Source organism: Pseudomonas sp. GW821-FHT12A04, assembly GCF_058807755.1.
Window position 1 is genome coordinate 57,366 of sequence record NZ_JBXAQZ010000008.1, and the last position, 113,114, is coordinate 170,479.

Annotated in this window: 108 protein-coding genes, 1 tRNA gene and 3 pseudogenes (1 of these 112 only partly in view); 65 read left to right on the forward strand and 47 right to left on the reverse strand. The window is 59.7% G+C overall.

Annotated elements, in window-relative coordinates; genetic code table 11:
* Positions 1-45: 45 nt before the first annotated feature.
* The gene (locus AC1RS8_RS14025) at positions 46-1,392 is read right to left on the reverse strand and encodes an OprD family porin (RefSeq protein ID WP_489339134.1); all 1,347 of its coding nucleotides are present in this window, start codon (positions 1,390-1,392) and stop codon (positions 46-48) included.
* Positions 1,393-2,301: 909 nt separating this feature from the next.
* On the opposite strand from AC1RS8_RS14025, the gene AC1RS8_RS14030 reads away from it, so the two are divergent.
* Together AC1RS8_RS14030 and AC1RS8_RS14035 are read left to right on the forward strand one after the other, a co-directional pair.
* Positions 2,302-2,727, forward strand: coding sequence for an HIT domain-containing protein (locus AC1RS8_RS14030; RefSeq protein ID WP_057713514.1), 426 nt, complete (start codon positions 2,302-2,304; stop codon positions 2,725-2,727).
* 3 nt (positions 2,728-2,730) lie between these two features.
* Positions 2,731-2,937: a SlyX family protein gene (locus AC1RS8_RS14035; RefSeq protein WP_008052459.1), complete on the forward strand. Its 207-nt coding sequence runs from the start codon at positions 2,731-2,733 to the stop codon at positions 2,935-2,937.
* 63 nt (positions 2,938-3,000) lie between these two features.
* On the opposite strand, the gene AC1RS8_RS14040 is transcribed toward AC1RS8_RS14035, so the two are convergent.
* Positions 3,001-3,603, reverse strand: a complete 603-nt coding sequence (locus tag AC1RS8_RS14040) for a cold-shock protein (protein ID WP_057713515.1) — start codon at positions 3,601-3,603, stop codon at positions 3,001-3,003.
* A gap of 510 nt (positions 3,604-4,113) precedes the next feature.
* Between AC1RS8_RS14040 and AC1RS8_RS14045 the strand changes: the two genes are divergently transcribed.
* From AC1RS8_RS14045 to nadA, 18 genes are all read left to right on the forward strand, one after another.
* The gene (locus AC1RS8_RS14045) at positions 4,114-4,449 is read left to right on the forward strand and encodes a ribbon-helix-helix domain-containing protein (RefSeq protein WP_090457447.1); all 336 of its coding nucleotides are present in this window, start codon (positions 4,114-4,116) and stop codon (positions 4,447-4,449) included.
* A gap of 136 nt (positions 4,450-4,585) precedes the next feature.
* Complete coding sequence (locus AC1RS8_RS14050) at positions 4,586-4,807, forward strand: FmdB family zinc ribbon protein (protein WP_032829812.1); 222 nt, start codon at positions 4,586-4,588, stop codon at positions 4,805-4,807.
* 119 nt (positions 4,808-4,926) lie between these two features.
* Positions 4,927-6,702 (forward strand): aspartate--tRNA ligase, encoded by a 1,776-nt coding sequence (aspS, locus tag AC1RS8_RS14055; protein WP_007995642.1) that lies wholly within the window; start codon positions 4,927-4,929, stop codon positions 6,700-6,702.
* 129 nt (positions 6,703-6,831) lie between these two features.
* Positions 6,832-7,578, forward strand: a complete 747-nt coding sequence (locus AC1RS8_RS14060) for a YebC/PmpR family DNA-binding transcriptional regulator (RefSeq protein WP_007995641.1) — start codon at positions 6,832-6,834, stop codon at positions 7,576-7,578.
* A gap of 158 nt (positions 7,579-7,736) precedes the next feature.
* Positions 7,737-8,261 carry a crossover junction endodeoxyribonuclease RuvC gene (gene ruvC, locus AC1RS8_RS14065; RefSeq protein WP_008015799.1) on the forward strand — a complete coding sequence of 175 codons (525 nt, stop codon included), beginning with the start codon at positions 7,737-7,739 and terminating at the stop codon, positions 8,259-8,261.
* Positions 8,262-8,374: 113 nt separating this feature from the next.
* The gene (ruvA, locus tag AC1RS8_RS14070) at positions 8,375-8,983 is read left to right on the forward strand and encodes a Holliday junction branch migration protein RuvA (RefSeq protein ID WP_008052450.1); all 609 of its coding nucleotides are present in this window, start codon (positions 8,375-8,377) and stop codon (positions 8,981-8,983) included.
* Positions 8,984-10,045 carry a Holliday junction branch migration DNA helicase RuvB gene (gene ruvB, locus AC1RS8_RS14075; protein ID WP_057713517.1) on the forward strand — a complete coding sequence of 354 codons (1,062 nt, stop codon included), beginning with the start codon at positions 8,984-8,986 and terminating at the stop codon, positions 10,043-10,045. It begins immediately after the preceding gene.
* 127 nt (positions 10,046-10,172) lie between these two features.
* Positions 10,173-10,640 carry a tol-pal system-associated acyl-CoA thioesterase gene (gene ybgC / locus AC1RS8_RS14080; protein WP_489339133.1) on the forward strand — a complete coding sequence of 156 codons (468 nt, stop codon included), beginning with the start codon at positions 10,173-10,175 and terminating at the stop codon, positions 10,638-10,640.
* On the forward strand, positions 10,630-11,325 hold the full coding sequence (gene tolQ, locus AC1RS8_RS14085) for a protein TolQ (RefSeq protein ID WP_007897030.1): 696 nt from the start codon (positions 10,630-10,632) through the stop codon (positions 11,323-11,325). The genes ybgC and tolQ overlap by 11 nt, the downstream gene beginning before the upstream one ends.
* Positions 11,326-11,348: 23 nt before the next feature.
* Entirely contained in the window at positions 11,349-11,801 is a 453-nt protein-coding gene (gene tolR, locus AC1RS8_RS14090) for a protein TolR (protein WP_162135951.1), read from the forward strand.
* Positions 11,801-12,880 carry a cell envelope integrity protein TolA gene (tolA, locus tag AC1RS8_RS14095; protein ID WP_056726036.1) on the forward strand — a complete coding sequence of 360 codons (1,080 nt, stop codon included), beginning with the start codon at positions 11,801-11,803 and terminating at the stop codon, positions 12,878-12,880. Before tolR ends, tolA begins: the two co-directional genes overlap by 1 nt.
* Positions 12,881-12,897: 17 nt before the next feature.
* Positions 12,898-14,178, forward strand: coding sequence for a Tol-Pal system beta propeller repeat protein TolB (gene tolB / locus AC1RS8_RS14100; protein ID WP_167362903.1), 1,281 nt, complete (start codon positions 12,898-12,900; stop codon positions 14,176-14,178).
* Between the two features lie 52 nt (positions 14,179-14,230).
* Positions 14,231-14,728: a peptidoglycan-associated lipoprotein Pal gene (pal, locus tag AC1RS8_RS14105; RefSeq protein ID WP_003178634.1), complete on the forward strand. Its 498-nt coding sequence runs from the start codon at positions 14,231-14,233 to the stop codon at positions 14,726-14,728.
* Between the two features lie 6 nt (positions 14,729-14,734).
* The gene (gene ybgF / locus AC1RS8_RS14110; protein ID WP_223504277.1) at positions 14,735-15,568 is read left to right on the forward strand and encodes a tol-pal system protein YbgF; all 834 of its coding nucleotides are present in this window, start codon (positions 14,735-14,737) and stop codon (positions 15,566-15,568) included.
* A 166-nt stretch (positions 15,569-15,734) separates the two neighbouring features.
* Positions 15,735-16,382, forward strand: coding sequence for a 7-carboxy-7-deazaguanine synthase QueE (gene queE, locus AC1RS8_RS14115; RefSeq protein ID WP_007995628.1), 648 nt, complete (start codon positions 15,735-15,737; stop codon positions 16,380-16,382).
* 1 nt (position 16,383) lies between these two features.
* On the forward strand, positions 16,384-17,076 hold the full coding sequence (gene queC / locus AC1RS8_RS14120) for a 7-cyano-7-deazaguanine synthase QueC (protein WP_489339132.1): 693 nt from the start codon (positions 16,384-16,386) through the stop codon (positions 17,074-17,076).
* Positions 17,077-17,139: 63 nt separating this feature from the next.
* Positions 17,140-17,215 (forward strand) — tRNA-Lys (locus tag AC1RS8_RS14125).
* 270 nt (positions 17,216-17,485) lie between these two features.
* Positions 17,486-18,544, forward strand: a complete 1,059-nt coding sequence (gene nadA, locus AC1RS8_RS14130) for a quinolinate synthase NadA (protein WP_007995624.1) — start codon at positions 17,486-17,488, stop codon at positions 18,542-18,544.
* A 137-nt stretch (positions 18,545-18,681) separates the two neighbouring features.
* Here the strand turns inward: nadA and AC1RS8_RS14135 are convergent, their stop codons facing one another.
* From AC1RS8_RS14135 to arcD (AC1RS8_RS14190), 12 genes are all read right to left on the reverse strand, one after another.
* A complete protein-coding gene (locus AC1RS8_RS14135; protein WP_057713522.1) occupies positions 18,682-19,170 on the reverse strand; it encodes an RDD family protein in 489 nt (162 codons plus the stop codon).
* 94 nt (positions 19,171-19,264) lie between these two features.
* Positions 19,265-19,477, reverse strand: a complete 213-nt coding sequence (locus tag AC1RS8_RS14140) for a cold-shock protein (RefSeq protein ID WP_007977299.1) — start codon at positions 19,475-19,477, stop codon at positions 19,265-19,267.
* A 402-nt stretch (positions 19,478-19,879) separates the two neighbouring features.
* On the reverse strand, positions 19,880-21,004 hold the full coding sequence (gene gcvT, locus AC1RS8_RS14145) for a glycine cleavage system aminomethyltransferase GcvT (RefSeq protein ID WP_090457442.1): 1,125 nt from the start codon (positions 21,002-21,004) through the stop codon (positions 19,880-19,882).
* 36 nt (positions 21,005-21,040) lie between these two features.
* A complete protein-coding gene (locus AC1RS8_RS14150; protein WP_090457440.1) occupies positions 21,041-22,417 on the reverse strand; it encodes an L-serine ammonia-lyase in 1,377 nt (458 codons plus the stop codon).
* A 204-nt stretch (positions 22,418-22,621) separates the two neighbouring features.
* On the reverse strand, positions 22,622-25,474 hold the full coding sequence (gcvP, locus tag AC1RS8_RS14155; protein WP_489339131.1) for an aminomethyl-transferring glycine dehydrogenase: 2,853 nt from the start codon (positions 25,472-25,474) through the stop codon (positions 22,622-22,624).
* An 11-nt stretch (positions 25,475-25,485) separates the two neighbouring features.
* Positions 25,486-25,869, reverse strand: a complete 384-nt coding sequence (gene gcvH, locus AC1RS8_RS14160; RefSeq protein ID WP_007996035.1) for a glycine cleavage system protein GcvH — start codon at positions 25,867-25,869, stop codon at positions 25,486-25,488.
* A gap of 432 nt (positions 25,870-26,301) precedes the next feature.
* Entirely contained in the window at positions 26,302-27,810 is a 1,509-nt protein-coding gene (gcsR, locus tag AC1RS8_RS14165; RefSeq protein ID WP_489339130.1) for a transcriptional regulator GcsR, read from the reverse strand.
* 218 nt (positions 27,811-28,028) lie between these two features.
* Entirely contained in the window at positions 28,029-28,391 is a 363-nt protein-coding gene (locus AC1RS8_RS14170; protein ID WP_057713527.1) for a DUF5064 family protein, read from the reverse strand.
* Positions 28,392-28,454: 63 nt separating this feature from the next.
* Entirely contained in the window at positions 28,455-29,384 is a 930-nt protein-coding gene (gene arcC / locus AC1RS8_RS14175; RefSeq protein WP_489339129.1) for a carbamate kinase, read from the reverse strand.
* A 184-nt stretch (positions 29,385-29,568) separates the two neighbouring features.
* Entirely contained in the window at positions 29,569-30,579 is a 1,011-nt protein-coding gene (locus tag AC1RS8_RS14180) for an ornithine carbamoyltransferase (protein ID WP_007974406.1), read from the reverse strand.
* 81 nt (positions 30,580-30,660) lie between these two features.
* The gene (arcA, locus tag AC1RS8_RS14185; protein ID WP_154909411.1) at positions 30,661-31,917 is read right to left on the reverse strand and encodes an arginine deiminase; all 1,257 of its coding nucleotides are present in this window, start codon (positions 31,915-31,917) and stop codon (positions 30,661-30,663) included.
* 37 nt (positions 31,918-31,954) lie between these two features.
* Positions 31,955-33,382 carry an arginine-ornithine antiporter gene (arcD, locus tag AC1RS8_RS14190; RefSeq protein WP_150813293.1) on the reverse strand — a complete coding sequence of 476 codons (1,428 nt, stop codon included), beginning with the start codon at positions 33,380-33,382 and terminating at the stop codon, positions 31,955-31,957.
* A 444-nt stretch (positions 33,383-33,826) separates the two neighbouring features.
* Between arcD (AC1RS8_RS14190) and arcD (AC1RS8_RS14195) the strand changes: the two genes are divergently transcribed.
* Positions 33,827-35,254: an arginine-ornithine antiporter gene (gene arcD, locus AC1RS8_RS14195; protein WP_349735195.1), complete on the forward strand. Its 1,428-nt coding sequence runs from the start codon at positions 33,827-33,829 to the stop codon at positions 35,252-35,254.
* A complete protein-coding gene (locus AC1RS8_RS14200; RefSeq protein ID WP_489339128.1) occupies positions 35,251-36,114 on the forward strand; it encodes a DNA-3-methyladenine glycosylase family protein in 864 nt (287 codons plus the stop codon). The genes arcD (AC1RS8_RS14195) and AC1RS8_RS14200 overlap by 4 nt, the downstream gene beginning before the upstream one ends.
* 68 nt (positions 36,115-36,182) lie before the next feature.
* On the opposite strand, the gene AC1RS8_RS14205 is transcribed toward AC1RS8_RS14200, so the two are convergent.
* The 3 genes and pseudogenes from AC1RS8_RS14205 to AC1RS8_RS14215 form a co-directional block, all read right to left on the reverse strand.
* Positions 36,183-37,532, reverse strand: a complete 1,350-nt coding sequence (locus tag AC1RS8_RS14205; protein WP_489339127.1) for a CoA transferase — start codon at positions 37,530-37,532, stop codon at positions 36,183-36,185.
* A 176-nt stretch (positions 37,533-37,708) separates the two neighbouring features.
* Positions 37,709-38,464: a methyl-accepting chemotaxis protein gene (locus AC1RS8_RS14210; RefSeq protein WP_489340643.1), complete on the reverse strand. Its 756-nt coding sequence runs from the start codon at positions 38,462-38,464 to the stop codon at positions 37,709-37,711.
* Positions 38,465-38,566: 102 nt separating this feature from the next.
* A pseudogene (locus tag AC1RS8_RS14215) lies at positions 38,567-39,847 on the reverse strand (methyl-accepting chemotaxis protein); the annotation flags it as partial.
* A 457-nt stretch (positions 39,848-40,304) separates the two neighbouring features.
* Here AC1RS8_RS14215 and AC1RS8_RS14220 point away from each other — a divergent pair.
* On the forward strand, positions 40,305-41,090 hold the full coding sequence (locus AC1RS8_RS14220; protein ID WP_131726847.1) for a hypothetical protein: 786 nt from the start codon (positions 40,305-40,307) through the stop codon (positions 41,088-41,090).
* 62 nt (positions 41,091-41,152) lie between these two features.
* On the opposite strand, the gene AC1RS8_RS14225 is transcribed toward AC1RS8_RS14220, so the two are convergent.
* The 8 genes from AC1RS8_RS14225 to gap all read right to left on the reverse strand — a co-directional run bounded on the left by AC1RS8_RS14225 (position 41,153) and on the right by gap (position 49,317).
* Positions 41,153-41,887: a hypothetical protein gene (locus AC1RS8_RS14225; protein ID WP_489339126.1), complete on the reverse strand. Its 735-nt coding sequence runs from the start codon at positions 41,885-41,887 to the stop codon at positions 41,153-41,155.
* A gap of 147 nt (positions 41,888-42,034) precedes the next feature.
* Positions 42,035-42,424, reverse strand: a complete 390-nt coding sequence (locus tag AC1RS8_RS14230; protein ID WP_429520448.1) for a YbaN family protein — start codon at positions 42,422-42,424, stop codon at positions 42,035-42,037.
* A gap of 159 nt (positions 42,425-42,583) precedes the next feature.
* Positions 42,584-43,192, reverse strand: a complete 609-nt coding sequence (locus tag AC1RS8_RS14235; RefSeq protein ID WP_489339125.1) for a biliverdin-producing heme oxygenase — start codon at positions 43,190-43,192, stop codon at positions 42,584-42,586.
* Between the two features lie 114 nt (positions 43,193-43,306).
* Complete coding sequence (locus AC1RS8_RS14240; RefSeq protein ID WP_489339124.1) at positions 43,307-45,898, reverse strand: TonB-dependent receptor; 2,592 nt, start codon at positions 45,896-45,898, stop codon at positions 43,307-43,309.
* A 122-nt stretch (positions 45,899-46,020) separates the two neighbouring features.
* Entirely contained in the window at positions 46,021-46,986 is a 966-nt protein-coding gene (locus AC1RS8_RS14245; RefSeq protein WP_429520450.1) for a FecR family protein, read from the reverse strand.
* A gap of 120 nt (positions 46,987-47,106) precedes the next feature.
* Positions 47,107-47,625 carry an RNA polymerase sigma factor gene (locus AC1RS8_RS14250; RefSeq protein ID WP_349735187.1) on the reverse strand — a complete coding sequence of 173 codons (519 nt, stop codon included), beginning with the start codon at positions 47,623-47,625 and terminating at the stop codon, positions 47,107-47,109.
* A 77-nt stretch (positions 47,626-47,702) separates the two neighbouring features.
* A complete protein-coding gene (locus tag AC1RS8_RS14255; RefSeq protein WP_057713543.1) occupies positions 47,703-48,167 on the reverse strand; it encodes a methylglyoxal synthase in 465 nt (154 codons plus the stop codon).
* Positions 48,168-48,315: 148 nt separating this feature from the next.
* Positions 48,316-49,317, reverse strand: a complete 1,002-nt coding sequence (gene gap / locus AC1RS8_RS14260) for a type I glyceraldehyde-3-phosphate dehydrogenase (protein WP_489339123.1) — start codon at positions 49,315-49,317, stop codon at positions 48,316-48,318.
* Positions 49,318-49,537: 220 nt separating this feature from the next.
* Between gap and edd the strand changes: the two genes are divergently transcribed.
* From edd to AC1RS8_RS14315, 11 genes are all read left to right on the forward strand, one after another.
* On the forward strand, positions 49,538-51,364 hold the full coding sequence (edd, locus tag AC1RS8_RS14265; protein ID WP_057713545.1) for a phosphogluconate dehydratase: 1,827 nt from the start codon (positions 49,538-49,540) through the stop codon (positions 51,362-51,364).
* Entirely contained in the window at positions 51,361-52,320 is a 960-nt protein-coding gene (locus AC1RS8_RS14270) for a glucokinase (protein ID WP_489339122.1), read from the forward strand. The genes edd and AC1RS8_RS14270 overlap by 4 nt, the downstream gene beginning before the upstream one ends.
* Positions 52,321-52,497: 177 nt before the next feature.
* Positions 52,498-53,229: a response regulator gene (locus tag AC1RS8_RS14275; RefSeq protein WP_008050538.1), complete on the forward strand. Its 732-nt coding sequence runs from the start codon at positions 52,498-52,500 to the stop codon at positions 53,227-53,229.
* Between the two features lie 31 nt (positions 53,230-53,260).
* Complete coding sequence (locus AC1RS8_RS14280) at positions 53,261-54,688, forward strand: ATP-binding protein (protein WP_198530255.1); 1,428 nt, start codon at positions 53,261-53,263, stop codon at positions 54,686-54,688.
* Between the two features lie 267 nt (positions 54,689-54,955).
* Positions 54,956-56,215, forward strand: a complete 1,260-nt coding sequence (locus AC1RS8_RS14285) for a D-mannose isomerase (protein ID WP_489339121.1) — start codon at positions 54,956-54,958, stop codon at positions 56,213-56,215.
* A gap of 117 nt (positions 56,216-56,332) precedes the next feature.
* On the forward strand, positions 56,333-57,631 hold the full coding sequence (locus tag AC1RS8_RS14290; protein WP_493162908.1) for an ABC transporter substrate-binding protein: 1,299 nt from the start codon (positions 56,333-56,335) through the stop codon (positions 57,629-57,631).
* Positions 57,632-57,831: 200 nt separating this feature from the next.
* On the forward strand, positions 57,832-58,740 hold the full coding sequence (locus tag AC1RS8_RS14295) for a carbohydrate ABC transporter permease (protein ID WP_008032969.1): 909 nt from the start codon (positions 57,832-57,834) through the stop codon (positions 58,738-58,740).
* The gene (locus AC1RS8_RS14300; protein WP_007974434.1) at positions 58,733-59,578 is read left to right on the forward strand and encodes a carbohydrate ABC transporter permease; all 846 of its coding nucleotides are present in this window, start codon (positions 58,733-58,735) and stop codon (positions 59,576-59,578) included. The genes AC1RS8_RS14295 and AC1RS8_RS14300 overlap by 8 nt, the downstream gene beginning before the upstream one ends.
* A 3-nt stretch (positions 59,579-59,581) precedes the next feature.
* On the forward strand, positions 59,582-60,742 hold the full coding sequence (locus AC1RS8_RS14305) for an ABC transporter ATP-binding protein (RefSeq protein ID WP_057713551.1): 1,161 nt from the start codon (positions 59,582-59,584) through the stop codon (positions 60,740-60,742).
* 206 nt (positions 60,743-60,948) lie between these two features.
* Positions 60,949-62,295: a carbohydrate porin gene (locus AC1RS8_RS14310; RefSeq protein WP_150813279.1), complete on the forward strand. Its 1,347-nt coding sequence runs from the start codon at positions 60,949-60,951 to the stop codon at positions 62,293-62,295.
* A 114-nt stretch (positions 62,296-62,409) separates the two neighbouring features.
* A complete protein-coding gene (locus tag AC1RS8_RS14315; protein WP_489339120.1) occupies positions 62,410-63,264 on the forward strand; it encodes a D-hexose-6-phosphate mutarotase in 855 nt (284 codons plus the stop codon).
* A gap of 167 nt (positions 63,265-63,431) precedes the next feature.
* Here the strand turns inward: AC1RS8_RS14315 and AC1RS8_RS14320 are convergent, their stop codons facing one another.
* Positions 63,432-64,292 carry a MurR/RpiR family transcriptional regulator gene (locus AC1RS8_RS14320; RefSeq protein WP_170948639.1) on the reverse strand — a complete coding sequence of 287 codons (861 nt, stop codon included), beginning with the start codon at positions 64,290-64,292 and terminating at the stop codon, positions 63,432-63,434.
* A gap of 226 nt (positions 64,293-64,518) precedes the next feature.
* Here AC1RS8_RS14320 and zwf point away from each other — a divergent pair, with 226 nt between their 5' ends.
* The 4 genes from zwf to AC1RS8_RS14340 all read left to right on the forward strand — a co-directional run bounded on the left by zwf (position 64,519) and on the right by AC1RS8_RS14340 (position 68,372).
* Positions 64,519-65,988 carry a glucose-6-phosphate dehydrogenase gene (gene zwf, locus AC1RS8_RS14325; RefSeq protein ID WP_489339119.1) on the forward strand — a complete coding sequence of 490 codons (1,470 nt, stop codon included), beginning with the start codon at positions 64,519-64,521 and terminating at the stop codon, positions 65,986-65,988.
* Positions 65,975-66,688 (forward strand): 6-phosphogluconolactonase, encoded by a 714-nt coding sequence (pgl, locus tag AC1RS8_RS14330; protein WP_090457404.1) that lies wholly within the window; start codon positions 65,975-65,977, stop codon positions 66,686-66,688. The genes zwf and pgl overlap by 14 nt, the downstream gene beginning before the upstream one ends.
* Before the next feature lie 17 nt (positions 66,689-66,705).
* Positions 66,706-67,371, forward strand: a complete 666-nt coding sequence (locus AC1RS8_RS14335; protein WP_008050561.1) for a bifunctional 4-hydroxy-2-oxoglutarate aldolase/2-dehydro-3-deoxy-phosphogluconate aldolase — start codon at positions 66,706-66,708, stop codon at positions 67,369-67,371.
* 275 nt (positions 67,372-67,646) lie between these two features.
* Positions 67,647-68,372, forward strand: a complete 726-nt coding sequence (locus AC1RS8_RS14340; protein WP_218494307.1) for an intradiol ring-cleavage dioxygenase — start codon at positions 67,647-67,649, stop codon at positions 68,370-68,372.
* Between the two features lie 2 nt (positions 68,373-68,374).
* On the opposite strand, the gene AC1RS8_RS14345 is transcribed toward AC1RS8_RS14340, so the two are convergent.
* Together AC1RS8_RS14345 and AC1RS8_RS14350 are read right to left on the reverse strand one after the other, a co-directional pair.
* Positions 68,375-69,556 carry an aminotransferase class V-fold PLP-dependent enzyme gene (locus AC1RS8_RS14345; protein WP_489339118.1) on the reverse strand — a complete coding sequence of 394 codons (1,182 nt, stop codon included), beginning with the start codon at positions 69,554-69,556 and terminating at the stop codon, positions 68,375-68,377.
* A gap of 19 nt (positions 69,557-69,575) precedes the next feature.
* Positions 69,576-69,812 (reverse strand): DUF3820 family protein, encoded by a 237-nt coding sequence (locus AC1RS8_RS14350; protein ID WP_003227425.1) that lies wholly within the window; start codon positions 69,810-69,812, stop codon positions 69,576-69,578.
* Between the two features lie 203 nt (positions 69,813-70,015).
* Here AC1RS8_RS14350 and AC1RS8_RS14355 point away from each other — a divergent pair, with 203 nt between their 5' ends.
* Positions 70,016-70,483: a ferritin-like domain-containing protein gene (locus AC1RS8_RS14355; protein WP_057713558.1), complete on the forward strand. Its 468-nt coding sequence runs from the start codon at positions 70,016-70,018 to the stop codon at positions 70,481-70,483.
* A 123-nt stretch (positions 70,484-70,606) separates the two neighbouring features.
* On the opposite strand, the gene AC1RS8_RS14360 is transcribed toward AC1RS8_RS14355, so the two are convergent.
* Together AC1RS8_RS14360 and AC1RS8_RS14365 are read right to left on the reverse strand one after the other, a co-directional pair.
* Complete coding sequence (locus AC1RS8_RS14360) at positions 70,607-71,077, reverse strand: MaoC family dehydratase (protein WP_007974451.1); 471 nt, start codon at positions 71,075-71,077, stop codon at positions 70,607-70,609.
* Positions 71,078-71,121: 44 nt separating this feature from the next.
* Positions 71,122-72,066, reverse strand: coding sequence for an alpha/beta hydrolase (locus AC1RS8_RS14365; protein ID WP_057713559.1), 945 nt, complete (start codon positions 72,064-72,066; stop codon positions 71,122-71,124).
* Between the two features lie 246 nt (positions 72,067-72,312).
* Between AC1RS8_RS14365 and fadD2 the strand changes: the two genes are divergently transcribed.
* Together fadD2 and fadD1 are read left to right on the forward strand one after the other, a co-directional pair.
* Complete coding sequence (gene fadD2, locus AC1RS8_RS14370; protein ID WP_407514700.1) at positions 72,313-74,001, forward strand: long-chain-fatty-acid--CoA ligase FadD2; 1,689 nt, start codon at positions 72,313-72,315, stop codon at positions 73,999-74,001.
* Positions 74,002-74,381: 380 nt separating this feature from the next.
* Entirely contained in the window at positions 74,382-76,082 is a 1,701-nt protein-coding gene (gene fadD1, locus AC1RS8_RS14375) for a long-chain-fatty-acid--CoA ligase FadD1 (protein WP_090457395.1), read from the forward strand.
* Positions 76,083-76,284: 202 nt separating this feature from the next.
* On the opposite strand, the gene AC1RS8_RS14380 is transcribed toward fadD1, so the two are convergent.
* A complete protein-coding gene (locus AC1RS8_RS14380; protein WP_057713562.1) occupies positions 76,285-76,662 on the reverse strand; it encodes a hypothetical protein in 378 nt (125 codons plus the stop codon).
* A gap of 354 nt (positions 76,663-77,016) precedes the next feature.
* Between AC1RS8_RS14380 and AC1RS8_RS14385 the strand changes: the two genes are divergently transcribed.
* Entirely contained in the window at positions 77,017-77,976 is a 960-nt protein-coding gene (locus tag AC1RS8_RS14385) for a YihY/virulence factor BrkB family protein (protein WP_090457393.1), read from the forward strand.
* Positions 77,977-77,978: 2 nt separating this feature from the next.
* A complete protein-coding gene (def, locus tag AC1RS8_RS14390) occupies positions 77,979-78,518 on the forward strand; it encodes a peptide deformylase (protein WP_154947525.1) in 540 nt (179 codons plus the stop codon).
* 131 nt (positions 78,519-78,649) lie between these two features.
* Here def and AC1RS8_RS14395 read toward each other — a convergent pair whose 3' ends face one another.
* Positions 78,650-79,066, reverse strand: coding sequence for a GNAT family N-acetyltransferase (locus AC1RS8_RS14395; protein WP_057713565.1), 417 nt, complete (start codon positions 79,064-79,066; stop codon positions 78,650-78,652).
* A gap of 328 nt (positions 79,067-79,394) precedes the next feature.
* On the opposite strand from AC1RS8_RS14395, the gene AC1RS8_RS14400 reads away from it, so the two are divergent.
* From AC1RS8_RS14400 to AC1RS8_RS14425, 6 genes and pseudogenes are all read left to right on the forward strand, one after another.
* Positions 79,395-80,336, forward strand: coding sequence for a fatty acid desaturase (locus AC1RS8_RS14400; RefSeq protein ID WP_489339117.1), 942 nt, complete (start codon positions 79,395-79,397; stop codon positions 80,334-80,336).
* Between the two features lie 144 nt (positions 80,337-80,480).
* Positions 80,481-81,272 carry a phosphate/phosphite/phosphonate ABC transporter substrate-binding protein gene (locus tag AC1RS8_RS14405; RefSeq protein WP_489339116.1) on the forward strand — a complete coding sequence of 264 codons (792 nt, stop codon included), beginning with the start codon at positions 80,481-80,483 and terminating at the stop codon, positions 81,270-81,272.
* Between the two features lie 139 nt (positions 81,273-81,411).
* The gene (locus AC1RS8_RS14410; RefSeq protein ID WP_489339115.1) at positions 81,412-81,960 is read left to right on the forward strand and encodes a sigma-70 family RNA polymerase sigma factor; all 549 of its coding nucleotides are present in this window, start codon (positions 81,412-81,414) and stop codon (positions 81,958-81,960) included.
* On the forward strand, positions 81,957-82,970 hold the full coding sequence (locus AC1RS8_RS14415; protein ID WP_489339114.1) for an ABC transporter substrate-binding protein: 1,014 nt from the start codon (positions 81,957-81,959) through the stop codon (positions 82,968-82,970). The genes AC1RS8_RS14410 and AC1RS8_RS14415 overlap by 4 nt, the downstream gene beginning before the upstream one ends.
* Before the next feature lie 628 nt (positions 82,971-83,598).
* A pseudogene (locus AC1RS8_RS14420) lies at positions 83,599-84,372 on the forward strand (PAS domain-containing protein); the annotation flags it as partial.
* A gap of 138 nt (positions 84,373-84,510) precedes the next feature.
* A pseudogene (locus AC1RS8_RS14425) lies at positions 84,511-84,918 on the forward strand (methyl-accepting chemotaxis protein); the annotation flags it as partial.
* A 229-nt stretch (positions 84,919-85,147) separates the two neighbouring features.
* On the opposite strand, the gene AC1RS8_RS14430 reads toward AC1RS8_RS14425, so the two are convergent.
* Positions 85,148-85,786, reverse strand: a complete 639-nt coding sequence (locus AC1RS8_RS14430) for a glutathione S-transferase family protein (RefSeq protein ID WP_489339113.1) — start codon at positions 85,784-85,786, stop codon at positions 85,148-85,150.
* A 440-nt stretch (positions 85,787-86,226) separates the two neighbouring features.
* Here AC1RS8_RS14430 and AC1RS8_RS14435 point away from each other — a divergent pair, with 440 nt between their 5' ends.
* Positions 86,227-86,475 (forward strand): DUF6124 family protein, encoded by a 249-nt coding sequence (locus AC1RS8_RS14435; RefSeq protein WP_154909382.1) that lies wholly within the window; start codon positions 86,227-86,229, stop codon positions 86,473-86,475.
* Between the two features lie 190 nt (positions 86,476-86,665).
* On the opposite strand, the gene gntR is transcribed toward AC1RS8_RS14435, so the two are convergent.
* Positions 86,666-87,697, reverse strand: coding sequence for an HTH-type transcriptional regulator GntR (gene gntR / locus AC1RS8_RS14440; RefSeq protein WP_057713572.1), 1,032 nt, complete (start codon positions 87,695-87,697; stop codon positions 86,666-86,668).
* A gap of 215 nt (positions 87,698-87,912) precedes the next feature.
* On the opposite strand from gntR, the gene AC1RS8_RS14445 reads away from it, so the two are divergent.
* Together AC1RS8_RS14445 and AC1RS8_RS14450 are read left to right on the forward strand one after the other, a co-directional pair.
* Positions 87,913-88,446, forward strand: coding sequence for a gluconokinase (locus tag AC1RS8_RS14445; protein WP_090457379.1), 534 nt, complete (start codon positions 87,913-87,915; stop codon positions 88,444-88,446).
* A gap of 81 nt (positions 88,447-88,527) precedes the next feature.
* Positions 88,528-89,880: a GntP family permease gene (locus AC1RS8_RS14450; RefSeq protein ID WP_015096544.1), complete on the forward strand. Its 1,353-nt coding sequence runs from the start codon at positions 88,528-88,530 to the stop codon at positions 89,878-89,880.
* Positions 89,881-90,060: 180 nt separating this feature from the next.
* Here AC1RS8_RS14450 and alaC read toward each other — a convergent pair whose 3' ends face one another.
* Positions 90,061-91,278 (reverse strand): alanine transaminase, encoded by a 1,218-nt coding sequence (gene alaC, locus AC1RS8_RS14455; protein WP_057713575.1) that lies wholly within the window; start codon positions 91,276-91,278, stop codon positions 90,061-90,063.
* A gap of 139 nt (positions 91,279-91,417) precedes the next feature.
* Here alaC and AC1RS8_RS14460 point away from each other — a divergent pair, with 139 nt between their 5' ends.
* The 3 genes from AC1RS8_RS14460 to AC1RS8_RS14470 all read left to right on the forward strand — a co-directional run bounded on the left by AC1RS8_RS14460 (position 91,418) and on the right by AC1RS8_RS14470 (position 93,218).
* Positions 91,418-92,080: a LysE family translocator gene (locus AC1RS8_RS14460; protein WP_057713576.1), complete on the forward strand. Its 663-nt coding sequence runs from the start codon at positions 91,418-91,420 to the stop codon at positions 92,078-92,080.
* 66 nt (positions 92,081-92,146) lie between these two features.
* Entirely contained in the window at positions 92,147-92,632 is a 486-nt protein-coding gene (locus AC1RS8_RS14465; protein ID WP_150813264.1) for a GyrI-like domain-containing protein, read from the forward strand.
* 97 nt (positions 92,633-92,729) lie between these two features.
* Positions 92,730-93,218 carry a GNAT family N-acetyltransferase gene (locus AC1RS8_RS14470; RefSeq protein WP_090457377.1) on the forward strand — a complete coding sequence of 163 codons (489 nt, stop codon included), beginning with the start codon at positions 92,730-92,732 and terminating at the stop codon, positions 93,216-93,218.
* Between the two features lie 136 nt (positions 93,219-93,354).
* On the opposite strand, the gene AC1RS8_RS14475 is transcribed toward AC1RS8_RS14470, so the two are convergent.
* Positions 93,355-93,840, reverse strand: a complete 486-nt coding sequence (locus AC1RS8_RS14475; RefSeq protein WP_218494316.1) for a GNAT family N-acetyltransferase — start codon at positions 93,838-93,840, stop codon at positions 93,355-93,357.
* A 142-nt stretch (positions 93,841-93,982) separates the two neighbouring features.
* On the opposite strand from AC1RS8_RS14475, the gene AC1RS8_RS14480 reads away from it, so the two are divergent.
* From AC1RS8_RS14480 to AC1RS8_RS14490, 3 genes are all read left to right on the forward strand, one after another.
* Positions 93,983-94,408, forward strand: coding sequence for a YybH family protein (locus AC1RS8_RS14480; RefSeq protein ID WP_223503473.1), 426 nt, complete (start codon positions 93,983-93,985; stop codon positions 94,406-94,408).
* A 66-nt stretch (positions 94,409-94,474) separates the two neighbouring features.
* On the forward strand, positions 94,475-94,819 hold the full coding sequence (locus tag AC1RS8_RS14485; RefSeq protein WP_057713581.1) for a YciI family protein: 345 nt from the start codon (positions 94,475-94,477) through the stop codon (positions 94,817-94,819).
* Position 94,820: 1 nt separating this feature from the next.
* Positions 94,821-96,056, forward strand: coding sequence for an RNA polymerase sigma factor (locus AC1RS8_RS14490; protein WP_489339112.1), 1,236 nt, complete (start codon positions 94,821-94,823; stop codon positions 96,054-96,056).
* Positions 96,057-96,260: 204 nt separating this feature from the next.
* On the opposite strand, the gene AC1RS8_RS14495 is transcribed toward AC1RS8_RS14490, so the two are convergent.
* Complete coding sequence (locus AC1RS8_RS14495; RefSeq protein ID WP_489339111.1) at positions 96,261-97,115, reverse strand: LysR family transcriptional regulator; 855 nt, start codon at positions 97,113-97,115, stop codon at positions 96,261-96,263.
* A gap of 90 nt (positions 97,116-97,205) precedes the next feature.
* Here AC1RS8_RS14495 and AC1RS8_RS14500 point away from each other — a divergent pair, with 90 nt between their 5' ends.
* Positions 97,206-97,640 carry a multidrug/biocide efflux PACE transporter gene (locus AC1RS8_RS14500; protein ID WP_057713583.1) on the forward strand — a complete coding sequence of 145 codons (435 nt, stop codon included), beginning with the start codon at positions 97,206-97,208 and terminating at the stop codon, positions 97,638-97,640.
* A 124-nt stretch (positions 97,641-97,764) separates the two neighbouring features.
* Here the strand turns inward: AC1RS8_RS14500 and AC1RS8_RS14505 are convergent, their stop codons facing one another.
* The 3 genes from AC1RS8_RS14505 to AC1RS8_RS14515 form a co-directional block, all read right to left on the reverse strand.
* Complete coding sequence (locus AC1RS8_RS14505) at positions 97,765-98,487, reverse strand: TylF/MycF/NovP-related O-methyltransferase (RefSeq protein ID WP_056725897.1); 723 nt, start codon at positions 98,485-98,487, stop codon at positions 97,765-97,767.
* Positions 98,484-99,350, reverse strand: a complete 867-nt coding sequence (locus tag AC1RS8_RS14510) for a hypothetical protein (RefSeq protein WP_489339110.1) — start codon at positions 99,348-99,350, stop codon at positions 98,484-98,486. Before AC1RS8_RS14510 ends, AC1RS8_RS14505 begins: the two co-directional genes overlap by 4 nt.
* Positions 99,351-99,701: 351 nt before the next feature.
* On the reverse strand, positions 99,702-100,724 hold the full coding sequence (locus tag AC1RS8_RS14515) for a transporter (protein ID WP_090457368.1): 1,023 nt from the start codon (positions 100,722-100,724) through the stop codon (positions 99,702-99,704).
* Positions 100,725-100,995: 271 nt separating this feature from the next.
* Between AC1RS8_RS14515 and AC1RS8_RS14520 the strand changes: the two genes are divergently transcribed.
* On the forward strand, positions 100,996-102,621 hold the full coding sequence (locus tag AC1RS8_RS14520; RefSeq protein WP_429520473.1) for a methyl-accepting chemotaxis protein: 1,626 nt from the start codon (positions 100,996-100,998) through the stop codon (positions 102,619-102,621).
* 60 nt (positions 102,622-102,681) lie between these two features.
* Here the strand turns inward: AC1RS8_RS14520 and AC1RS8_RS14525 are convergent, their stop codons facing one another.
* Both AC1RS8_RS14525 and AC1RS8_RS14530 read right to left on the reverse strand, forming a co-directional pair.
* The gene (locus tag AC1RS8_RS14525) at positions 102,682-102,987 is read right to left on the reverse strand and encodes a PepSY domain-containing protein (RefSeq protein ID WP_489339109.1); all 306 of its coding nucleotides are present in this window, start codon (positions 102,985-102,987) and stop codon (positions 102,682-102,684) included.
* Between the two features lie 208 nt (positions 102,988-103,195).
* Positions 103,196-104,320, reverse strand: coding sequence for a glycerophosphodiester phosphodiesterase (locus tag AC1RS8_RS14530; protein WP_489339108.1), 1,125 nt, complete (start codon positions 104,318-104,320; stop codon positions 103,196-103,198).
* Positions 104,321-104,531: 211 nt separating this feature from the next.
* Here AC1RS8_RS14530 and AC1RS8_RS14535 point away from each other — a divergent pair, with 211 nt between their 5' ends.
* Positions 104,532-104,876: a DUF2025 family protein gene (locus AC1RS8_RS14535; protein ID WP_489339107.1), complete on the forward strand. Its 345-nt coding sequence runs from the start codon at positions 104,532-104,534 to the stop codon at positions 104,874-104,876.
* 127 nt (positions 104,877-105,003) lie between these two features.
* Here AC1RS8_RS14535 and AC1RS8_RS14540 read toward each other — a convergent pair whose 3' ends face one another.
* A complete protein-coding gene (locus AC1RS8_RS14540) occupies positions 105,004-105,327 on the reverse strand; it encodes an antibiotic biosynthesis monooxygenase family protein (RefSeq protein ID WP_489339106.1) in 324 nt (107 codons plus the stop codon).
* Positions 105,324-106,031: a CTP synthase C-terminal region-related (seleno)protein gene (locus AC1RS8_RS14545; RefSeq protein WP_489339105.1), complete on the reverse strand. Its 708-nt coding sequence runs from the start codon at positions 106,029-106,031 to the stop codon at positions 105,324-105,326. The genes AC1RS8_RS14540 and AC1RS8_RS14545 overlap by 4 nt, the downstream gene beginning before the upstream one ends.
* A 15-nt stretch (positions 106,032-106,046) precedes the next feature.
* On the opposite strand from AC1RS8_RS14545, the gene AC1RS8_RS14550 reads away from it, so the two are divergent.
* The gene (locus AC1RS8_RS14550) at positions 106,047-106,988 is read left to right on the forward strand and encodes a LysR family transcriptional regulator (protein ID WP_489339104.1); all 942 of its coding nucleotides are present in this window, start codon (positions 106,047-106,049) and stop codon (positions 106,986-106,988) included.
* Between the two features lie 119 nt (positions 106,989-107,107).
* On the opposite strand, the gene AC1RS8_RS14555 is transcribed toward AC1RS8_RS14550, so the two are convergent.
* Positions 107,108-107,719, reverse strand: coding sequence for a TetR/AcrR family transcriptional regulator (locus AC1RS8_RS14555; RefSeq protein WP_090457358.1), 612 nt, complete (start codon positions 107,717-107,719; stop codon positions 107,108-107,110).
* Between the two features lie 215 nt (positions 107,720-107,934).
* Between AC1RS8_RS14555 and AC1RS8_RS14560 the strand changes: the two genes are divergently transcribed.
* On the forward strand, positions 107,935-108,993 hold the full coding sequence (locus tag AC1RS8_RS14560) for an MBL fold metallo-hydrolase (RefSeq protein ID WP_154860386.1): 1,059 nt from the start codon (positions 107,935-107,937) through the stop codon (positions 108,991-108,993).
* Between the two features lie 144 nt (positions 108,994-109,137).
* Here AC1RS8_RS14560 and AC1RS8_RS14565 read toward each other — a convergent pair whose 3' ends face one another.
* A complete protein-coding gene (locus AC1RS8_RS14565) occupies positions 109,138-109,455 on the reverse strand; it encodes a helix-turn-helix domain-containing protein (RefSeq protein ID WP_007998876.1) in 318 nt (105 codons plus the stop codon).
* Between the two features lie 120 nt (positions 109,456-109,575).
* Positions 109,576-110,541, reverse strand: a complete 966-nt coding sequence (locus tag AC1RS8_RS14570; RefSeq protein ID WP_489339102.1) for a hypothetical protein — start codon at positions 110,539-110,541, stop codon at positions 109,576-109,578.
* Positions 110,542-110,659: 118 nt separating this feature from the next.
* Between AC1RS8_RS14570 and AC1RS8_RS14575 the strand changes: the two genes are divergently transcribed.
* Both AC1RS8_RS14575 and AC1RS8_RS14580 read left to right on the forward strand, forming a co-directional pair.
* Entirely contained in the window at positions 110,660-112,450 is a 1,791-nt protein-coding gene (locus AC1RS8_RS14575; RefSeq protein WP_489339100.1) for a SulP family inorganic anion transporter, read from the forward strand.
* 44 nt (positions 112,451-112,494) lie between these two features.
* Positions 112,495-113,114 carry the 5' portion of an alkaline phosphatase family protein gene (locus AC1RS8_RS14580; RefSeq protein ID WP_489339099.1) on the forward strand. The gene runs 2,884 nt beyond the window's last position, so 620 of the gene's 3,504 nt are visible here — the first part of the coding sequence; it begins with the start codon at positions 112,495-112,497; its stop codon lies beyond the right edge, outside the window.

Here is a 113,114-nt window from a genome sequence, read left to right on the forward strand (position 1 = left end):
GAAGATGGGCCTTTTGTTTTGTTACCGCAAACTAACTGGATGCGATTACAAAACCGACAGCGGGTAGTCGACGATGAAACGGAACTCTTTCACGTCGCCTTCGCCTTGGTCGGCGTTAGCGAAGTGCCATGCCTGACGAATACGGAAGGACAGGTCTTTTGCCGGGCCAGTCTGAACAACGTACTTGGCTTCGAAGTTGGTTTCGTTGTGCTTGCCATCTGCACCGTACAGACCAGCGTAAGCGCTGTTGGCTGGAGTGTTGGTGCCGTCGATGTCCCAACCTTTAACGTAACGGGTCATGAAGCTCAGACCTGGAACGCCGTACTCGGCCATTTTCAGGTCGTAACGAACCTGGGCAGACTTCTCGTTCGGAGCGTTGAAGTCAGAGTACTGGATGGAGTTGGCGAGGAAGATCGAGTCACCGCCGCGGTTGTTCTTGCCAATACCGATGTAGTCGAACGGAGTGTCACCGTTGACCTTCTGGAAGCCCAGGGTAATGGTGTGTGCTTTCAGGAACGAGAAAGCAGCCGCCAGGGAGAACGTGGTGTTGCTGATATCGCCGACTTTGGCATCGCCAGTGTCTTTGGTGTTGTAGATGTTACCGTCCAGGTTCAGCGACTCGGAGTCGGTGAACGGGATGGTGTAGTTCAGGTTGGCGTAGTACTGGTTCCAGATGTCTTCCAGCTTGGCGCCGTACAGCGATGCGCTCAGGTTTTCGGTGAAACCGTACTTGCCGCCGAAGTAGTCGATCTTGTTGGCGGAAACGCCGGCGTAGTTTGCAAACAGGTCGCCGTCACGGGCGTTTTTGTCCTGGCTGCTACCCGAGTAGAAGTGACCGGCCTCGAGGTCAAGGTCTTTGATCTCGCTGCTCTGCAGTTGGATACCGCTGGCAGTTTGCGGCAGGATACGGGAGCCGCCCACAGCGAACACTGGGGAAGTGCTTGGCTGCATGTCGCCGACTTTCAGCTCGGTTTTGGAAACGCGGAATTTAACGGCGCCACCGGCTTTACCCTGGCTGTCGTTGACATCGCGAGAACCGTTGGCGTTAACGGTGTCGCTACGGCTCATGTTGCCGCTACCGCTAGTGCCGTCACCACCGTCCAGCTTGATTGCCAGGTAACCGTACGCATCAACGCCGACACCGATCAGGCCTTGGGTGTAACCGGAGCTGTAGTTAGCCCAGATGCCCTGGGTCCAGTCTTTCTGGTCACGGGCACCGTCTTTGTTATCACGGTTGAAGTAGTAGTTGCGAACCAGCAAGTTCAGCGTGCTGTCTTCAACAAAACCTTTGGCTTCAGCCTGGTCACTTACGAAAGGGGCGGCCGTAGCCAATTGGGTACTGGCTGCTGCTGCAACTGCCAGTGCGATCATGCTCCACTTCATCACGCGCATCGTGATTTGCTCCTTTGGTTTTAGAAGAGTACTGCCGTCCCACCTGTTTTATTATCTGGGCGGCTCTTTCTTTTTGTGTCGGCGCAAACTTATATCACGCCGACAATGTTGGCGATACTTGCGCATCTAACCTTTCGCCTTCTTTACGACCCTGTCGCAAACAGCGTGGTAGATGTCGCAAATTTCCAGCTCCGACGCAACCGGGCGGACAACTTTAATGCTGTTTTTTGCGCCTTGTCGTCGGTAAAAAGAGTCCTGGTGAAACGTTTGAATCTCCATCGGGCTACCTTGCCACTGTTTTTTTTGCCTGAGGGCCTCCGCTTCCAGCGGGTGCGACTCGGGCGATGTTGGGTATGAATGCAACAAGCGTGCACAAAATCGTGTTTTTTCACGATTATTTTATAATTGACTGCCAGGTGCTGTAAAAACCTCATAAAACCGGGGGGTTCAAGCGCTTTTAGTTTGGGCTTGACGCCTTGCCTGACATCATGTTTCGGCCTTCTGGTCGACAGTCTGGCAACCAAAAATGTTACCGGTTCACCCCACCACTGAGTAAATGGCGGATGTCGAAGCGTTCAGCGTAGACCCACTGTGCGGTTTTGGTGCAAAAAATTTTAGCCCTGTACTGAATTCATCTCTGTTGGCCGCTTGCCTGTAGCGAACTTTTCCTTGTTGATCAGTCATTTCGACGTTTGTTGCCTGTCGTTCGGTTCTGTAAAGGTGCGCGGCAGCGAAAATTGTCCCATTCGGGGGCGGCTGTCAGCTTTCCACTGGCGCTCGTGGCTTCGATGCAAGGTTCGCCGTGAAGCCTGCGCCGTTCGCAGGTATGCTGCCGTCCGGTCGCTTGGTGCGCTGTCCCTCTGGATGGGCGCTAAGCTGAAAAATGATGGCCCGGCGGGAGTACGCGCAGTGTTCACTTTAGATCCACGACTTCAACAAGACACGTTACCGATCGGGGACTTTCCGCTCTGCCGGTTGCTGCTGTCCAACGATTCGAACTATCCCTGGTTCATCCTGGTACCTCGTCGCGAGGCTATCAGCGAGATATTTCAGTTAGATGTCCTAGAGCAACAACAGCTTTGGCAGGAAACAACAGTGCTGTCGCAAGTGCTCAAGGACGCGTTCGATGCGGACAAGTTGAATGTGGCGGCGCTGGGCAATGTCGTGAGTCAGTTGCACATGCATGTGATTGTGCGCAAGCGCGAAGATGCCGCCTGGCCAGCGCCGGTTTGGGGTAAGCATCCGGCGAAACCCTACAGTTCGGAGCAGATCGCCGCGATTCGCGAACGTTTGCGCTTGATTTTGACCGATGAATTTACGTTTCTGGAGGGCTGAAGCATGAGCCTGGAAGAGCGCGTTACCGAGCTTGAAAGCCGTCTGGCGTTTCAGGATGACACCATCCAGGCGTTGAACGATGTGCTGGTGGCGCAGCAGCGGGTGGTCGAGCGCCTGCAGCTGCAAATGGCTGCGCTGCTCAAGCGGCAGGAGGAAATGGTCGGGCAGTTCGAGTCATTCGAAGAAGAGGCGCCGCCGCCGCACTATTAAGAGCGTCGCAGGCATGAAAAAACCGCGGACAGCTCAGCTGTGCGCGGTTTTTTTAGCCTTGAATCAGCGGCGCGGCAGTGCGGCGATCACATCTTCGGCTTGCAGGCCCTTGTCACGATTCATGACGGAGAACTCCACGCGCTGGCCTTCGACCAGGACACGGTGGCCTTCACCGCGAATGGCCCGGAAGTGGACGAAGATATCGTCACCGGAGTCGCGGGAGATAAAGCCGAAGCCTTTGGATGTGTTGAACCACTTGACGGTGCCGGTATCGCGGTTGCTCATGTCGTAGCTTGGCGAGGTGGCGGCTGGTGACGACTTGTAGAAGCTGATGCCCAGGTGCAGGGTAACGGCGATCAGGGCTGCGACCAGGCTGAACAATACAGCGGGTTGACCGGCGATGACGGGCATCGGTGCGATCAGCGTCAGGGTCTGCAGGACCACGCTCAGAACCAGCAGGGCGCTGACCAGGTTTTGCAGTTGGTGACGCGGGCCTTTGTTCCAGTAAGGGATGACAGGCGCAAGTGTGAGGTTGAGCAGGCCGAAAAAGGCCAGGTACAGCGCGTCGGGTTGTTGCAGGTAAGGTAAGGCTTCGGATTGCAGGCTAGGGATGAAGGACAGCAGCAAGGCCGCTGCGCCTATCAACAGATGGACGATTTTCAACATTTTGATTAACTCACGTTAAGACAGCTCACAAGGAAGAGCTGATGGCGCACGGTTCGCTTCAAGATAATAAAGAGGCGTTGGACACGTACCCGGTATCAGCCTATGCGCCGTACCCGGAAAAAATGGGCACTGGCGACACACTGTCTATTTAACAGCAAAGCCGCAGGCTACTCAAATCAGGGCGTCCGGCGGCTCTTTTGGGGGGATTAGCCGCGGGTTGCCCGAAGTTCCGGGGCTGCGGTACGACGGCGGGTTTTGTCAGGCGCCTTGAAGTGTTGTACGCGCTCTTCTTTCCTACGCCATTCCATTAGGTGCTTCTGAAGGGGGTATCGCTTCGCTGCGTGGGAAAATGTCCGGAGTAGGATGCTCTCCAGGGTCTGCCAAACGTTGTTGGCTTATCCTGCGTCGAGGGTCATAAAGTCGGCTGGAAAAGACCTTTGCACTGCGTTTTTATAAGTCGACACACAGTTGCGCTTAAAGAAACCAGGATGGCAAAGGAGTGTCAGCGTTATGGTTTATGAAAGGCAGGAAGAGGGGCGATACGGTTCGCACAAGGATGTAAAGGTTGATCCGTTTGTTCGCGAGTTCGATATGGGGCTGGCGCAGCCCTTGTCCCGCTCCGTGCGATTGAATGGCTTCGCCACCTGTTTGCGGCTCGAGCAGGTTTATTGGGATATTTTGGGGGAGATGGCCCGGGTCAATGGTTGCTCGGTCAACAACCTGTTGTCTCATGTGGATCGCGAAGTTCACTTGCGTCACGGCGGGGTGAGGAACTTCAGTGGATTGGTGCGGGTTGTCTGTGTCGTGCACAGTCTCAAGGAAGGGGGTTGCATCGCCACGGCCTAGTCTGGGCGGCGAAAACAGCAGAGTGTCGGTCTGTGCAGTCTTACGGCTGCACAGGCCGCATTTAATGGATATAATCCCGCTCTTTGCCGCAAAACCCTGCGTTTACGGTAGCAATCTGATCGCCGAGACAACCTCCATGCCGATGTACGATTATCAATGTGCTTCCTGTGGTCATCAGTTGGAAGCCATTCAAAAGATCAGCGATGCACCGCTGGTCGACTGCCCTGCCTGTCAGGCGCCAGAGCTTAAAAAGTTGCTGTCCATGCCGGGCTTCCGCCTCAGCGGCACGGGTTGGTACGAAACCGATTTCAAGACCGGTTCCAAGAAGAACCTGGCCGGCGGCGACAAAGCTGACTAAGGTCTGGAACCTGAGTTGAACGACACGCGTGCTCTTGCATCACCCGACGACTTTTTTAAAGGCGGGGCTGCTGTAGGATCTCCACCGAATTTCGAATTACGAGAAGTGAAACCACGACCATGATGCGCAGCCATTATTGCGGCCAACTGAACGAAAGCCTGGACGGCCAGGAAATTACCCTTTGCGGATGGGTCCACCGTCGCCGTGACCACGGTGGGGTGATTTTCCTCGATATCCGTGATCGTGATGGTCTGGCCCAGGTCGTGTTCGATCCTGACCGTGCTGAAACCTTCGCCGCTGCCGATCGCGTGCGCAGCGAGTACGTCGTGAAGATCACCGGCAAGGTTCGCCTGCGTCCGGCCGGCGCGACCAACGCCAACATGGCGTCGGGCATGATCGAAGTCCTGGGTTACGAGCTGGAAGTGCTGAACGAGTCGGAAACCCCGCCGTTCCCGCTGAACGAGTTCTCCGACGTCGGCGAAGAAACCCGCCTGCGATATCGCTTCCTCGACCTGCGTCGCCCGGAAATGGCCGAGAAGCTGCGTCTGCGCTCGCGCATGACCACAAGCATCCGCCGCTTCCTGGACGAGAACGGCTTCCTCGACGTCGAGACGCCGATCCTGACCCGTGCCACCCCGGAAGGCGCACGCGACTACCTGGTGCCGAGCCGTACTCATGCCGGTTCGTTCTTCGCCTTGCCGCAATCGCCGCAGCTGTTCAAGCAACTGCTGATGGTGGCCGGCTTCGACCGTTACTACCAGATCGCCAAGTGCTTCCGTGACGAAGACCTGCGTGCCGACCGTCAGCCGGAATTCACCCAGATCGACATCGAGACCAGCTTCCTCGATGAAAAAGAGATCATGGGCCTGACCGAGCAAATGATCCGCAACCTGTTCAAGGAAGTGCTGGGCCTGGAATTCGGCGAGTTCCCGCACATGACCTTCGAAGAAGCCATGCGCCGCTACGGTTCCGACAAGCCAGACCTGCGTAACCCGCTGGAACTGGTGGACGTGGCCGATCAGCTCAAGGAAGTCGACTTCAAGGTGTTCAGCGGCCCGGCCAACGACCCGAAATGCCGTATCGCCGCCTTGCGCGTCCCGGGCGGGGCGAGCATGCCGCGCAAGCAGATCGACGACTACACCAAGTTCGTCGGCATCTACGGTGCCAAGGGCCTGGCGTACATCAAGGTCAACGAGCGTGCCAAGGGCGTTGAAGGCCTGCAGTCGCCAATCGTGAAGAACATCCCTGAAGACAACCTCAACGTGATCCTCGATCGCGTCGGTGCGGTTGACGGCGATATCGTGTTCTTCGGCGCCGACAAGGCGAAGATCGTCAGCGAAGCCCTGGGCGCGCTGCGGATCAAGCTCGGCCACGACCTGGACCTGCTGACCTGCAAGTGGGCACCAATGTGGGTCGTCGACTTCCCGATGTTTGAAGAAAACGACGACGGTAGCTTCACCGCCTTGCACCACCCGTTCACCGCGCCGAAGTGCACCCCGCAAGAGCTGGAGGCCAACCCGGCTGGCGCTCTGTCCCGTGCCTACGACATGGTATTGAACGGTACCGAACTGGGTGGCGGTTCGATCCGTATCCACCGTAAAGAGATGCAGCAGTCGGTGTTCCGTCTGTTGGGCATCAACGAAGCGGAACAGGAAGAGAAATTCGGCTTCCTGCTCGATGCCCTGAAATACGGCGCGCCACCGCACGGTGGCCTGGCCTTCGGTCTGGACCGTCTGGTCATGCTGATGACCGGCGCCCAGTCGATCCGTGAAGTGATCGCCTTCCCGAAAACCCAGAGCGCGGCGGATGTCATGACTCAGGCGCCGGGCCAGGTGGATGCCAAGGCATTGCGCGAGCTGCACATTCGTCTGCGCGAAACGCCTAAGGCCGAGTAAGGCTGACCTGAAGGGCGCATCCGTGGATGCGCCCTTTCCTTTATAGGCAGAGCAGTTCAAGATTTTTGTTTGCCGGCCGGCGCAATGCAGCGCGGCGGGCAATGTTTCAAAGAGAATTCGGAGCGAGTTATGGCAGGTCATTCCAAGTGGGCGAACATCAAGCACCGCAAAGAACGTCAGGATGCCAAGAGGGGCAAGATCTTCACCAAGTGGATTCGTGAGCTGACCGTCGCTGCCCGTCAGGGTGGTGGTGATCCAGGCTCCAATCCGCGTCTGCGCCTGGCCCTGGACAAGGCCCTGGGTGCGAACATGAGCCGCGACATCATCGATCGTGCCGTCGCCCGCGGAACCGGCGCTGCCGACACGGACGACGTGGTCGAACTGACCTACGAAGGTTACGGTCCGGGCGGCGTGGCGGTGATGGTCGAATGCATGACCGACAACCGTAATCGCACCGCAGCCGCTGTTCGTCACGCGTTCAGCAAGTGCGGTGGCAACCTGGGGACTGACGGTTCGGTGGCCTATCTGTTCGAGCGCAAGGGGCAGATCTCCTTCGCTGCCGGCGTTGACGAAGACGCACTGATGGAAGCCGCCATGGAAGCCGACGCCGATGACGTGGTGACCAACGAAGACGGTTCGATCGACGTTTTCACCTCGTTTGCCGGATTCTATTCCGTTCGTAACGCACTGGAAGCGGCGGGCTTCAAGGGTGACGACGCTGAAATCGTCATGTTGCCGACCACCAGCGCCGAGCTCGATCTGGAAGGCGCCGAGAAAGTCCTCAAGCTGATCGACATGCTCGAAGACCTGGATGACGTGCAAAACGTCTATTCCAACGCGGAGATTCCGGAGTCGGTGGCCGCGCAGCTCGGTTGAGAGCGCCGTCTTTGTAGGAGTGAGCTTGCTCGCGATAAACCTGAGAGCGACGCTGATTTCAAACGTTGCGTTATCGTTAAGGTCCATCGCGAGCGAGCTCGCTCCTACAGCGTGCGGTGTTCTGGCCGACGCGTTATTTCAATTTATCCGCAGGCGTTATGACTTTAATTCTTGGTATCGACCCCGGTTCGCGCATCACCGGTTACGGTGTGGTTCGCGATACCGGCCGTGGCTGTGAGTACGTCGCCTCCGGTTGTATCCGCACCGGTGCCGGCGAGTTGCATGAGCGACTGCAGATTGTCTACCGCGGGGTGCGGGAGATCATTCAGACTTACCACCCGGTGACCATGGGGATCGAAAAGGTGTTCATGGCCCGTAACGCCGATTCCGCCCTGAAACTGGGGCAGGCCCGTGGTGCCGCGATCGTGGCGGGAGCCGAGGAAAGCCTGGAAATTGCCGAATACACTGCAACCCAGGTCAAGCAGGCGGTCGTCGGTACCGGTGCGGCCAACAAGGAACAGGTGCAGATGATGGTCATGCACATGCTCAAACTCACCAGCAAACCGCAGATCGATGCTTCGGATGCCCTGGCCATTGCCATCTGCCACGCTCATACCCGTTCCAGTCTGTTGCCCCATGGTCTGGGAGCTGCACGCAGTCGTGGCGGGCGCCTGCGTCTCTGATAGCATCAGCAATCATTTTCATGGAGTGAGGGTATTCCGCCTGTGTTGTCGGCGGTATTCCTCGCTCTATCAGTCGCTGGCCATGAGCTGGCCAACGCTCAAGGATTTGTAACGTGATTGGACGTTTGCGCGGCACCCTGGCTGAGAAGCAGCCTCCCCATCTGATCCTGGATGTAAATGGCCTGGGCTATGAACTTGAAGTGCCCATGACGACCCTTTACCGCTTGCCGTCGGTCGGTGAGCCGCTAACCTTGCACACGCATTTGGTCGTGCGCGAAGACGCACAGTTACTCTATGGTTTTGTCGGCAAGCGTGAACGCGACTTTTTTCGCGAATTGATCCGTCTCAATGGCGTCGGGCCGAAACTGGCCCTGGCCTTGATGTCGAGCCTGGAAGTCGACGAACTGGTTCGTTGTGTACAGTCACAGGACACGTCGGCGCTGACCAAGGTCCCGGGCGTCGGCAAGAAAACCGCCGAGCGTTTGCTGGTGGAACTCAAGGATCGCTTCAAGGCCTGGGAAACCGTACCGGCCATGTTCGCCCTGGTGCCGAACCAGCCGGATGGTCCGGCTCCGGTGAACACTGCCGAGACTGACGCCGTCAGCGCCTTGATTTCCCTGGGCTACAAGCCCCAGGAAGCGAGCAAGGCAGTGTCTGCGATCAAGGAGAAAGATTTGAGCAGTGAAGACATGATCCGCCGCGCCTTGAAGGGAATGATCTAAGTGATTGAAGCTGATCGTCTGATCGCTGCCACGCACAGTCCGCGTGAGCGCGAAGAAGTCCAGGACCGAGCCATTCGCCCGGTCAGCCTGGCCGAATACATTGGCCAACCGACCGTTCGCGAGCAGATGGAGTTGTTCATTCAGGCTGCGCGCGGTCGTAATGAATCCCTGGATCACACGCTGATCTTCGGGCCGCCCGGCCTGGGCAAGACCACCCTCGCCAACATCATCGCCCAGGAAATGGGCGTATCGATCAAGAGCACCTCGGGGCCGGTGCTGGAGCGCCCCGGTGACCTGGCGGCGCTGTTGACCAACCTTGAACCCCACGATGTGCTGTTTATCGACGAGATCCATCGCCTGTCGCCCATCGTTGAAGAGGTGCTGTACCCGGCCATGGAGGATTTCCAGCTCGACATCATGATCGGCGAAGGTCCGGCCGCGCGTTCGATCAAGCTGGACCTGCCGCCGTTCACCCTGGTCGGCGCAACGACGCGGGCGGGGATGCTCACCAACCCGTTGCGTGACCGTTTCGGCATCGTTCAGCGTCTTGAGTTCTACAACAACGCCGATTTGTCGACGATTGTCAGTCGTTCGGCGAGCATCCTCGGTTTGCCGCTGGACCCGGAAGGCGCCTTCGAAATCGCCCGCCGTGCCCGTGGCACGCCACGGATCGCCAACAGGCTGCTGCGCCGGGTGCGTGATTTCGCCGAAGTTCGCGCCAAGGGGCATATCACCAAGCCGATTGCCGACCTGGCGCTGAACCTGCTGGACGTCGACGAACGCGGCTTCGATCACCAGGACCGGCGTCTGTTGTTGACCATGATCGAGAAGTTCGACGGCGGGCCAGTCGGGGTCGACAGCCTGGCCGCCGCCATCAGTGAAGAACGTCACACCATCGAAGACGTGCTGGAGCCTTACCTGATCCAGCAGGGTTACATCATGCGCACGCCACGGGGACGGGTGGTGACGCGGCATGCCTACCTGCATTTCGGCTTAAACATTCCGTCACGATTGGGCGAAATGCCCGTGGTAGACGAGTTTCTTGAAGCCGCTGACGATTAATTAACATTGCGTGCTGATTTTTTCGGGCAATGTAGGGTCCCAGGACCGTACTTTCACGTGAAAGCCGCAGAACAATGAAAAACAGTTGCCATGCCGGATTGGCAACCTGAGGAGTAAGCACTAGAGTATGCGCGCGCAAAACGGGCTTGAGCCTTTCGCACATCGTTGTCGCGTTTATTACGAGGACACCGATGCGGGCGGCATCGTGTATTACGTTAATTACCTCAAGTTTATGGAACGGGCTCGAACCGAGCGGCTACGAGATCTGGGCTTTGCCCAATCCACGCTGGCCGGGGAGGATCTGTTGTTCGTCGTGCATTCCAGCGAAGCTCGCTACCACGCGCCGGCGCGACTGGATGACGAACTGTTGGTAAGCGCTGAAGTAATCGAATTGAACCGTGCCAGCCTGCGCTTCAAGCAGCAGGTCAGGCGGGCAGCGGATAACACACTGCTCTGCGAAGGGCAGTTTCTGGTGGCCTGTGTGCGCACTGAAAGTTTAAAACCCCGGGCCATTCCCGAAGCTCTACGAGCGGCCTTTGCCGACGTGAGCGGCGCGGGTACACACTCAAAGCAGGAGATAAAGCGTGGAAGCTAACGTCGTCGACCATTCCTCCATGTGGAGCCTGGTCAGCAATGCCAGTATCGTGGTGCAACTGGTAATGCTGATCCTGGTAGCCGCATCGGTGACCTCGTGGATCATGATCTTTCAGCGCAGCAACCTGCTGCGCGCCGGTCGACGTGCCCTGGAGAGCTTTGAAGAGCGCTTCTGGTCGGGTATCGACCTGTCCAAGCTGTACCGTCAGGCCGGTAGCAATCCGGACCCTGATTCGGGTGTCGAACAAATCTTCCGTGCCGGTTTCAAGGAATTCTCCCGTCTGCGCCAGCAGTCAGGCGTTGACCCGGAAGCGGTCATGGAAGGCGTGGCGCGTGCCATGCGCGTTGCCATTTCCCGCGAAGAAGAAAAGCTTGAGCAGAGCCTGCCCTTCCTGGCCACCGTTGGCTCCGTCAGCCCGTACATCGGTCTGTTCGGTACCGTCTGGGGGATCATGAACTCCTTCCGCGGTCTGGCGACCGCCCAGCAAGCGACCCTGGCCACTGTGGCCCCGGGTATCGCCGAAGCACTGATTGCCACCGCGATCGGTCTGTTCGCTGCCATTCCAGCCGTTATCGCTTACAACCGTTTTGCTGCGCGCAGTGAAACCCTGCTGGGCCGCTACTACACCTTCGCCGACGAGTTCCAGGCGATCCTGCACCGCAAAGTGCACACCAGCGAAGAATAAGCAGGTAATTTCCAATGGCTTTAATCGCTCGAGCTCGCAAAAAGCGCAAGCCGGTCGCCGAGATGAACGTAGTGCCTTACATCGACGTGATGTTGGTACTGCTGGTCATCTTCATGGTGACCGCGCCGATGCTCAATCAGGGCGTGAAAGTTGATCTGCCCAAGGTTTCCAGCGAAGCCTTGCCGCAGGACAACAACACCCAGGTCCTGACCATTTCCATCAAATCCGACAAGACCTACTACTGGAACCTTGGTAGCGAAGTCGACACCGAAAAACAGCAGGATCGGGCCATGACCCTGCCGCAGATGACTGACGCGGTGACCAAGATCATTCGCGTTGGCAACGAAGGCGGCAAGCGTACCCAGGTCTTCATTCGCGGCGACAAGAGTGTCGATTACGGCTCCGTCATGGGCGCCATGGGCGGGTTGCAGAAAGCCGGGGTCGGTAATGTTGGCTTGATTACCGAGGCGCCCTGATGCAGCAACAGCGAGAGCCGTCCGCCTCGGAAAGCTACTTCTGGCCTAGTGTCTGGGCGATTGGCTTGCACGTGCTGGTGTTCGGCATGCTGTTCGTCAGCTTTGCCTTTACCCCGGAACTGCCGCCGGCCAAGCCGATTGTCCAGGCGACCTTGTACCAGCTGAAATCGAAAAGTCGGGCCACCACCCAGACCAATCAGAAGATTGCCGGTGAGGCGCAGAAATCTGCTGCGCGTCAGACCGAAGTCGAGCAGATGGAACAGAAAAAGGTCGAGCAGGAAGCGGTGAAGGCTGCGGAACAAAAGAAAGAAGAGGCTGCTCAAAAGGCCGAAGAAGCCAAGAAGGCCGACGAGGCGAAGAAAGCGGACGAGGCGAAAAAGGCTGATGAAGCCAAGAAAGCCGACGATGCGAAGAAAACCGCGGAAGCCAAGAAGGCAGAAGAGAAACAATTGGCTGATATAGCCAAGAAGAAAGCCGAAGAAGAAGCCAAGAAAGCTGCGGAAGAAGAGGCCAAGAAAGCGGCCGCTGAAGAAGCCAAGAAAAAGATCGTCGAAGACGCGAAGAAGAAAGCCGCGGAAGACGCCAAGAAGAAAGCTGAAGCTGAAGAGGCGAAGAAGAAAGTCGCCGAGGAAGCGAAGAAGAAAGCTGCTGCCGATGCTGCGAAGAAGAAATCGCAGGATGCGGCGCGTAAATCCGCCGAAGACAAAAAGGCCCAGGCCCTGGCAGATTTGCTTTCAGACACGCCGCAGCGTCAACAGGCCTTGGCCGATGAGCAGGGCGACGAAGTCGCCGGCAGTTTCGATGACCTGATTCGTGCGCGTGCAGCGGAAGGCTGGGCTCGTCCACCTTCAGCACGCAAAGGCATGACGGTCGTGTTGCAAATCGGCATGTTGCCGGACGGTACGGTGACTTCGGTCAGCGTGTCCAAGTCCAGTGGCGACGGTCCGTTTGACGCATCGGCTGTTGCAGCGGTGAAGAATATTGGACGTTTGACAGAAATGCAGGGAATGAAGCCGAGTGATTTCGCTCCGTATCGTTCATTCAAGATGACATTCACACCTGAGGATCTAGCCTTGTGAGAAACCTTCTTCGAGGAATGCTGGTCGTTATCTGCTGCATGGCAGGGATGGCGATGGCAGATGAGAAAAACATTCTGGTTACCAGCGGCAGCGATCGGGCGACCCCGATCGCAGTCGTGCCGTTCGGCTTCCAGGGCGGTAGCGTGCTGCCGGACGACATGGCGGAAATCATCGGTAACGACCTGCGCAACTCAGGTTACTACTCGCCGCTTCCAAAGCAGAACATGATCAGCCAGCCGAGCCAGGCCAGCGAAATCATCTTCCGTGACTTCAAGGCACTGGGCGCCCAATACGTCATGGTCGGCAGCATTGTGCCGGCGGGCGGTCGCCTGCAGGTGCAATACGCACTGTTCAACGTGGCCACCGAGCAGCAAGTGCTGACCGGCAGCGTGTCCGGCGGCGTCGATCAGTTGCGCGACATGGCGCACTACATCTCCGACCAGTCGTTCGAAAAACTCACGGGTATCAAGGGTGCCTTCTCGACTCGCCTGCTGTACGTAACGGCCGAGCGTTTCTCCGAGAACAACACTCGCTACACCCTGCAACGTTCGGACTACGACGGTGCTCGCGCCGTGACCCTGCTGCAGTCGCGCGAGCCGATCCTGTCGCCGCGTTTCGCGCCGGATGGCAAGCGCATCGCTTATGTCTCCTTCGAGCAGAAGCGTCCACGCATCTTCATGCAGAACATCGACACCGGTCGCCGTGAACAGATCACCAACTTCGAAGGCCTGAACGGTGCGCCAGCCTGGTCGCCGGATGGCAATCGCCTGGCGTTCGTACTGTCGAAAGACGGCAACCCGGACATCTATGTGATGAACCTGGGTTCGCGTCAGATCAGCCGCGTCACCAACGGTCCTGGCATCAACACCGAACCGTTCTGGGGCAAGGATGGCTCGACCATCTACTTCACGTCCGACCGTGGCGGCAAACCGCAGATCTACAAGACCAGTGCCGGTGGTGGCGGTGCCGAACGCGTGACTTTCGTCGGTAACTACAACGCCAACCCTAAACTGTCGGCTGATGAAAAGACGCTTGTCATGATTCACCGTCAGGATGGCTTCACCAATTTCAAGGTGGCGGCCCAGGATTTGCAGCGCGGTAGTGTAAAAATCCTCACTGATAGCACTCTGGACGAGTCGCCTACTGTCGCGCCCAACGGCACCATGGTAATCTACGCCACCCGCCAGCAGGGCCGGGGAGTCTTGATGCTCGTGTCCATCAATGGACGCGTAAGGCTCCCGCTTCCTACCGCACAAGGCGAAGTCAGAGAACCTTCCTGGTCCCCTTACCTGAACTGACGCGGCGCTATACGTTGTACTTAACACACTGGGGTTCATTAGGAGTTTCACGATGGAAATGCTGAAGTTTGGTAAATTTGCTGCGCTGGCACTGGCCATGGCTGTAGCTGTAGGTTGCTCGTCCAAAGGCGGCGACAATGCCGGTGAAGGCGCGGTAGATCCAAACGCTGGTTACGGCGCAAACACTGGTGCAGTTGACGGCTCCCTGAGCGAAGAAGCTGCTCTGCGCGCTATCACCACTTTCTACTTCGAATACGACAGCTCGGACCTGAAGCCAGAAGCCATGCGCGCTCTGGACGTTCACGCCAAAGACCTGAAAGCAAACGGCGCTCGCGTTGTTCTGGAAGGCAACACCGACGAACGTGGTACTCGTGAGTACAACATGGCACTGGGCGAGCGTCGTGCGAAAGCCGTTCAGCGCTACCTGGTACTGCAAGGTGTTTCCCCAGCTCAGCTGGAACTGGTTTCCTACGGCGAAGAGCGTCCAGTTGCTACCGGCAACGACGAGCAGTCCTGGGCTCAAAACCGTCGCGTCGAACTGCGTAAGTAATTCGTCATGCGAACGTGCCGTCGTGCTGTAACTGTTCTGGCTCTCAGCCTCGCGCCGCTTGCGGTGTGGGCTGCGGTTCCTGTGGTCGATAACGACTCCGGCTATAACAATAGCGGGAGCAGTTATCCGCCTGCAGGTTACGGTACGAACGGCGCCTATGCCGGGGGAGGGGTTTCGGCCCCTGTCTCGGCACAGGGCGAGCTGTTCAACCAACTGCAATCAATGCAGCAACAGATCGAGCGCCAGCAAGGTGCGATTGAAGTTCTGCAAAATGATGTAGCGCGCATGAAGCAGGAAAACCTGGAGCGATATCAGGATCTTGATCGGCGCATAGGAACCGGCGTTGCACCAGCCGCGACTCCTGAAAATTCTTCCACCGGTGGCGATTTGAACGTCCCCGGTGCAGCAGCAGGTGCAGGGGCAGCTGCCGCCCAGACACCGGCCGCAGGTAGCGAACCGGCGGATCCGGCGAAGGAAAAGCTCTACTACGATGCTGCCTTCGACCTGATCAAAGCCAAGGATTTCGACAAGGCCAGTCAGGCTTTTGCCGCATTCCTGCGCAAATACCCGAACAGCCAGTACGCGGGCAACGCCCAATACTGGTTGGGCGAAGTGAACCTGGCCAAAGGCGATCTGCAAGGCGCAGGTCAGGCATTTGCCAAGGTTTCGCAGTTGTACCCCAAGCACGCCAAAGTGCCGGACTCGCTGTACAAGCTCGCTGATGTAGAGCGCCGCTTGGGGCATACCGACCGAGTCAAAGGCATTCTGCAGCAGGTGGTTTCCCAATATCCGGGCACTTCCGCCGCTCAGTTGGCCCAGCGCGATCTGCAAAAAATGTAAGCCTGCTTGACCCGTTTCAAAGAAACCCGCGCTTGTCGCGGGTTTTTTCGTTAGAATTCACGCCCTTTTTATGAAACACGCTTTTGGGGGCCTGCGCTTTGCCGGGGTTCCTTCAAGTGCCTGACGGAGGCGGACAGCCTGTTTAGCTGTTACGCCCGTGGCGACTATGCAAGACACATTGAGAATCACCGAAGTTTTCTACTCGTTGCAGGGTGAAACGCGGACTGCCGGCCTGCCCACTGTTTTTGTGCGCCTGACCGGTTGCCCTCTGCGTTGCCAATACTGCGACAGCGCCTACGCGTTCACCGGCGGGACCATTCGCACGCTCGACGACATCCTCGAGCAGGTCGCAGGGTTTCGCCCGCGTTACGTCTGCGTCACGGGCGGCGAGCCCCTGGCACAGCCCAACGCCATTCCCTTGCTCAAGCGCTTGTGTGACGCCGGTTACGAAGTGTCACTGGAAACCAGTGGCTCCATCGATATCTCGGCAGTAGATTCCCGGGTCAGTCGCGTTGTCGACCTGAAAACCCCGGGTTCGAAGGAAGCGCACCGCAACCGCTACGAAAACATCGAGCTGCTCACGCCCAACGATCAGGTGAAGTTTGTCATCTGTTCGCGAGAGGACTATGACTGGTCTGTTTCCAAGCTGATCCAGTACGGTCTGGACCAGCGCGCCGGTGAAGTCCTGTTCTCGCCAAGTCACCATGATCTCAATGCCCGGGATCTGGCGGACTGGGTGGTGGCGGACAACCTGCCAGTGCGTTTGCAATTGCAGCTGCATAAATATCTATGGAATGACGAGCCGGGGCGCTGAAATGACTGAACAACTCAATACTGCTGAAAAACGTGCGGTCATCTTGCTGTCCGGTGGCCTGGACTCGGCGACCGTCGTGGCCATGGCGCGCGCCGAAGGCTACAGCTGCTACACCATGAGCTTCGACTATGGTCAGCGCTCTCACGCCGAACTGTACGCCGCCGAGCGTGTGGCGCGGGACCTGGGTGTGGTCGAGCACAAGGTGATCGGCCTGAACCTGAACGGCATGGGCGGCTCGGCCCTGACCGACAGCAGCATCGATATTCCAGAGGAGCTCGGTGAAGGCATTCCCGTGACTTACGTGCCTGCGCGTAACACGGTGTTCCTGTCCCTGGCCCTGGGCTGGGCAGAAGTACTCGGCGCACGGGACATCTTCATCGGTGTCAACGCCGTGGATTACTCCGGTTACCCGGACTGCCGTCCCGAGTTCATCGAGTTGTTCGAGCGCATGGCCAACCTGGCAACCAAAGCCGGTGTTGAAGGCAATGGCTTCCGTATTCAGGCACCGCTGCAAAACCTCAGCAAGGCGCAGATCGTCCAGGCGGGCGTGAAGCTTGGCGTGAACTACGGGCTGACCGTTTCCTGCTATCAGGCCGACGATGAAGGCCGTGCGTGCGGCAAGTGCGACAGCTGCCGACTGCGTGCGGAAGGCTTTGCAGCGGCCGGAATCAGCGATCCAACCCCTTATTTTTGATTTATTTCAAAATAGGTGTTGAATAGTCCTTAAAAATCAGTATTATACGCGCCACCACACAGCGGGTCGTTAGCTCAGTTGGTAGAGCAGTTGGCTTTTAACCAATTGGTCGTAGGTTCGAATCCCACACGACCCACCATTTTTGGCGGTTTAGAAAATCCGGAAGGCCCACGCAAGTGAGGATTTCCGGGTTTTTTTTTGCCCGCGATTCAGGTCCGCCTCGTTGCGGGCTGCTGCCCATGACGCAGATCAGAATCACCTTTTGCATCCATCGGATATTCTGTAGCCTTGCGCAGCTTCAACGCTGTCCGTGCCTGATGAATACTCACTTTCCCGGCGGTACCCCGTAGGGTCCGGAGCCGGGTGTATACTCGACTTTCGCGCGAATGCGCCTGCAGGTCTTGCGAACATGACGCAAATTTCCGAACGCCTTCTGGTTCAAGCCCACCTCGACGCCAAACAGCCCAAGCCGCTGACTGCCGATGAAGAGGCTTATTACCGTGCTGCCATCGCTGCCGAGCTCAAGGCTCAGGACGCGGTGCTGGTGGCCCACTTCTATTGTGACCCTGTCATTCAGGCGCTGGCCGAAGAGACGGGCGGTTGTGTTTCCGACTCGCTGGAAATGGCCCGTTTCGGCAACGCCCATCCGGCCAAGACCGTGGTCGTCGCCGGCGTGAAGTTCATGGGTGAGACTGCCAAGATCCTCAACCCGGAAAAACGCGTGCTGATGCCGACGCTCGAAGCAACCTGTTCGCTCGACTTGGGTTGCCCTGTGGACGAATTTTCCGCGTTCTGCGATCAACACCCGGAGCGCACGGTGGTGGTGTACGCCAACACTTCGGCTGCGGTAAAGGCCCGAGCGGATTGGGTGGTGACTTCAAGCTGTGCGCTGGAGATCGTCGAAAGCCTGATGGACAACGGCGAGACCATCATCTGGGGCCCGGACAAGCACCTGGGGACCTACATCCAGCGCCAGACCGGTGCCGACATGCTGCTGTGGGACGGTGCCTGCATCGTTCACGAAGAGTTCAAGTCCAAGCAGCTTGAAGACATGAAGGCGCTGTACCCGGATGCGGCGATTCTGGTGCACCCGGAGTCGCCGACCTCGGTGATCGAACTGGCGGACGCCGTGGGCTCCACCAGTCAGTTGATCGCGGCGGCACAGAGCCTGCCGAACAAGACGCTGATCGTTGCGACCGACCGCGGCATTTTCTACAAGATGCAGCAGTTGTGCCCGGACAAGGTCTTTATCGAAGCCCCAACGGCGGGTAACGGCGCGGCGTGCCGCAGTTGTGCACATTGCCCGTGGATGGCCATGAACACCCTTGAGCGCACGCTCAAGGCGTTGAAGGAAGGGGCGAACGAGATCTTTGTCGATCCGGCACTGATCCCGCAGGCGATTCGGCCGCTCAAGCGCATGCTCGATTTCACCCAGGCGGCGCGGATGAAGCTGGCCGGTAACGCCTGAGATCATCTGTCAGCTGGTAGCAAAAACTGTGGGAGCGGGCTTGCTCGCGAAGGCGTAGTGTCAGGCAGCATTGATATCAGCTGACACCACGCCTTCGCGAGCAAGCCCGCTCCCACATTGGTTTGTGTGTTCAGGGATTACTTGGTCTTCTTCGGAATCCGCACCAGTTCGGTATTGGAGTAGATGTCATGCCAGCTGCGTTTCTGTTTGTCGAACAGCGACCAGAAGAATCCCAGGCCAACACACAGCAACGAAGCAATCGACACCACAAAGCGCAGCAGCGCCTGCCACAGGCTGATGGACGAGCCATCGGCATTCTGTACGCGGATGCACCAGACCTGCATGCCCAGGGTCTGACCGGACCAGGTCCAGAATTTGGCGAAGAAGCCGAACAATACGAACAGCAGGACCGTGGAGAGCAGGGGATCGCCGTCCAGCGCCCCGGCTTCGGTAAGGGTGCGCATCCTTTCTTCGCCGATGATCGCCATCTGGATCATCTTGTAGATGCCGCTGGTGACGATCAGCAGGGCGGTACACAGCAGGAAATCATAGAACATGGCTGCCAGGCGACGACCCAGGCCAGCGGCAGGAAAGTCGCCCTGGGGGGTAAGCAGGTGTTTCGACATGGCAGGCTCTCGGCGAAAAAGAAGCCATTTTACGGATTTACGCGCACAAAAAAGCCCCTGATGTCAGCATCAGGGGCTTTTTCGTTACAGAAGATTAGGCTTCTGCTTGTACTTCGTCAGCCTGCATGCCTTTCTGGCCCTGCACGGCGATGAAAGTCACTTTCTGGCCTTCTTTCAGGCTCTTGAAGCCGTTGCCCTGGATGGCGCGGAAATGCACGAACAGATCCGGACCGCTTTCAGGAGTGATAAAACCAAAACCTTTCTCGTCGTTAAACCACTTGACGGTACCGCTCTGACGTTGGGACATTTCTTATTTCCTTTGACGCAAAAATTAATGACAGTCTCCTTCTCATGAAAGAGTACTGGGGCTGGTTGCAGGAGAGTAAGAAGACGTCGAACGGGATGTAGCTAACTTGTAGGCTACTGCCCAGGTCACGATTCCAAGCGACCCATGCAAACACAGTGAACAAACTCTACGCCAACTACGGGAGAAAAAACAAGCCCCGTGTAGGCCCCGTATTTCCTCAGGTTGATGGCAAAGTAAGTCCACTAGTGGGGCCTTATTCACTAACCTTGTTCAATTGTTTTCGATCGTTATAAGCAAAGTTCATAATCGAAGCTTATAGCCAAACAATGCACTATTTTATGGCGGTTGCGTTACACATTAGTGCACCGTTAACGCAACCGCGTTACTTATAGGAACATTCAATCAGCCGCGATAGTAGCGTTGTGGAACAAATGGCATTTTGCTTACAAGCAAAGGCACCTTTTTCCCACGAACGATCGCCCAGACCGGTGTGTCCAGTGCGATGTAAGCGCTGTCGACGTAACCCATGGCTAGCGGGCCGCCCAGGGTTGGCCCGAAACCGCCGCTGCAGACGCTGCCGATGATGTCACCGGCTTCGTTGACGATCTCGGCGCCTTCGCGCACGGGTGTACGTTCCTGTGGTAGCAGACCTACACGTTTGCGGCTCACGCCTGCCTGTTGCTGGGCGAATACGCTTTCGGCGCCAGGGAAGCCGCCGGCCCGTGCGCCATCAGCGCGACGTGGCTTGGAGATCGCCCACAGCAGGCTCGCTTCGATCGGGGTGGTGTCGGTGTTCATGTCGTGGCCGTACAGGCACAAACCCGCTTCCAGGCGCAGGGAGTCGCGGGCGCCCAGGCCGATGGCGGCCACTTCGGCTTCAGCGAGCAGGGCGCGAGCCAGGGCTTCGGCATTGGTGGCGGGTACGGAAATTTCGAAACCGTCTTCACCGGTGTAACCCGAACGGCTGACAAAGCAGTCCACGCCCAGCAGCTTCACGCGGGCGAACTGCATGAAAGTCATCTTCGCCACTTCAGGGGCCAGACGTGCAAGCACGGTCACTGCAGCCGGGCCTTGCAGGGCGAGCAGGGCGCGCTCTTCGAACAGCGGTTCGATCGTGCACTGGTCGCCAATGTGCTTGCGCAGATGTGCCAGGTCCTGGTCCTTGCAGGCGGCGTTGACCACCAGGAACAGTTCGTCATTACCCAGGTTGGCGACCATCAGGTCATCGAGGATGCCGCCCGTCGCATTGGTGAACATCGCGTAGCGTTGCATGCCCACTGGCAGGTCGATGATGTCCACAGGCACCAGGGTTTCCAGGGCCTTGGCGGCATTGGCGCCGGTCAGGCGAATCTGGCCCATGTGCGAGACATCGAACAACCCCGCCTGGTCGCGGGTGTGCTGGTGTTCTTTCATCACGCCCAGCGGGTACTGCACGGGCATGTCGTAGCCGGCGAAGGGCACCATGCGGGCGCCGAGTTCGATGTGCAGTGCGTGCAACGGAGTTTTCAACAGTTGTTCGGTGGACATATTCAGCTCCTGAAAAAGGGTGCAGATGAGCGCGCATCAGCACTCGATAATGTTGACCGCCAAACCGCCACGGGCGGTTTCCTTGTATTTGCTTTTCATGTCGGCGCCGGTCTGGCGCATGGTGCGGATGACCTTGTCGAGGGAGACGAAGTGTTGTCCATCGCCGCGCAGCGCCATGCGCACCGCATTGATGGCCTTGACCGAGCCCATGGCGTTGCGCTCGATGCAAGGCACTTGCACCAGCCCGCCAATCGGGTCGCAGGTCAGTCCGAGGTTGTGTTCCATGCCGATTTCCGCGGCGTTTTCCACTTGCTGCACGCTGCCGCCGAGTACTTCGCACAAGGCACCTGCGGCCATCGAGCAGGCGACGCCGACCTCACCCTGACAGCCGACCTCGGCGCCGGAGATCGAGGCGTTTTCCTTGTACAGAATGCCGATGGCCGCGGCGGTCAGCAGGAATCGCACCACGCCGTCGTCATTGGAGCCCGGGATAAAGCGCATGTAGTAGTGCAATACCGCTGGAATGATCCCCGCTGCACCATTGGTGGGTGCCGTTACGACGCGCCCACCGTTGGCGTTCTCCTCGTTGACGGCCAGCGCGTAGAGGTTGACCCAGTCCAGCACCGACAGGGGATCGCGCAACGACGATTCCGGGTTCTTGCACAATTGCCGATGCAGTGCGGCGGCCCGGCGCTTGACCTTCAGCCCACCGGGCAGGATGCCTTCATTGCGGCATCCGGCGGCGACGCAGTCCTGCATCACTTGCCAGATTTTCAGCAGGCCGGCGCGGGTTTCCGCTTCCGGACGCCAGGCGCTTTCGTTGGTCAACATCACTTGGCTGATGGACAGCCCGTATTTGACGCAATGACCGAGAAGATCCTTGGCGCTTTTGAACGGAAAGGTCAGGGGGGTGGCGTCTTCGACGATGCGGTCGGCGCCGGCGGCGTCTTCATCGACCACAAAACCGCCGCCGACCGAGTAGTACTCGCGGCTGCGGATCTGCAGGCCCGCGGCGTCGAAGGCGCGGAAAATCATGCCGTTGGGGTGATAGGCCAACGGTTTGCGAATCATCGCCAGGTGTTCTTTCTCGTTGAACGCAATGCTGTGTTCGCCGAGCAGGTTCAAGCGGCCGTTGCCGCGAATCTCTTGCAGGCGCGCGGCGACGGTCTCTGTATCCACGGTGTCCGGGTGTTCGCCTTCCAGGCCGAGCAGCACAGCCTTGTCACTGCCGTGGCCCTTGCCGGTGGCACCAAGCGAACCATACAGCTCGACTTTGACGCAGGCGGTGGCTTCAAGCAGGTTTTCGCGGCGCAAACCTTCGGCGAAGCGCGCAGCGGCACGCATCGGGCCGACGGTGTGGGAACTGGAGGGGCCGATGCCAATCTTGAACAGGTCGAACACGCTTAACGACATGGTGGTTCTCCGGTTTCTTGTTATAGGTATTGGCAGAAATTAGAGGCTTGGCACAAATCCCTGTGGGAGCGGGCTTGCTCGCGAAAGCGGTGGATCAGTCACCATCAATGTTGTCTGACCCACCGCTTTCGCGAGTAAGCCCGCTCCCACAAGGGGATATACGGTGTTCTTGAGAGGGGCGAGCAAACCCGCCCCCTCATTGGTTTAAGCGTAGCTTTCGATCGACGGGCAGGCGCAGACCAGGTTGCGGTCGCCGAACACGTTGTCGACGCGACCGACCGGTGGCCAGTACTTGCCTTCGATCAGCGACGCAACCGGGTAAACCGCTTGTTCACGGCTGTACGGGTGCGACCACTCGCCAACCAGTTCCTTGGCGGTGTGCGGCGCGTTCTTCAGCGGGTTGTCGTCCTTGTCCAGCGTGCCATTTTCCACTGCGCGGATTTCTTCGCGGATGCGGATCATGGCGTCGCAGAAGCGGTCCAGTTCTTCCTTGGATTCGCTTTCGGTCGGCTCGATCATCAGCGTGCCGGCCACCGGGAACGACATGGTCGGGGCGTGGAAGCCGAAGTCGATCAGACGCTTGGCGACGTCATCGACGCTGATGCCGCTGCTGTCTTTCAGTGGACGCAGGTCGAGGATGCACTCGTGCGCCACCAGGCCGTTGCTGCCGGTGTACAGCACTGGATAGTGCTCTTCCAGGCGACGGGAGATGTAGTTGGCATTGAGGATCGCCAGCTGCGAAGCACGCTTGAGGCCCGCGCCACCCATCATACGAATGTACATCCAGGTGATCGGCAGGATGCTCGCGCTGCCGAACGGTGCCGCGCAAACGGCGCCTTCCTTGCGCTCCATCTGTGCGTGGCCCGGCAGGAATGGCGCCAGGTGCGATTTCACACCGATCGGGCCGACGCCCGGGCCGCCACCACCGTGGGGGATGCAGAAGGTCTTGTGCAGGTTCAGGTGCGAAACGTCGCCGCCGAACTTGCCCGGGGCACAGAGGCCGACCATGGCGTTCATGTTGGCGCCGTCGATGTACACCTGGCCGCCGTTGTCATGAATGATGCCGCAGATTTCGCGGATGCCTTCTTCGAACACGCCGTGGGTCGACGGGTAGGTGATCATCAGCGCGGCGAGGTGTTCGCGGTGCTCGATGGCCTTGGCACGCAGGTCTTCGATGTCGACGTTGCCACGGGCATCGCACGCGGTGACGACCACGCGCATGCCGGCCATTTGTGCGGTGGCCGGGTTGGTGCCGTGGGCCGACGACGGGATCAGGCAGATGTCGCGACGGTCTTCGCCACGGCTCTGGTGGTAGGCACGGATCGCCAGCAGACCTGCGTATTCACCCTGGGAGCCGGCGTTCGGTTGCAGGGACACCGAGTCATAACCGGTGGCGGCGCAGAGCATCGCTTCCAGCTCGTCGGTCAATTGCTGGTAGCCGACGCTTTGCTCGGCCGGGGCGAATGGGTGCAGGGCACCGAACTCGGCCCAGGTCACCGGGATCATTTCGCTGGCGGCGTTGAGTTTCATGGTGCACGAACCCAGCGGGATCATGGTGCGGTCCAGCGCCAGGTCCTTGTCCGCCAGTTTGCGCAGGTAGCGCATCAGCTCGGTTTCCGAGTGATAGCGGTTGAACACCGGGTGGCTGAGGATCGGCGACTGACGCACCAGCGTGGCCGGGATGGCGCTCTGCACCGAGGCGGCGAGGGCGGCGAAGTCCGGCAGGGCCTTGCCGTCGGACAGCAGGCTCCACAGGGTTTCAACGTCAGCCTGAGTGGTGGTTTCGTCCAGGGACAGGCCCAGGCGCTCGCCATCGACCACGCGCAGGTTGATGCGCTGGGCGTGTGCCTTGTCGTGCAGGGCGGCGGTTTGCGCGCCGGCCTTCACCGTCAGGGTGTCGAAGAAGCTCGCCTGCTCGACGCTCAGGCCCAGTGCGCTCAAGCCTTTGGCCAGGATTGCAGTCAGGTGATGCACGCGATTGGCGATTTGCGTCAGGCCTTTCGGACCGTGGTACACGGCGTACATGCTGGCGATGTTGGCCAGCAGTACTTGCGCGGTGCAGATGTTGCTGGTGGCTTTCTCGCGGCGGATGTGTTGCTCGCGGGTCTGCATGGCCAGGCGCAGGGCCGGGTTGCCGAAGCGGTCTACCGAAACACCGACCAGACGGCCCGGCATGTCACGTTTGAACGCGTCCTTGGTGGAGAAGTACGCCGCGTGCGGGCCACCGAAGCCCAGCGGCACGCCGAAGCGCTGTGCACTGCCGATGGCCACGTCGGCGCCGAATTCGCCCGGCGCAGTCAGCACGGTCAGGGCCAGCAGATCGGCAGCCACGGCGACGAGGGCGTTGGCAGCGTGGAAGCGTTCGGTCAGCTCGCGGTAATCGAACACGTCACCGTTGCTCGCCGGGTATTGCAGCAGAGCGCCGAAGAACGGCGTCACGTCGCTCAGTTCACGCTCGTCGCCCACCACCACGTCGATGCCCAGAGGCTCGGCACGGGTGCGCAGTACGTCGAGGGTCTGCGGGTGGCAATGCACGGAGGCGAAGAAAGCGTGGCTGCTTTTGTTCTTGCTCAGGCGTTTGCAGAAGGTCATGGCTTCGGCAGCGGCGGTGGCTTCGTCGAGCAGCGAAGCGTTGGCGATCGGCAGGCCGGTGAGGTCGCTGATCAGGGTCTGGAAGTTCAGCAGCGCTTCGAGACGGCCTTGGGAAATTTCTGGCTGGTATGGGGTGTAGGCGGTGTACCAGGCCGGGTTTTCCAGCAAGTTGCGCAGGATCGGCGACGGCGTGTGGGTGCCGTAGTAGCCCTGGCCGATGTAGGTCTTGAACAGCTGGTTTTTAGTCGCGATGGACTTGATCAAGGCCAGGGCATCGGCTTCGCTCAAGCCATCTTCCAGGCCGAGGACGCTGGTGCCCTTGATGCTGTCGGGAATCACGCTGGCGCTCAGGGCTTCCAGGGAGTCGAAACCGAGGCTGTTGAGCATGGCTTGCTCATCACCGGCGCGCGGGCCGATGTGACGGGCGATGAATTCGTTGGCGGTAGTCAAATTGATTTGGGTCATGTCGGTGCTCCTCAGGCTTCGGCTTGGGCTTTGATCAGGCGGTCGTAGGCGTCCTGATCCAGCAGTTGGCCGACAGCGGCGGCGTCGCTTGGTTTGAAACGGAAGAACCAGCCTTCGCCCAGCGGATCTTCGTTGACCAGTTCCGGGCTGCTGTCGAGCGCCGGGTTCACTTCCAGCACTTCGCCGTCCAGCGGCATGTACACGCCGCTTGCAGCCTTTACCGATTCCACGGTGGCGGCTTCGGCGCCTTTGTCGTAGGACTGCAGCTCAGGCAGTTGAACGAAAACCACGTCGCCCAGGGCGTTCTGTGCGAAAGCGGTGATGCCGACCGTGACGCTGCCGTCAGCTTCGGTGCGCAGCCATTCGTGATCTTCAGTAAAACGCAACTCGCTCATGGAAACTCCTAAGGGGCCAGACTCGTCTGGTGGACGCGATTGAAGGCTTGGGCAATGCCCAGGTTATGGAGGACTACATAGCAAGAACGCGGCCAACGTTGTTTTTATTGTTATTGATCAATGATTTAGGTGGTTTCGACAAACGCTGAAATTCACTCGTTGTAGCGAAATCGATACGGTATATGTCAAGGATAAAAGCCGAGGTGGATCAAAGCCTTGCACAGCCGTGATCGGAGAGGGGTGTAGCGATATCGTTCCGCTGTAGCGCTTTCAGTACAGGTGGAGGTCGTTTTTGGCGCGGTTTCGCACCGGACACAAAACCTGTGGGAGCGAGCTTGCTCGCGATGAGGGAGTATCAGCCGACACAAACGTTGAATGTAATACCGCCATCGCGAGCAAGCTCGCTCCCACAGGTTTGTTCGGTGTCAGGCCTCAGGCCTTGCTCGGAATCCCGTACTTGCGCAACCGATGGGCAATCGCCGTGTGGGAGGTTTGCAGCCGGGTCGCGAGTTGCCGGGTCGAGGGGTAGCTGGCGTAGAGTTTTTCCAGCAGGGTTTTCTCGAACTCGTCCATGGCCTGTTCCAGGCTGTCGACGTCATGGTCGCCCTGGCGGGCCACCGAGGTGCCGGCGATGTCGAGGTCGCCGATGTCCACCAGGCTGCTTTCGCAGATCGCCGCGGCGCGGAAGATCACGTTCTGCAATTGCCGCACGTTGCCTGGCCAGCGGTTGCCCAGCAGCGCCGGGTAAGTGCCCGGCGCCAGACGACAGACCGGTCGCTGGATCTGCGCACAGGCCTGCTGCATGAAGTAGCGGGCCAGCAGCAGGATGTCCTGGCCGCGTTCGCGCAGGGGCGGCACTTCGACGTTGAGGACGTTGAGGCGATAGAACAGGTCCTCGCGGAACAGGCCTTCGCTGACCATTTTTTCCAGGTCACGGTGGGTGGCGCTGAGGATCCGTACGTTGACCTTGACCTCACGGTCACCGCCGACCCGGCGAAAACTGCCGTCGTTGAGGAAACGCAGCAATTTGGCCTGCAAGTACGGCGACATCTCGCCGATTTCATCGAGAAACACCGTGCCCTGGTTGGCCAGTTCCATCAAACCGGGTTTGCCGCCCCGTTGTGCGCCGGTGAAGGCGCCGGGGGCGTAGCCGAACAGTTCACTTTCGGCGAGGTTCTCCGGCAATGCCGCGCAGTTCAACGCCAGAAAGGGTGAGCTGTGCCGGGCGCTGATGGCGTGGCAGGCGCGGGCCACCAGTTCCTTGCCGGTGCCGGTTTCGCCCTGGATCAGCAACGGTGCATCGAGGGCCGCCACCCGCTGGGCGCGCGCCTTGAGGGTGCGGATCACCGGGGACTCGCCGAGCAGGGCATCGAAACCTTCGGCGTGGTCATGGTGCAGCGCGGAAAGGCGTTCGCCGATGCGGTTCGGTTGGTACAGGGTCAGCAGGGCGCCGGCGTCGGTGATCGGTGTGGCGTCGAGCAACAGGGTCTGGCCGTTGACGGTGATTTCCCGCAGCGGCAGGCGAAAGCCGTGTTCGAGCAGGGCGTCGAGCAAGGCCGGGTCGGCAAACAGGTCGGCCACGCTTTCACCGTCCGGTTCGCGGCCGTACAGGGCGATCAGGGCCGGGTTGGCCAGCAGCACCTTGCCGTCGCTGTCCAGCGCCAGTACCGGGTCGGTCATGGCGGCCAGCAACGCGTCGAGCTGCAGGTGCCGGCGCTGGCCGGGCAGGATGTCGACCACCGTCACCGCTTGCACGCCACGCACGCTGAACAGGGCATCACGCAGTTCCTCGAGGACTTGCGGGCTCAGCGTCGGGGCGTCGATATAAACATTGGGCGGGACCATTTCCACCGCATCCAGGTTCAGATTGCGCCCGCCGAGCAGGGCCAGGACTTCCTGGGTGATACCGACGCGGTCGATGAAGCTGACGTGGATACGCATGGGGCGGTCTTGGGTTCTGCAGTGCGAAGGGTGGCAAGTATGCCTTGGGGCGGGCTAATGGTGAAATCCTGCGCGGACTTCAATTGAGCGAACGCCCCCTGTGGGAGCGAGCTTGCTCGCGATGGCGGTGTGTCAGTCAACATCAATGGTGGATGACAGGCCGCTATCGCGAGCAAGCTCGCTCCCACAGGGATCGGTGGTGTTCACAGAGTCCGGGGTTATTCCAGGTGCTCGGGTTTGACCGGGTCGCCCGATTTCATGTTCAGTTGTACCCGCACGTCCTCGAACATCGCGTCGTAATGCTTGTGGATCGAACCGATGTTGCTATGGGTTTTCGGGATGCCGTGCTTCTCGGCAATCTTGGTGACGTTGCTGGCGAAGTTGTAGGCCATGTCCTTGGGCAGGAAGAACGTCTCGCTCATGTCCTTGCCCTGGATGCTGCCGTGCATCTTGAACTGCATCCCTTTGCCTTCCTTGGGATCCTGGGCGATTTCATAGTCGATGCAGATGTTGTAGCTGACGTCATCCTTGTTCAGCGCGTGTCGCTCGATGTGCAGGTGACCCGGCTCGAACGTTGCCATTGTTGACTCTCCTTCAAAAGATCTTGAATCAGGGCCGGCCCCAGGCCTGCCCCGCCGTTTCGTTTACTGATAGCTGATGCCCGGTGTCGCCGTACTGATGCGCGTACCGGCCTTGCCCTGGACGATCGCTTCGATGTCCGAGAGCGAGCCGATCACTGCGACTTTCCCAGTATGGCGCGCGAATTCGCAGGCTGCCTGCACCTTCGGTCCCATGGAGCCGGCGGCGAAGCCGAGTTTTTCCATTTCGTCGGGGTGGGTCTGGGCGATGGCTTTCTGCGTGGGTTTGCCAAAGTCGATGAAGGCGGCGTTGACGTCGGTGGCGATCACCAGCAGATCGGCTTCAAGCTGTTCAGCCAGCAGCGCCGAGCACAGGTCCTTGTCGATGACCGCTTCGACGCCCTCGAGTTTGCCGGGCGAGGTATACATGGTCGGAATGCCGCCACCGCCGGCGCAGATCACGATGCTGCTTTTTTCCAGCAGCCATTTGATCGGACGGATTTCGAAGATGCGTTTCGGTTTCGGGCTGGCGACCACGCGACGGTATTTGTCGCCGTCCGGGGCAATGGCCCAGCCTTTCTCGGCGGCGAGTGCTTCGGCCTCTTCCTTGGTATAGACAGGGCCGATGGGTTTGGTCGGGTTCTTGAAGGCCGGGTCATTGGCATCGACTTCGACCTGGGTCAGCAAGGTCGCGAAGGGCACTTCGAAGTCCAGCAGATTGCCCAGTTCCTGTTCGATGATGTAGCCGATCATGCCTTCGGTTTCGGCACCGAGCACGTCCAGCGGATAAGGCGAAACCGAGGTGTAGGCCGCCGCCTGCAATGACAGCAGGCCGACTTGAGGGCCATTGCCGTGGGCGATGACCAGTTGGTTGCCGGGATGGATCTTGGCGATCTGTTCGGTGGCGATCCGGATGTTGGCGCGCTGGTTGTCAGCGGTCATGGGTTCGCCCCGGCGGAGCAGGGCATTACCGCCAAGAGCTACGACGATACGCATGGTGCTAGTCCTTCTAAAAGAGAAGTAAACGGGCGACTCGGTCTGTCGATGGAACCCGATCCTGTGGGAGCGAGCTTGCTCGCGATGGGATCGCCTCGGTCTGTCAGATGCACCGCGGCGCTGCCATCGCAGGCAAGCCAGCTCCCACATTGACCGTGTTCCGTCAGTGGGAGCCAGTCAGCCGTTATAGATCAGCCAGTGTCGACACCAGAATCGCCTTGATGGTGTGCATGCGGTTTTCCGCTTGCTCGAAGGCGATGCAGGCCGGCGACTCGAACACGTCATCGGTCACTTCGATGCCGTTGCTCAGGTGCGGGTACTGCTCGGCAATCTGCTTGCCGACTTTGGTATCACAGTTGTGGAACGCCGGCAGGCAGTGCATGAACTTGGTGCGCGGGTTGCCGGTGGCTTTCATCAGTTCGGCGTTGACCTGATACGGCAGCAATTGCTGGATGCGTTCGGCCCAGGCTTCAACCGGCTCGCCCATCGACACCCACACATCGGTATGGATGAAGTCCACGCCCTTGACCGCCGCTTTCGGGTCTTCGGTGAGAGTAATGCGCGCACCGCTTTCTTCGCCGTACTGTTTGCAGCGCGCCACCAGGTCGTCCGCCGGCCACAGGGCTTTTGGCGCACAGATGCGCACGTCCATGCCGAGCTTGGCGCCGATCAGCAGCAGGGAGTTACCCATGTTGTTGCGCGCATCGCCCAGGTAGGCGTAGCTGATCTCATGGATCGGCTTGTCGGCGTGCTCACGCATGGTCAGCACGTCGGCGATCATTTGCGTCGGGTGATATTCGTCGGTCAAGCCGTTGAACACTGGTACGCCGGCGAACTTGGCCAGTTCCTCGACGATTTCCTGCTTGAAGCCACGGTACTCGATGGCGTCATACATACGCCCGAGCACACGGGCGGTGTCCTTCATGCTTTCCTTGTGGCCGATCTGCGAGGAGTTCGGGTCGATGTAGGTGACGTTGGCGCCCTGGTCATAGGCTGCTACTTCAAACGCGCAGCGGGTGCGGGTCGAGGTTTTTTCGAAGATCAGCGCGATGTTGTTGCCCTTGAGATGCTGCTGTTCGGTGCCGGTGTACTTGGCACGCTTGAGGTCGCGGGACAGGTCGAGCAGGTAGCGCAATTCGCGAGGGGTGTGGTGTTCCAGGCTCAGCAGATTGCGGTTATGGATATTGAACGCCATTTTGGATCTCCTAAGGTGTCGGTAATCCCCTTGGCCTGCGCATGCCCTTGGGTAGAGGGCAGCGCGGTCCAAGGCAATAGGTTAGTAGTCAATCGGGTCGCGGATGATCGGGCAGGTCATGCAATGGCCGCCGCCCCGTCCCCGGCCGAGTTCGCCGGCGCTGATGGTGATCACTTCCACACCGGCTTTGCGCAGCAGGGTGTTGGTGTAGGTATTGCGGTCGTAGCCGATGACCACGCCTGGCTCCACGGCCACTACGTTGTTGCCGTCGTCCCATTGCTCGCGTTCGGCGGCGAAGCTGTTGCCGCCGGTTTCCACCACGCGCAACGCTTTGAGGTTCAGGGCCTGGGCCACGGTGTCGAGGAAGCTGGTTTCTTCGCGGCGGATATCGATGCCGCCCGCCTTGCTTTCATCGGGACGCAGGGTGAAGGCGACAATCTGGTTCACCACTTCCGGGAAGATCGTGACGAGGTCGCGATCACAGAAGCTGAACACGGTGTCCAGGTGCATCGCCGCGCGGGATTTCGGCAGGCCGGCGACGATCACTTTCTCCACGGCTTTGTTTTTGAACAGGTTCACCGCCAGTTGGGCAATGGCCTGGCGCGACGAGCGTTCGCCCATGCCGATCAAGACCACGCCGTTGCCGATCGGCATCACATCACCACCCTCAAGGGTGGAGTTACCGTGGTCCAGGTCCGGGTCGCCGTACCAGATCTCGAAATCTGCTTTGGTGAACTCGGGGTGGAATTTGTAGATGGCGGTGGTCAGCAGGGTTTCCTGACGACGTGCCGGCCAGTACATCGGGTTGAGGGTGACGCCACCGTAAATCCAGCAGGTGGTGTCGCGGGTGAACTGGGTGTTGGGCAGCGGTGGCAGGATGAAGCTGGAGTTGCCGAGGAAGTCGCGGAACATCTCGATGGCCTTGCCACCGAAACTGGTGGGCAAATCGTCGCCCGAGACGCCGCCGATCAGGAACTCGGCGATGTGACGCGGTTCCAGGCTGCGCAGCCACGAAGAGGTTTCATTGATCAGGCCAAGGCCCACCGAGTTGGCGGTGACCTTGCGCTCCAGAATCCAGTCCAGGGCTTCGGGGATGGCGACGATGTCGGTCAGCAGGTTGTGCATTTCCAGCACATCGATGTTGCGTTCGCGCATCTTGGTAACGAAGTCGAAGTGGTCGCGCTTGGCCTGGGCCACCCACAGCACATCATCGAACAGCAGTTCATCGCAGTTGTTCGGGGTCAGCCGCTGATGGGCCAGGCCTGGGGAGCAAACCATGACTTTGCGCAGTTTGCCGGCCTCGGAATGGACGCCGTACTTAACTTTTTCCGTGGTCATTACAGTGATCCTCCAGATGACAAAAAAAACAGGGGTTTTACAGAGTCAGGAAGCCGTCATAGAGACCGTAGGCCGCCACCATGGCGCCGACGACCACCGTAGCGAAAATCAGCTTCTCGACGTTGGTGAAAACCGGTTTGTTGATTTCCAGCTTGGCCTTGGCGAACAAGATCACGCCGGGGGCGTAGAGCAGGGCGGACAGCAGCAGGTACTTGATGCCGCCGGCGTACAACAGCCAGACCGCGTAGATCAGGGCCACGGCGCCGATGATGAGATCCTTCTGCCGCTCGCCCGCGGCGCCTTCGTAGCTTTCGCCGCGCACCGCCAGCAGCAAGGCGTAGGCTGCCGACCACAGGTAAGGCACCAGAATCATCGAGGTGGCGAGGTAGATCAGCGACAGGTAAGTGCTGGCCGAGAACAACGTGATGATCAGGAAAACCTGCACCATGGCATTGGTCAGCCACAGGGCGTTGACCGGTACATGGTTGGCGTTTTCCTTGCGCAGAAACTCCGGCATGGTGTGGTCCTTGGCGGCGGCGAACATGATCTCCGCGCACAGCAGCACCCACGACAGCAGCGCCCCCAGCAACGAGATGATCAAACCGACGCTGATCAGCACCGCACCCCAGTGACCGACCACGTGCTCCAGCACGGCGGCCATCGACGGATTCTGCAGTTTGGCCAGTTCCGGCTGGGTCATGATCCCCAACGACAGCACGTTGACCAGGACCAAAAACAGCAGCACGGTGACGAAGCCGATCACGGTGGCCTTACCCACGTCGCTGCGTTTTTCCGCCCGGGCCGAAAAGATGCTCGCGCCTTCGATGCCGATGAACACCCACACGGTGACCAGCATCATCTTGCGCACCTGGTCCATCACGCTGCCCAGGTCCGGGTTCTTCAGGCCCCAGATGTCGGCGGTGAAGATGTCCAGTTTGAAGGCGAATACCGCAATCAACATGAACAGCAGCAGCGGCACGATCTTGGCGACAGTGGTCACCAGGTTGATGAACGCTGCTTCCTTTATTCCTCGCAGTACGAGGAAATGTACGCCCCACAGCAGCACCGAGGCGCCGATCACGGCAGCGGGGGTATTCCCCTCCCCAAATATCGGAAAGAAGTAGCCGAGGGTGCTGAACAAAAGTACGAAGTACCCCACGTTGCCCAGCCAGGCACTGATCCAGTACCCCCAGGCGGACGAGAAGCCCATGTAGTCGCCGAACCCGGCCTTGGCGTAGGCGTAAACCCCGCCATCAAGATCGGGTTTGCGGTTGGCCAGGGTCTGGAACACGAACGCCAGGGTCAACATGCCGACGGCGGTGATCGCCCAACCGATCAGAATGGCGCCGACATCCGCGCTGGCCGCCATGTTTTGTGGCAAGGAAAATATCCCGCCACCAATCATCGAACCCACGACTAACGCAACCAGCGCGCCGAGTTTCAGTTTTCCGGGAGCTTCAGACATTGCATGACTCCAATGCAGGAGAAGAGAGGCAACAGACTAATTCCGTTGACTGCTCAATCAGCTGACTTAGATCACTAAATGAGAGCGTTCCCAGTTTATTGGCGGAGTGCCATCATTTACGGTGTTTCTGCCTGTAATGCCTGTTCTAGAGCCTTTTTCAGTTTGTTTTAGCACTTTTTGTATTTGTTTCGAATTATGACGCTAGTTGGGGTTTCCGAATTTGCAAGTTTTGTTCATGGGTTTTTTGTACAGAGTCGATGTATTAAAAGTGTGTATAAAACAAATGAATATATCGGTGCCAAAATAGCCATTTTGTGCAAGTAAAAAAGAGGCTGGTTGGCGTTATCCAATAAACGTTATTACTCTTCATCAGTTTAGTTAGCGCCCGTTATCTGACGATCTCGTGGCCGTTGCCGCCCACCAACGAAAAATGGAGATGCAACGATGTCGCAATCACCGAACAAGCTTCGCCTGAGCGCGCTGATCGCGCTGGTGGTGGGGTCGATGATCGGCGGCGGGATTTTTTCCCTGCCGCAGAACATGGCGGCCAGGGCCGATGCCGGGGCGATCCTGATCGGTTGGGCAATCACCGCCGTCGGCATGTTGACCCTGGCGTTCGTGTTCCAGACCCTGGCCAATCGCAAGCCGGAGCTGGACTCCGGGGTGTACGCCTATGCCAAGGCCGGGTTCGGCGATTACATGGGTTTTTCTTCGGCCTGGGGCTACTGGATCAGCGCCTGGCTGGGCAACGTCGGCTACTTCGTGCTGCTGTTCAGCACCCTCGGTTATTTCGTTCCGGTGTTTGGCGAAGGCAACACGCCGATCGCCATCGTCTGCGCTTCGGTGCTGCTCTGGACCGTGCACTTTGTGGTGATGCGCGGGATCAAGGAGGCGGCGTTCATCAATCAAGTGACCACCGTGGCCAAGATCGTACCGCTGATCATGTTCATCGTGATCGCCGCCGTGGCGTTCAAGGCGGATATCTTCACCGCCGACATCTGGGGGCGCAACAACCCGGAGTTCGGCAGCGTGATGGATCAGGTTCGGCACATGATGCTGGTCACCGTGTTCGTGTTCATCGGTATCGAGGGGGCCAGTGTCTATTCGGCCCGGGCGGAGAAACGTTCCGACGTGGGCCGGGCGACGGTGATCGGGTTCATTGGAGTATTGGCACTGCTGGTGCTGGTGAACGTGCTGTCGCTGGGCATCATGACCCAGCCGCAACTGGCGAAACTGCAGAACCCTTCGCTGGCGGCAGTGCTTGAACATATCGTCGGCCCCTGGGGGGCGTTGCTGATCAGCGTCGGCCTGGCGATCTCGCTGTTGGGGGCCTTGTTGTCCTGGGCGTTGCTGTGCGCCGAAATCCTGTTCGCCACGGCGAAAGACAAGACCATGCCGGCATTCCTGACCAAGGAAAACGCCAACCATGTGCCGGTCAATGCGATGTGGCTGACCAACTCGATGATCCAGTTGTTCCTGCTGATCACCCTGTTTTCCGCCGGCACCTACACCAGCCTGATTTACCTGGCGTCCTCGATGATTCTGGTGCCGTACCTGTGGTCGGCGGCCTATGCGGTGTTGTTGTGCGCACGGGGTGAAACCTATCAACAGGCACCCGCCGAGCGGATCAAGGACCTGCTCATTGGTGGCATCGCTCTGGGCTACGCGGTGTGGTTGCTGTATGCCGGCGGCCTGAAGTATTTGCTGCTGTCGGCGCTGCTGTATGCGCCGGGTGTGATCCTGTTCGCCAAGGCTCGTAATGAGCAGGGCAAGCCACTGTTCACGGTTGTCGAGAAAGGTATTTTCACCTGTGTCATCGGTGGTGCGGGGCTGGCGGCTTACGGGTTGTACAGCGGGTTGCTCAGTCTGTGAGGTTGTTGCTGGCGTACCAGCCGCCCTATGACTGGCCGGCGCTCCTGGGGTTCTTGTCGGCGCGGGCGATCATGGGCCTGGAAAGGGTGGTCGAGGGTGTGTACTCGCGCAGCATCGACCTGGATGGCGTTCACGGTACGTTTTCGATCCAGCCTGCTACATCCGATGCACTTGAGCTGACCCTGGACTTTCCGGAGGCTGCGGCCGTGCCTGAGATCGTTGCGCGAGTGCGGCGAATGTTCGACCTGGATGCCGACCTGTCCACGATTCACCGGCACCTGGCGGTTGATCCGCTGATGGCGCGGTTGATTGCCGAACGCCCGGGCCTGCGCGTACCCGGGGCGTGGGACGGGCTGGAGCTGGCGATCCGCGCGGTACTGGGGCAGCAGATTACGGTGGCGGCGGCGATCCGCCTAGCGGGGAAACTGGTAGCGCAGTACGGCACGCCGTTGAGTTCAGCGCTACCGGGATTGACCCATGCTTTTCCCCGGGCCAGCGTTTTGGCGGGCGCAGATCTGGCAGCGCTGGGCATGCCGAAAAGCCGAGGCCGGACCCTGTCGGATGTGGCTCAGGCACTGCTCGATGATCCGCGATTGTTTGAGCCCGGGCGGGAGGGGGGTGTAGCGCGGTTGCTGGCGTTGTACGGGATTGGTGACTGGACGGCGCAATACATTGCGTTGCGACAGTTGCGGGAGATGGATGGGTTTCCCAATGGTGATGTCGGGCTGATCAATGCGTTGGCGGCGCTGGAGGGGGGGCCGGTGACAGCCAGGCAACTGTTGCAGCGGGCTGAAGGGTGGCGGCCGTATCGAGGGTATGCGGCGCAGGTGCTGTGGACTTCCTTGAGTCGGGCGGACTGAGCTGATCCGGGATTTGTGCTGCTGTTTCTGGCGCTATCGCGAGCTTGCTCGCGATGGCGATATGACTGTCACCCCCACTGTGCGGGATGTGAACCCAGTTCAGTCGCGGGCAAGGTCCATTGCAGAGGCGTTCCTGTGATCTTCAGAGGCGCCTGCAACCGATGCGCCGGTCCCCAGGGTGTCTGCTCCACCATCAACCCCTGATCCTGCTCATCTTCCGCACGTAACGCTTCACTCGTCCCCGCCCCATGCTCGATCAACAACCTCGCCGTACGCGCCAACGACAATCGCGCCGAACCCCCGATACCGTCGCTCAACCGCTGTGCCAACAACCGGATCGCACTGGCCGCCATCAGATACCCGGTGGCGTGATCGAGGGCCTGCACCGGCAATGGCGTCGGTTTGTCCGACTGCTTCCAGCGCATGCCCGCTTCGGCAATGCCACTGCTCATCTGCACCAGGCTGTCGAAGCCCCGCCGATTTTGCCAGGGGCCGCTCCAGCCATAGGCGTTTAGACAAACATCGATCAGGCCCGGGTTCAGTTGCCGGCGCTCATTCATGCCCAGTCCAAGTCGTTCCAGTGCATCAGCACGATAACCATGAAGCAGAATGTCGGCGTCCTTGAGCAGGCATTCGAATACGGCGCGGTCGGACTTGTCGTTCAGATCAAGACGCGCACAGCGTTTTCCCAAGGTGACTTCCGGCACCACTCCAGGTTCGTTCCAGGTCGGCGGGTCGATGCGCAGGACATCGGCGCCCAGGCCTGCCAGAAAGCGACTGGCGATGGGGCCGGCCAGTACCCGGGTCAAGTCCAGCACCTTGATGCCAGCCAGTGGTCGAGCCACTGAACCTGACCACGGTTGGCGGCTCTGGCTTGGGTTGTTGGCGAATTGAATCAAGGGTTCGACGTTTACCGCCTGGCCTTGAGGATGGACCTGCCATTGTTCCCAGGTACGCATTTCGGCGGCACAGCCACCGGCATCGACCACAGCCTGCTCCAGATCGCTTTTCGCCCACCGAGCCACTTTGTCGGCCATCGCTGCGCGGTCGGTACAGGCACCGAGCACGCTTTCGGCAGCGGCGCGGTGATGGGGCGCGTTGGTGTGCAGGCGAATCCAGCCATCGCGGGTGGCGTAGTCACCCGCGATCGGGTCCCACAACGGCGGAACGCTCCAGCCAAGCGGGCGAATCGAGGTTGCGAACCAGAATGACGCCAGGCGTCGGTCAACTTCAAGGTCGGGCAGGCGCCCGGTTTGTTGGTGCAGCAGTTCGCTGGCAGCCTGGCCGGCGACGGCCATGCTGGCGCAGGCCAGATCAGTGACGGCAAACGCCGAGGGCAGGGCGCCACTGGACGTGAATGGAATCGGGGTGTGAGGCAAGCCGAGCGCGGCTTGAATGGACGTGAGCAGATCAGTCATTGAAGAGCCCTCCGGAGCGAGAGCCCGATCTTAGATCAAAAAACCTGAGGTCAGATGAAATCCATCTGTGGGAGCGAGCTTGCTCGCGATGACGGAATTACATTCAACATCAATGTTGATTGAAAGACCGCTATCGCGAGCAAGCTCGCTCCCACAGGGGATCTTCGGTAGGTTCTTTAAACGCGGAACTGATCCATCAACTTCATCTGATGGGTGGTCAGGGAGTTGAGCTGGCTGCTGATCTGCGCCGATTCGGTGGCCTGGCCGGTCAGGGTTTCGGTGACGGTGCGGATCGCCGAGACGTTGCGGTTGACCTCTTCGGCGACGGCGCTTTGCTGTTCGGCGGCGCTGGCGATTTGCAGGTTCATATCGCTGATCACGGTAACCGCATCGCTGATCTTGCCCAAGGCCTGGACGGCCTGCTGGATCTGCCCGGCGTTGCTGTGGGCCTGGGTCTGGCTTGAGTGCATGGTGGCGACCACGCCGCGGGTGCCGCTCTGGATGCGTTCGATCACCAGGCGAATTTCTTCCACCGAGTCCTGGGTGCGTTTGGCCAGGTTGCGCACTTCATCGGCGACCACCGCAAAACCACGACCGCTTTCACCGGCACGGGCGGCTTCGATGGCGGCGTTGAGCGCCAGCAGGTTGGTTTGTTCGGCGATGCTGCGAATCACCTCCAGCACCGAACCGATCTGCTCGCTGTTGACCGCAAGGGCTTCGACTTCGGTCACGGCCTTGCTGACTTCTTCGGCCAGTTGATTGATGTCGCGGGTGCTGCGCTCGATGATTTGCATGCCGTCGCGGGCCGACTGGTCGGCGCCCTTGGCGGCACTGGCCGCGTTCGAGGCGCTGTTGGCGACATCGTGGGCGGTGGCGCTCATTTCGTTGGACGCGGTGGCGACCTGGTCGATTTCGCGGAACTGCACCTGCATGCCTTCACTGGTCTGGCGGGCGATTTCCGAAGACTGGTCGGCCGTGCCACGGGCATCGGTGATGCTTTGCTTGATCTGCGCGATGGTCGGTTGCAGCTTGTCGAGGAAGCGGTTGAACCAGCTCACCAGTTCGCCCAACTCGTCCTTCTTGCTGTAGTGCAGGCGCTGGGTCAGGTCGCCGTCCCCACTGGCAATCGCCTTGAGCATGTCGGCCACGCTGTTGATCGGGCGGGTCACGCCGGACGCGGTAAGCCACATCAGCAGCAGACCGATCACACCGGCAATCACTGCCACCGACAGTGCCTTGATCGTGCCGCTTTGCTGAGCATCGTCGAGTACCGCTTGCAGTTTCACTGAGTCGGCCAGCAGCACTTGCTTGGGCAGGTCGATCACCACGGCCCAGGCCTTGGCATCGGCAATCGGACTGACTGGGTACACCGCGCGGATCAGGTCGCCTTGCTGGAGAATCTTCGGCGCGCCACTAGTGAGCAACTGCAGGATGTCCTTGCCATCGCCGCCCAGGGTGTCGCCGATGTTCTTGCCGACTTTGCCGGCGTCGACACTGTAGGCGGCCAGTACGCCAGTGCCGGAAACGATGAGCATGTGCCCGGCACTGTTGAACAGGTCGCGCTGGGAGTCGACTGCCGCCGCTTGCAGGGCGTCGAGGGCGATGTCGATGCCGACCACGCCGATGGACTTGCCATCTACCAGCAGCGGTACGGAAATGGTGGTCATCAACATTTCCTTGTTGCCGACGGTATCGGCATACGGGTCGAGCAGGCAGATGCGCTTGCTGTCCCGCGGGCAGGTGTACCAGACGTTGTACGGCGTGCCGCTGAGGTTCAGGGTGGTTTTGGTCATGTCTTCTTCGACCATGATCGTGTTCAGCGACTCACCCCCGGCGCGGCTCCAGTACGTGGCGAAACGGCCGATCTCGTTGGACTGGCGGGCGGCGTCATTGACGAATTCGCTGTCCTTGCCGTCCAGCCCATTGGGTTCGAACGCCAGCCAAATGCCCAGCACTTTGCTGTTGCGTTCGAAGGCGGTTTTCAGGCTCTGGTTCAACTCTTCTCGCAAGATGCCGGGCTCGAGGGAGCGTTTGGCGGCCAGGTTGCGCATGTCCTGGATCTGGTCCGCGAGGGCGGTCACCACCGTCAGGGTTTCACCGAACGTCTTCTGCACCCGCACCGCCTGCTCGGCGGCCTTGGCCTGGAGCAGGTCCTGCACGCTGGCGGTAAGCATTCTGCTGCTGGAATCGCTGACCAGATCATCGTTCTGATTGGTCTGGTAGATGTTCATACCCACTATCAAGGCGACTACGCCCAGCAGGCACAGACCGGACAGCAGGACGATTTTCAGGCGAATGGACAGTGAGTCGAACATAGGGCGAGCTCGCGAATGGATGAAGTGTTGGCTGTGGGCCGTTGTGGCTCACTCGCTAAATCCATTTAGCGCCGATCAATGCACATCGGCGTGGCGAAGAGGTTACATGAGGGGCAACCCGACGAGCGGTAGTTGTTGAACGTTTGCGCAGAAAAATGTGCCGAAAATGGGGATAAAAAGAGGAAAAAGCGCGGGGTGAATTCAGGGGGCATCAGGGACGCCGGTCTCGAAGCGCCTGAATGAAATTCACAAAATACATATGTACCGCTTCTCATAAACGGCAGGACGTTTCAATGCAGATGCCACCTCGGTGGAACACTTCCGGAAGCTTTGGCTTTCGGCATCTGACAGAAAATAATGAGAAGACTCTATGTGGATTACTTGCTTTAAAAGGACCGGGTTGCGCTCGGTGTTGTTGATTTGGGGGATGTTGTTGGCGGCAGGCGCGGCTCCTGCCATGTCTTTTCTGAACTCGGCAGCTATTTCGGGTATTGCCTCTCAAATTCCCTCGGCGGCCACGGTACTGCCGGACAAGCTGAACACCCTCAAGGAAAGTCTGGCTGACGAAACGGATGTGAAGCAATACAGCTTCATGGCGGTGCGGGGGCAGGATGTGTGGATCCGTGCGAGCGGGACGAAAGGCGGGCCATTGACGCTGGAATACAATCGCGATGGAAACTGGGCCGTAATCCCTTGGGGTACACCCTTAACGGTTTCTGGTTTGCAGCCGAATCAGGAAGTTCAGGTTCGCATCTCGAAGAAACCGTCCGCCCCGTTCGTGGCGGGTGATATCTACACGCTTGAGTTTGGTTCTGCACCTTACTACGCCGACAGTCGCGTCCGGGGCGATGCCGGTGAGCTGCCGCTGTACTGGGCGACCACGCAGGCCTACAGAGTCCTGAACTGGTCGGTCCGATTGAGGGATTCGACAGGGCAGCCGCTCGAAGGCGCTAAAGCTACCTTGATATTGAACAAGGGGGGGGATGACGAAAGGTTCGACCTTATAACGGACAGCACTGGTAGCGCCGCGCAAGCCCTTGAGTTGGGCAGGTGCTATGGCCAGTTGAAGTCTGATCCTTTCTGGACCAGCAGTGGCAAGTATCGCTATAAGTGGGAGGTCGAATACAACCTGGGATATTGGTCGATTCAGGTTCAAGACAAAGAGGCGTCGGGGGTGGGCGGTCACAACGTGCCGAACGTTTCATTCGCTCAGATATGCTATCAAAACATGTTGCATAACTAGATCCGGCATATTCCCGGCAATGCGGTGATGTACACCGCTTTGCCGGGCTTTTTTTCAAACGATCAGGCCTCGATGTGCAGTCCCTGCTTTCTCTCGCTCGGGTCCTTTTCGGCTTTTTTATGCAATTGATCCAGCCAGGAGTCTGAACTTCCCAGGTCCAGCGCACCTTTGTTCAGCAATAATCCATAGTCAATCATGTTGTGGAAGTTGCTCAGGTCCAGTTTCACCTTGCCCTCGAACTGTGGCTTATCCAGCTGAATCAACTCGATTACGGTCTTGGCGTGCTTGAGGGTCAGGGGTTGCAAGCCTTTGGCCTCGTTCAACAGGGTGTTCAATACTTCCTCATCCCTGGCAGTCAGGGTGTCGGGGGGCGAAGTGACTTTCAACTGACCGTCTTCGGCCACGGTGAAGCCCATTACGTTATGGGCCAGGCCAGACCATTTGTTTTGCAGGTCTTTTTTGAAGTCGGAGTAAATCCCTTCCATTTTTTTGAGCATCAAATTTGCCTGGAATTCATGATGCCTGATCATTGAATATCTAAAGCTTTTTATCTGAGGGGGTAGGTCATAGAACCCGTTAAGTGATTCGAGCGTATTCAAGAAATCCTCCACCTCATTCAGTTTTTCGCTGCTGAGATTTCTAGGTTCACTTCGAGGAGCTCGGAGTTTCTCGATGGTCAACCTTATCCTGTCATCCATTACCGGAATGTCGACTTTCTCAAGCTGGGATTTTTCCGTGTTCGCCTTCACTGTTTGCGGATACGGAACTTGAAAAGATGCAGCGTCACTTACATTCATGTCAGCTTCTCATTGTGTGGGTTCATCGTGCTTAACGGCCAAACCCGGTCATGGATGACCTGATAAACACGTAGGAGAAGTCCGAACAGGAAGTAGGTACTTTCAAGTATGCCGTTGTCGGCTGTCACAGGGCGGTTTGAAGAGGTTTCAGGTGACTTGCGGCAGTGATTCCGGCCGTGACCAGATCCACAGATTGCCCAGCCCCATGCCGGCAATCGCCAGGTAAATCGGCCAGCCATGATCGAGCATTACCAGCATCAGACCGGCACACAACAGCATGCTGACCGTGGCGCTGATTTTTGCCCGACGCGCGATGATCTTGCCGTTGCGCCAGTTATGGAGGATGGGGCCGAACAGCCGGTGGTTTTCCAGCCAGGCACTCAGGCGCGGCGAACTGCGGGTCGCAGCCCAGGCGGCCAGCAGGATGAACTCGGTGGTTGGCAGGCCGGGTATGACGATGGCGATCAGGCCGATGCCCAGGCTGACATAGGCCAGCAGGCCGAAGAGGAGGCGGGAGAGTCTGGAGGAGGCTGGCATGGGCTCAAGGCAACATGTGAGGCTGATCGAAATCTTACGGATTTACTTCGTTCCTTGTGGGAGCGAGCTTGCTCGCGATAGGGGGGTATCAGTCGACAATAATGCTGTCTGGAATACCGTCATCGCGAGCAGGCTCGCTCCTACAGGGGCGGTGGTGTGTCAGGCGATTTCTGGTGCGGTAGCGTAAGCCCGCTCCAGCAACACGGTAAAACGGTTGAACGCGTCGATGGCGCCTTTTTCCACTTCGGCTTCTTCCTGGGCGCTGAATGCCAGGCCGTCCAGGGTTTTAACGAAGCTCTTCCAGCCTTCAGCGCGGCCGCCGGCCGGTTCGCCGAGGTGGCGGGCGCCGAAGGTTTCGCTCAGGCCAAGGCCCACGGCGCGCTTGATGAGGAACGCCGCGCCGAGCTTCGAGCCTTCGGAGACGAAGATCCAGCCCAGGGCCTCGGCCTTGGTCGGGTTCTTCAGTGCACCGGCGACAGGTGCCGGCACGTCGGTGTCCAGGTCCGCGAGGTCGGCCCTGGCTGCATCGGCACGACAGCGGGCCGGCAGATCCGGGACGATGGCGGTCAGTTCGGCATCGTTGTACAGCGACACCAGTTCCGACTGGAACAGGTACTGCGCCACCACGAAACGGGCGAAATTGGCCGGGGTTTCAAACGGGGCATGAGCCTTGACCAGGGCATCGAGCTTGCTGTGCGGCTCGTGGGTGATCTGGTTCAAACGTTGCGAACGCAGGTTGGGGCGTTGTTCGGTGGCCTGGGTAGTCATGGCAATTCCTTGGAGAAAGAAGAGGCGCTTGGTAACGAGACGAACAGGAAGGCGCCTGACAGTAAAAAATCCTCACCGGGCGGCTTGATGAAACCGCCAGGCGAGATGAGCGGATCAGATATCCCAGATCAGGTTGACCGCAAAGTTGCGACCCGGCTGGGTCAGACGGTCGAGGTTGGCCGGTTGGGTCACCGAGGCTTCGCCGACGCTGTCGTAGCCGCGCACGTCATCCCACAGCCAGTACTTCTTGTCGGTGAGGTTGTAGACGCCGCCGCTGACAGTCACGTCGTCGGTCACCTTGTAGAACGCGCTCAGGTCCAGAATGCCGAAACCGGGCGTCTTGAACTGGGTGCTGGTGCCGTCCGGGGTTTTGAAGCTGGTGCTGTCGACGCGATCCTTCTTCTTCACCAGGGTCCAGCTGAGCAAGCCACCGTAGGTGTCCTGGTCGTAGCCGAGGCCGAATACGCCGGTCAGCGGGTTGACGCTGTTGAGCGGCTCGCCGTTGTCGTCGTTGCGACCGTAGGCATAGGCCACCGAGCCCTGGGTGTAGAGGCCTTGCGGCGCGCCGAAGGCGTCGAGGTTCAGGCGTCCCTTGACCTCGGCACCCTTGATGGTGGCGTGCTTGATGTTGTTGCTCTGGAAAGTCAGCTCGTCGTAACCGGGGGTAACGGCGTCTTCGTTAATGAAGTCGCGGTATTTGTTGTAGAACACGGCTACGTCAAACGAGCCCTGCTCGAAGTTGCCGCGCAAACCCGTCTCGTAGCTTTTGCTTTTTTCCGGTTCCAGATTCGGGTTCGGCTCCACGCGGTAGCCGGTGGTGGTGTTGTCGAAGCGGCCGTACAACGCCTTAGCGGTCGGGGTACGGAACCCTTCGGCATACTGGCCGTACCAGGTGTAGTTGTCGGTCAGGGCGTAGGTCAGGCCGAACTTGGGCGAGACTTTATGCCAGGTTTTGTTGTCGTCGCTGACGGTGCCGCGACCATCGGCGGAAACGGTATTGAGGAATTCCTGGGTGATGTGCGGCTTGAGCTCGGTGTAGTCGTAGCGCAGACCGGGCAGGAAGGTCCATTTGTTCCAGCTGATCTCGTCCTGGGCGAACAGGCTGTAGGTGTTGATGGTCGGGTCCGGGAAGTCCGTGGCCTTTTTCAATACGTCGCCCGGGCTTACCGCGCCGATGGCAGTGCAACCACGACCGACTTGCAGGCAGGTGCCGTTGCCGCTACGCGAGCCGGTGACTTTCTGCTGCTTGATGGTGGTGCCGTAGGTCAACAGGTGCTCGGTGTCGGCAATGCTGAAGCCTTTATCCAGTTGGGCGTCAAACACCCACTGCTTTTCTTCGTAGATCGTGTCCCGGGTGCGCAGCACTTTGCGGGTGATCGGGAAGTAAACCTCTTCGGTACTCTGATCAGTCTTGGCGATCTGGTGGTTCAGGCTCCACTTGACGTTGTCCACCAGCAGGCTGTCGAGGGCGAAGCTGTGTTCCAGGCCGAAGCGCTCACGGGTGATGGTGTCGTTACCGGTACGTGACTGGTACATGCCGCCGGGCAGCACATTGGCGGGAATGGTCGGCTGGCCAGCGAAGAAAGGGCCGCCGTAGGCGCTTTTCTGGTCGGTGTCGCGGTCGTCCTTGTACTTCTCGTAAACCAGACCCAGACGCGCATCGTCTTTATAGTCCCAGCCGAGCTTGGCCAGAACGTTAGTGGTGCGCACATCTTCCGGATTGGCCGCAGTGCGGGCCAGGCCGGTGCCATTGTTGTTGCCGTAGGATTCGGTTTCGTGGCCGTTGCGCTGGCTGAAGTGCAGCAAGCCGTCGAACTGTTCGGCGCGGCCGGCGATAGTGGCGGACTTGAGCCAGCTCTCATCGGCCGAGCTGTAGCCGGTCTTCAGGCGTGCGCCGAAGTCCTGGCCTGGCTTGATGATGTCGTCAGGGTCGAGGGTGAAATAGCTGACCGCGCCGCCGATGGCGTTGCTGCCATACAGCACTGAGGCCGGACCGCGGAGGATTTCCACGCGTTTGACGATTTCCGGGTCAACGTAGTTGCGTTGGGTCTTGGCGTAGGGGCCGTTGAAGAAACCATCCGGGATTTCCACCCCATCGACCTGGGTCAGAATCCGGTCGCCGTCGATGCCTCGGATGTTGTAGCCACTGATCCCGCCACGGGTGCCAGTGCCACCCACCGAAACACCCGGCTCGTAACGCACCAGTTCCTTGATGGTATTGACGTTGTTGCGGTCGAGTTCTTCGCGAGTATGAACGGTGACGGTGCTGGGTACGCTATCTACCGATTGTTCCTGCCGCGTGGCGCTGATGGTCACCTGCTGCAGGTTGAGCGTGCTGCTACCACTGCGCTTTTCCAGAACGATGCTGTTGTTGCCCAGTTTGCGATAGCCCAGGTTGGTCCCCACCAACAGGCGATCCAGGGCTTTCTCCGGCGACAGGGAACCGCGTACTCCCGGCGAGGCCACACCTTGTGCCAGCTCCGACGACACGCCGATCTGCCAGCCCGTTACGGTGGTAAAGGCATTGAGTGCCGACACCAGTGATTGCTGGGGAATGGCGAACGAGTAGTCGCCCATTTTGCGGGTCGACTGCTCGGTGGCGGTGGCGGCCATGAGCGGTGCGGTACCGGCCATCAGGATGGCGGCGGTCAGCAGCGACAGCACGCGGGAAGGTGTAGGGGCTTGGCGGGTAAGGCGAGGGGACATCGATAGCGCTCCGTGTCGCACGAATCTTTATAGGTGCTGATTGGCATGGTGAGATGCGAATCAATTGCATTGGCTATAACGAGACGTACGGGGTTTGGCTATCGAGTAAAAATAATTCTCATTCAGTTCAGGATGACCAGCGCCGGGAATTCCTGGAGCCGGGCCGAGGTGATGTGGGCCAGGGAGCGAACCACGTCCAGCGGCTGATCGAGACGGTAGTTGCCGGTCACGGTGACATCGGCCAACTGTTCGTTGTTGTTGATGATCCAGCCCGGGTAGTAGCGGCGAAGTTCTGCCAGAACCTGGTTCAGCGGACAGTTCTCGAACACCAGCCGTCCCTGGACCCACGCCAGGTCGGTGGCGGCATCCAGCTTGGCCGGGCGGTCGAAGCCGTTGGGGCCGATGCGAATGCTTTCCCCGGCGGACAAGCGTACCCGCGCGTCATCCCGAGTGGCGCGCAAGTCGACGTCGCCGCGCTGTACCCGTACCTGCGCCACGCCGTCCAGGTAACGCACGGCAAATGCGGTATCGCGAACGCTGGCCGTGACCGGGCCGGCGTCGATTTCCAGTGGTTGGCCGCGATTGGCCTGCACTTCGAAAAACGCTTCGCCCTGATACAGGCGGGCAACACGTTGCTGGTCGTTGATGGTGCTTGAGAACGCCGAATTGGTATTGAGCAGAACCCTGGAACCGTCCTCCAGTTGCAGGCGCTGGCGTTCGCCGACCACAGTCAGGTGATCGGCCTGCAGGCGCATCGGCAAACTGCTGAAACTGAACAGCCCGAGCAGCAGCACGGCGGCGGTGGCCAGTGGTTTCCAGTGCGGGCGCAGACGGGCGAGGACAGTGACTTTCGCCGGACGGGCGGCCAGGCTTTGCGCGCATTGCGCCACTTGCGGGCCGTCCCAGATCGCCTGGGCCTTGGCGAACGCCTGGGCATTCAACGGATCGGCGTCGAGCCATGCCTGGAATTGGCGGCTCTGCTCCTCGTCGGGACTGCCGAGCACAATCAGCCAGTCCAGGGCCTGGTCCATCGCGCTTGCGGGGTCCTGCGCCGATGAAGGCTCGGGGGAGCGGTGGTTGTCCGTCACGGTGTTTCCTCGGCAGTGTCTGTGCACGGCTGTTTTTTTAGTGAAGCGTAAAAGTGGGCCAAGGGTAGCAAAGCCCGATGATCAGCGCAGTCGGTCCAGGTAAGCGCAGGGCCTTGGCGCTCAGTTGGCGTTCAAGCGATCGGCAACCCCGATGCAGATCGACATGATCAGTTTGAGTTCTTTCTGCACGGTGCTGAGGGACACGTTCAACTCCTCGGCGATTTCCTGGTAACTGTGCCCGTGCAGGCGGCTGAGGATGAAAATCCGCTGTTGGCGGGTGCTGAGTTCACTGAGGCTCACGTTCAAACGCTCCAGCAATTGTTCGGCGTGGGCGGCGTCTTCGGCGCTGCTGGTGGCGGCGGCGATGCTGTGCATCACCTCCTGCGGCACGTCGTCGACCATGGTGCGCGAATGGATGCGTCGCGCGCGCAAATGGTCCAGCGCCAGGTTGCGCGCCGTCTGGAAGACAAAGGGCTCAAGATGATCGATGGCCCGTTCGCTCAATGCCCGGGTCACCCGCAGGTAAGTTTCCTGCAAGAGGTCTTCAGCGGTGCTGTGATTGTTGACCATCCGCTCCAGCGTGCGCAGCAGGGAGGTGCGCTGGGTGAGGAAAACGTGGTTGAAGCGCGACTGACTCACGGGAGAACCTGATCCATTTCGAGTAGATGATAATGCTTATCATCTACTCGAGTGGTCAAGCACTGATTTGTGACGCTTTACGCGCGACCTTGCAAATAGGTGGCGTAATCGGGAATCCGATGGAGGTGCGCCTGATCCATCAGCGGGCTGCTGAGCAGGTAGTCGGCGCTGCATTCGTTACACGCCACCGGGATGTTCCACACTGCCGCGACCCGCAGCAACGCCTTGATATCCGGGTCGTGGGGCTGTGGCTCGAACGGGTCCCAGAAGAACACCAGCATGTCGACCCGCTGCTCGGCGATTTGCGCACCGAGCTGCTGGTCGCCGCCCAGTGGCCCGCTGATCATGCTTTGCACCGGCAGATCGAGGCGTTGTTGCAACAACAACCCCGTGGTGCCGGTGGCGACCAGATCATGCTGGGCCAGTCTGTCTTTTTGCCGTTCGGCCCAGTCCAGCAAGAACACCTTGCAGTGGTCATGGGCAACCAGGGCGATACGCTTGCGCGCCGCCATGGTCTTTTGCGTAAAGCTGATGCCGATCATCGATGCTGGCTCCAGAAATGACACGTACCCTGTAGGAGCGAGCTAGCTCGCGATGGACTGTAGAACACCGCGGGGCATCAGGTTCCCCGCGTTATCGTTCACGACCATCGCGAGCAAGCTCGCTCCTACAAGACCGGGGGCGTGCTGCTTATTCTGCGTTGCACAGCGCCAGGCAGTTATCGAGCATGCGGTTGGAGAAGCCCCACTCGTTGTCATACCACGCCAGTACCTTGAGCAGCTTGCCGCTGGATTTGGTGTGGTTGGCGTCGAAGATCGACGACAGCGGGTTGTGGTTGAAGTCGCTGGAGACCAGCGGCAGGGTGTTGTACCCAAGGATCTTCGAGTGCTGGCTGGCTTCTTTCATCAGCGTATTGACCTCATCGGCCGACGCTTCGCGCTTGAGCTGCACCGTCAGGTCCACCAGCGACACATTGATGACCGGTACGCGCACCGACATGCCGGTCAATTTGCCCGCCAGTTCCGGCAGCACCAGGCCCACCGCTTCAGCAGCACCGGTCTTGCTCGGGATCATGTTCTGGGTGGCCGAACGGGCGCGGTACGGATCGACGTGATAGACGTCGGTCAGGTGCTGGTCGTTGGTATAGGCGTGAATGGTAGTCATCAGACCGCTTTCGATGCCCAGCTCGCGGTGCAGCACCTGGGCCACCGGGGCCAGGCAGTTGGTGGTGCACGACGCGTTGGAAATGATCTGGTGCGATTGGCGCAGAATGTCGTGGTTCACCCCGTAGACGACAGTGGCGTCGGCGCCTTTGGCCGGTGCAGAGATAATGACTTTGCGCGCGCCCGCCGTAATATGCGCGGCGGCTTTGGCCCGGTCGGTGAACAGACCGGTGCATTCGAACACCACATCAATCTTTTCCGCGGCCCAAGGCAAGTCGACCGGGTTGCGGATGGCACTGACCGAAATGCGGTCGCCGTTGACCGTCAGGCTCTCTTGGTCGTGCTGGACATCGGCATCGAATGTGCCGTGAACGGTGTCGTACTTGAGTAGATGAGCATTGATCGCGCTATCACCCAAATCGTTGATGGCGACAATCTGCAGATCCTGACGATAGCCCTGGGTATAGAGTGCGCGCAGGACATTACGGCCGATGCGGCCAAAACCATTGATTGCGATTCGAAGAGTCATAGTGCGGCGCTACCGTCGTTTTGTTGTTGGAATTACAAGATTATTCGTAAAAAAATAGAAAACAAGCCTTTTTGATGGCAATATTTTGTTCGATCTACAACGAGTGACCTGAATCAACTGGTCCGAATGGTCAAATAAACCGTCTGTCATCCCATCGACACCGGCCTTTGATCAGCATAGACAATCAGGTCGCCACATCCGTTAGCCTGGAGTTCTACACATGCATCCCCGCGTCCTTGAGGTCACTGAACGGCTTATCGCCCGCAGCCGCGCCACGCGTGAGGCCTACCTTGCATTGATCCGCGGTGCGGCCAGCGACGGTCCGATGCGCGGCAAGCTGCAATGCGCCAACTTCGCCCATGGCGTGGCCGGTTGCGGCAGCGACGACAAGCACAGCCTGCGGATGATGAACTCCGCGAACATCGCGATAGTTTCGTCATATAACGACATGCTCTCGGCACACCAGCCCTACGAAGTCTTCCCCGAACTGATCAAGAAGGCCTTGCGCGAAATCGGCTCCGTCGGTCAGTTCGCCGGTGGCACGCCGGCCATGTGCGATGGCGTGACCCAGGGCGAGCCGGGCATGGAGCTGAGCCTGCCGAGCCGCGAAGTGATCGCGTTGTCCACCGCCGTGGCGCTGTCTCACAACATGTTCGACGGCGCGCTGCTGCTCGGCATCTGCGACAAGATCGTGCCGGGCCTGATGATGGGTGCGCTGCGCTTCGGCCATCTGCCGATGATCTTCGTGCCGGGCGGGCCGATGGTGTCGGGCATTTCCAACAAGCAGAAAGCCGATGTGCGCCAGAAATACGCCGAAGGCAAGGCCACCCGCGAAGAGCTGCTGGAATCGGAAATGAAGTCCTACCACAGCCCTGGCACCTGCACCTTCTACGGCACCGCCAACACCAACCAGTTGCTGATGGAAGTCATGGGGCTGCATCTGCCGGGCGCGTCCTTCGTCAACCCGAACACGCCGTTGCGCGATGCCTTGACCCGCGAAGCCGCGCACCAGGTCACACGCCTGACCAAGCAGAACGGCGACTTCATGCCGATCGGTGAAATCGTCGACGAGCGTTCGCTAGTCAACTCGATTGTCGCGTTGCATGCCACGGGCGGCTCGACCAACCACACCCTGCACATGCCGGCCATCGCCATGGCGGCGGGCATTCAATTGACCTGGCAGGACATGGCCGACCTCTCCGAAGTCGTGCCGACCCTGAGCCACGTCTACCCGAACGGCAAAGCCGACATCAACCACTTCCAGGCTGCGGGCGGCATGTCGTTCCTGATCCGCGAACTGCTGGAAGCCGGGCTGCTCCACGAAAACGTCAACACCGTAATGGGCCACGGCCTGAGCCGCTACACCCAGGAGCCGTTCCTCGACAATGGCCAACTGGTCTGGCGTGAAGGCGTGACCGACAGCCTCGACGAAAGCATCCTGCGTCCGGTCGCCCGCGCGTTCTCGGCCGAAGGTGGCCTGCGGGTGATGGAAGGCAACCTCGGTCGTGGCGTGATGAAAGTCTCCGCCGTAGCCGTGGAAAACCAGATCGTCGAAGCGCCGGCCATGGTGTTCCAGGATCAGCAGGACCTGGCCGATGCGTTCAAGGCCGGTTTGCTGGAGAAGGATTTTGTCGCGGTGATGCGCTTCCAGGGCCCGCGCTCCAACGGCATGCCAGAGCTGCACAAGATGACGCCGTTCCTCGGCGTGTTGCAGGATCGCGGCTTCAAAGTCGCGCTGGTGACCGACGGGCGCATGTCCGGCGCGTCGGGGAAAATCCCGGCGGCCATTCATGTCAGCCCCGAAGCTTATGTCGGCGGCGCTTTGGCGCGGGTACAAGAGGGCGATATCATCCGCGTCGATGGCGTCAAAGGCACCCTGGAGCTTAAGGTGGACGCCGAAGAATTCGCAGCGCGCACGCCGGCCAAGGGCCTGTTGGGCAACAACATCGGCACCGGTCGCGAGCTGTTCGGTTTCATGCGCATGGCCTTCAGCTCGGCGGAGCAGGGCGCCAGCGCCTTTACTTCTGCCCTGGAGACGCTTAATTGAAACTGGCTTTGGTCGGTGACATCGGTGGGACCAACGCACGTTTCGCGTTGTGGAAAAACCAGCAGCTGGAATCGGTCCAGGTGCTGGCAACGGCAGATTTCCCCAGCCCTATCGATGCGATCAGCCTGTACCTTAATGGTCTGGGGCTGGCGCCGGGTTCGATCGGTTCGGTGTGCCTGTCGGTGGCGGGCCCGGTGAGTGGTGACGAATTCAGGTTCACCAACAATCACTGGCGCCTGAGCCGCAAGGGCTTTTGCCAGACCTTGCAGGTGGATCAGCTGTTGTTGGTCAACGACTTCTCGGCCATGGCCCTGGGCATGACCCGTCTGCAGCCCGGCGAATTCCGCGTGGTCTGCGAAGGCACGCCGGAGCCGTTGCGCCCGGCGGTGGTGATTGGCCCGGGTACCGGCCTGGGCGTCGGCACCTTGCTCGATCTGGGCGTCGGCCGTTTTGCCGCGTTGCCGGGGGAGGGCGGTCACGTCGATCTGCCATTGAGCAGCCCGCGTGAAACCCAACTCTGGCAGCACATCTTCAACGAAATTGGCCATGTCAGTGCGGAAACAGCCTTGAGCGGTGGCGGCTTGCCCCGTGTCTATCGGGCGATCTGTGCGGTGGACGGGCACACGCCTGTGCTCGACACACCGGAAGCCATCACCGCTGCCGGGCTGGCGGGCGACCCGATTGCCGTGGAAGTGCTTGAACAGTTCTGCTGCTGGCTCGGTCGCGTGGCCGGCAATAACGTACTGACCACCGGTGGACGCGGTGGCGTGTACATCGTGGGCGGGGTGATTCCGCGCTTTGCCGATTTCTTCCTCGAAAGCGGTTTCGCCCGCTGCTTCGCCGACAAGGGTTGCATGAGCGATTACTTCAAGGGGATTCCGGTGTGGCTGGTGACAGCGCCGTATTCCGGGTTGGTTGGCGCCGGAGTAGCCTTGGAGCAATCTCTCCCAGCTTGAAATACGATCAAAATGTGGGAGCGGGCTTGCTCGCGAATGCGGTTTTATATTCAACACATTCGTTGACTGACACACCGCTTTCGCGAGCAAGCCCGCTCCCACAGTTGTTTCTGTGGTGTTTGCAGTTTCGGTGCTTAAGGCATAATCCGCCCAATTCAAACAACAAGGACGCCGCCCGTGAGCTCAGTCAACAAGTCGATTTTGTTGGTCGATGACGATCAAGAGATACGCGAGTTGCTGGATACCTACCTGACCCGCGCCGGTTTCCAGGTACGTACCACGCCCGACGGTGCCGGCTTCCGCCAGGCGCTGAACGAGGCGCCGAGTGATCTGGTGATCCTTGATGTGATGTTGCCCGACGAAGACGGCTTCAGCCTGTGCCGCTGGATTCGCCAGCATCCGCGCCAGGCGCAGGTGCCGATCATCATGCTCACCGCCAGTTCCGACGAAGCCGATCGCGTCATCGGCCTGGAACTGGGCGCCGACGATTACCTGGGCAAGCCCTTCAGCCCACGGGAGTTGCAGGCACGGATCAAGGCGTTGCTACGCCGCGCGCAGTTCGGTCAGGAGCGCAGTGGCGGCGAGGTGCTGGCCTTCGATGACTGGCGGCTGGACATGGTCAGCCATCGGCTGTTTCACATCGACGGCGAAGAGGTGATTCTTTCGGGCGCCGATTTCGCGCTGCTGAAACTGTTCCTCGATCATCCACAGGAAATCCTTGACCGCGACACCATCGGCAACGCCACCCGCGGCCGCGAACTGATGCCCCTGGATCGCATCGTCGACATGGCGGTCAGCCGTTTGCGCCAGCGCCTGCGCGACACGGAAAAACCGCCACGGCTGATCCGCACCGTGCGTGGCAGCGGCTACCAACTGGCGGCCAACGTGGTTGCCAGCAATGGTCACTGAGGCTTTGCGCAAGCTCGCCGCCAAGGTGCCGATGCCGCGTTCGCTGCTCGGGCGGATGTTGCTGCTGACCCTGCTGGCGGTGTTGTTCGCCCAGGCATTGTCGAGTGTGATCTGGGTGTCGCAACTGCGCGCCACGCAGCTCGAGGGCCTGGTCACCAGTGCCCGCAGCCTGGCCCATTCAATGACCGCCAGCGTCAGTTATTTCCGTTCGTTGCCGGTGGCGTTTCGGCCCCTGGTGCTCGATCAATTGCGCAGCATGGGCGGCACCCGGTTCGTGGTGACGCTCAACGACAAACCCCTGGGCATGGAAGTGCTGCCCATCACCCCGCGTAAAGAGGCGGTGCTCAAGGCGGTTGACGAAGTGCTGCGCCAGTCCCTCGGCCAGGACACGGACATCTCGGTGACTTTCGTCAGCCCGGAAGACCTGCGCATCTTCAATGGCGGCCTGAAGCTCGATGAATTGCCACGTTCCTGGGCGCATTACGCGCTGACCCTGGAACCGGTGAACCCGCCAGTGCTGGTCACGCAGATCCAGATGGCACCGGGGGAATGGCTGTACATCGCTTCGCTGTTGCCCGAGCCCTACACCAGTCTTGAAGAGCAGGGCCTGCCGGCGCAGCAGGTGTGGTTCATCGTCCTGACCAGTAGCTTTTTGCTGTTGTTCATCGGCCTGCTGGTGCACTGGCAGAGTCGTCCGCTCAAGCGCCTGGCGCGGGCGGCGCGGGACCTGTCGTTGGGGGCCGACGTGGAACCGGTGGCCGAGGGCGGTGGCAGCGAAGTGGTCGAGGTCGGGCGCGCCTTCAACACCATGCGCGAGCGCATCAGCCGTTACCTGACCGAACGCAGCCAGTTGTTCAGCGCCATTTCCCACGACCTGCGCACGCCGATCACCCGCTTGCGCCTGCGGGTTGAATTGCTCGAAGACGAAACACTGCAAGCCAAGTTCGGGCGCGATCTGGACGAGCTGGAGTTGCTGGTCAAGGGCGCGTTGCAATGCGTGAAAGACACTGACATCCACGAGAACATCGAGCCGGTGGATCTCAACCATGTGCTCGATTGTCTGGTGGAGCCTTATCTCGCGCCGAACGGCAACGGCCGCGTGACCCAGCAGGGGCGGGCGCTGGCGGCGTACCCGGGCAAACCGCTGGCGCTCAAGCGCTGCATCGGCAACCTGATCGACAATGCGCTGAAGTACGGGCAGAACGCGCACCTGCACATCGATGACGACGAAAGCGCGTTCATCCTGCATGTCGATGACGAGGGGCCGGGCGTGCCGGAGCAGCGCCTGGAGCAGGTGTTCGAACCGCACTTCCGCCTGGCCGGGCAGCAGCAGGGTTACGGCTTGGGGCTGGGGATTGCCCGCAACATTGCCCATAGCCATGGTGGTGAGGTCAGCTTGCAGAATTTGCGTGAAGGCGGGTTGCGGGTAACGTTGCAGTTGCCCCGCTCAGTGGATTGACACCACCCTGTGGCGAGGGGGCTTGCCCCCGTTGGACCGCGAAGCGGTCCCAAAACCATCACCCACAGACTGCCTGTAAAAATCAGGTCGCTGATTTTACGACTGCTGCGCAGTCGGACGGGGGCAAGCCCCCTCGCCACAAGTATTTCACTCAATGTCTGTGTCCATTGTCACAGGCTGGTGACATAACCCACCCCCTTCGTTACAAGCCGACCTTCGTCCGTTGTTTATGCTGCCCCACAGTCATAACAACAAAAAAGGTACGCCATGGACACCTTCCAACCGGCCTTCAGCAGTTGGCTGAACGCACCTGCCCATCAGCAATGGCTCGCCACCGAAGGCTTGCGCCTGCTGACCTTCGCCAAGGCTTCGAAACTGCCTGAAGGCTTCGGCAACCTCGATGAAAAAGGCCGCCTCCCGCCTGATGCGCAAGCCCAGACCATGAACACCGCGCGCATGACCCACAGCTTCGCCATGGCCCATGTCCAAGGGCTGCCGGGCTTTGCCGAGCTGGTGGATCACGGTGTCGCGGCACTTCGCGGGCCACTGCGGGATGCGCTGCATGGCGGTTGGTTCGCGACTGCCGAACATCGCGACGGCAATACCGGCAAGAACGCCTATCTGCATGCCTTCGTCGCGCTGGCCGCCAGTTCTGCGGTGGTCGCGCAGCGCCCCGGTGCGCAAGCCTTGCTCGATGACGCGATCGATATCATCGACACTTATTTCTGGAGCGAAGAAGAAGGCGCGATGCGCGAGTCTTTCAATCGCGACTGGAGCGAAGAGGAGGCGTACCGGGGCGCCAACAGCAACATGCACGCCACCGAGGCCTTCCTCGCCCTGGCCGATGTCACCGATGACAACCGTTGGCTCAGCCGTGCCCATCGGATTGTCGAGCGCGTAATTCATGGCCACGCCGCCGCCAACGATTACCTGGTGATCGAGCATTTCGACCGCGCCTGGCAGCCACTGCGGGACTACAACCGCGACAATCCGGCCGACGGCTTCCGCCCCTACGGCACCACCCCGGGCCATGGTTTTGAGTGGGCGCGGCTGTTGCTGCACCTCGAAGCTTCGCGGGTGAAGGCCGGGATGCTCACGCCGGGCTGGCTGGTCACCGACGCGCAAAAACTGTTCGAGCACAATTGCCTCCATGGCTGGGATGTCGATGGCGCGCCGGGCATTGTCTACACCCTGGACTGGGACAACAAAGCGGTGGTCCGCCATCGCCTGCACTGGACCCATTGTGAAGCCAGTGCAGCCGCCAGTGCGCTGCTCAAACGCACCGGTGAAGAGCAATACGAACACTGGTACCGACTGTTCTGGGAATTCTGTGACAGTCATTTCATCGACCGCGAAGACGGCAGCTGGCATCACGAACTCGACCCGCTGAACCGTCCGAGTGCCGATATCTGGCCCGGCAAGCCTGATCTTTACCACGCCTGGCAAGCCGTGTTGATTCCGCGCCTGGCGCTGGCGCCGAGCATGGCCACGGTGCTGGCGCAGCCGTCCCAGAGCGGTTCTATGTAACCATGCGGTGACATTCGCGCATCCCTTCGTTACCTGCGAGGGGATATCTCCTGTTTAGAATCTTATGCAGCGCAAGCAACAGACTTGCATGCATAACAACAAGAAAGGTGCTCCTAGATGAATGCGATTTCTCGCCTCGCTACTGTCATTTCTCTCGCTTCCCTGTCTGCGCTCCCCCTCAGTGTCCTGGCCGCCGAATCCAAAGGTTCCGTTGAAGTCGTTCACTGGTGGACTTCCGGTGGTGAAAAAGCAGCGGTCGATGTCCTGAAGGCTCAAGTCGAAAAAGACGGCTTCACCTGGAAGGACGGCGCAGTCGCCGGCGGTGGCGGTTCCACGGCCATGACCGTACTCAAAAGTCGCGCCGTAGCCGGCAACCCGCCGGGCGTTGCCCAGATCAAAGGCCCGGACATCCAGGAGTGGGGCAGCACTGGCCTGCTCAGCACCGACGCGTTGAAAGACGTTTCCAAGGCGGAAAACTGGGATGGCCTGCTGTCGAAGAAAGTCTCCGACACTGTGAAGTACGAAGGTGACTACGTCGCCGTGCCGGTGAACATCCACCGCGTCAACTGGCTGTGGATCAACCCTGAAGTGTTCAAGAAAGCCGGGATCGAAAAAGCCCCGACGACCCTCGAAGAATTCTATGCCGCCGGCGACAAGCTCAAGGCCGCCGGCTTCATCGCGCTCGCCCACGGCGGTCAGCCTTGGCAGGACAGCACCGTGTTCGAAGACGTGGTGCTCTCGGTCATGGGCGCTGACGGTTACAAGAAAGCCCTGGTCGACCGGGACCAGAAAACCCTGTCCGGTCCGGAGATGACCAAGTCGTTCGCCGAGCTGAAAAAAATCACCGGCTACATGGACCCGAACCGTGCCGGTCGTGACTGGAACATCGCCGCCGCCGACGTCATCAGTGGCAAGGCCGGCATGCAGATGATGGGCGACTGGGCGAAAAGCGAGTGGACCGCCGCGAAGAAAATCGCCGGCAAGGACTACCAGTGCGTAGCGTTCCCGGGCACCGAAAAAGCCTTCACCTACAACATCGACTCGATGGCGGTGTTCAAGCTCAAGGCCGATCGCAAGGGCGACATCGCTGCCCAGCAAGACCTGGCCAAGGTCGCGTTGGGTACCGACTTCCAGAAAGTCTTCAGCATGAACAAGGGTTCGATCCCGGTGCGTAACGACATGCTGAACGAAATGGACAAGCTCGGCTTCGACGAGTGTGCCCAGAAGTCGGCCAAGGACTTCATCGCGGACGACAAGACCGGCGGCCTGCAACCGAGCATGGCGCACAACATGGCCACCTCCCTGGCCGTGCAGGGCGCGATCTTCGACGTGGTCACCAACTTCATGAACGACAAGGACGCTGACCCGGCCAAGGCCAGCGCCCAACTGGCCTCGGCTGTCAAAGCTGCCCAGTAACTCGTAATCGCCGCAGGTGATCCTGCGGCAAACCCCAGAGAGAGCTCCATCCCATTGTGGGAGCGAGCTTGCTCGCGATGGACTACCAGGCACCGCGCCAATCCAGACAGGCCCCGGTGTTCTTGATTCCATCGCGAGCAGGCTCGCTCCTACAGGGGGGAACTCTGTCCGGATTTCACTTCTCCACCTGGATTATCCCGATGAGCTCTGTGGCGGTTTTCAGCAAAGCCTCACCGTTCGATGCGCTGCAACGCTGGTTACCCAAGTTGGTACTCGCGCCGAGCATGCTGATCGTGTTGGTTGGCTTCTACGGTTACATCATCTGGACATTCATACTGTCCTTCACCAACTCCAGCTTCATGCCGAGCTACAAGTGGGTCGGCCTGCAGCAATACATGCGCCTGATGGACAACGACCGCTGGTGGGTCGCGAGCAAGAACCTCGCACTGTTCGGCGGCATGTTCATCGGCATCAGCCTGGTGCTGGGCGTGTTCCTCGCGGTGCTGCTGGACCAGCGCATTCGCAAGGAAGGCTTCATCCGCACCGTCTACCTGTACCCGATGGCGCTGTCGATGATCGTCACCGGTACCGCGTGGAAATGGCTGCTCAACCCGGGCCTGGGCCTGGACAAGATGCTGCGCGACTGGGGCTGGGAAGGCTTCCGTCTCGACTGGCTGGTGGATCAGGATCGCGTGGTGTACTGCCTGGTGATCGCCGCCGTGTGGCAAGCCTCCGGGTTTGTCATGGCGATGTTCCTCGCCGGCCTGCGCGGTGTCGATCAATCGATCATCCGTGCTGCGCAAGTCGATGGCGCGAGCCTGCCGACCATCTACCTGAAGATCGTCCTGCCGAGCCTGCGCCCGGTGTTCTTCAGTGCCTTCATGATCCTGGCGCACATCGCCATCAAGAGCTTCGACCTGGTCGCGGCGATGACTGCGGGCGGTCCGGGTTACTCCTCCGACCTGCCGGCGATGTTCATGTATTCCTTCACCTTCAGCCGTGGCCAGATGGGCATCGGTTCGGCCAGCGCCATGCTGATGCTCGGCGCCGTGCTGACCATCCTTGTGCCGTACCTGTACTCCGAGCTGCGAGGCAAACGCCATGACTAATCAACTCGGAAAATCGGGTATCAGTTTCAGCCGCATCGCGATCTACGCAACTCTGTTGCTGGCGGCAGCGGTGTACTTGATCCCGTTGGTGGTAATGCTGCTGACCAGCTTCAAATCCCCGGAAGACATCCGTACCGGCAACCTGCTGAGTTGGCCGACCGTGATCGACGGCATTGGCTGGATCAAGGCCTGGGACGTGGTCGGCGGCTACTTCTGGAACTCGGTGAAGATCACCGTGCCGGCGGTGCTGATCTCCACGTTCATCGGGGCCATGAACGGCTACGTGCTGTCGATGTGGCGCTTCCGTGGTTCGCAACTGTTCTTCGGCCTGTTGCTGTTCGGCTGCTTCCTGCCGTTCCAGACCGTGCTGTTGCCAGCCTCGTTCACCCTCGGCAAGTTCGGCCTGGCCAACACCACCACCGGCCTGGTGCTGGTGCACGTGGTCTACGGCCTGGCGTTCACCACGCTGTTCTTCCGCAACTACTACGTGAGCATCCCGGATGCGCTGGTCAAGGCCGCACGGCTCGATGGCGCGGGCTTCTTCACGATCTTCCTGAAGATCCTGCTGCCGATGTCGATCCCGATCGTGATGGTCTGCCTGATCTGGCAGTTCACTCAGATCTGGAACGACTTCCTGTTCGGCGTGGTGTTCGCCAGTGGCGACGCCCAGCCAATTACCGTGGCCCTGAACAACCTGGTCAACACCAGCACCGGGGCCAAGGAATACAACGTTGATATGGCCGCCGCGATGATCGCCGGGCTGCCGACACTGCTGGTCTACATATTCGCTGGCAAGTATTTCCTGCGCGGGCTGACGTCCGGCGCGGTCAAGGGGTAGAACATGGCAACTCTCGAATTACGCAACGTCAACAAGACCTACGGCCCCGGTTTGCCGGACACCCTGAAAAACATCGAACTGAAAATCGATGACGGTGAGTTCCTGATCCTGGTCGGCCCGTCGGGCTGCGGCAAGTCGACCTTGATGAACTGCATCGCCGGCCTTGAAACCATCAGCGGTGGCGCGATTCTGGTGGACGACGCCGACATCAGCGGCATGAGCCCCAAGGATCGCGACATCGCCATGGTGTTCCAGTCCTACGCGCTGTACCCGACCATGAGCGTGCGCGACAACATCGCCTTCGGCCTGAAGATCCGCAAAATGCCGACTGCCGAAATCGACGAAGAAGTCGCTCGGGTTTCCAAGCTGTTGCAAATCGAACACCTGCTCAGCCGCAAGCCCGGCCAGCTCTCCGGTGGCCAGCAACAGCGCGTGGCGATGGGCCGTGCCCTGGCGCGGCGGCCGAAGATTTATCTGTTCGACGAGCCGCTGTCCAACCTCGACGCCAAGCTGCGGGTCGAGATGCGCACCGAAATGAAACTGATGCACCAGCGCCTGAAAACCACCACGGTCTACGTGACCCACGACCAGATCGAAGCCATGACCCTGGGCGACAAAGTGGCGGTGATGAAGGACGGGATCATCCAGCAGTTCGGTACGCCGAAGGACATCTACAACAACCCGGCCAACCTGTTCGTGGCGAGCTTCATCGGTTCGCCGCCGATGAACTTCATCCCGCTGCGCTTGCAGCGCAAGGACGGTCGTCTGCTGGCGCTGCTCGACAGCGGCCAGGCCCGTTGCGAATTGCCGCTGGGCATGCAGGACGCCGGTCTTGAAGACCGCGAAGTGATCCTCGGCATCCGCCCTGAGCAGATCATCCTGGCCAACGGCGAAGCAAACGGGTTGCCGACCATTCGTGCCGAAGTCCAGGTCACCGAACCGACCGGGCCCGACACCCTGGTCTTCGTCAATCTCAACGACACCAAGGTCTGCTGCCGCCTGGCGCCGGACGTGGCGCCGGCCGTGGGCGAGACCCTGACCCTGCAATTCGACCCAGCGAAAGTGCTGCTGTTCGATGCCAAGACCGGGGAGCGTTTGGGGGTTGCCGGCGTGCCGAAAGCCGAGGCGCATGCTGACAACGTGGCGCAATTCAAAGGTCGCTGAAGAACAAGACTGTAGGAGCGAGCCTGCTCGCGATGGACGTCAACGATGACACTGGAAACCTGACACCCCGCGGTGTTCTCAAGTTTCTCGCGAGCAAGCTCGCTCCTACAGAGGGGGATTGGCAATGCGCGGCCTGTCGCGCATTGCACCGGATGTAACCGCGTTAAAAAAAGAAAAGTTAATAACAATAAAACGAGGAAGTAGGGATGAAGATGAAGAACAAGGCCCGGTTGATCTGCCAGGTTTCAGCAGCGGCAGCACTGGTTCTGGCCGGCAATGCGATGGCCGATGAAGCGTTCAGCTCCGACTCCAAATGGATGACGGGCGATTGGGGTGGCGAGCGTACCAAGCTGATCGAGCAAGGCATCGACATCAAGATGGATTACGTCGGTGAAGTCGGCGCTAACCTGCATGGCGGCTTCAACGATGACAAGACCGCGCGCTACGCCGACCAGTTTGGCCTGGGCGCGGCGCTGGACCTGGAGAAGCTGTTTGGCTGGGATAACACCCAGGCCAAGATCCAGCTCACCAACCGTAACGGTGAGAACATCTCCAACGACCGTATCGGCGATCCGCGTGCCGGCACCTTGAGTTCCTCCCAGGAAGTCTATGGTCGCGGCCACATGGTCCGTCTGACCCAGTTGTGGATTCAGCACCAGTTCTTCGATAACAAGCTGGACGTCAAGGCTGGTTACTTCGGTGAAGGTGAAGACTTCAACACCTTCCCGTGCGAGTTCCAGAACCTGGCGTTCTGCGGATCCCAGGTGGGTAACTGGGCCACCAACATCTGGTACAACTGGCCGGTCAGCCAGGCGGCGATCCGTGTGAAGTACAACATCAATGACGAGCTCTACGCCCAGATTGGCGCGTACAACCAGAACACGTCGCAACTGGAGCACGGTAACGGCTTCAAGCTCAGCGGCAGTGGCACCAATGGCACCGTCCTGCCGGTCGAGCTGGTCTGGTCGCCGAAGGTCAACAACCTGCCGGGCGAATACCGTGTCGGTTACTACAAAAGTACCTCTGATGCCGACGACGTTCTCAAGGACGACAACGGCCAGAACGCAGCGACCACCGGCAACCCTTATCGCGTCCACGATAGCAAGCATGGCTACTGGTTCGTCGCGCAGCAGCAACTGACCAGCCACAATGGCGATGCTTCCCGTGGTCTGAACATCGCGGCCAACGCAACGTTCCATGACAAAGACACCAACTTCATCGACAACTACCAGTCGCTGATGTTCGTGTACAAGGGCCCGTTCGACGCGCGTCCGAAGGATGACGTGGGCATCGGTTTCGCCCGTATCCACGTCAACGATGACGTGAAGAAAAACGCTGAACTGACCAACGCGGCCAACGGTGTTTCGGAATACGACAATCCGCTGTTCTCGCCCATTCGTGAAACCGAATACAACTACGAGATCAACTACGGCTTCCACGTGACCAACTGGCTGACCGTGCGTCCCAACCTGCAATACGTCACTCACCCGGGTGGTGTGGATGAAGTCGACAACGCGCTGGTGGCCGGCCTGAAAATTCAGTCGGTGTTCTAACGCGTCTGCGATAAGCTTCTCTCCATGTGCGCATATTTGCGGACAGCCATGGCTGTCCGCTTTTTTTTGCGGGCCGCGCACCCCGGTGACAGATGATTTTCAGGACCGTGGCACATGCTTGAGCATCCGCTACAACGCTTCTTCAAATCCTTGCGCGAACGTCCGGTGTTCGCGTGGGAGCGCTATCAGACGCGCGATGTGCTGGTGATCGATCATCCGCTGTGTCAGGCGGTGTTCAGTCGTCAGGGCGCGCAGTTGTTGCACTTCCAGCCCAAGGGCCAGAAACCCTGGCTGTGGTGCGCGGCAAAGTGGCCGCAGGTCGGCGCCATTCGCGGCGGCGTGCCGGTGTGTTGGCCGTGGTATGGCCGGCATCCGAGCGAAAACGCCTGGCCGTCCCATGGCTGGGCGCGGTTGCTCGACTGGAAGCTGCTCGACAGCAACAGTGACGACGATGGCGTGCGATTGCACTGGCAACTGAGGTTGTGCGACTGGCAGGTGGACCTGCACGCGCACCTGGGTGAGCGCATGGAACTGCGTCTGAGCACCGAGCATCAGGACGACATGCCGTGCCAGTTGAGCCAGGCTTTGCACGCTTACTGGCGTATTGGCGATGTCAGTGAGATAGCGCTGTCTGGACTCGAAGGCGCGCAGGGTTACGATCAGTTGAGCCGACAGGTTTGTCAGCAGGAAGGCGAGTTACGCGTTGATGGCGGGTGTCAGCGGGTGTTCCAGCACGACGGCGAATTGCAGTTGAACGACCATGCCTGGCAGCGGGCGTTGTGCATTGATACCGGGGATACGGCAGACACGGTGGTGTGGCATCCCGGTTCACGCCCGTTGCTCGGCGTGACCTGGAACGAGATATCCGAATTCGTTTGCGTAGAGGCCGCTAGCGGCGGTACCGACAGCCTGTGTCTGAAACCTGGGGAGCGGGCGCATTTGAGTTTGCAGGCGCGGGTGGGGGCTTAGCTCTGGATTTGCGGTGCTGCGTCTGCCGCCATCGCGAGCAAGCTCGCTCCCACACTGGATCTTCGGTGAACACAGTTTTTGTGTTCAACACCAATCCCCTGTGGGAGCGAGCTTGCTCCGGGCGGCGTTCCGACGATGAGGTCAGGACGATCAGCGCAAATGTTGGATCAGTTGAACTCATCTCCAACCGGATACCGGCTGGCATTCAAGCTTTCCTTGATCTTGCGCAAATGCGGCTGGAAGTCCACGCCACGGCGCAAGGTCATGCCGGTGGCGAGTACGTCCAGCACGGTCAGCTGGATGATCCGCGACGTCATCGGCATGTAGATGTCGGTGTCTTCCGGCAGCGGGATGTTCAGGCTCAGGGTGCTGGCCTTGGCCAGTGGCGAGTTCTCGGCGGTCAGGCCAAGCACCGAGGCGCCGTTTTCCCGGGCGATGCGCGCCACTTCCACCAGTTCGCGGGTGCGACCGGTGTAGGAAATGATCACGAACAGCTCGCCGGTATGGGCCACCGAGGCAATCATGCGCTGCATCAGCACATCCGCATGGGCCGTGACGGCGAGGTTGAAACGGAAGAACTTGTGCTGCGCATCCAGTGCCACCGGGGCCGAGGCGCCGAGGCCGAAGAAGTGGATCTGCCGGGCCTGGATCAGCAGGTCGACGGCGCGGCTGATCAGGTTCGGGTCCAGTGCCTGGCAGGCGCTGTCCAGCGAGGCGATGGCGCTGCCGAAGATCTTCTGGGTGTAGGCCTCCGGATTGTCATCGGCCTCCACCGCACGGCTGACATAGGCGGCGCCACTGGCCAGACTCTGGGCCAGTTGCAGTTTGAGCTCGGGGTAGCCGCTGACACCGAACGAACGGCAGAAACGGTTGACCGTCGGCTCGCTGACCGAGGCGGCCTGGGCGAGGGCGGCGATGCTGAAGCGGGTGGCCTGCTGCGGGTTGAGCAGGATCACCTCGGCGACTTTGCGTTCGGCCTTGTTCAGCTCTTCAAGGCGATTCTGGATTTGCTCCAGTAAATTTCGCACGCGGTCCATATAAGTATCCTTTACACCTGCGCCAACAAGCGCGCGGCTAATGCAAAAAGGGCCTTTGGTGAGGCCCGTAACGGTGGCCTATCCTACTGATGGCTCCGACCGACCACCACTCGGAATCTGTATTTTGCTAAAATGTTGTGGTTATTACTACATTTTCCCTTGAGTGATGCCTTGAAAAAAGGTATTTGTAGCTTAACTTGATAAAAGAACAAACATCATGCTCTCGATTACGGTTGAACCGTGCACCTTTGCCTTGTTCGGCGCCCTTGGCGACCTGGCCTTGCGCAAGCTGTTTCCTGCCCTCTATCAACTCGACGGCGCCGGCCTGTTGCACGAGGACACGCGGATCATCGCGCTGGCCCGTGAGCCGGGCAGCGAGCGGGAGCACCTGGCGTTCATCACCTCCGAGCTGCGCCGCTATGTCGGTGCCAAAGAGCTGGACGAAGCCGTGGTCGAGCGTTTTCTGGCGCGCCTGAACTACCTGCACGTCGACTTCCTCAACCCCGATGATTATGTGGCCCTGGCCGAATCCGCCGGCAGTTCGCAGCGGGTCATCGCCTACTTTGCGACTCCTGCCGCCGTGTATGGCGCGATTTGCGAGAACCTGGCCAAGGTCGGCCTGGCGCAAAACACCCGTGTGGTGCTGGAAAAGCCCATCGGTTCGGATCTGGAGTCCTCGCGCAAGGTCAACGACGCCGTGGCGCAGTTCTTCCCGGAGAACCGCACCTACCGCATCGACCACTATTTGGGTAAAGAGACCGTCCAGAACCTGATCGCCCTGCGTTTCGCCAACAGCCTGTTCGAAACCCAGTGGAACCAGAATTACATTTCCCACGTGGAAATCACCGTGGCCGAGAAGGTCGGTATCGAAGGCCGCTGGGGTTACTTCGACAAGGCCGGCCAGCTGCGGGACATGATCCAGAACCACCTGCTGCAACTGCTCTGCCTGATCGCCATGGACCCGCCGGCCGACCTGTCCGCCGACAGCATCCGCGACGAGAAGGTCAAAGTGCTCAAGGCCCTGGCGCCGATCAGCCCGGAAGGCCTGACCACTCAAGTGGTGCGCGGCCAGTACATCGCCGGCTACAGCGAGGGCAAGGCAGTACCGGGGTACCTGGAAGAACCCAATTCCAACACCCAGAGCGACACCGAAACCTTCGTCGCCTTGCGTGCCGATATCCGCAACTGGCGCTGGGCCGGCGTGCCGTTTTACCTGCGTACCGGCAAGCGCATGCCGCAGAAGCTGTCGCAGATCGTCATCCACTTCAAGGAACCGTCGCACTACATCTTCGCTCCCGAGCAGCGCCTGCAAATCAGCAACAAGCTGATTATCCGCCTGCAACCGGACGAAGGCATTTCCTTGCGTGTCATGACCAAAGATCAAGGCCTGGACAAGGGCATGCAGCTGCGCAGCGGTCCGTTGCAGCTGAATTTTTCCGACACCTGGAGCAGCGCACGGATTCCCGATGCCTACGAGCGGTTGTTGCTGGAAGTGATGCGTGGCAATCAGAACCTGTTTGTCCGTAAAGATGAAATCGAAGCCGCGTGGAAGTGGTGTGACCAGTTGATCGCCGGGTGGAAAAAATCCGGTGATGCGCCCAAGCCGTACGCGGCCGGGTCCTGGGGACCGATGAGCTCCATTGCTCTGATCACGCGGGACGGGAGGTCGTGGTATGGCGATATCTGATTTGAAACTGCCGCAGGGCGTCAGCGCCCATGCATACAAGAGCCCGGTGCTGTTGGCTGAAAGCCTGGCACTGAACGTGGCGAAACAACTGAGCGACGCGATCGACGCCCAGGGCACTGCGACCCTGGTGGTTTCCGGTGGCCGCAGCCCGGTGGCGTTTTTCCAGCACCTGGCCAAGCAGACGCTGGACTGGTCGAACGTGGTGATCAGCCTGGCCGACGAGCGCTGGGTGCCGGTCGAACACGCCGACAGCAACGCCGGTCTGATCAAGCGTTACCTGCTGCAAGGCCAGGCGGCCAAGGCGCAGTTCCTGAGCCTGTACAGCGCCAGTGCCAACCTGGAACAGGCAGCCGAGCAGGCCGACCGCTTGCTTTCGGAGTTGCCGGTGATCGACGTGCTGATCCTCGGCATGGGCGATGACGGCCACACCGCATCGCTGTTCCCCAACAGCCCGAACCTTGCCGAGGCATTACAGGTCGATGGCGTTCGTCGCTGCTGGCCGATGCTGGCGCCGACCGTGCCGCATCAGCGCCTGACCATGAGCCGTGCGCTGCTGGCTTCGGCCAAACATAAAATTCTGTCGATCTCCGGTCAGTCCAAACTGACCACCCTGAGTTTCGCGCTGGCCGGTGACGATGTCGCCGAAATGCCGGTGCGCGCGTTTCTGCAACCCACGTTAGAGATTTACTGGTGCCCATGAGCCAAGGAACAGCCGCTATGACAAACCCATCCCCGACCGTTTCCATGGCGGATAAAGTTGCCCTGATCGACAGTATTTGCGCGAAAGCGCGGATTTTGCCGGTGATCACCATTGCCCGCGAGCAGGACGTTCTGCCGTTGGCCGACGCCCTCGCGGCCGGTGGCCTGACGGCCCTGGAAGTCACCCTGCGTTCGCAATTCGGCCTCAAGGCCATCCAGATTCTGCGTGAGCAGCGTCCGGAGCTGGTGACCGGTGCCGGCACCGTGCTGGATCGCCACATGCTGGCGGCGGCGGAAGCGGCCGGCTCGCAATTCATCGTCACGCCGGGTATCACCCGCGACCTGCTGGAAGCCAGCGTCGCCAGCCCGATTCCACTGTTGCCAGGCATCAGCAATGCCTCGGGCATCATGGAAGGCTACGGCCTGGGTTATCGCCGTTTCAAGCTATTTCCGGCCGAAGTCAGCGGCGGCGTCGCGGCCATCAAGGCTCTGGGCGGCCCGTTCGGCGAAGTGAAATTCTGCCCGACCGGCGGCGTGGGACCTGCCAATATCAAGAGCTACATGGCATTGAAAAACGTCATGTGCGTGGGCGGTAGCTGGATGCTTGATCCGGAGTGGATCAAGAACGGCGACTGGGCCCGCATTCAGGAATGCACCGCCGAGGCTTTGGCGCTGCTGGACTGATCGCTTCACCCTACACCTCGTTGTGTGTTCTACGGCTTTACGGTGCGCTTGGTCGGTGCACCGTTTTTTTTTGCCTGAAGAAAGTTGTCGTACCCCTGTGGGAGCGAACTTGCTCGCGATAGCGGTGTGACAGATTGCATGGATGTTGACTGACACGACGCCAACTCGAGCAAGCTCACTCCCACAGGGACAAGGACATCATGCGATACATAGTTACCGCATAACGAAAATCGACCGGTGCTAGCCTGCGTTCATCTTATGGAAGAGAGAACGTCATGGACGCTACCACCTCAGCTGCACCCCCGGCACCGGTCTACCTGCTGTCTCCCGAACAGATTGCCGGCCCGTATTTCCGCAACCCCAAACTGATCCGCAGAAACATCAGCGAAGGCGCCGAAGGCGTTCCGTTGGTGCTGCGGCTGACCATTGTCGATGCCATGACCGGCGAGCCGGTCCCCGATGCGCTGGTGGATATCTGGCACTGCAATGCCCGCGGTGCCTATTCGGGCTGGAGCAAGATCAACCCGGACGTCGAGGTCGATACCGGTGACATCGGCGCCGTCCCGCGCACCGATGACGATACCTATCTGCGCGGCGGGCAGTTCACCGACAAGTCGGGCATCGTGCGCTTCACCACGATCTATCCCGGTTTTTACGCCGGTCGCGCATTGCACATTCACGTCGCCGTGCGCATCACGGCCGGTAACAACTATCTGCAAGAACGGCATGTTGCCTGGGTCGGGCAGCTTTACCTGCCTGAAGTGGCCTCTCGTTCGGTACTCGGTAGCCGACCGTACAGCGGCCGATCCGTACCGGCACTGACCAACGCTCAGGACTATTTTTACTCAACCATGGGCGGTGAAAAATCGACCTTGAGTGTGCACACCCTGGGGCGGGATTCGGCTGAAGACGGCTACTTCGGGCAGATGACCATCGGCATCGACACGTTCGCCGTGTCGACACAGATCAAGCCCGAGGACTTTGACAAGTACACCGTCTGAGGTCAGCCCAGCTCGGTCAGCGCCCTGACCAGCACATCCATGTCGGCCGCGGTGGTGGTAAGCCCTGGTGTAATGCGGATGCACGGACCGCATGCCGCGCCACTGCGGGTCACGGTGAACAGGTTGTATTCATTGAGCAGGCGCTCGACCATGGTTTGCTGGTCGGCATGCCGGGTAAAGCGCATCGAGGTGATGCCGCAATACAGGCGTGGGTCATCCGGGGTCAGGACTTCGACGCCCGGCAACTGCCGCGCCGCAGCGACCCAGCGGTTGCGCAGATAATTGAGCCGCGCGCCCTTGGCCGCGGCACCGCCCATCGCCCAATGTTCTTCGAGCACCAGCGGCAGGGTCATAAGCGCCGGGATGTTGGGGGTGCTGTACGAGGTACGGGCGCGAATGTCAGTGGGCGGAAAATGCATCTCGCCCATGTCCGGGTCGATGTCGGCCAGGCGTTCGGGTGCGATGTAGATAAAGCCGAGCGTCAGCGGTGCGCCGATCCACTTGTGCAGATTGAAGCCGGCGAAGGCGATACCGAGCTCGGTCAGGTCGAATTCAAACTGGCCGAGGGCATGGGCGCCGTCGAGGATGACGTCGATGCCCTGTTCCTTTGCAGCGGCTGCAATCGCCTGCACCGGCATCACCAGGCCCGTGCGATGGGTGACGTGGGTCAGGGCCATCAGCTTCAGCCGCGGATAGCGCGCGAAGGCTTCCCGATAGGTATTGAGCAAGCTGTCGAAGGTTGCCGGGTGTGCGTGTTCGATCTCGATCACTTCGACACCGCGATTACGCGCCAGCCAACGCATGGCGCCTTTGACCGTGTCGTATTCCAGATCGCAAACCAGTACCTGGTCGCCGGGCTGCAGCCGGTTGTAGTTACGGATCAGCGACTGCAAACCTTCCGAGGCGTTACGGGTCAGGGCGATGCTGTCGGCGGGTACGCCAATCAACCTGGCCAGTTGCGCGCGGATCTTCAGGCTGTCGCCCTGTTCGAAACGCTGGCGCACGTACACCGAATTGCTGCGGTTGATCAGTTCGATGTTGCGCTGGTATTCCTCGACCACCGTGCGTGACATGCGTGCGAAGTAACCGTTCTCCAGGTTGAGCGGGCCGGGTTCGATATCGTAGCGGTCGGCAAAGGTTCGCCAGAAGGCTTCATCACGGGCGCGGCGGGTGTTGTCGGGCATGGGGTACTCGGTAGGTGATTCAATGGCGCGGGGCCGGCTTGCCGTGTTTGGCGCGTAGCGGTTCGAGCAAGTCCGACAAACCGTTGTGATCGATCTCCTGCATCAGGGCCAGCAGGCCGCCCAACTCGCCATGGGGGAAACCCTCCCGGGCGAACCAGTTCAGGTAAGGGCCGGGCAGGTCGGCAATGATTCGACCCTTGTATTTGCCGAAGGGCATTTCACGGGTGATCAGCAGTTCGAGCTTTTCAGGGTTCATCGATCGGTCGTCTTGATTCAGTCAGTCTGGAAAATACAGGCATTCTGCATGCAGGCCAAATGACAGATCATGCAAATAAAACGGATACAGATTTTTTGATAATGGATAACTATTTGAAAAGTAAAGAATAGTTAGACGATTCCGAGCTGGCACGCAGAGTGCACCGTTCCTTACACCGTTCATCCGTCGTAAGGAGTTGAAAAATGACCGACATCAAAAAAGAAGCGATTTCTGTACTCAACGACCTGATTGAAACCAGCAAGGACGGTCAGGCCGGGTTCAAGACATGCGCTGAAGACATCAAGCACCCTGAACTAAAAACCCTGTTCATCAATCGTGCGAGCGATTGTGGTACGGCCGCTGCGGAGTTGCAGTCTGCCGTGCGTTCACTGGGTGGCGATCCGGAAACTTCCACCAGTGTCAGCGGCGACTTGCACCGTCGCTGGGTCGACGTGAAGTCGATGTTCACCGGCAAGGGCGAGGAGGCCGTGCTCAATGAAGCCGAGCGCGGTGAAGATCATGCGTTGAAGGCTTACCGCGACGCCATGGAGAAAATCAACAAGCACAACCTGGTGGGCATTCGCGACCTGGTTGAGCGTCAGTACCACGGCGTGCAGCGTAACCACGATCAGGTCAAGGCCCTGCGTAACCAGGCGCGTGCACGTTCGTAACGACTGGTTGAAACAACTGTGGGAGCGAGCTTGCTCGCGATAGCGCCAGATCAGTCAACATCAATGTTGAATGTCAGGCCCTCATCGCGAGCAAGCTCGCTCCCACAGTTTTTGCCCCGTCAATCAGCCAATGCTGATCGCCGGCAGCTCCGTCAACGTCACACTCTGTTGCTTGCGTGGCGCGAGGATTTCCGCCTCGCCATCCACCACCAGTTCATCGCGCTGGTTGAACACGCGAGTGGCGATGCGCACGCGAAACTTCGGCAGTTTTTCCAGGATTTCCAGGCGCACGGTCAGGGTGTCGCCGATCTTCACCGGTTTCTGAAAGCTCATTTGCTGGCCGATGTAGATGGTCCCCGGGCCAGGCAACTCGCAGGCGACCGCAGCGCTGATCAACGCGCCGCTGAACATGCCGTGGGCGATGCGCTCCTTGAACATGGTGCTGGCGGCGTATTCGGCATCCAGGTGTACCGGGTTGTGGTCGCCGGACATCGCAGCGAACAGCTGGATGTCGCGCTCTTCGACCGTCTTGCTGAAACTGGCGGTCTGGCCGACTTCGAGGGCTTCGTAAGGGGTGTTGGTAACCTGGGTCATCTGTCTCAATTCCTGTGACGAATTAAAAAATTCACAAAAAAAATCTATTCGGACCGGTGCGGCCGAGGAGCGCTCAAGGCCTGTGCGATCCAGTTCAGCACATCGGCGATGATTTCATCGCGGTTGCTCTCGTTGAACAGTTCGTGCCGCGCCTGTGGGTAAACGGTCAGTTGCAGGTGCTGGCTGCCGGCCGCTCGCAGCGCGTCGGCCAGATCCTTGAGACGTTTGCCTTCGCTCACCGGATCACATTCGCCGCCAATCACCAGCAGCGGCAGGCCCGGGTCGATCTGCGCGAGATTGGACGCTTTGCTGATTTGCTGCAAGCCGCCGAGCAAGTCGATCCACAGTTGATTGGTGCAACGGAAACCGCAGAGCGGGTCGTTGACGTACAGATCGACCTGCGCCGGATCGCGGCTGAGCCAGTCGAACGGTGTGCGTGCCGGTTTGAATTTGTTGTTGAACGAGCCGAACGACAGCCATTCGATCAATGCGCTGCGTCCTGTGCGGCCCTGGCGCAGGCGTTCGAGACGGGCGATTTGCCGTGCTGCGCGATAAAGCGCCACAGGCTGGAAGTTCGAGCCGCTGAGGATTGCCCCGTGCAGGCTGGCACTGTGGTGCAGCAGATAGGCCTGGGCGATGTAACTGCCCATGCTGTGACCGAGCAGCACGATCGGGACGCCAGGGTGCTGCTGGCCGATGTGCTGGTTGAGGCTGGCCAGGTCGCTCACGACCTTGCACCAGCCATCGTCATCGGCGAAATGCCCGAGTGTCCCGTTTTCGGCAGTTTTGCCATGTCCACGCAGGTCCGGCGCGCACACGCCATAGCCCTGGTCACAGAGCTTTTGCGCAAGGGGGCCATAGCGACCGCTGTGTTCGGCCATGCCGTGGGCCAGCAGAATCATTGCCTTGAGGCTGCCCTCGGGTAGCCACTGGTTGACGAAGAGGCGGCTGTGGTCGCTCGTGGTCAGCCAGAAAGTGTCATGGATCATGGCGGTTCCTTTGCATGAGGCTGCCTGGTCGCAAACAGCTCGTTGCAGTTTATAGCGCATCCTTGGCCGGGCGTCTGATCAGCCTACGCCACGGCAAGAAGATTCATACGGTCAATGACGGCCGTGGGCATATTTGCCTGCTACGTCATAACTGCTAGTGTCCGTGAAGCTCCGCTTTTTGCATTTTTTTTGAAAAATGACAGAAAAGTGGCCCCGGATAGATTCAGGTCAAAGAGGACAAGAACAATGCAACCTGATTTCTGGAATGACAAACGCCCGGCCGGTGTACCCCTGGATATCGATCTGGGAGCCTACAAGTCGGTGATCGAGGTGTTCGAGCGTTCCTGCAAGAAGTTTGCTGACCGCCCGGCGTTCAGCAACATGGGCGTGACCCTGACCTACGCCGAGCTGGAGCGCCAAAGCGCGGCCTTCGCCGGTTATCTGCAAGCCCACACCGACCTGGTGGCGGGGGACCGCATCGCGGTGCAGATGCCCAACGTCCTGCATTACCCGATCGCCGTGTTCGGGGCCTTGCGCGCCGGGTTGATCGTGGTCAACACCAATCCGCTGTATACCGCGCGGGAAATGCGCCATCAGTTCAAGGACTCCGGTGCCCGGGCGCTGGTGTACCTGAACATGTTCGGCCAGAAAGTCCAGGAAGTACTCCCCGACACCGATATCCAGTACCTGATCGAAGCGAAGATGGGCGACCTGATGCCCACCGCCAAGGGGTGGCTGGTCAACACGGTGGTGAGCAAGGTCAAGAAGATGGTCCCGGACTATTCCTTGCCCCAGGCCGTTTCCTTCAAGAGTGCGCTACGCATGGGCCGTGGCCTGGGTATCAAGCCACTGAAGGTCGGCCTCGACGACATCGCCGTGCTGCAATACACCGGCGGCACCACGGGCCTGGCCAAGGGCGCGATGCTGACCCATGGCAACCTGGTGGCGAACATGCAACAGGCACGGGCCTGCCTGGGACAGTTCGGTAGCGACGGGCAACCGTTGTTGCGCGAAGGGCAGGAGGTGATGATCGCGCCGCTGCCGCTGTACCACATCTATGCCTTCACAGCGAACTGCATGTGCATGATGGTGACGGGCAACCACAACGTGTTGATCACCAACCCACGGGACATCGCCGGCTTCATCAAGGAACTGAAGAACTGGCGGTTCTCGGCGTTGCTGGGTCTGAACACATTGTTCGTTGCGCTGATGGATCATCCGGACTTCAAGACCCTGGACTTCTCCAGCCTCAAGCTCACCAACTCCGGCGGCACTGCGCTGGTCAAGGCCACCGCCGAGCGTTGGGAACAACTGACCGGTTGCCGCATCACCGAAGGTTACGGCCTGACCGAAACTTCGCCGGTGGCCTGCACCAACCCCTATGGCGACCAGTCGCGGATCGGCACGGTCGGCCTGCCGGTGCCAGGCACCACGCTGAAAGTCATCAATGATGACGGTGTCGAACAACCTTTGGGCGAACGCGGCGAGCTGTGCATCAAGGGCCCGCAGATCATGAAGGGCTACTGGCAGAAACCTGATGCCACGGCCGAGGTGCTGGATGCCGAGGGCTGGTTCAAGTCCGGTGACATTGCGGTGATCGACCCGGATGGTTTCGTGCGTATCGTTGACCGCAAGAAGGACATGATCATTGTCTCGGGCTTCAACGTGTACCCGAACGAAATCGAAGACGTCGTGATGGCTCACCCGAATGTTGCCAACTGTGCGGTCATCGGTGTGCCCGACGAGCGGTCGGGGGAGGCGGTGAAGCTGTTCGTGGTGGCCCGTGAAGCGGGCGTCAGCCTTGAAGAGCTGAAGGCTTACTGCAAGGAGAACTTCACGGCGTACAAAGTACCGAAGCATATCGTGCTGCGGGAGTCCCTGCCGATGACGCCGGTGGGCAAGATCCTGCGGCGGGAGTTGCGTGATATCGCCTGATCGGTGAATGGCCGATCCCTGTAGGAGCGAGCGCGCTCGCGATGGACGTCAACGATAACGCGCCCTGTCTGAATGATCGCGTTGCCCGAACGTTTTTCGCGAGCAAGCTCGCTCCTACAGGTTTAAGCGAAAGCCCCGGATTTCGGGGCTTTCAGAGGTGTATAGAATTTTTGCTCTAAAATGACCAATCGCTAGTCTTGAGTCACAAATGTGACCGTAGAGGCCGCTTTTGGCTCTAGTCGACCCTTGGCAAAGCTGCTACTCTCGGCGCGCTTTGTGACTTCTCGGCCTTCTATCAGCCAGATTCACCAATGACCAAACACCAATAATAATCGCATCAAATGCGGTGCTGAATTCGCGTTGCTGAGGAGTGGGCTTCCATGATCGAAGACTTTTGGAAGGATAAGTACCCAGCTGGGATTGCTGCCGACATCAATCCCGACGAGTATCCGAATATTCAGGCAGTGTTGAAGCAATCCTGCCAACGCTTCGCCAACAAGCCGGCATTCAGCAACCTGGGCAAGACACTCACCTACGGTGAGCTGTACGAATTGTCCGGTGCGTTTGCCGCTTATCTGCAACAGCATACCGATTTGCAACCCGGCGATCGAATCGCCGTGCAACTGCCCAACGTGTTGCAGTACCCGGTAGCCGTCTTCGGTGCAATCCGCGCCGGGCTGATCGTGGTCAACACCAACCCGCTCTACACTGCGCGGGAAATGGAACACCAATTCAACGACTCCGGTGCCAAGGCCCTGGTCTGCCTGGCCAACATGGCGCACCTGGCGGAAACCGTGGTGCCGAAAACCGGCGTCAAGCACGTGATCGTCACCGAAGTCGCCGACCTGCTGCCGCCACTCAAGCGTCTGCTGATCAACAGCGTCATCAAGTACGTGAAGAAGATGGTGCCGGCCTATCACTTGCCCAAGGCCGTCAAGTTCAACGACGTGCTGAGCAAAGGCCTGGGCCAGCCAGTGGCGGAAGCCAACCCGGCCAGTGGTGACGTCGCGGTACTGCAATACACCGGCGGCACCACCGGCGTGGCCAAGGGCGCGATGCTGACCCACCGCAACCTAGTGGCGAACATGCTGCAGTGCAAGGCGCTGATGGGCTCCAACCTCAATGAAGGTTGCGAGATCCTGATCACGCCGCTGCCGCTGTACCACATCTATGCGTTCACCTTTCACTGCATGGCGATGATGTTGGCGGGCAACCACAACATCCTGATCAGCAACCCGCGCGATCTGCCGGCGATGGTCAAGGAACTGTCGAAGTGGAAGTTCAGCGGCTTCGTTGGCCTGAACACGCTGTTCGTGGCCCTGTGCAACAACGAAGGCTTCCGCAAGCTGGACTTCTCCGCGCTGAAAGTCACCTTGTCGGGCGGCATGGCCCTGCAACTGGCCGCGGCCGAACGCTGGAAAGCGGTGACCGGTTGCGCCATCTGCGAAGGCTACGGCATGACCGAAACCAGCCCGGTGGCGACGGTGAACCCGATCCAGCACATCCAGGTCGGCACCATTGGCATTCCGGTGCCGTCGACCCTGTGCAAAATCATCAATGATGCCGGTGTCGAGCAGCCGCTGGGCGAAATCGGCGAACTGTGCGTGAAGGGGCCGCAGGTCATGAAAGGCTACTGGCAGCGCCAGGAAGCCACGGATGAAATCCTCGACAGCGAAGGCTGGTTGAAGACCGGTGACATCGCACTGATCCAGCCCGATGGCTTCATGCGCATTGTCGATCGCAAGAAAGACATGATCCTGGTGTCCGGTTTCAACGTGTACCCGAACGAGCTCGAAGACGTGCTGGCCACTCTGCCGGGCGTGCTGCAATGCGCGGCCATCGGTGTGCCGGACGAAAAGTCGGGCGAGGCGATCAAGATTTTCATCGTTGCCAAGCCGGGCGTGACCCTGACCAAGGAGCAGGTGATGGAGCACATGCGCGCCAACGTCACCGGCTACAAGGTCCCGCGCTCCGTGGAGTTTCGCGATGCACTGCCGACCACCAACGTTGGCAAGATCCTGCGTCGTGAATTGCGCGATGAAGAGCTGAAGAAGATCAACGCGAAGAAAGCCACCGCGTAACCAACAAAAAGCCCCGCAAATGCGGGGCTTTTTGTTTTTAGCGAAATCAGAAGTGCCTTTGTGGCGAGGGGGCTTGCCCCCGTCCGACTGCGCAGCAGTCGCAGATCCTGTGGGCTCGGTGAGTCTGATGGACTGCAGTTGCAGATTTCAGGGCCGCTTCGCAGCCCAACGGGGGCAAGCCCCCTCGCCACAGGGATCGATGTTACAAGCGAAACGGTGCGAAGTTGACGTTGGTGCCCGCCGGGCGCATGTCCTGCAGGAAGGAGTCCTTGTCGGCGCTCAGTTCCAGGCTCAATGCCGCCTTGCGCTTGCCTTCATTGCGCACCACCAGGCCTTCGAGCTTCTCACGCAGGAACACGGTCGGCACTTTCAGGTGCAGCAGTTCGTCGGTGTCCGGCGTGTGCATCAGCAGGTGAATCCACTCGTACTGACCCACGGCCAGGCGCGATACCGGGATGTCGAACCACCAGATATTGCGGTTGCGGTTCAATTCGGTGAAGTGGCAGTTGTTGACGCCAAGCACAGCACCGCCGAGTTCCTGGTTTCTGCGGGCAATGGCCTGCTTCTTATCGAGTTTCATAACGTTCCTACGGGATTGGATCTTCAGCGCCAAGGCCTGAATGTGTTGCGCATTCTCAAGGGTTGGCCCGCAAACATAAAGCGCAACCTGCACTGAACGATGAAATGTCGTGGTGAAATAAATGAAACTCCCTGCAAAAGCCCCCGGTCAACCTTGTGTAACGACTTTCCTGCATTGAAATGTCTTTAATGAAAAGAAGACGCGGCCATCTTCAGATGGCCGTTTTTGTGTCAGCCTGAACTTGCACGCCGAATTTGTTTCAAAGTCGCCAACTGGGCTACCTTGATGAAAGAAAACAGCCCCTGAGTCGCCACGACTTCACCCCAAATCCGTATGCGGCGAATGGAGACGCTAATGATTTTCCCGGACATGAGAGGCTTGCCCCTGCACCGTGTGATGATGCGCACGGTCACCGAGTTCGTCGCCGACGAGATGTCGACCTATGCCTCGGCGCTGGCCTATCAAATGCTCTTTTCGCTGTTTCCGTTCATTCTGTTTCTGATCGCCCTGATCGGCTTCCTGCATCTGCCCGACTTCTTCTCCTGGCTGCGCCTGCAATCGGAACTTGTATTGCCGCCCCAGGCGCTGGAGCAGGTCAACCCGGTGATCGACCAGCTTCAGCAGTCCAAGGGGGGGCTGCTGTCAGTGGGTATCGTGATTGCGCTGTATACCGCCTCCGCCGGTGTGCGGCTGATGATGAGCGCGATGAACGCAGCCTACGACGTGGTTGAAGGGCGCCCGCTGTGGAAACGCTTTCCGTTGTCGATCATCTACACCGTCGGCATTGCCGGCATGCTGCTGATCGCCGCAGCCCTGATGGTGCTTGGGCCGCAGGTGATGGGCTGGATCGCTGCACAAGTCGGCCTTGAGTACTTCATCGTCACCCTCTGGACCATCGCGCGCTGGCCGGTGATCGTGATTCTGCTGATGGTCGCGGTGGCGTTGATCTACTACGTCATGCCCGACGTCAAACAGGAATTCCGCTTCATCACCCCAGGCTCGGTGCTGGCGGTGGTGGTATGGATCATCGCGTCCCTGGGATTCGGTTTGTACGTCAAGGAGTTCGCCAACTACAACGCCATGTATGGCAGTATCGGTGCGATTATCGTGCTGTTGCTGTACTTCTACATTTCCGCCGCGGTGCTGCTGCTGGGCGCGGAGATGAATGCCGTGATCGAGCACATGTCACGAGAGGGCAAGGACCCTGGCGAAAAAGTGGCTGGCGAGCATGGTCCCGTCCATGAGGAAAAGCACCACGTGTCGGGGCTGGGCCGCGATCATTCACAACCGAAACCGACCATTGACGAAACCTGATCATGATTCGTGAAATTCTGAAAATGGGCGATGAGCGCCTGCTGCGCATTGCCCCGCCAGTGCCGGTCGAAATGTTCGACAGCCCCGAGCTGTGGCAACTGATCGATGACATGTTCCAGACCATGGAAAGCGTGGGGGGCGTTGGCCTGGCTGCTCCGCAGATCGGCGTCGACCTGCAACTGGTGATCTTCGGTTTCGAGCACAGCGAGCGTTATCCGGATGCCGAAGCCGTGCCGCAGACGATCCTGATCAACCCGTTGATCACACCGCTGAGCCCGATCCTGGAAGAGGGCTTTGAAGGCTGTTTGTCCGTGCCTGGCCTGCGTGGCGCGGTGCAGCGTTACCAGCAGATTCGCTACGAAGGCGTAGACCCCAAGGGTGAGCCCATCGTGCGTTTTGCCTCGGGGTTTCATGCGCGGGTGGTGCAACATGAGTGTGACCACCTGATCGGCCGCCTGTACCCGTCGCGCATTACCGACTTCAGCAAGTTTGGCTTCACCGAGGTGATGTTCCCGGACCTGGACCCCAACGCGGACGACTAGATCACTATAAAACCCTGTGGGAGCGAGCTTGCTCGCGATGGCGGTGTATCAGTTGCCTACAATGCTGACTGACCGGACCTCATCGCGAGCAAGCTCGCTCCCACATTGGATCTCCAACTGGCTTGAGTCAGTTAAACGCCTGGCGCCAACCCCATCGCAATCATCGGCTTGCTGCGCGCGTATCGGCTCAACCGTTCAACCATCGCGTAAGGCATCGGCGGATCGAAAGTAAACCCGCGCCGCTCATAAAACCCCCGCAAATCCGGATGACAGAACAACCACACCGGCTGTTCGCAGTCCTTCACCGCTGCCGCAATCAACCCGGCGGCAAGCCCTTGTTCGCGACAGGCCGGATCGACAAACAACCCGGTCAGCCAATGCCCGCCGGACACCGGACGCAAACACAGCGCGGCAACTATCTGGTCACGTCGGGCCACCCACAACTGCGCGTCGCGCACGGCTTTCATCGACGATTGGTGAGCGCGGTAGAACTTGTTCATCAATGGCCATAAAGGCTCGTCGAGCAGGGTGTATCGGGTCTCGGGCATGGTTTTGGACTGTCGGTATGCAAAGCGGGCGATTATAAAAGAACGCGCGCGCCGGGATAGGTGTATACCTGATCTCACATCCCCATGAGTGGAGTACGCATCATGTCCAAAGGTATGGATTCAAAGAAATCGACGAAAAAGAAACCGGTGAAAACCGCCATTGAAAAGCGCGCGGACAAGAAGGCCAAAAAAGTTGGCGTATTCGGTCACTGATCCGCGTTGATTGATCGCTCCCATGCAACATGGGAGCGATCCTCCTGAAAATAATCTGCAAGATTTCCCAAGGCCATTGCACAGAAGGGGACTGGTCCCCGATCTGAGCTACGCCATGCCCCATTACTTTGATAGCGCCCACCAAGAAGAAATCGAAACACTGCGCCGACGCTTCACCGCGCGTACCGAATGGCCGACCTGGTTGCTGTTGATCGGTGTGTATGGCGGCTGGTTTGGCATCGTGTTGAACAGCCATCGATTGGGTTTATGGTGGAGCACGCTGTTGCTGACTCCATTGCTGGTGCTGTGGTTATCCGTGCAACACGAACTGCTGCACGGTCATCCCACGCGCTGGCCAACCCTGAACAAAATCCTTGGCTACGCGCCGTTTGCCGTCTGGTATCCGTACACCCTGTATCGCGACAGCCATTTGCAGCATCACCGCGACGAGGACCTGACGATCCCCGGTCGCGATCCGGAAAGCCGTTACTTGAGCGCCGGGCAGTGGCAGGGCAGTTCACCGCTGGTGCGCAGCCTGCATTGGCTGAACAAAACCGTACTCGGTCGTTTTTCCCTGGGGGCACCGCTGGCCTTGCTGGCATTGGCCCGTGAAGAGCTGCAACGCCTCAGGGCAGGCGAGCGCCAGGCTTGGCTGATGTGGTTGAGTCACGGCTTGATGACCGGGTTGATGCTGCTGTTCATCGCGAACTTCAGCCTGTTGCCGGTTTGGCATTACCTGTTTTTGATCAGTGTGCCGGCGCTGTCGATCGCCATGATTCGCTCCTACTATGAACATCGACCTCATGCCGCGCCGGAGCAGCGCACGGTGCTCAATGAAGCGGCGTGGCCGTGGCGCTGGCTGTTCCTGAACCTCAATTTTCATTTGGTGCACCACGAGTTGCCGGGGTTGCCCTGGTACGACTTGCCCCGCGCCTACGGGGCCCGCCGCGAGCAATGGCTGGCGCGTAGCGGCGGGTTTCTGGTGCGGGGTTATGGGCAGTTGTGGCGTGAACATGGAGTCAAGGCCATCGACAGCCCGAGGCATCCGTTTTACTGATTTGTTGCTACCAACTGAGTTCCCTTGTGGGAGCGAGCTTGCTCGCGATGGCGTCGTGTCAGTCAACATCCAGGCAATATGTCACACCGCTATCGCGAGCAAGCTCGCTCCCACAGGGGGGGCTTTGTTACATGGAAAACTTCGATGACCCAACACTTCGCCGAACTGCTGATGTACACCGCCCCCGAACCCATCCACCAGGCCAACGAGCGCTGGCTGGCGCGAATCCTCGAGCACCTGGGCGACACCCGCCGGGATGCCGAAGGCCTGTCACTGCTGGACTTGTGGTTGTCGCCGCACTTGATGCTCACCCAAACCTGCGGCTATCCGCTGATGACGGCATTGCGCGGCAAGGTCCGGGTGCTGGGGCGGCCTCGTTATGAACTGCCGGACAGCAGTGGCGGCAATCATTGCAGCCTGCTGTTGTGCCGTGTCGATGACCGGCGACAGACCTTGGCGGATTTTCGCCACAGCCGAGGGGTGATCAATAGCCAGGACTCCAACAGCGGCATGAATTTGCTGCGCCACCGTTTGGCATCCTTGCAACGTGACGGGCGGTTTTTTGCCCAGGTCGGAATCAGCGGCAGCCATCGTGAAAGCCTGCGCTGGTTACGCGAAGACCTTGCCGATCTGGCGGCCATCGACAGCGTGACCTTCGCCTATCTGGCACGCCACGCCGCAGAGGAAGTGGCCGGTTTGCGGGTGATTGCCCGCAGTGCGCTCAGTCCTGCCTTACCGTTCATTACTGCCGCGACGGTCACGGATGAGCAGGCTGAGGAGCTCCTGCAGGTGATGAACCTGGCGTTGCGCGAGCTGCCGGAGGTTGCCGAAACCCTCGGTTTGCCAGAGGTACTGCCCACCAACGAAAGCGACTATCAGATTGTGCTCGACTACCAGCGTGAGGCCGAGGTGCTGGGGTATGGGGATTTGCGATAGCGGTCTGTCAGGTGTTCTTTTTAATTCCATTAACGAATATAAAAATAAGTTTTAAATATTATTAATGAATAAGGCTCCTTGCTAGGATTCGCCTCACCGGACCACCGGACATTCAGCGACCCCTAACCCAGGAGCCCCTATGTCCGGCGCCGATATTCTTCATCGCAAACAGGTGGACGGATTGTTCCGCGCCCACTACCTCTGGCTCTGCACGCGCCTGCGTCAGTCCCTGAACGATGCCGCCGCTGTCGAAGACATTGCCTGCGAAACCTTCGTGCAACTGCTGCAGGCCCCTGGCCTGACGGCAATCCGTGAACCCCGTGCGTTGCTCACCACCATCGCCCAGCGCCTGCTCTATCAGCGTTGGCGTCGAGGTGACCTGGAGCGCCAGTACCTTCAACAACTGCAACAGGCCGAGTCGATCCACGCCCAATCGCCGGAAGAACTGGCCCAGGTGTCCCAGACCCTGACCCGTGTGGATCGCAGTCTTCAGCGGCTACCCGGCAAAGTCCGCTCGACCTTCCTGCTGTCACGGATCGACGGCCTGACCTATCCGCAAATTGCCGCTGCGCTGGGCATCTCCCAGCGTTCCGTCAGCGACTACATGACCCGCTCCCAGGCCCTGTGCGACCGGCACAGCGCCAACCAATCCCTGAACCGTCCCCTCCAGAACAAGAGGTCCGCATGAGATCGATCAAAACCCTGCTCGGCAGTTCGTTGCTGGCCCTGAGCCTGTTGTCCCACCCGGCATCGGCCACGGAAAAATCGGCACCTATTCACTTTGGTGACATCACTTGGGAAAGCGGCAGCCTCATCACCGAAATCCTGCGCCTGATCGTTGAAAAAGGTTACGGCTACCCGACCGACACGCTGCCGGGCAGCACCGTCAGCCTTGAAGCGGCGCTGGCCAAAAACGACATCCAGGTCATCGGTGAAGAGTGGGCCGGACGCAGTCCCGCCTGGGTCAAGGCGGCGGCGGAGGGCAAGGTATTCGGCCTTGGCGATACGGTCAAAGGCGCCACCGAAGGCTGGTGGGTGCCGGAGTACGTGATCAAGGGCGATCCGGAGCGCGGCATCAAGCCCTTGGCCCCGGAGTTGAAATCCGTTGCCGACCTGGCGAAGTACAAGGACGTGTTCCGTGACCCCGAAGACCCGAGCCGCGGACGCTTCCTCAACAGCCCGACCGGCTGGACTTCGGAAATCGTCAACAGCCAGAAGCTCAAGGCCTATGACCTGACCGCCAGCTACGTCAACTTCCGCACGGGGTCCGGTGCCGCGCTGGATGCCGAGGTGGCCTCGTCGATTCGCCGTGGCAAACCGGTGCTGTTCTACTACTGGTCGCCGACACCGCTGTTGGGGCGGTTCAAACTGGTCAAACTCGACGAACCGCCATTCGATGCCGAAGCCTGGAAAACCCTGGCCGACGCCAACAACCCGAACCCCAAAGGCACGCGCTCGATGCCGGCCAGCCTGGCCATCGGCGTATCGGCACCGTTCAAGGCGCAATACCCGGACCTGGTGACGTTCTTTGAAAAGGTCGATTTGCCGATTGATCTGTTGAACCAGACCTTGGGTCAGATGAGTGAAAAACGGCAGAAACCCCGAGAAGTCGCCGAAGCGTTTTTGCGTGAGCAGCCGCAGGTATGGAAGGGGTGGGTGCCGGGAGAGGTGGCCACCAAAGTGAGTGCCAGCTTGTAGTTTGTTCTGAAAGTTCTGCGGTGTTTGAGCTGCAACCATTCGCGAGCAAGCCCGCTCCCACATTGAATCTGTGATTTCCACAAAACCTGTGGTCACCGCCGATCCCCTGTGGGAGCGGGCTTGCTCGCGAATGGTCTACAGCCTTAAGCCAGTTCGGCAGCCAGCGCCGCTCTCACTACCGACCGCTGATCTGTCTTGTTCTCCGAGTATTTCCCCCCTCGACAAGCTGCTGAACCGATTTTGTCCTAAGTAGTGGCAGACTAGTGGCCTTGCAAGCCCGAGGTTGCTGTCTATGATCAGGTGTAACTAACTGTATCGACCCTCATGAGGTGGTCGATCTCTGGTCGCAGAGTGCGCAATCGAAGGCACCAACACTTGATGGCAAGGAGCTGTCCGCTAAATGGAATTTGTTGTGAATCTGTTAGGGCTGGCCCGCATGCGGGCTATCAAGAGAAGGATGTCTTGATGAGCGTGTCGCTGTAAGGACCCTCCGATTGAACATCATTTATCACCTGACTAGTCCTTCTTTTTGGAGGGATGCGTGTGCCTGTTCCACGGAGCGTAGTGGTGGATTTGAAAGACCTGCAACGTTCATCAATCAAAAAACCGCGCGGAAGGTGATACGACAATGTTCAACCTACATCACAAGGCCGACCTGCTGGAAATTGAACGGTTCAGTTGCGCGCTGACTGAGGCTAATGCCAAGTTGGCGGCGATCAGTCATTCGATGGCGATGATTGAGTTCACTCCGGACGGCATCGTCATCGATGCCAACGAAAACTTTTGCAATGCCATGGGCTACAGCGCTGACGAAGTGCGCGGCAAACATCACCGGGTCTTTTGTGAAGAGCAGTATTACCGCAGCGATGAGTACACCAAGTTATGGCGTGACCTGGCGCGGGGCGAGCCGCTGGGGGGGACCTTTTTGCGCTTGCACAAGAGTGGCCGGGAGATCTGGCTCGAAGCCAGTTACATGCCGGTGCTGGGCCCCGACCGGCAGGTGAAAAGTGTGATCAAGGTAGCCACCGACATCACCGCACGGATCAACAAGGAACACGAAAACGAAAGCAGGCTCGCCGCGATCGGCCGTTCGATGGCCGTGATCGAATTCACACCCGAAGGCAAGGTCATCACCGCCAACGAGAACTTCCTGAAAACCATGCAGTACTCGCTCAACGAAGTGGTGGGGCAGCATCACAGCCTGTTCTGCCACCGTGCCGAAGCCGAGTCCCAGGGCTACCGGAATTTCTGGGCTTCGCTCAACCGCGGCGAATATCACTCCCATCGTTTCGAACGCAGGAACAAGCAAGGTCAGACGGTATTCCTGGAAGCCTCCTACAACCCGTTGTTCGACGCCAAGGGGCGGTTGTACAAGGTGGTCAAGTTCGCCAGCGATATCACCCACCAGATGACCACCCTGCAAACCGCCGCAGAATCGGCCCACAGCACTTCGGTACAAAACGACGTCTGCGCGCGCAAGGGCTCCGAGGTGGTACAGCAGACGGTGCAGATCATCCAGGACATTTCCCGGGACTTGAACGAGGCGGCTCTGAGCATCGACGCCGTGAGCAAACAGTCCGACATCATCGGCACCATCGTGCAGACCATTCGCGGCATTGCCGATCAGACCAACCTGCTGGCGCTCAACGCGGCGATCGAAGCGGCCCGTGCCGGAGAGCACGGGCGCGGGTTTGCGGTGGTAGCCGATGAAGTGCGCAGCCTCGCGGCGCGCACCAGTCAGGCGACGCTGGAGATTGTCGAGGTGGTGCGCAAGAACCACGATTTGTCGCTCAGCGCGGTGTCGAGCATGCAATCGAGCCTGAGTCGAACCGGCCTCGGAGTTGAATTGGCGAACGAGGCAGGGGAGGTGATTCTGGAAATCCAGCAAGGTTCGCGGCATGTGGTGGATGCGATCAGTCAGTTCAACTCGACATTGCAATTGAACTAGTCGCGGTAACTGCGATGGTCGATAACGCGTGTTTTCTGGATATACGCGGCGCTCTTGCATCCATCGCGAGCGAGCTCGCTCCTACAAAAAACGCAGACCCACTGTAGGAGCGAGCTTGCTCGCGATGGTCGATAACGATAACGCGTGTTTTCTGGTTATACGCGGTGCTCTTGCATCCATCGCAAGCAAGCTCGCTCCTACAAGAAACAGCGCGGCATTTTGCGGCTCCTCAAGGCAAGCCGTTGCAGCCGTGCTTGAGGAATCCCGGACGCTGCGCCAGACGCTGGAAGTATTCATCGACGGAGGGGTAATCCGGACGCTCGATCGGCGTCATCAGCCAGCGATTGACCGACAAACCGATGACAACGTCGGCCAGGGTAAAGTGTGGTCCGGCGACATACCCCTTGGTGGTCGCGAGTTGATGTTCGAGGATGCCCATTTTCTGGTTCCAGCCACGGATGCCGATTTCAAGGCTATGCGGGTCCTGGAACTCCGGGTCCTTGCGCACCAGTGACATGAACGGGTATCTCCAGGACGGATTGAGCTCGGTGGCTTGCCAGTCCATCCACTGCTCCACCCGGGCGCGGGCGGCCGGTTCGGTGGGCAGCAACTCGCTGTGATGGTGGTGGTGTTTGCCAGCCAGATAGCGGCAGATGGTATTGGATTCCCACAATACGCCAGCTTCATCGATGATCACCGGCACCTGTGCGTTGGGATTGAAGCGCAGGAACTCGGGGCTGTGGGTGGACGCGAAACCACTGCCCCAGTCCTCGCGTTCGTAGGCAATACCCAGCTCCTCGCAAGTCCACAGGACTTTTCGGACGTTGATGGACGAGGCTTTGCCGAGAATCTTCAGTGCATGTTCCATTTTGCTACTCCGTCAGCGAATCATGGCGTCGGGAATTCATAGTGTGCCTGCCGACGGCTGACATCAAGTCTGCAGGATCCGCAGGACCAGACGTAAACCTGTAGGAATGGTCCGTAGGCAAGGGGTATCAGAGGATTTCCGCAGGTAGTGATTTCTTGCGGAATTACCTACGACTACGCCAGAATCCGCCGACTTGTGCGCCTGGTATCCGGACTCGTATTGTTCCGTGTCGCTGCAAATTCAGCGATCGGGTTTCGCAGCCCGGGTATCTCTAGACGCATAGCGTCCACCGTTCGTGATCGAATCACGTTATGGCGGCTGTGCGTGGGAGACCTTCGGGTCTACCGGGTTCTAGAGTCCCGGTCTGCGACCCGCGTACAGCTGCCACCCCTTCGTATCGCAGCGAATCGTGGCAGCTCCATCACTCTAGGAGCATTGCCATGTTCAAACCCACGCCCAACCCCCCACGCAATCCCAGCCCAATGTTCACCATCTCACCCGGCATCAATAACGAAACGCTGTTGGCGCACGCCTGCGAATCACTGGCCTCGGCAAGTGTCATGACCAATGACTTTGCTACGTTTCTGGAAGGTAGCCATCGCAACACGGCGCTGGCGATCGCACAGATCATCATGCTGGCCGAGCTGGCGGTGAACCGGGTGCTGGATAACCTCGATCCGCAGGATTGAACACTGAGCGGGGGCGAGAGGCTTTCCCTGTGGCGAGGGGGCTTGCCCCCGTTCGGCTGCGGAGCAGTCGTAATCCAGTTCACGGGTTTTACCTGTATGACTGCGGCGTCTGTTTTTGGGGCTGCTTCGCAACCCAACGGGGGCAAGCCCCCTCGCCACAAAATCTCACTTCACTGCGGGTGTGGCGTGCTTACGTGCTTTCGCGCACCTTCAACTCAAACCCCATGTCCTGCACCGGTTTGGCCACGGTGTTGCCGGCCATCAGCGTCAGCATCTGCTCCGCCGCGCGACGGCCGATGGCTTCGCGGGGGGTATTGATGCTGCTCAGGCGCGGGACCATGTGTTCGGACATGGGCAAGTCGTTGAAGCCGAGGATCGCAACCTGTTCGGGGATCTTGATCCCGTTGCGCATGGCTTCGAGCAGGGCGCCCTGGGCCAGGTCGTCGTTGCCGAAGAAAATCGCATCGACATCCGGATGACTGGCCAGCAGTTGCAGGAACAACTCGCCGCCGAGGCCGACGGAGGAGGAGCGGGGCGTCAGCACTTCCAGGTCCGGGTCATACCGACCGGCCTTTTGCAGGGCTTTGCGGAAGCCTTCGCCGCGCAACAAAGTGCGCTGGTCCAGCTGCGCGCCGATGTAGGCCAGGCGCTTGCGGCCGCGGGACAGCAAGTGTTCGGCAGCCGTTTCGCCGGCCGCCAATTGCGAAAAGCCAACGCAATTGAGCCCGGCGGCGCTGTCCAGTTCCATCATGTACACGCAAGGAATATTGCTGGCTTCGATCATCCGCCGCGAACTTTCGGTGCGGTCGAAACCCGTCAGCAATAAGCCGCGCGGTTGATAGGCCATGTAGTTGCGCAGCAGGTTTTCTTCTTCATCGCGCGAATAATGGAAGTTGCCGATCAGCACTTCGAAGCCCTTGGGGCGCAAAACCCGATGAATGGCTTCCAGGGTGTCAATGAACAGCAGGTTGGACAGCGACGGCACCAAAACCACGACTGACTGGCTCTGGGCCGAGGCCAAGGCGCGGGCGGCAGGGTTGACCACATAGTTGAGCTCAAGCGCCGCTTTTTGCACCTTTTCCACAAGTTCAGTGGCCACGGTGCTGACGCCACGCAAGGCGCGGGAGGCGGTGATCGGGCTGACACCGGCCAGTCGGGCAACTTCGTTCAGGGTAGGGCGGCCAGTGGTGCGAGTATTTTTATCGTTCTTGGTTGTGTTCATCGACGGCTTGCCAAACAAAATTCAAGGCACTAAGGTAGCGCTGTCTCGATGCAGCTGCAAATGCGTGAGCGAGGGTTCGCCTGATCCTTGCTTTTTGGTGTTGGGACCTAACCTGCTGCAACCCATAAAATGACAAGAAAGGCGTCGGCAACTTCTGCTTTTGATCTGGTGTCATAGCTGGCAAAGGTAGCGCTGTCTGCGCGCTGAGGTGTTACATGAATCATCCCATCACCGCCCTGGTCATCATGGGCGTTGCCGGTTGCGGCAAGACGTGCGTCAGCGAGGCCTTGTGCCATTTGAGCGGCGCCACTGCCATTGAAGGCGACTCTTTTCACCCTGCCGCCAATATCGAAAAGATGAGCGCGGGGATTCCCCTGAACGATGAAGACCGTGCCGGCTGGCTCGACAGCCTGTGCGATGAACTGCGCCGTGTCGACGCCAAGGGCCAGCGCCCGGTGCTGACCTGTTCGGCTCTCAAGCACGTCTATCGCGAACGTCTGCGCAGTGCCTTGCCGGGCCTGGGCTTCGTGTTCCTTGAGTTGACCCCCGAAGTCGCCGCCGACCGTGTCTCCCATCGGCCAGGCCACTTCATGCCGTCGACCCTGATCGACAGCCAGTTCGCCACCCTCGAATCGCCCGTCGGCGAGCCGTTGACCCTGGCGCTGGATGCTTCGACCTATAGCGTCGAGCAACTGGCGGCGCAGGCTCATGCCTGGTGGCAGGCGAACGGCCTGAAACAGGCGGTATGACTGTGCTCGCAAAGACAGCGCTGTCCTCACGACTTCTGATCAACCCGCTTTAATAACAACAACATCCAGGAGACACCCCTAATGTTTGGCATGTCCCACGAGACGTTCCTGCTGCTCGATGCAGTGGTCACGGTGATCGGGCTTATCGTCCTGATCACTAAGTTCAAGTTGCACCCATTCCTCGCACTGATCATCGCCGCAGCCTTCCTCGGGCTGACCTCAGGCATGCCGATCGGCACCATCATCAAGGCGTTCCAGGACGGCTTCGGTGGCGTGCTTGGTTTCGTCGGCATCATCCTGGCGCTGGGCACCATGCTCGGCAAAATGATGGCCGAATCAGGCGGTGCGGATCAGATTGCGCAGACGTTGATCCGCGCCTTCGGCAAGGACAAGGTGCAGTGGGCGATGATGTTCGCCGCGTTCCTGGTCGGCATTCCGCTGTTCTTCGAAATCGGCTTCGTGCTGCTGATTCCGCTGGTGTTCATCGTGGCCCGTCGCACTGGCGTGTCGATCATCAAGATCGGTATCCCGCTGCTGGCCGGTCTGTCCGCGGTACACGGCCTGGTGCCGCCGCACCCGGGCCCGCTGCTGGCCATTGGCGTGTTCGGTGCCGACATCGGCAAGACCATTCTGTACGGCCTGATCGTTGCGTTGCCAACCGCCATCATCGCTGGCCCGATCTTCGGTACGTTCATTGCCAAGCACATTCCCGGTCACCCGAACCAGGAGCTCGTGGATCAACTGGCGCGCGAATCGGATTCGGCCGATCTGCCGAGCTTCGGCATTACGCTGGTGACTGTGCTGCTGCCGGTGTTCCTGATGCTGCTCAAGACGTTTGCCGACGTGGTGCTGCCCGATGGCAACATCTTCCGCGCCTTCATGGACCTGATCGGTCACCCGATTTCGGCGTTGCTGCTGGCATTGCTGCTGTCGCTGTATACCTTCGGCTACAAGCAGGGCATCGGTTCCAGCCAAATGATGAAATGGCTGGATGCCAGCCTCGCGCCGACCGCCGCGATCATCCTGATCATCGGTGCCGGTGGTGGCTTCAAGCAGATGCTGGTGACCAGCGGTGTGGGTGACGTGATCGGCCACATGGCGGTGAACGCACAGATCTCGCCGATCCTGCTGGCCTGGCTGGTGGCGGCGGTGATTCGTATCGCGACCGGTTCAGCGACCGTGGCGACCATCACTGGCGCCGGCATCGTGGTGCCGGTGGTGGGGATGATTCCGGGCGTGAACCGTGAGCTGCTGGTGCTGGCCACCGGTGCAGGGTCCCTGATCCTGTCCCACGTCAACGACGCCGGTTTCTGGTTGGTGAAGCAGTACTTCAACATGACCGTGGCCGAAACCTTCAAGACCTGGACCGCGATGGAAACCATCCTCTCCGTGGTTGGCCTGGGCTTTATCCTGTTGTTGTCGCTGTTCGTTTAAGCGATTCGACAGACACAAAAAAACCGCAGCGATGCGGTTTTTTTGTGGGTGATCGATTTACAGGTTGTACATAAATCCAATGTGGGAGCGAGCTTGCTCGCGATGGCGTCGTATCAGTCAACTTTAATGGCGACTGAAACACCGCTATCGCGAGCAAGCTCGCTCCCACAGGGATATGTGTCAGGCGTTGGTTTTCGGTGCCAACCCATCCGCCCTGAACATCCCGCGAATCCCGCGTACGGCCTGACGAATCCGGTCCTGGTTTTCGATCAGGGCGAAGCGCACGTGATCATCACCGTACTCGCCAAACCCGACGCCCGGCGAGACACACACCTTGGCTTCGGCCAGCAGTTTCTTGGCGAACTCCAGCGAGCCCAGGTGCGCATAGGCCTCGGGAATCTTGGCCCAGACATACATCGACGCTTTCGGGTTTTCCACCATCCAGCCCAGTTCATGCAGACCCTTGACCAGCACATTGCGCCGCTGCCGATACTGCTCGGCGATGTCGCGCACGCATTGCTGATCGCCTTCAAGCGCAGCGATGGCCGCCACTTGCAGCGGAGTGAAGGTGCCGTAGTCGTGGTAGCTCTTGATCCGCGCCAGGGCATTGACCAGTTCCGGGTTGCCGACCATGAAGCCAATGCGCCAGCCGGCCATGTTGTAGCTCTTGGACAGGGTGAAAAACTCCACCGCAATGTCCTTGGCCCCGGGCACTTGCATGATCGACGGGGCTTTCCAGCCGTCGTAGACGATGTCGGCGTAGGCCAGGTCGTGTACCACAAGCACGTCGTACTGCTTGGCGAGGGCGATCACTCGTTCGAAGAAGTCCAGCTCCACGCACTGGGCGGTCGGGTTGGACGGGAAACCGAGGATCATCATCTTCGGCTTCGGGATCGAACCGCGAATGGCCCGCTCCAGTTCAGCGAAGAAATCCACCCCCGGCACCAGCGGCACCGACCGCACCTGGGCGCCGGCAATCACGGCACCGTAGATGTGAATCGGGTAGCTCGGGTTGGGTACGAGCACGGTGTCGCCTTGATCCAGGGTGGCCAGCATCAGGTGCGCCAGGCCTTCCTTGGAACCGATGGTGACAATGGCTTCGCTTTCCGGGTCGATGTCGACCTCGTAGCGGTCCTTGTACCAGTTGGAAATCGCCCGGCGCAGGCGCGGAATGCCCTTGGACGTCGAGTAGCCGTGGGTGTCTTCGCGCTGGGCCACCGTGACGAGTTTTTCGACGATGTGCGGCGGCGTGGCGCCGTCGGGGTTGCCCATGCTCAAGTCGATGATGTCTTCGCCACGACGACGGGCGGCCATCTTCAGCTCGGCAGTGATGTTGAAAACGTAAGGGGGGAGTCGATCTATGCGCGCAAAGCGGCGCGGCGAACCTTGTTCGGCCATTGTTGCCTCGGATAACGTAAGCGCCCGGAACCGTCCGAGCGACGCTGGTCACTACGGTGACCTGTGGCGGAATGTAAGGGCAGCTGTGGCAGACTGTCCAGCCTCAATGTAAACAAATTTTTCCGAAGGATAGGGTTCGATGGAATTTACCAGCGGCTTCTTGCTGAGCCTCTCGCTGTGCCTGGATATCGGCGTGGCCAACATCGCGATGATCACCCTGGCCATGCAGCGCGGCTATTTCCAGGGGTTTGCGCTGGGGCTGGGGACTTGTGTCGGCGACCTGATCTACGCGGTACTGGCACTGGCTGGCATGACCGTGTTGCTGCAATACGAAACCGTGCGCTGGGTGTTGTGGATCGGTGGCTCGGCGCTGCTGGTGTACTTCGCGGCGAAGATGATCTATTCGGCGATTCACCACGAAGCTGTGCTGGCGCAATCGGCCGAGGTGGGGCACAACTCCCATCGCAAGGAGTTCTTTCGCGGGATCTTCCTGGCCATGTCGTCGCCCAGCGCGATTCTCTGGTTCGCTGCGGTGGGTGGCACGCTGATCGCCCGTTCCGGCGGCGGTGGCGCCCTCAGCTCCGCGCTGTTTCTCGGCGGTTTTCTCTGCGCAGGGATTCTCTGGTGTGTCGGGCTGTGCTTTGCTGCGAGCCACGGCGGCAAGTTGCTCGGCGACAAGTTACTGCGTTACTCCTACATGGCATCGGCAGCGATCTTCTGCTATTTCGCGGTCTACGTGATTCTATCTGGCTATAACGAGTTTGTCGGTTCAGGCGCCGTCGAGCAATTGCACGCCCTGTAATTGGGCGAATCGGGTTTGGCTTCTATACTCCCAGCCGAACCCACTTTTTGCTCCAGGAGTTGAGCCATGGATGAGCAAACACGCGTCGAACTGGCGGAGCCACGCTTCGAACACGGACACTTCCTGCTGATCGCAGGGCTAGGCGGACGATTTACCCAGCAGACCACGCAAGGCATTCCCGAACTCTGGGATAAATTCATTCCGCATCTGGGCCGTATTCCGGGTCAAAAAGGCGAAGTCACCTACGGCGTCTGCTGCAATTTCGACGGCAAGGGCGGCTTCGATTACATCGCCGGGGTCGAGATCAGCAAGCTCGACGACTTGCCCGAAACCTACCGCTGGGTAGAAGTTCAGCCGCAGCAGTACGTGGTGTTCGAACACAAAGGGCCGCTGGACACCCTGCCGCAAACCTTTCAGTACATCCATGGCACGTGGCTGCCGCAGTCCGGCCACGAGCTATTGGCGGCTCCGGAGTTCGAACGCTACAGCGAAGACTTCAATCCCAAACTCAACACCGGCAAGCTGGAAATCTGGCTGCCGATCAAGGCATGACACCTGCGCGAGAGGCGGATCAGCCGATTCGTCTCTCGATGTCCCACGGCAGCTGATTTATCATCCCCAGCCTTTCCCACGCTGATCCCGAGCTGCCATGAACACCGTCATCCGCAACGTCACCCCCGCCGATCTGGACCGCTGTTTCGCCATCGAAACCCTTGCCTACGAAGGTGACGAAGCCGCGACCCGCGAGAAGATCGCCACCCGCATCGCCACCTGGCCCGAGGGTTTTATCGTCGCTGAGGTGGACGGGGTTGTCGCCGGATTCATCAACTCCGGTGCGGCGTTTCAGGTGGAAATGTCGGACGAGGCGTTCAAGGAACTGATCGGCCACGACCCGGCCGGGCCACATGTGGTGATCATGTCGGTGGTGGTGCACCCGGATTATCAGGGCCAAGGCCTGGCCAAGCGCCTGATGGGCGAGTTCATCGAGCGCATGCGAGCGATGGGCAAGGTCACCATCAACCTGATGTGCAAGGAGCGGCATATTCCGTTGTATGCCGGGTTCGGCTTTGCCTACGTTAAACCCTCGGCCTCGGACCATGGCGGCATGGCGTGGCATGAGATGGTGCTCGAACTCTGATCCGACGTAGATCCCTTGTGGGAGCGAGCTTGCTCGCGATAGCGGACTATCAGTCGACATCGATGTTGAATGTTACGCCGCCATCGCGAGCAAGCTCGCTCCCACAGTAGTTTTGTGGTGTTGGTGGGGGCTGAGTTCAAAACACCAACCCCATCCGCCGCTCATACCCGATCCGGCCCTTGTACGCCTCGCCGCTGTCGACAAAGCCATACCTGGCGTACAGGGCGATGGCCGCCTCGTTGTCGGCATCCACCGACAGCTCCAGCCCCCTGATTTCCGGCCAGGCCAGGCGCGCCGCCTCGGGCAGCGCTTGCAGGCAGGCCTTGCCGTAGCCCTTGCCCTGGGCGCGTTGATCGACTTGCAGCGCATGCAGCGTGGCGCTGTGCTCATCGGCCCAGGCCGGCAATACCGGCGGGCGCTTGAGCAGCAGGAACGCGACGGGCACATCCTCGGCCAGCAGGGCGAAGCCCTTGACGCCAGGGCCGGGCTTGGACAACAGCGTGTGCAAGGCGCCGTGGATGTCACCCGAGAATCTGATCTGTTCCGAATGCACTTCAATGGCCTCGACCTGCTGGCGCTGCAGCGCATTCAGGCTTTCATAAGGCACGAGTCGGGCTGTCACGGGAGTGTCCTTTTTCCATCACAAATGAGCCTCGGATTCTAGCGAGTTTGCTTTCCCGGATTATTTTTATTTCACCTGTCGATTCACCGGATCGCCAGACGACTAAGGGTGTCTTCACTATAAAAATCCACGGAGAACCACCATGAACTCGCAAACCCAGATCCAGAACCTCATCGAGAACTATCGTCAGGCGGTCATGACGAAGGACATTGAAAAAGTCATGGCTCTGTATGCCGATGACATCGTCTCCTTCGACGCGGTCAAGGCCCTGCAATTCAAAGGCAAGCCGGCGTATCGCGCGCATTGGCAGGCCTGCATGGAAATGTGCCCCGGCCCGCACATCTTCGAATTCCACGAAATCACCATCGAGCCGTCCCAGGAAATTGCATTCGCTCACTGGCTGGCAAATTGTGGTGGCACCAACGACAAGGGCGAAACCCAGTCCTGCTGGATGCGCGTCACCGCCTGCTATCGGCAAGAAGCGGGGCTGTGGCAGATCGTCCACGAACATTGGTCGGCGCCGTTCGACATGACCAGCGGCGCGACGCTGTTCGACCTCAAGCCCTGATCGTCGGGAAGCCGAGCCAGAATGCCAATCAGCGGCCATAGTTGATCGTTCGATAAGGAGAGCGTGATGAAGTATTTATGCTTGGTCTACAGCGATGAGCGGTTGCTGCATTCGCTGCCGGAAAGCCCGAAGGACGAAGAGTGCATGGCCTATGCCGAGTCGATCCAGGGCAGCGGCCGGATGGTCGCCGCCGAAGCACTGGAGTCGGTGCAGACCGCCACCACGGTGCGCATGCGCAACGGCAAGATGTCGATCACCGATGGGCCATTCGCTGAAACCAAGGAGCAGTTGGCCGGTTTTTATCTGATCGATGCCAAGGACCTCAACGAAGCCATCCAGGTCGCCGGGAACATTCCGGCGGCCCGGGTCGGCAGTGTCGAAGTGCGCCCCGTTCGGCAGTTGAATCCTTAAGATGCCGGGGCTGCCGGTTCAGGCGCAGGTCGAGCGGGTTTATCGCGAAGAGTCGCGGCGGATTCTTGCGACCCTGATTCGCTTGCTGGGTGATTTCGACCTCGCCGAAGAGGCCTTGCACGAGGCGTTTTTCATCGCGGTCGAACGCTGGCAGCGTGACGGCGTGCCGGACAATCCGCGGGCCTGGCTGGTGTCCACCGGGCGCTTCAAGGCCATCGATGCCCTGCGCCGGCGCGCACGCTTTACCGCGTCGCAGCCCTTGCTGATCGCGCAACTGGAGGAACTGGAGCAGGCCGACTGGAGTGATGAAGACGTGGAAGACGATCGCCTGCGGCTGATCTTCACTTGCTGCCACCCGGCCCTGGCGGCCGACGCACAAGTGCCGCTGACGCTGCGGGAAGTCTGCGACCTGACCACGGAAGAGATCGCCCGGGCCTTTCTCTCGGCCCCGGCCACCATCGCCCAGCGCATAGTGCGCGCCAAGGCGAAGATCCGCGATGCGAAAATCCCTTATCAAGTGCCGACACTCGCTGAGCTACCCGAGCGCCTGGACAGTGTATTGCGGGTGATTTACCTGGTGTTCAACGAGGGCTACTCGGCGTCCATCGGGGCAGAACTGATCCGCGAGGATTTGACCCGTGAAGCGATCCGCCTCGGCCGGTTGCTGGTGGAACTGCTGCCGGAACCGGAGGTGATGGGCTTGCTGGCGTTGATGCTGTTGCACGAGTCGCGTCGCCCGGCCAGGACCTCGGCGAGCGGCGAGCTGATTGTGCTGGACGAACAGGACCGTTCGCTGTGGGACGCCGGGTTGATCAGCGAAGGCTGCACGCTGGTCGAGCGGGCGCTGACCATGGGACGATTCGGACCCTATTGCCTGCAAGCGGCGATCGCAGCGGTGCACGCCGAAGCCCCGACGGCGGGGGAAACCGATTGGCCGCAGATTGTCGGTCTGTATGACGTCCTGCTGCGGGCGGTGCCGTCGCCGGTGATCGAGTTGAATCGCGCGGCGGCGATTTCGCAACGCGATGGTCCACTGGCGGGGCTGACGCTGGTCGACGCCATTCTGGAGCGGGGAGAACTGCTCGACTACCACCTGGCGCATTCGGCGCGGGCGCAATTCTGTTGGCAACTTGGTCGCAAGCAGGAGGCGCGGGCGGCGTGGGAACGGGCGCTGGCGTTGACCCGACAGGAGCCGGAGCGGCGGTTTATCGAAGAGCGGCTCAAGGCGTTGGAGTGATGCGGCCGGTCTGGCCTCATCGCGAGCAAGCTCGCTCCCACAGGGATTGATGGTGTACTCGATACTGTGGGAGCGAGCTTGCTCGCGATAAGAGCCGAAGGACCTTCACTCCAGCATCTTGCCCAGCAACCAGCTCCCACAGGGATTGATGGTGTACTCGAAACTGTGGGAGCGAGCTTGCTCGCGATAAGGGCCGAAGGACCTTCACTCCAGCATCTTGCCCAGCAACCAGCTCCCCGCCGGCCCCGGCGGATTCAGCCGCGACCACAACGCATCCACCGACACCGTTTTCGGCCAGCCGCGCACCACCAGTTCCTGCAACGTACCGGGCCCGAACCGTTCGACCAGCCAGCGGGGCAACGGCGCCCAGCCGAATCCGCCCTGGGCCATTTCCAGCAGCATCAGATAACTCGGCGCCGACCATACGCGGCCCTTCGCCCGGCTTTCATAGGGATTGATGATGGTGGCCAGACGCAGTTCGCGGTGTTGCTGCAGTACGTCCCGGTCGACGTAGTCCAACGTCGCCAACGGGTGCGTCGGGGACACGAACAAGGCGATTTCCGTGCGCTCGTCCACCGTCGAACTGACCAGGTCCGGCGGGTAGCTGTCCTGCATTTCGGCGAAGGCAATCTGCGCCCGGCCGCTTTGCACCAGGGACATCAGGTCGTCGCATTCGGCGATCAGACACTCGAGCTCCAGGTCCGGGTAACGCTGCTCGAAGGCACTGAGGGCGGCTTCGAAGCGGTCCGACTGATAGGTATCGGACAGCGCCACCGTCAGCTTCGCTTCCACCCCTTGGGACAGTTGGCTGGCGGCTATTTCCAGGCGACTGGTGGCGGCCAGGATGTCTTCGGCCCGTTGCAGCATGACGTGTCCGGCCGGGGTCAGGCCGGGCTTGCGGCTGCTGCGGTCGAACAGCGTCAGGTTCAGGTCGATTTCCAGGCTGGCCACCGCCGCACTGATGGTCGACTGACTGCGGCCCAATTTGCGCGCCGCGGCGGAAAACGAGCCTTGGGTCGCGGCTTCGACAAACGCCAGTAACACTTCGTGAGAGGCCATGAACTATCGCCTTGATCGATGGTTATTGGTTATGAAGTATCGGTGTGCTGATGGATCATGGCAACCACAGTCACCCAAGGGAGTTCGGCCATGAGCGCCAACAAATCCATTACTGAACGTATTTTTCAAGCCATCGGCTTCGAACTGCTGGCCATCCTGATCTGTACCCCATTGCTGGCCTGGATCATGAAGAAACCGATGCTGGAAATGGGCATGGTCACCATCCTCATCGCCGGCCTGGCCCTGGCCTGGAACGTGGTCTTCAACGGTATGTTCGATCGGCTGCTCAAGCGCCTCGCCATCGCACACAACGCCTGGGTCCGCGTGGTGCATGCGCTGTTGTTCGAAGGCGGCCTGGTCGCCCTCGGCGTGCCGCTGATCGCCTGGTGGCTGAATGTCAGCCTGTGGCAGGCGTTCTTGCTGGATATCGGTGTGTTGCTGTTCTTCCTGCCGTACACCTACGTCTACCACTGGGTGTATGACGTGGTTCGGGAGCGGATGCTGGTGACTCGTGAGGTTTGCTGAGTCGTGTTTGAACCGGTTTTTGTGGGAGCGAGCTTGCTCGCGACGGCGGCGTGTCAGTCAACAACATTGCTGAATGTCAGACCGCTTTCGCGAGCAGGCTCGCTCCCACAGGTTTTGCACCAGATCAGACGTGGAAGTAACCCACGCACGAATCGAACGGCAGGCGCTTGAGTTCGATCTTGTTCAGGTCGAGCACTTCACGCAGGGCCTTGGTTTCGCCCGGGAAGTTGCGGTAGGCGACTTCGTCGAGCACCACGATCGCGCCTTTGGGCATGTACGGCAGGAAGGTTTCCAGCGCGACTTTGGTCGACTCGTACAGGTCGGTGTCGAGGATCAACATGGCCACGACCAGGTCCGGACGGGTCTTGACCCACTCCGGTACGGTCTTGACGATGTCGCCCTTGACCAGTTCGCAGCGCGGAATGCGGTTGACCGGGCGCAACAGGTCGTTGGCGTCGATCATGTCCTGGATCAGCGACTGGTCGGTGTCGGCGAACATGGTTTCGTTGACGTCGGCCGGGTCTTCTTTCTTGTCGATGCTCTGGAAGCCTTCGAAGGTGTCGAAACCCACGATCGAGCGGTTGATCGCATACGGTTCGAGAATCATCGACAAGTGCATGTAGAGCATCAACGAGTTGCCCTTGTACACGCCGCACTCAATGATCGCGCCCGGCACTTCCGCGACCTTCTTGAACAGCTCCATGCGCGACAACGCGGCAGTCACGCCAATGCGGTTGGCGAAGACGAACGGAGCGTCGGCCACGTATTCGGCATCGACCCGTTTCAGGACGTTGGTACGGGTTTCGTTGTACTGGGCCTCGGCGGGCGTGATGCGACGCTTGGTCATTGCGGGATTCCTCGGAAATTCGAAAAGTCGTGGACGTGGAAGTAGTCTTTGAAGCCGGCGCCGACATCCGGGCAGGCGCTGTCGACGTTAATCGCGCCGCGCTGGTGCTTGAGGTCGTCGAGGTGCATCAGGCGAAAGTCCACGCTGAAGCGGGTTTGTTGTGTGTAATTGGGAACGGTGCCGTGCAGGTGCGAACCCGAGAACACCAGCATCTCGGCGGTGTTGCCGGCGATGCGCAGCTCAGAGGCGCTGTTGATCGCTTCGGTGGGCACCGGGTGCTGGCGTGCCTCTTCCTTGACGTTGTCCTTGGCGCGCTGGCGTTGCACGCCGATCCAGTCGGACAGGCTCCACTGCGCCGAGGTGTTTTTCACCGGGGCGTCGAAGTAGGCCGGGTTGATCATCATGGTCTGGTCAGGCTGGATCGTGTAGACCGGCATCCAGGTATTGATCTGGCAGTCGACACCGCCGTACCAGGTATCGCGATGGGGCTTGTAGGCGTAGCTGACGCCAGCGTGCAGGTAGTCATAGTTGGGTACGACACGGATGCGCGGGACGTCGAAAATGAACTCCTCGGGAGCGGCACCGATTTCGTCGGTGAAGCTGCGGATCAGCTCCTTGGCACGCAGGCTGTTGGTGAACTGGCCCTTGAGCCGAGTCACCAGCACCACGAACTCTTCCACCGGCATCAGTGTGTGCAGCGCCTGGTGGTTGATCTCGCCTTCGAAGGCCGCCGTGATGCTTTCCTGGGCAAAGGCACAGAGTTCTTTGGCGGCGCGTAACTGCGTGTTCAGGAAAATATCGCCCGCGTAAATGGCTTCTTTAAAGTCAGCTTTCTGTTGCAGCTGATTGATGTACAGATTCACGGTTCCTCTCCTGAATACATCGAGTGTCTTATGAGTCGGCACCACGCTGGCAAACTGAAGGGCTGCCGGACGAGTTGTGCGTCAATAAAGCGCAGCCCTTGAGTTCGCGAGCAAATGCCGTGCCGCTGGACGAAAAAATCCCGACGGGAAAACCCGCCGGGATGATGTGCTTCGAACTTGTACCCTGTGGGAGCGGGCCTGTCGGAACGCCGCACCGCCCCGTTCGGCTGCAGAGCAGTCCTCAATCCTGCTAGTGCGGTTTGAATGACCGAGTGCTGGGGCGGCTGCGCCACCCAGCGGGGGCAGGCCCCCTCGCCACAGTTGATCAGTGTGTCAGGTGATGACGGGGACTCAATAATCCTGCTGCTTGCGAAACGCCCAGCGCCCGGCGATCACGGTAAAGGTCGCGACCAGCGCCACCAGGATCCAGAAACCCTGCGGGTCATCCGCCAGCGGAATGCCGCCGACGTTCATGCCGAAGAAACCGGCGATGATGTTGATCGGCAGCGCCAGCACCGTCACCACCGTCAGGGTGAACAGCGTGCGGTTGGTCTGTTCGTTGATGTTGGCGGCGATCTCTTCCTGCAACAGCTTGATCCGCTCACCCAGCGCCGTGAGGTCGTTGATGATCAGCGCGAACTCCTCGGTGGATTTGCGCAGCTCCTTCACGTCTTCCTTTTGCAGCCATTGCGGTGGCCGGTTGAGCAGGCGCAGCAATGAGCCTGGCTCCAGCGCCAGCAGCCGTTGCAATCGCACCAGCACCCGGCGATTGGCGCCCAGTTCCGCGCGGTTGGTCGACAGGCGCGAGGACAGCAATTGGTCTTCGATCTGGTCCACGCTCTGACTGGTCTTGCGCACGATCTGGGTCAACACCTCACCCTGGTCGCGCAGCAAATGCACCAGCAGCTCCAGCGGGGAGCGAAAGCACTCCCGGGCCTTCACCGACGAGCGCAATTTGTCCACCGAGTGCAGCGGTTGCAGGCGGGCGCTGATGATCAATTGACTGCGGGCGCACACCCACAGGGTCGAGACATCCGACGAGACCATGTTGCTGAGGTTGAACACCACATCGTTGACCACTGCCAGCAGTGCGGAGTCGACATGCTCGATGCGCGTCGAACGCGAGCCTTCGTGCAGCGCTTCGAAAAATTCCTCGGGCAATTCCAGATGGCTTTTCATCCAGCGCTCGCACGCGGCATGGGCCAGGTTCAGGTGCAGCCAGAGAAATTGCTCATCGCTTTGCGGCTGTTGCAGGTACTGCAAGGCCTCGGCGGAATTGATTTCCCGACCGGCCTCACCGGGGCGAAAACTGAAACCGTAAAGCAGGCCGAACAGATCCGTGTCGCGATGGCTTTGATCGATGCTGTGGTTCATGAGGACTCGCAAGGGGAGGCGCCTGTCACGTGTTTTACAGGTTCACTTGAGCGGCATCATCGCAAACGGGAATGACGTTTTTGTGACAGAAAAACAACGCAAAAAATTGTTTTACCGGCGGTCGGGATTTTCTCAAGAACCGCTCTGGCTAGCCGATCACGCTTGGGTTAAGTTGCGCGCCGCAGGCCTCGGCCGGGACCGCAGACAGGGATGTCCGGACACTTTTCACGCCTTAACGGGCGTGCCCCATTCCTGTCATGAGTACTCTGCGATGCTTTTGCAAAAGTCCCTGAGAGCACAAATTCTCGCCCTGCTGAGCGGCAGCCTGCTGGCGATGCTGTTGATCGCCCTGGCGTGCTTTCACTTCCTGTCCAGCGGCGTGCAGAACTACGCCAATCTGATCGAAGGCCCGTTGCACACCTCGCAATTGATCGATGAAGCCAACCTGCAATTCAAGGTGCAGGTGCAGGAATGGAAAAACGTCCTGCTGCGCGGCAAGCAACCGGCTGACCTGAGCAAGTACTGGGGGCAATTCGAGGGGCGTCAGCGCGATGTGCAAAACATCCTCGGTGAGTTGGCCGCGCAGAAGGGTATCGAGCCGCAACTCAAGAGCCGCATCGAGCGCTTGCGTGACGAACATCGCCAATTGGGCGCGGCCTATCAGAAGGGGCGGGACGCGTTTGTGGCCGCCGGTGGTGACCCTGCGGCGGGCGACGCGGCGGTCAAGGGTGTGGACCGCGCAACCAGCGATCAGATGAGTGAACTGGTCAGCGAGTTGCGCAAGCAGGGCGCCGAGCAATCGACACTGATCAGCGCCAGTGCCGAGCGCACGGTGTTGCTGGGGCTGGTCGTGATGCTGGTTTCGGGGGTACTGATCGGCCTGCTGAGCCTGTGGCTGGTCAACCGCAACCTGGTCGAGCCGATCCGCAAACTGATCGAATACGTGGCGCAACTCAGCCAGGGGCGTATTGCCGAGCGCGTGGCCAGCACCCGTCAGGACGAGTTGGGCAAACTGGCGATGGCCGCCAACACCCTGCGCGATTTCCTCGCCGAAACCTTCAGCCGTTTGCAGCGCAGCGCGTCGGACCTGGACAGCGCCAGCGGTGAGTTGAACTCGATCGCCACCGTGATGGCCGGCGGCACCAACGAGCAGTTCAACCGCACCGATCAGGTGGCCACGGCGATGAACGAAATGTCCGCCACCGCACAGGAGGTGGCCCGGCATGCCGCCGAAGCCGCCCGGGCCGCCGACGATGCCGACCAGTCCGCCCAGCAGGGCGAAAAAGTCATGCAGGGCACCATCCACACCATCACCCAGATGCGCGGCGAAATCGCCAACACCGCCACGGTCATCCGCCAACTGGAAACCGACAGCGGACGCATCGGCAAGGTTCTGGAGGTGATTCGCGGGATCGCCGAACAGACCAACCTGCTGGCACTCAACGCGGCCATCGAAGCGGCCCGCGCCGGTGAGGCCGGACGCGGATTCGCTGTGGTGGCCGACGAAGTGCGAAGCCTGGCCCAGCGCACGGCGGCGTCGATCATCGAGATCAACCAGATCATCCAGACCGTGCAGACCGGTGCAATCGAAGCGGCCCAGGCGATTGAAAGCGGTCAGTCGCGCAGCGAACAGAGCGTGCAGCAAGTGACCGAGGCCGGCGCCATGCTCGAACGCATCACCCTGGCCGTGGAAGCCATCCGCGACATGAACCGCCAGATCGCCACTGCCGCCGAAGAACAGACCTCGGTGGCCGAAGACATCTCGCGCAACCTCACCGAGATCACCAGCATCGCCAGCACCAACCTGGACAACGTGCAGCGCACTGAAGCGGCCAGCACCAATCTGCACGGCTTGTCGGGACAGTTGAACGAGGTGACGGCGCGCCTGAGCGCTTGAATCCCGAAAACGCAAAAGCCGCACGATGTTCCCATCGTGCGGCTTTTGTCTGTTTGGGGATTACGTGTCCTGTTTGTTTTCCAGGACCTTGCCGTTGGAGGCATCGATGTCCACATCCCACTCGACGTTCTTGGCGTCACGCAGTTCAACTTCGTACTCGAAACCGTTGAAGTGGTTGTCCAGCTCGGTCTTGGTAATCGTTGCACCCGGATGCAGGTCCAGCGCGATCTTGTTCAAGTCTTCCAGTGGCTTGATCTTGCCGTCCTTGACCAGTTGCGGGATCTGATCGACTCGCACATCGGCCTGGGCCAGGCCGGCGGTGAGGGTCAGGGCTGCAGCGGTAAACAAAGCAGTCAGGGTCTTCATGGGCTTCTTTCCTTGGGTGATCTGTTTAAGTGAGATCAGGTTAGCCTGTGTAACTTAATCCACCCTTAAATCCCTCTACATGTCCTGCATCAACCCCTGTGGGAGCGTGGCTTGCCCGCGAAGGCGGAGTGTCAGTCAACGTTGATGTTGAAGCTGATGGCCCTATCGCGAGCAAGCTCGCTCCCACAGGTTTTTGTGCAATAGCGCATCAATACCCGTTGTTCTGTAGCACCTGCGCAACACTCGCCGCCGGGCGTTTATAGAACTTCAACAACTCACTGGCGCGATTGGTGAAAATGCCGTCGACTCCGGCGTCCATGACTTTCCGGTAGTCCACCGCATCGTCGATGGTGTAGACGTGCACCAGCAGGCCCTGGTCGTGGGTGTACTGGTTCATCCAGGGTTGCACCAGGTCCGAGTAACTCTGGTCGCCACCCTGGGTCAGTGCGGCGGACGGGCCGGTGCCGATGGCGCCCTGGGCCTTGGCGTAGTCGACCCAGTGCTGGAATTCGGCTTTGTCCTTCGGTTGCTGTTTGGCGTAGTAAGCGGCTTTGTCCTTTTCGCCGGACTCGGCAAATGTCACCTTGGACTGGGGTTCAATACTGCCTTCACCGACCCACAGCAGCAGGATCTTCGGCACCGTCGGCATCTCTTTTTGCAGCAGTTCGAGGCTGCTCTTCTCGAAAGTCTGCAGGACCACCTTGCCTTTGCCTTGGCCGACCGCCAGCTCGTTTTTTGCCAGTTTCGAAGCGGTCGGGCTCAGCCAGCCCCGGTCCTGAAGTTTTTCCTTGAGGTCGCGTTCGATGCCGGGGAACTGCTTGGGCTCCTTGGTCTCGATGTACAGGCCGGGCTTGTGCAGGCTGTTGCCCTCGGCGATGTCGATGATTTCATCAAGGGTCAGAATTTTCAGGCCCGCGAAGGCGGGACGTGCGCGATCCGGGTACGCGGCATTGAACCAGCTGCCCGCGTCCAGGGTTTTCAGTTCGGCCATGGTGAACGCATTGGCGGGGCTGTCCTTGCGCTCGGGGAATTTGCTGGCGACGTCGGTGGTGCGTTGCAGATTGTTGTCGTGCAGGGCAAACAGCACGCCATCCTTGCTGCGCTGCAGATCCAGTTCCAGGTAGTCGGCGCCCAGGTCGCGGGCAGTCTTGTAGGCGGCGGCGGTGGATTCCGGCGCATCGAACGATGCGCCGCGGTGGGCGATCACCGCTGGATGCGGAATGCCCAAGCGGGTGGCCAGTGCCGCGGGACCGGGTTCGCTGGCGGCCTGTGCGTGGCCGAGAGCGAGCAAGAGGCTCAGTAACAGGGCGCTTTTAGTAAAGGTTGCGGGCATGGTCGAGATCCTTTCGCAATAAGTGAGCGGTCCCTTTTAACAACTCATCGTTGCAGGCGCTATCACCAGACCGACACAAACCTGTCGAAAGCTGATTTTCGTCAGCGCTTTTGTGCGCCCGTTTGCAGTACGCTGAGGCCCTGCAATTTCCCCGGCAGAGGGAAACGCAGGCCCTGCGTGTAAACCAATGATCACCATTGCGGGGTTTACCATGCGCATCACTTCCCAGCTCATCTGCCAGGCTGCCGACCAGCTCAAAGGCTTCGTCGGCCTCAACCGCAAGACCGGGCACTACATCGTGCGCTTCAGCGAAGACTCGTTCGGCATGGACGTGGCGGACGACGGCATCATCCCTGTCAGCGAATTTGTCTGGGTCGCGGGGCCCGGGCAGGTCATGACGCTCAAGCGTGAGTTGATCCAGTTGCTGCTGGACCAGAACATCGATGACCGGATCAACATTACCGAGCCGTTGCGGGTGTACATGAACCGGCGGGAAGTGCCGGAGATTTCGGCGGTTCGCAGTCTGGTTCAGGGGGGAGTTTTTGCGGTGAATTGACGGGCTCCATCGCGAGCAAGCTCGCTCCCACAGTAGATCTTTGTCGCGCACAAATGTTGTGACCGACCGGGATCAAAATGTGGGAGCGAGCTTGCTCGCGATGGCGGCCTGAAGAACTCTAAATCAGTTACTGATCGAACCTGTAGGCCCGCTCAACCCTGCACACCCGCGTATGACACCGCGCATACCAGGTCGAGCGCCCACGCTCGCGAATCGCACTGTGCTCAGGATGATGCTTCCACGCCAGGACTGCCGCCTCACTGGCCCAGTACGATACGGTAATCCCAAGCCCATCCTCGCCCCGCGCCGATTCCACGCCGAGAAACCCCGGCTGTTCGCGGGCCAGTTCCAGCATCCGTTCGGCCGCTTCGGCGTAACCCTGGTCACCCTCGGTGCGCAGTGAAGTGAAGATCACCGCGTAATAAGGCACAGCTGGCGTATCGGCGATCATGACGAGCGCCCCGCACAGGCTTCGACAAAGGCGCCAACCAAAGGAGGCAATACGCCCTTGAGCGCCGCCCGCTCGGGCTGGAACAAGGTCGCGACAAAGAACGGATGACCGCTGAGTTCGACTGCCCGCAGTCCGTGTTCCGAATCGTGGCCGACGGCATGTAGTTCGCGCTTGAGCAACTCCCCTTCGAACTGCGGATTCACACCAAAACGACAGCGATAGCCTTCACGAATCTCGGTGCTTTCGTAGGCCTTGGCGAGCAACGAACCCTCAAGCAAATCAATCGTATCGACCGCTTCCACTAGCGCACACGACAGTGGCGTCAGCAGCGCCCGCGCGGCATCGGGATTTGTCTCGCCGTGTTCGGCATCCGACCAGCCCAGCACGTTTCGCGCATATTCCAGCACCGCGTGTTGAAAACCACCGCAGGTGCCGAGGAAAGGTCGCCGTTGTTCGCGGGCAAATCGAATCGCCAGCAATGCACCGTCCATGCTCCGGTAAGGGCTGGCCGGCACACACCAGAACCCGTCGAATGTGTGCAGCGGTGTCTCGACGTGGATGTCATCGGTGGCCAGCCATCGCCATTGCACGTTCGGGCCACTGTGTTCAGCGGCCATTTCGAGGGCGACGGGAATGGCCTGGTGGGCGGTGACTTGCGGGTCGTAGTCGCCGATCAGGGCGATGCGAATCGGGCGGGTTTCCATGTGGGGCCTCTGCACTTGTTGATTGCTGGTGCCCACTATAGATTGGCGCTCACGCACTCAATATTGGCGTTTTCCCAAGTGATCAATGCAGCAACGCACTATCGACTGGACTACCAGGACCTGGCCCTGATCCTCGCGCTGGTACGCGGCGGCTCTCTGGCTCGCGCTGCGCAACTGCTGAAGGTGGATGTTTCGACGGTGTTTCGAGCAGTGCGCCGGCTGGAGGGTGCACTGGGTCAGCAACTGTTCGAAAAAAGCCGCGCCGGGTACCTGCCCACCACTCTGGCGCAGTCCCTTGCTGAACAGGCCGAGCGCGCTGAACAGGCTCTGGAGGCGGCGCGCATTGGTGTGGAGCAGGGCGGAGAAGTGATCAGCGGCATCGTGCGCCTGACCTGTACCGATTCGGTCCTGCAAGGTTTGCTGTTGCCGGCGCTGGCGCAGTTCATGCCGAACTATCCGGCGCTGACTCTCGAACTGAGCACGTCCAATGATTTTGCCAACCTCAGCCGTCGGGATGCCGATATCGCCCTGCGCCTGACCCGCACGCCACCGGAGCATCTGGTGGGACGGCGGCTGGCGGACATTTCCTATCGCGTGTGTGCCAGCGAGCGATACCTGCAATCGGTCAATACCCCTGACCTGGCCTCATTGACCTGGATAGCCCCGGATGACTTCCTGCCTGATCACCCGACCGTTACCTGGCGTCGTCAAGCCTTGCCGGGGGTAACGCCGGGCTATCGCTGCAACAGCATGCTGTCGGTGACCGAGCTGGTCAGGGCCGGCCTGGGTGTAGCGGCGTTGCCGGATTTTTTGATCGGCGACGGATTACAGCCGCTGAGCGAACCCCTGCACGGATACGACACCGCGCTGTGGCTGCTGACCCGTCCCGACTGCCGTGCCTTGCGCTCAGTGGTTACCTTGTTCGATGAGTTGGGGCGGGCGCTGAAACTGCCGTGAACCTGTTCAGGTTCCTGGCTGAGGCTCACTAAAGCCTCAGTGCCAGTTTCATTCTGAAACACATCGTGCCGTTCAAATCAGAGCCATCGATCCTTCGACACCGCCGTCAAACTTGTCATTTATTGCAACTGATAGCAGGCCAGAAACATGTCCAGCGCGGAGTCTGCCACCTGGTGTTGTTCTTCGGGTGACAAGCCTGGTTTGCCCATGGAAATCTGCGGCCAGAAGGCAAACGACTTGAGCAGCCCCTGCACCTGTTGTGCGGCAAAATCAGGGGCAATAACTTTCAACCGACCATCGGCCTGAGCGGCACGAATCCAGACCGTCAGCCCTTCTTCGCGTTCGCCCATTCGCGCCACCATATCCTGCGCCCGCTCCGGGGAATGAATCGTCGCCGCTATCGCCACCCGCGCCAGGTCGAGAAAATTGTCATCGCCCAACATTTGCAGCTTGGCCATCAGCAATCCGCGCAATTGCTCACGCAACGGCAGGTCGGGACGGTAGGCCGTTTCCTGTTCTGCCGTCACCCGGGTCCATAATTGATTGAGGATCTCGGCGAACAACTCTTCCTTGCTGGGAAAGTGGTTGTACACCGTGCGCTTCGACACACCGGCAGTGGCAGCAATCTTGTCCATGCTGGTGATCTCGAAACCGTTGTCACGGAATTCGTTGATCGCGGCATGAATGATCGCTTGGCGTTTTCGGTCGGTGAGGCGCTGTGGAGCTGTCATAAGTACGCTTCGGCAGGAAAAAGGGGAGAATTACACTCGGTAGTTTACTTGTCATCGACTTTGATGCAACCTAGAAACTACACTGTGCAGTGTAATGTTTTGTTAACCCTGCCCAGCAAAAATAGAAAGTCCGGCTGATGCGTGCGTGCTTTGGCCATTTATCGTCCAAAAACGGAAAGTCGCGTCATGCGCGGTTTTTCTGGAGTCATTCAGTCATGGCCAATTCAAACTCCCCGGCGGACAACGCCTCCACACCTGAAGCATCCCGACAGGCTCAAGGGCAGTATCAAAACTTTACGCCGGTTCAACGTTTAAGCTTTGGCAAAACCATGGGTGTCCTTTGGAACGTGCTGTTCCACAAACCGCAAAACACCCGCCCGAGCGCGCCCGTCCCGGTGCAAGCCCTGACTCAAGCCGCGCTGATCGCAGCGCCGAACCACAGCGTCTATCGCCTGGGCCACTCCACGGTGTTGCTCAAGTTGCGCGATAAATTCTGGATCACCGACCCGGTCTTCGCCGAGCGTGCCTCGCCCGTACAATGGGCTGGCCCCAAGCGTTTCCACCAGCCACCGATCAGCCTGGAAGAATTGCCACCGATCGAAGCGGTGATCCTGTCCCACGACCACTACGATCACCTGGATCATCAGGCCGTGCTCAAGCTCGCGGACAAGACCAAACACTTCCTTACCCCGCTGGGCGTAGGCGACACCCTGATCAAGTGGGGCATCGACGCGAGCAAAGTCCGCCAGCTGGATTGGTGGCAAGGCACGGAAGTCGATGGCATCCAGTTCATCGCCACCCCGTCGCAGCACTTTTCCGGCCGCGGCCTGTTCGACAGCAACAGTACCCTCTGGGCCTCGTGGGTGATGATCGACGGCGACACGCGCCTCTTCTTCAGCGGCGACAGCGGCTACTTCGACGGCTTCAAACGCATCGGCGAACAGTACGGTCCATTCGACCTGACCCTGATGGAAACCGGTGCCTACAACGTCGACTGGCCACACGTGCACATGCAACCCGAACAAACCCTGCAAGCCCACCTCGACCTCAAGGGCCGCTGGCTACTGCCAATCCACAACGGTACGTTCGATCTGTCGATGCACGCCTGGTACGAACCCTTCGACCGTATCCTGGCCCTGGCCTGGGAACGCAACGTATCGATCACCACGCCGCAGATGGGCGAGGCGTTCAACCTGATGCATCCGCAGCGTGGTAGGGCGTGGTGGTTGGCGGTGGAAGGGGAGAGTGATCGGGTGGTGGCTCATAACGCGTAGAGTGATGGGCCCTGTAGGAGCGAGCTTGCTCGCGATGGACGTTAACGATAACGCGTGCTGTCTGAATGATCGCGTTGTCCAGATGTTTTTCGCGAGCAAGCTCGCTCCTACAAGGGGCCATTTATCGTCAGTCAGTGAGTTGGCTCACTCCACCATCGCAAAATCCGCCCGCCCAACCGGATTTGGCGTAGAGCCTTTGACGTTCATCCCTCGACCCGGCGCAAACCCCGGGAAGAACACCAACCCCTCCGATTCGAACCGATAGGCCAACGCCAGGCGGGTGACATCCAGCACCTCCTGGCGTGCTTCGAAGCGTTGAATGGCATCCACCGAGACTCGGGACTCCCGCGACAGCTCTTCCACACTCCAGCCCAGCATCGCTCGGGCCTGGGCGCAGTGGGCCGGGGTGAATTGGAAGAGGGCGATACGTTCCAGGGTGATTTTCATCGCTTGAGAGGCCATGGTGTTCTCCGGGCTCGAGAGTGTTGGTTCAAAATATACTGTGTTTTTGTACAGTTGTTTTGAGCCCGGATCAAACGCATTTTTTGATTTGTCTTTTCAGACAGACGAACGGTGCTGCGCTTACTTGTCCGCCAACCCCGGCGCTTCCCGCACGATAAAGTGATCCAGATTCTCGATGTTGGCGCTGAACACCCCGAACGTCTGCTCGGGGTTTTTCTTGCTCGGCACCTGCTTCAGCTCGGGCGTCACCCCATAAAAGAAGCAATACAACTCCCGCCCGCTCTCGATGGCGTGCTTGATCTCCTCCAGGAATGCCTTGCGCTTGCGATAGCTGTCGATCAGCTTTTTGCTCAGGTAGACATTGACCGAGTAAGGCTTTTTCTCGAACCAGACCTTCTTCTCGAAATCGATGCGAAAGCTCTGGGTGTAGTCCTTGATCTCCTTGACCTTGCCCCAGTAAATCAGCCCCTTGTTGTCCTGCAGGTATTCGATTTTCTTGAAAAACGACCCGTAGGGCGCGGTGTGCTCGCCAATCTTCAGCGGCACGCGCTTGAGCAAATCCTTGTCGTCGAAGTTCGACACGAAACACTCCACCGGATGGGCGAAGACGCTGGTCTTGTCCGGGGCCGACTCCCTGCCCGGTTGCTCGACATTGCTTGCCACCGAAGGCGTCAGCGACTCATCCCGCACCCCGTTCGCCGCGACCTTCGGGCTTGACGGCTTACGCACATATTCACGCCGAGTCAGTAACAATTCCGATGGGAAATTTTCCTCGCGGCTGTCATCCGTTTCCGTCTCATCCACACCCGACGCTGGCATCCTCAAGCTGACATAAGGGCAGCCCTCGACATGCCGCGTACTCGGCAAGTTCTTGAAGTGCGGCGTGCGCACGTAATTCACATTCTTCGCGTTGAACGTGCCCAGCTCATTGGTCGCATCGAACGCCAAACGACAGGCATCGTTGGGGCACTGGAAGTGTTCCTTGGCGGAGTCGAAATCCATCGTCTCGTCGAAATTCAGATCCCGAACGTCGTAGATCGACAACTTGTCGTTGAGGCCGAGGCAATAGGCGAGGTCGAATTTCATGTCGGGTTCCAAATCCTTTAGGTGAACAGCTTCCAGTGATGGCGCATTCGAAGCAATAGCTACACTCAGATCACTTCGATATCGCCGAGCCTGCACAGTCCATCCACGAGGGCGGTTCATGAGCCATTCAGATGCTTCGCCCCCTCTCCCGGAGCCAGGCCGGATAGCTCGCCGGGATGAACAGACCGGCTGGCGCCGTTGGGTACCGGGGCTGAGCATGCTGCGCGAATACCAACCGGCATGGTTGCGTTACGACATCGTGGCCGGCCTGGTGCTGACCACGATGCTGGTGCCCGTCGGTATCGCCTATGCGGTCGCTTCAGGCGTGCCCGGCATTTATGGCCTCTACGCGACCATCGTTCCGCTGCTGTTCTATGCCTTGTTCGGCCCCAGCCGAATTCTGGTGATGGGGCCGGATTCCTCCCTGGTGGCCGTCATCCTTGCCGTCATCATTCCACTCTCCGGCGGCGACCCGCAGCGTGCCGTCGCCCTGGCGGGGATGATGGCGATCGTCTCGGGAGCGGTGTGTATCCTGGCCGGTATCGCGCGCCTGGGTTTCATCACCGAACTGCTGTCCAAACCGATCCGCTACGGCTACATGAACGGCATCGCACTGACCGTATTGATCAGCCAGTTGCCCAAGCTGTTCGGTTTTTCGATTGAATCCGGCGGCCCATTGAGCAACATAGGGGCCATCGCCTCCGCGGTGATGGAGGGAAAGGTCAACTGGACCACCTTCATGGTGGGCGGGCTCACCCTGGCGGTGATCCTGCTGCTCAAACGATGGCCGCGACTGCCGGGCATCCTGATCGCCGTGGTTGGCGCGACAGTCGCCGTGGGCGTACTCGACCTTGCGACACGCGCCGGTGTGTCGGTTCTCGGTTCGCTCCCCCAAGGCTTGCCGGGTTTCGCCATCCCTTGGATCACCAGCGCCGACATCGTCCCGGTGTTGATCGGCGGTTGCGCCGTCGCACTCGTCTCGTTCGCCGACACCAGCGTGCTCTCCCGCGTCTATGCGGCGCGGACCCGAACCTACGTCAACCCGAACCAGGAAATGGTGGGCCTCGGCATCGCCAACCTGGCGGCCGGTTTTTTCCAGGGCTTCCCGATCAGCAGCAGCTCGTCACGCACGCCCGTGGCCGAAGCCGCCGGTGCCAAAACCCAAATGACCGGCGTCGTCGGCGCACTGGCGGTTGCCTTGCTACTGGTGGTGGCACCGGACCTGCTGCAACATCTACCGTCCAGCGCCCTGGCGGCAGTCGTGATCGCCTCGGCCATTGGCCTGATCGAGATCACCGACCTGCGACGGATCTATCGCATCCAGCGCTGGGAGTGCTGGCTATCGATCGTCTGCACCGTCGGCGTGGCCGTGTTCGGCGCCATCGAGGGCATCGGCCTGGCCATCGTGATTGCCGTCATAGAATTCCTCTGGGACGGCTGGCGCCCGTACTCCGCAGTATTGGGCCGCGCCGATGGGGTCAAGGGCTACCACGACATCAAACGCTACCCCGACGCACGCCTGATCCCCGGCCTGGTCCTGTTTCGCTGGGATGCCCCCTTGTTTTTCGCCAACGCCGAACTGTTCAACGACCAAGTATTGGACGCCGTGGCGGCATCGCCCACGCCCGTGCGCTGGCTGGTGGTCGCCGCAGAGCCCGTCACCAGTGTCGATGTGACGTCTGCCGACATGTTGGCCGAACTGGACGACACGTTGCATGCGGCGGGTATTGAGTTGTGCATTGCGGAGATGAAGGATCCGGTGAAGGACAAGCTGAAGCGGTTTGGGTTGTTTGCACGGTTGGGGGAGACGGCGTTTTTTCCTACGATTGGGACGGCTGTGGATAGTTATGTGGCGAATTATCGGGTGGATTACAGGGAGCGGGAAGATGAAGGGAACGGATTGCCGTGAAACCCGCGAGATTGAAATAGAGACTTCACATCAAGGAGCGAACCATGCCGAACAACTGGCCCGCAGGGATTGAGCACGTCGTCGTGCTGATGATGGAAAACCGTTCGTTCGACCATTTGCTGGGGGATTACACAAGCATCAATGCCGCGTGTGACGGTATCAACCGCAAGGCGCCCAGCACCAACCCGTTGAAGCTGGCCAACGGTAATTCGACGGTGATCACTCAAGCGTCGGAGTTCCCGGAAAACTACAGCCTGTGGGCACCGCCGCCCCCTCTGCCTCCGGCGCTGCCGCCGGGCAACAGCGAGGGTTTCGACCTTGGCCACGAATTCGTTAACGTAGAAAAACAACTGGGCGTCTCCTTCAAGACCAGCCCGGCCAACCCTACGCTCGCCGGTTTTGCCCAGGACGCCTACGACAAGGCCCGCAGCGACCTGAAGGTGTACAAGACCTGGTCGCAGTCCATGGCCCAGCGGGCGATGAACTACATCCCGTTCGGCGCCACGCCAGCGAAGGATACGCTGCCGGCCATCCACGGATTGGCGCGTAACTTCACCGTGTGCGACCGCTGGTTTTCCTCGGTGCCAGGCCCCACCTGGCCGAACCGTTTTTTTGCCATGCTCGGCAGTTGCAATGGTCACCTGCTGATGCCCTCCACGGGCAC

Coding starts and splice junctions, on each gene's coding strand:
- AC1RS8_RS14025 (WP_489339134.1), bottom strand. CDS start 1,392: ATGCGCGTGATGAAGTGGAGCATGATCGCACTGGCAGTTGCAGCAGCA.
- AC1RS8_RS14035 (WP_008052459.1), top strand. CDS start 2,731: ATGAGCCTGGAAGAGCGCGTTACCGAGCTTGAAAGCCGTCTGGCGTTT.
- AC1RS8_RS14040 (WP_057713515.1), bottom strand. CDS start 3,603: ATGTTGAAAATCGTCCATCTGTTGATAGGCGCAGCGGCCTTGCTGCTG.
- AC1RS8_RS14045 (WP_090457447.1), top strand. CDS start 4,114: ATGGTTTATGAAAGGCAGGAAGAGGGGCGATACGGTTCGCACAAGGAT.
- AC1RS8_RS14050 (WP_032829812.1), top strand. CDS start 4,586: ATGCCGATGTACGATTATCAATGTGCTTCCTGTGGTCATCAGTTGGAA.
- aspS (WP_007995642.1), top strand. CDS start 4,927: ATGATGCGCAGCCATTATTGCGGCCAACTGAACGAAAGCCTGGACGGC.
- AC1RS8_RS14060 (WP_007995641.1), top strand. CDS start 6,832: ATGGCAGGTCATTCCAAGTGGGCGAACATCAAGCACCGCAAAGAACGT.
- ruvC (WP_008015799.1), top strand. CDS start 7,737: ATGACTTTAATTCTTGGTATCGACCCCGGTTCGCGCATCACCGGTTAC.
- ybgC (WP_489339133.1), top strand. CDS start 10,173: ATGCGCGCGCAAAACGGGCTTGAGCCTTTCGCACATCGTTGTCGCGTT.
- tolA (WP_056726036.1), top strand. CDS start 11,801: ATGCAGCAACAGCGAGAGCCGTCCGCCTCGGAAAGCTACTTCTGGCCT.
- tolB (WP_167362903.1), top strand. CDS start 12,898: ATGCTGGTCGTTATCTGCTGCATGGCAGGGATGGCGATGGCAGATGAG.
- pal (WP_003178634.1), top strand. CDS start 14,231: ATGGAAATGCTGAAGTTTGGTAAATTTGCTGCGCTGGCACTGGCCATG.
- ybgF (WP_223504277.1), top strand. CDS start 14,735: ATGCGAACGTGCCGTCGTGCTGTAACTGTTCTGGCTCTCAGCCTCGCG.
- queE (WP_007995628.1), top strand. CDS start 15,735: ATGCAAGACACATTGAGAATCACCGAAGTTTTCTACTCGTTGCAGGGT.
- queC (WP_489339132.1), top strand. CDS start 16,384: ATGACTGAACAACTCAATACTGCTGAAAAACGTGCGGTCATCTTGCTG.
- nadA (WP_007995624.1), top strand. CDS start 17,486: ATGACGCAAATTTCCGAACGCCTTCTGGTTCAAGCCCACCTCGACGCC.
- AC1RS8_RS14135 (WP_057713522.1), bottom strand. CDS start 19,170: ATGTCGAAACACCTGCTTACCCCCCAGGGCGACTTTCCTGCCGCTGGC.
- AC1RS8_RS14140 (WP_007977299.1), bottom strand. CDS start 19,477: ATGTCCCAACGTCAGAGCGGTACCGTCAAGTGGTTTAACGACGAGAAA.
- gcvT (WP_090457442.1), bottom strand. CDS start 21,004: ATGTCCACCGAACAACTGTTGAAAACTCCGTTGCACGCACTGCACATC.
- AC1RS8_RS14150 (WP_090457440.1), bottom strand. CDS start 22,417: ATGTCGTTAAGCGTGTTCGACCTGTTCAAGATTGGCATCGGCCCCTCC.
- gcvP (WP_489339131.1), bottom strand. CDS start 25,474: ATGACCCAAATCAATTTGACTACCGCCAACGAATTCATCGCCCGTCAC.
- gcvH (WP_007996035.1), bottom strand. CDS start 25,869: ATGAGCGAGTTGCGTTTTACTGAAGATCACGAATGGCTGCGCACCGAA.
- gcsR (WP_489339130.1), bottom strand. CDS start 27,810: ATGCGTATCCACGTCAGCTTCATCGACCGCGTCGGTATCACCCAGGAA.
- AC1RS8_RS14170 (WP_057713527.1), bottom strand. CDS start 28,391: ATGGCAACGTTCGAGCCGGGTCACCTGCACATCGAGCGACACGCGCTG.
- arcC (WP_489339129.1), bottom strand. CDS start 29,384: ATGCGTATCGTCGTAGCTCTTGGCGGTAATGCCCTGCTCCGCCGGGGC.
- AC1RS8_RS14180 (WP_007974406.1), bottom strand. CDS start 30,579: ATGGCGTTCAATATCCATAACCGCAATCTGCTGAGCCTGGAACACCAC.
- arcA (WP_154909411.1), bottom strand. CDS start 31,917: ATGACCACGGAAAAAGTTAAGTACGGCGTCCATTCCGAGGCCGGCAAA.
- arcD (WP_150813293.1), bottom strand. CDS start 33,382: ATGTCTGAAGCTCCCGGAAAACTGAAACTCGGCGCGCTGGTTGCGTTA.
- arcD (WP_349735195.1), top strand. CDS start 33,827: ATGTCGCAATCACCGAACAAGCTTCGCCTGAGCGCGCTGATCGCGCTG.
- AC1RS8_RS14205 (WP_489339127.1), bottom strand. CDS start 37,532: ATGACTGATCTGCTCACGTCCATTCAAGCCGCGCTCGGCTTGCCTCAC.
- AC1RS8_RS14210 (WP_489340643.1), bottom strand. CDS start 38,464: ATGCAGGTGCAGTTCCGCGAAATCGACCAGGTCGCCACCGCGTCCAAC.
- AC1RS8_RS14220 (WP_131726847.1), top strand. CDS start 40,305: ATGTCTTTTCTGAACTCGGCAGCTATTTCGGGTATTGCCTCTCAAATT.
- AC1RS8_RS14225 (WP_489339126.1), bottom strand. CDS start 41,887: ATGAATGTAAGTGACGCTGCATCTTTTCAAGTTCCGTATCCGCAAACA.
- AC1RS8_RS14230 (WP_429520448.1), bottom strand. CDS start 42,424: ATGCCAGCCTCCTCCAGACTCTCCCGCCTCCTCTTCGGCCTGCTGGCC.
- AC1RS8_RS14235 (WP_489339125.1), bottom strand. CDS start 43,192: ATGACTACCCAGGCCACCGAACAACGCCCCAACCTGCGTTCGCAACGT.
- AC1RS8_RS14240 (WP_489339124.1), bottom strand. CDS start 45,898: ATGTCCCCTCGCCTTACCCGCCAAGCCCCTACACCTTCCCGCGTGCTG.
- AC1RS8_RS14255 (WP_057713543.1), bottom strand. CDS start 48,167: ATGATCGGCATCAGCTTTACGCAAAAGACCATGGCGGCGCGCAAGCGT.
- gap (WP_489339123.1), bottom strand. CDS start 49,317: ATGACTCTTCGAATCGCAATCAATGGTTTTGGCCGCATCGGCCGTAAT.
- edd (WP_057713545.1), top strand. CDS start 49,538: ATGCATCCCCGCGTCCTTGAGGTCACTGAACGGCTTATCGCCCGCAGC.
- AC1RS8_RS14280 (WP_198530255.1), top strand. CDS start 53,261: ATGCCGCGTTCGCTGCTCGGGCGGATGTTGCTGCTGACCCTGCTGGCG.
- AC1RS8_RS14285 (WP_489339121.1), top strand. CDS start 54,956: ATGGACACCTTCCAACCGGCCTTCAGCAGTTGGCTGAACGCACCTGCC.
- AC1RS8_RS14290 (WP_493162908.1), top strand. CDS start 56,333: ATGAATGCGATTTCTCGCCTCGCTACTGTCATTTCTCTCGCTTCCCTG.
- AC1RS8_RS14295 (WP_008032969.1), top strand. CDS start 57,832: ATGAGCTCTGTGGCGGTTTTCAGCAAAGCCTCACCGTTCGATGCGCTG.
- AC1RS8_RS14300 (WP_007974434.1), top strand. CDS start 58,733: ATGACTAATCAACTCGGAAAATCGGGTATCAGTTTCAGCCGCATCGCG.
- AC1RS8_RS14305 (WP_057713551.1), top strand. CDS start 59,582: ATGGCAACTCTCGAATTACGCAACGTCAACAAGACCTACGGCCCCGGT.
- AC1RS8_RS14310 (WP_150813279.1), top strand. CDS start 60,949: ATGAAGATGAAGAACAAGGCCCGGTTGATCTGCCAGGTTTCAGCAGCG.
- AC1RS8_RS14315 (WP_489339120.1), top strand. CDS start 62,410: ATGCTTGAGCATCCGCTACAACGCTTCTTCAAATCCTTGCGCGAACGT.
- zwf (WP_489339119.1), top strand. CDS start 64,519: ATGCTCTCGATTACGGTTGAACCGTGCACCTTTGCCTTGTTCGGCGCC.
- pgl (WP_090457404.1), top strand. CDS start 65,975: ATGGCGATATCTGATTTGAAACTGCCGCAGGGCGTCAGCGCCCATGCA.
- AC1RS8_RS14335 (WP_008050561.1), top strand. CDS start 66,706: ATGACAAACCCATCCCCGACCGTTTCCATGGCGGATAAAGTTGCCCTG.
- AC1RS8_RS14340 (WP_218494307.1), top strand. CDS start 67,647: ATGGACGCTACCACCTCAGCTGCACCCCCGGCACCGGTCTACCTGCTG.
- AC1RS8_RS14345 (WP_489339118.1), bottom strand. CDS start 69,556: ATGCCCGACAACACCCGCCGCGCCCGTGATGAAGCCTTCTGGCGAACC.
- AC1RS8_RS14350 (WP_003227425.1), bottom strand. CDS start 69,812: ATGAACCCTGAAAAGCTCGAACTGCTGATCACCCGTGAAATGCCCTTC.
- AC1RS8_RS14355 (WP_057713558.1), top strand. CDS start 70,016: ATGACCGACATCAAAAAAGAAGCGATTTCTGTACTCAACGACCTGATT.
- AC1RS8_RS14360 (WP_007974451.1), bottom strand. CDS start 71,077: ATGACCCAGGTTACCAACACCCCTTACGAAGCCCTCGAAGTCGGCCAG.
- AC1RS8_RS14365 (WP_057713559.1), bottom strand. CDS start 72,066: ATGATCCATGACACTTTCTGGCTGACCACGAGCGACCACAGCCGCCTC.
- fadD2 (WP_407514700.1), top strand. CDS start 72,313: ATGCAACCTGATTTCTGGAATGACAAACGCCCGGCCGGTGTACCCCTG.
- fadD1 (WP_090457395.1), top strand. CDS start 74,382: ATGATCGAAGACTTTTGGAAGGATAAGTACCCAGCTGGGATTGCTGCC.
- AC1RS8_RS14380 (WP_057713562.1), bottom strand. CDS start 76,662: ATGAAACTCGATAAGAAGCAGGCCATTGCCCGCAGAAACCAGGAACTC.
- AC1RS8_RS14385 (WP_090457393.1), top strand. CDS start 77,017: ATGATTTTCCCGGACATGAGAGGCTTGCCCCTGCACCGTGTGATGATG.
- def (WP_154947525.1), top strand. CDS start 77,979: ATGATTCGTGAAATTCTGAAAATGGGCGATGAGCGCCTGCTGCGCATT.
- AC1RS8_RS14395 (WP_057713565.1), bottom strand. CDS start 79,066: ATGCCCGAGACCCGATACACCCTGCTCGACGAGCCTTTATGGCCATTG.
- AC1RS8_RS14400 (WP_489339117.1), top strand. CDS start 79,395: ATGCCCCATTACTTTGATAGCGCCCACCAAGAAGAAATCGAAACACTG.
- AC1RS8_RS14405 (WP_489339116.1), top strand. CDS start 80,481: ATGACCCAACACTTCGCCGAACTGCTGATGTACACCGCCCCCGAACCC.
- AC1RS8_RS14410 (WP_489339115.1), top strand. CDS start 81,412: ATGTCCGGCGCCGATATTCTTCATCGCAAACAGGTGGACGGATTGTTC.
- AC1RS8_RS14415 (WP_489339114.1), top strand. CDS start 81,957: ATGAGATCGATCAAAACCCTGCTCGGCAGTTCGTTGCTGGCCCTGAGC.
- AC1RS8_RS14430 (WP_489339113.1), bottom strand. CDS start 85,786: ATGGAACATGCACTGAAGATTCTCGGCAAAGCCTCGTCCATCAACGTC.
- AC1RS8_RS14435 (WP_154909382.1), top strand. CDS start 86,227: ATGTTCAAACCCACGCCCAACCCCCCACGCAATCCCAGCCCAATGTTC.
- gntR (WP_057713572.1), bottom strand. CDS start 87,697: ATGAACACAACCAAGAACGATAAAAATACTCGCACCACTGGCCGCCCT.
- AC1RS8_RS14445 (WP_090457379.1), top strand. CDS start 87,913: ATGAATCATCCCATCACCGCCCTGGTCATCATGGGCGTTGCCGGTTGC.
- AC1RS8_RS14450 (WP_015096544.1), top strand. CDS start 88,528: ATGTTTGGCATGTCCCACGAGACGTTCCTGCTGCTCGATGCAGTGGTC.
- alaC (WP_057713575.1), bottom strand. CDS start 91,278: ATGGCCGAACAAGGTTCGCCGCGCCGCTTTGCGCGCATAGATCGACTC.
- AC1RS8_RS14460 (WP_057713576.1), top strand. CDS start 91,418: ATGGAATTTACCAGCGGCTTCTTGCTGAGCCTCTCGCTGTGCCTGGAT.
- AC1RS8_RS14465 (WP_150813264.1), top strand. CDS start 92,147: ATGGATGAGCAAACACGCGTCGAACTGGCGGAGCCACGCTTCGAACAC.
- AC1RS8_RS14470 (WP_090457377.1), top strand. CDS start 92,730: ATGAACACCGTCATCCGCAACGTCACCCCCGCCGATCTGGACCGCTGT.
- AC1RS8_RS14480 (WP_223503473.1), top strand. CDS start 93,983: ATGAACTCGCAAACCCAGATCCAGAACCTCATCGAGAACTATCGTCAG.
- AC1RS8_RS14485 (WP_057713581.1), top strand. CDS start 94,475: ATGAAGTATTTATGCTTGGTCTACAGCGATGAGCGGTTGCTGCATTCG.
- AC1RS8_RS14490 (WP_489339112.1), top strand. CDS start 94,821: ATGCCGGGGCTGCCGGTTCAGGCGCAGGTCGAGCGGGTTTATCGCGAA.
- AC1RS8_RS14495 (WP_489339111.1), bottom strand. CDS start 97,115: ATGGCCTCTCACGAAGTGTTACTGGCGTTTGTCGAAGCCGCGACCCAA.
- AC1RS8_RS14500 (WP_057713583.1), top strand. CDS start 97,206: ATGAGCGCCAACAAATCCATTACTGAACGTATTTTTCAAGCCATCGGC.
- AC1RS8_RS14505 (WP_056725897.1), bottom strand. CDS start 98,487: ATGACCAAGCGTCGCATCACGCCCGCCGAGGCCCAGTACAACGAAACC.
- AC1RS8_RS14515 (WP_090457368.1), bottom strand. CDS start 100,724: ATGAACCACAGCATCGATCAAAGCCATCGCGACACGGATCTGTTCGGC.
- AC1RS8_RS14520 (WP_429520473.1), top strand. CDS start 100,996: ATGCTTTTGCAAAAGTCCCTGAGAGCACAAATTCTCGCCCTGCTGAGC.
- AC1RS8_RS14525 (WP_489339109.1), bottom strand. CDS start 102,987: ATGAAGACCCTGACTGCTTTGTTTACCGCTGCAGCCCTGACCCTCACC.
- AC1RS8_RS14530 (WP_489339108.1), bottom strand. CDS start 104,320: ATGCCCGCAACCTTTACTAAAAGCGCCCTGTTACTGAGCCTCTTGCTC.
- AC1RS8_RS14535 (WP_489339107.1), top strand. CDS start 104,532: ATGCGCATCACTTCCCAGCTCATCTGCCAGGCTGCCGACCAGCTCAAA.
- AC1RS8_RS14540 (WP_489339106.1), bottom strand. CDS start 105,327: ATGATCGCCGATACGCCAGCTGTGCCTTATTACGCGGTGATCTTCACT.
- AC1RS8_RS14545 (WP_489339105.1), bottom strand. CDS start 106,031: ATGGAAACCCGCCCGATTCGCATCGCCCTGATCGGCGACTACGACCCG.
- AC1RS8_RS14555 (WP_090457358.1), bottom strand. CDS start 107,719: ATGACAGCTCCACAGCGCCTCACCGACCGAAAACGCCAAGCGATCATT.
- AC1RS8_RS14560 (WP_154860386.1), top strand. CDS start 107,935: ATGGCCAATTCAAACTCCCCGGCGGACAACGCCTCCACACCTGAAGCA.
- AC1RS8_RS14565 (WP_007998876.1), bottom strand. CDS start 109,455: ATGGCCTCTCAAGCGATGAAAATCACCCTGGAACGTATCGCCCTCTTC.
- AC1RS8_RS14570 (WP_489339102.1), bottom strand. CDS start 110,541: ATGAAATTCGACCTCGCCTATTGCCTCGGCCTCAACGACAAGTTGTCG.
- AC1RS8_RS14575 (WP_489339100.1), top strand. CDS start 110,660: ATGAGCCATTCAGATGCTTCGCCCCCTCTCCCGGAGCCAGGCCGGATA.